The 115,343-nt window shown below is 55.8% G+C and carries 93 protein-coding genes, 2 tRNA genes and 3 pseudogenes (2 of these 98 only partly in view); 49 read left to right on the forward strand and 49 right to left on the reverse strand.

Annotation, left to right across the window (positions count from 1 at the left end; translation table 11 throughout):
* The 11 genes from KP702_RS07895 to mutM form a co-directional block, all read right to left on the reverse strand.
* Positions 1 to 1,420 carry the 5' portion of a hypothetical protein gene (locus KP702_RS07895; protein ID WP_202207401.1) on the reverse strand. Its footprint begins 161 nt before the window's first position, so only the first 1,420 of its 1,581 coding nucleotides appear in the window; it begins with the start codon at positions 1,418 to 1,420; the stop codon falls past the left edge of the window.
* Entirely contained in the window at positions 1,417 to 4,404 is a 2,988-nt protein-coding gene (locus tag KP702_RS07900) for an FAD-binding and (Fe-S)-binding domain-containing protein (protein ID WP_202207402.1), read from the reverse strand. The genes KP702_RS07895 and KP702_RS07900 overlap by 4 nt, the downstream gene beginning before the upstream one ends.
* 93 nt (positions 4,405 to 4,497) lie before the next feature.
* Complete coding sequence (gene glmS / locus KP702_RS07905) at positions 4,498 to 6,324, reverse strand: glutamine--fructose-6-phosphate transaminase (isomerizing) (protein WP_202207403.1); 1,827 nt, start codon at positions 6,322 to 6,324, stop codon at positions 4,498 to 4,500.
* A complete protein-coding gene (glmU, locus tag KP702_RS07910) occupies positions 6,324 to 7,658 on the reverse strand; it encodes a bifunctional UDP-N-acetylglucosamine diphosphorylase/glucosamine-1-phosphate N-acetyltransferase GlmU (RefSeq protein WP_202207404.1) in 1,335 nt (444 codons plus the stop codon). The genes glmS and glmU overlap by 1 nt, the downstream gene beginning before the upstream one ends.
* A gap of 77 nt (positions 7,659 to 7,735) precedes the next feature.
* Positions 7,736 to 8,554, reverse strand: a complete 819-nt coding sequence (locus KP702_RS07915) for a DUF3108 domain-containing protein (protein WP_215768744.1) — start codon at positions 8,552 to 8,554, stop codon at positions 7,736 to 7,738.
* Positions 8,544 to 10,988 (reverse strand): DNA topoisomerase (ATP-hydrolyzing) subunit B, encoded by a 2,445-nt coding sequence (gene gyrB / locus KP702_RS07920; RefSeq protein WP_202207406.1) that lies wholly within the window; start codon positions 10,986 to 10,988, stop codon positions 8,544 to 8,546. Before gyrB ends, KP702_RS07915 begins: the two co-directional genes overlap by 11 nt.
* 82 nt (positions 10,989 to 11,070) lie before the next feature.
* Entirely contained in the window at positions 11,071 to 12,174 is a 1,104-nt protein-coding gene (gene recF, locus KP702_RS07925) for a DNA replication/repair protein RecF (protein ID WP_202207407.1), read from the reverse strand.
* Positions 12,175 to 12,184: 10 nt separating this feature from the next.
* Positions 12,185 to 13,309: a DNA polymerase III subunit beta gene (dnaN, locus tag KP702_RS07930; protein WP_046901505.1), complete on the reverse strand. Its 1,125-nt coding sequence runs from the start codon at positions 13,307 to 13,309 to the stop codon at positions 12,185 to 12,187.
* A 96-nt stretch (positions 13,310 to 13,405) separates the two neighbouring features.
* Positions 13,406 to 14,821 (reverse strand): chromosomal replication initiator protein DnaA, encoded by a 1,416-nt coding sequence (dnaA, locus tag KP702_RS07935; RefSeq protein WP_046901506.1) that lies wholly within the window; start codon positions 14,819 to 14,821, stop codon positions 13,406 to 13,408.
* Between the two features lie 314 nt (positions 14,822 to 15,135).
* Entirely contained in the window at positions 15,136 to 15,405 is a 270-nt protein-coding gene (rpsT, locus tag KP702_RS07940; protein ID WP_046901507.1) for a 30S ribosomal protein S20, read from the reverse strand.
* 124 nt (positions 15,406 to 15,529) lie between these two features.
* Positions 15,530 to 16,363, reverse strand: a complete 834-nt coding sequence (gene mutM, locus KP702_RS07945; RefSeq protein WP_215768745.1) for a bifunctional DNA-formamidopyrimidine glycosylase/DNA-(apurinic or apyrimidinic site) lyase — start codon at positions 16,361 to 16,363, stop codon at positions 15,530 to 15,532.
* 30 nt (positions 16,364 to 16,393) lie between these two features.
* Here mutM and KP702_RS07950 point away from each other — a divergent pair, with 30 nt between their 5' ends.
* The 5 genes from KP702_RS07950 (at position 16,394) to KP702_RS07970 (ending at position 21,902) form a co-directional block, all read left to right on the forward strand.
* Positions 16,394 to 17,182 (forward strand): class I SAM-dependent methyltransferase, encoded by a 789-nt coding sequence (locus KP702_RS07950; RefSeq protein ID WP_064273224.1) that lies wholly within the window; start codon positions 16,394 to 16,396, stop codon positions 17,180 to 17,182.
* 3 nt (positions 17,183 to 17,185) lie between these two features.
* Positions 17,186 to 18,376: a bifunctional phosphopantothenoylcysteine decarboxylase/phosphopantothenate--cysteine ligase CoaBC gene (coaBC, locus tag KP702_RS07955; RefSeq protein ID WP_202207409.1), complete on the forward strand. Its 1,191-nt coding sequence runs from the start codon at positions 17,186 to 17,188 to the stop codon at positions 18,374 to 18,376.
* 23 nt (positions 18,377 to 18,399) lie between these two features.
* The gene (gene dut / locus KP702_RS07960) at positions 18,400 to 18,855 is read left to right on the forward strand and encodes a dUTP diphosphatase (RefSeq protein ID WP_046901511.1); all 456 of its coding nucleotides are present in this window, start codon (positions 18,400 to 18,402) and stop codon (positions 18,853 to 18,855) included.
* Positions 18,856 to 18,945: 90 nt separating this feature from the next.
* Complete coding sequence (locus KP702_RS07965) at positions 18,946 to 20,592, forward strand: ABC transporter permease subunit (protein ID WP_215768746.1); 1,647 nt, start codon at positions 18,946 to 18,948, stop codon at positions 20,590 to 20,592.
* Entirely contained in the window at positions 20,589 to 21,902 is a 1,314-nt protein-coding gene (locus tag KP702_RS07970) for an AAA-associated domain-containing protein (protein WP_099212431.1), read from the forward strand. The genes KP702_RS07965 and KP702_RS07970 overlap by 4 nt, the downstream gene beginning before the upstream one ends.
* Positions 21,903 to 21,939: 37 nt before the next feature.
* Here the strand turns inward: KP702_RS07970 and msrA are convergent, their stop codons facing one another.
* Both msrA and KP702_RS07980 read right to left on the reverse strand, forming a co-directional pair.
* On the reverse strand, positions 21,940 to 22,482 hold the full coding sequence (msrA, locus tag KP702_RS07975) for a peptide-methionine (S)-S-oxide reductase MsrA (RefSeq protein WP_215768747.1): 543 nt from the start codon (positions 22,480 to 22,482) through the stop codon (positions 21,940 to 21,942).
* A 50-nt stretch (positions 22,483 to 22,532) separates the two neighbouring features.
* The gene (locus KP702_RS07980; protein ID WP_202207412.1) at positions 22,533 to 24,464 is read right to left on the reverse strand and encodes a CocE/NonD family hydrolase; all 1,932 of its coding nucleotides are present in this window, start codon (positions 24,462 to 24,464) and stop codon (positions 22,533 to 22,535) included.
* 153 nt (positions 24,465 to 24,617) lie between these two features.
* Here KP702_RS07980 and ilvD point away from each other — a divergent pair, with 153 nt between their 5' ends.
* Positions 24,618 to 26,474, forward strand: a complete 1,857-nt coding sequence (gene ilvD / locus KP702_RS07985) for a dihydroxy-acid dehydratase (protein ID WP_202207413.1) — start codon at positions 24,618 to 24,620, stop codon at positions 26,472 to 26,474.
* Here ilvD and KP702_RS07990 read toward each other — a convergent pair.
* From KP702_RS07990 to KP702_RS08005, 4 genes are read right to left on the reverse strand one after another with little or no spacing between them, the layout of a single operon-like run.
* Positions 26,452 to 27,366 (reverse strand): hypothetical protein, encoded by a 915-nt coding sequence (locus KP702_RS07990; RefSeq protein ID WP_237389941.1) that lies wholly within the window; start codon positions 27,364 to 27,366, stop codon positions 26,452 to 26,454. The genes ilvD and KP702_RS07990 overlap by 23 nt on opposite strands.
* On the reverse strand, positions 27,323 to 29,989 hold the full coding sequence (locus KP702_RS07995; RefSeq protein WP_202207414.1) for a valine--tRNA ligase: 2,667 nt from the start codon (positions 29,987 to 29,989) through the stop codon (positions 27,323 to 27,325). Before KP702_RS07995 ends, KP702_RS07990 begins: the two co-directional genes overlap by 44 nt.
* A 45-nt stretch (positions 29,990 to 30,034) precedes the next feature.
* The gene (locus tag KP702_RS08000; protein ID WP_202207415.1) at positions 30,035 to 30,505 is read right to left on the reverse strand and encodes a DUF2497 domain-containing protein; all 471 of its coding nucleotides are present in this window, start codon (positions 30,503 to 30,505) and stop codon (positions 30,035 to 30,037) included.
* A 36-nt stretch (positions 30,506 to 30,541) separates the two neighbouring features.
* Positions 30,542 to 31,999: a TolC family outer membrane protein gene (locus tag KP702_RS08005; RefSeq protein WP_202207416.1), complete on the reverse strand. Its 1,458-nt coding sequence runs from the start codon at positions 31,997 to 31,999 to the stop codon at positions 30,542 to 30,544.
* Between the two features lie 153 nt (positions 32,000 to 32,152).
* Here KP702_RS08005 and KP702_RS08010 point away from each other — a divergent pair.
* Positions 32,153 to 32,226, forward strand: a tRNA-Cys gene (locus KP702_RS08010).
* Between the two features lie 153 nt (positions 32,227 to 32,379).
* On the opposite strand, the gene glk is transcribed toward KP702_RS08010, so the two are convergent.
* Entirely contained in the window at positions 32,380 to 33,348 is a 969-nt protein-coding gene (glk, locus tag KP702_RS08015) for a glucokinase (RefSeq protein WP_202207417.1), read from the reverse strand.
* A gap of 93 nt (positions 33,349 to 33,441) precedes the next feature.
* Positions 33,442 to 34,245, reverse strand: coding sequence for an SDR family oxidoreductase (locus KP702_RS08020; RefSeq protein WP_202207418.1), 804 nt, complete (start codon positions 34,243 to 34,245; stop codon positions 33,442 to 33,444).
* Positions 34,246 to 34,395: 150 nt separating this feature from the next.
* Between KP702_RS08020 and KP702_RS08025 the strand changes: the two genes are divergently transcribed.
* Entirely contained in the window at positions 34,396 to 35,565 is a 1,170-nt protein-coding gene (locus tag KP702_RS08025) for a hypothetical protein (protein ID WP_202207419.1), read from the forward strand.
* Positions 35,566 to 35,586: 21 nt separating this feature from the next.
* Here the strand turns inward: KP702_RS08025 and thiL are convergent, their stop codons facing one another.
* From thiL to nrdR, 3 genes are read right to left on the reverse strand one after another with little or no spacing between them, the layout of a single operon-like run.
* Positions 35,587 to 36,534 carry a thiamine-phosphate kinase gene (thiL, locus tag KP702_RS08030; protein ID WP_202207420.1) on the reverse strand — a complete coding sequence of 316 codons (948 nt, stop codon included), beginning with the start codon at positions 36,532 to 36,534 and terminating at the stop codon, positions 35,587 to 35,589.
* A gap of 3 nt (positions 36,535 to 36,537) precedes the next feature.
* Positions 36,538 to 37,020 carry a transcription antitermination factor NusB gene (gene nusB, locus KP702_RS08035; RefSeq protein WP_046901521.1) on the reverse strand — a complete coding sequence of 161 codons (483 nt, stop codon included), beginning with the start codon at positions 37,018 to 37,020 and terminating at the stop codon, positions 36,538 to 36,540.
* The gene (gene nrdR, locus KP702_RS08040; protein ID WP_046901522.1) at positions 37,017 to 37,520 is read right to left on the reverse strand and encodes a transcriptional regulator NrdR; all 504 of its coding nucleotides are present in this window, start codon (positions 37,518 to 37,520) and stop codon (positions 37,017 to 37,019) included. Before nrdR ends, nusB begins: the two co-directional genes overlap by 4 nt.
* A gap of 107 nt (positions 37,521 to 37,627) precedes the next feature.
* Here nrdR and KP702_RS08045 point away from each other — a divergent pair, with 107 nt between their 5' ends.
* Positions 37,628 to 38,095 carry a copper chaperone PCu(A)C gene (locus KP702_RS08045; RefSeq protein ID WP_215768748.1) on the forward strand — a complete coding sequence of 156 codons (468 nt, stop codon included), beginning with the start codon at positions 37,628 to 37,630 and terminating at the stop codon, positions 38,093 to 38,095.
* Positions 38,096 to 38,110: 15 nt separating this feature from the next.
* Here KP702_RS08045 and recQ read toward each other — a convergent pair whose 3' ends face one another.
* The 8 genes from recQ to KP702_RS08085 all read right to left on the reverse strand — a co-directional run bounded on the left by recQ (position 38,111) and on the right by KP702_RS08085 (position 47,346).
* Positions 38,111 to 39,961, reverse strand: a complete 1,851-nt coding sequence (gene recQ / locus KP702_RS08050; RefSeq protein ID WP_202207422.1) for a DNA helicase RecQ — start codon at positions 39,959 to 39,961, stop codon at positions 38,111 to 38,113.
* A 13-nt stretch (positions 39,962 to 39,974) separates the two neighbouring features.
* Complete coding sequence (locus KP702_RS08055; RefSeq protein ID WP_202207423.1) at positions 39,975 to 40,382, reverse strand: OmpA family protein; 408 nt, start codon at positions 40,380 to 40,382, stop codon at positions 39,975 to 39,977.
* Between the two features lie 59 nt (positions 40,383 to 40,441).
* Positions 40,442 to 42,115: a thiol reductant ABC exporter subunit CydC gene (cydC, locus tag KP702_RS08060; RefSeq protein WP_202207424.1), complete on the reverse strand. Its 1,674-nt coding sequence runs from the start codon at positions 42,113 to 42,115 to the stop codon at positions 40,442 to 40,444.
* Positions 42,112 to 43,803 carry a thiol reductant ABC exporter subunit CydD gene (gene cydD, locus KP702_RS08065; protein ID WP_202207425.1) on the reverse strand — a complete coding sequence of 564 codons (1,692 nt, stop codon included), beginning with the start codon at positions 43,801 to 43,803 and terminating at the stop codon, positions 42,112 to 42,114. The genes cydC and cydD overlap by 4 nt, the downstream gene beginning before the upstream one ends.
* 84 nt (positions 43,804 to 43,887) lie before the next feature.
* Positions 43,888 to 45,693: a sensor histidine kinase gene (locus KP702_RS08070; protein WP_237389942.1), complete on the reverse strand. Its 1,806-nt coding sequence runs from the start codon at positions 45,691 to 45,693 to the stop codon at positions 43,888 to 43,890.
* 91 nt (positions 45,694 to 45,784) lie between these two features.
* Positions 45,785 to 45,958, reverse strand: coding sequence for a NepR family anti-sigma factor (locus KP702_RS08075; protein ID WP_160298815.1), 174 nt, complete (start codon positions 45,956 to 45,958; stop codon positions 45,785 to 45,787).
* 207 nt (positions 45,959 to 46,165) lie between these two features.
* Complete coding sequence (locus tag KP702_RS08080) at positions 46,166 to 46,741, reverse strand: sigma-70 family RNA polymerase sigma factor (RefSeq protein WP_046901528.1); 576 nt, start codon at positions 46,739 to 46,741, stop codon at positions 46,166 to 46,168.
* 116 nt (positions 46,742 to 46,857) lie between these two features.
* Entirely contained in the window at positions 46,858 to 47,346 is a 489-nt protein-coding gene (locus tag KP702_RS08085; protein WP_202207427.1) for a sigma-70 family RNA polymerase sigma factor, read from the reverse strand.
* A 221-nt stretch (positions 47,347 to 47,567) separates the two neighbouring features.
* On the opposite strand from KP702_RS08085, the gene KP702_RS08090 reads away from it, so the two are divergent.
* Both KP702_RS08090 and KP702_RS08095 read left to right on the forward strand, forming a co-directional pair.
* Positions 47,568 to 48,299: a response regulator gene (locus tag KP702_RS08090; RefSeq protein WP_202207428.1), complete on the forward strand. Its 732-nt coding sequence runs from the start codon at positions 47,568 to 47,570 to the stop codon at positions 48,297 to 48,299.
* Positions 48,300 to 48,357: 58 nt separating this feature from the next.
* Positions 48,358 to 50,169 carry an ABC-F family ATP-binding cassette domain-containing protein gene (locus KP702_RS08095; RefSeq protein ID WP_202207429.1) on the forward strand — a complete coding sequence of 604 codons (1,812 nt, stop codon included), beginning with the start codon at positions 48,358 to 48,360 and terminating at the stop codon, positions 50,167 to 50,169.
* A gap of 12 nt (positions 50,170 to 50,181) precedes the next feature.
* Here KP702_RS08095 and KP702_RS08100 read toward each other — a convergent pair whose 3' ends face one another.
* The gene (locus KP702_RS08100; RefSeq protein WP_202207606.1) at positions 50,182 to 51,177 is read right to left on the reverse strand and encodes a Gfo/Idh/MocA family protein; all 996 of its coding nucleotides are present in this window, start codon (positions 51,175 to 51,177) and stop codon (positions 50,182 to 50,184) included.
* A 151-nt stretch (positions 51,178 to 51,328) separates the two neighbouring features.
* Between KP702_RS08100 and secD the strand changes: the two genes are divergently transcribed.
* Positions 51,329 to 52,870, forward strand: coding sequence for a protein translocase subunit SecD (gene secD / locus KP702_RS08105; protein WP_202207607.1), 1,542 nt, complete (start codon positions 51,329 to 51,331; stop codon positions 52,868 to 52,870).
* A 5-nt stretch (positions 52,871 to 52,875) separates the two neighbouring features.
* A complete protein-coding gene (gene secF, locus KP702_RS08110; RefSeq protein ID WP_202207430.1) occupies positions 52,876 to 53,820 on the forward strand; it encodes a protein translocase subunit SecF in 945 nt (314 codons plus the stop codon).
* 76 nt (positions 53,821 to 53,896) lie between these two features.
* Here the strand turns inward: secF and KP702_RS08115 are convergent, their stop codons facing one another.
* Complete coding sequence (locus tag KP702_RS08115) at positions 53,897 to 54,229, reverse strand: hypothetical protein (RefSeq protein WP_202207431.1); 333 nt, start codon at positions 54,227 to 54,229, stop codon at positions 53,897 to 53,899.
* Positions 54,229 to 54,687, reverse strand: coding sequence for a large-conductance mechanosensitive channel protein MscL (gene mscL, locus KP702_RS08120; RefSeq protein WP_099212467.1), 459 nt, complete (start codon positions 54,685 to 54,687; stop codon positions 54,229 to 54,231). The genes KP702_RS08115 and mscL overlap by 1 nt, the downstream gene beginning before the upstream one ends.
* 194 nt (positions 54,688 to 54,881) lie before the next feature.
* On the opposite strand from mscL, the gene rpmE reads away from it, so the two are divergent.
* The 6 genes from rpmE (at position 54,882) to KP702_RS08150 (ending at position 58,551) form a co-directional block, all read left to right on the forward strand.
* The gene (gene rpmE, locus KP702_RS08125; protein WP_046901535.1) at positions 54,882 to 55,106 is read left to right on the forward strand and encodes a 50S ribosomal protein L31; all 225 of its coding nucleotides are present in this window, start codon (positions 54,882 to 54,884) and stop codon (positions 55,104 to 55,106) included.
* A gap of 154 nt (positions 55,107 to 55,260) precedes the next feature.
* Complete coding sequence (locus tag KP702_RS08130) at positions 55,261 to 55,743, forward strand: Hsp20 family protein (RefSeq protein ID WP_167386140.1); 483 nt, start codon at positions 55,261 to 55,263, stop codon at positions 55,741 to 55,743.
* 210 nt (positions 55,744 to 55,953) lie between these two features.
* Complete coding sequence (locus KP702_RS08135) at positions 55,954 to 56,538, forward strand: DUF1013 domain-containing protein (protein WP_046901536.1); 585 nt, start codon at positions 55,954 to 55,956, stop codon at positions 56,536 to 56,538.
* Between the two features lie 161 nt (positions 56,539 to 56,699).
* A complete protein-coding gene (locus tag KP702_RS08140) occupies positions 56,700 to 56,900 on the forward strand; it encodes a YdcH family protein (protein ID WP_046901537.1) in 201 nt (66 codons plus the stop codon).
* Positions 56,900 to 57,424, forward strand: coding sequence for a 5-(carboxyamino)imidazole ribonucleotide mutase (gene purE, locus KP702_RS08145; RefSeq protein WP_202207432.1), 525 nt, complete (start codon positions 56,900 to 56,902; stop codon positions 57,422 to 57,424). Before KP702_RS08140 ends, purE begins: the two co-directional genes overlap by 1 nt.
* Positions 57,421 to 58,551: a 5-(carboxyamino)imidazole ribonucleotide synthase gene (locus KP702_RS08150; RefSeq protein ID WP_202207433.1), complete on the forward strand. Its 1,131-nt coding sequence runs from the start codon at positions 57,421 to 57,423 to the stop codon at positions 58,549 to 58,551. The genes purE and KP702_RS08150 overlap by 4 nt, the downstream gene beginning before the upstream one ends.
* A 12-nt stretch (positions 58,552 to 58,563) precedes the next feature.
* Here the strand turns inward: KP702_RS08150 and radC are convergent, their stop codons facing one another.
* Both radC and KP702_RS08160 read right to left on the reverse strand, forming a co-directional pair.
* Entirely contained in the window at positions 58,564 to 59,322 is a 759-nt protein-coding gene (radC, locus tag KP702_RS08155; protein WP_202207608.1) for a RadC family protein, read from the reverse strand.
* 128 nt (positions 59,323 to 59,450) lie between these two features.
* Positions 59,451 to 60,146: a RadC family protein gene (locus KP702_RS08160; RefSeq protein ID WP_202207434.1), complete on the reverse strand. Its 696-nt coding sequence runs from the start codon at positions 60,144 to 60,146 to the stop codon at positions 59,451 to 59,453.
* Between the two features lie 27 nt (positions 60,147 to 60,173).
* Between KP702_RS08160 and KP702_RS08165 the strand changes: the two genes are divergently transcribed.
* The 5 genes from KP702_RS08165 to KP702_RS08185 all read left to right on the forward strand — a co-directional run bounded on the left by KP702_RS08165 (position 60,174) and on the right by KP702_RS08185 (position 66,503).
* Positions 60,174 to 62,402: an ATP-dependent helicase gene (locus KP702_RS08165; protein ID WP_202207435.1), complete on the forward strand. Its 2,229-nt coding sequence runs from the start codon at positions 60,174 to 60,176 to the stop codon at positions 62,400 to 62,402.
* Entirely contained in the window at positions 62,402 to 63,307 is a 906-nt protein-coding gene (locus KP702_RS08170) for a 50S ribosomal protein L11 methyltransferase (RefSeq protein WP_202207609.1), read from the forward strand. The genes KP702_RS08165 and KP702_RS08170 overlap by 1 nt, the downstream gene beginning before the upstream one ends.
* A gap of 1 nt (position 63,308) precedes the next feature.
* Complete coding sequence (locus tag KP702_RS08175) at positions 63,309 to 63,839, forward strand: GNAT family N-acetyltransferase (protein ID WP_215768749.1); 531 nt, start codon at positions 63,309 to 63,311, stop codon at positions 63,837 to 63,839.
* Positions 63,836 to 65,635 carry an aminopeptidase P family protein gene (locus KP702_RS08180; protein WP_215768750.1) on the forward strand — a complete coding sequence of 600 codons (1,800 nt, stop codon included), beginning with the start codon at positions 63,836 to 63,838 and terminating at the stop codon, positions 65,633 to 65,635. The genes KP702_RS08175 and KP702_RS08180 overlap by 4 nt, the downstream gene beginning before the upstream one ends.
* A gap of 109 nt (positions 65,636 to 65,744) precedes the next feature.
* Complete coding sequence (locus tag KP702_RS08185; RefSeq protein WP_252348625.1) at positions 65,745 to 66,503, forward strand: transglycosylase SLT domain-containing protein; 759 nt, start codon at positions 65,745 to 65,747, stop codon at positions 66,501 to 66,503.
* Positions 66,504 to 67,156: 653 nt separating this feature from the next.
* Here KP702_RS08185 and KP702_RS08190 read toward each other — a convergent pair.
* Both KP702_RS08190 and KP702_RS08195 read right to left on the reverse strand, forming a co-directional pair.
* A complete protein-coding gene (locus tag KP702_RS08190; RefSeq protein ID WP_215768752.1) occupies positions 67,157 to 67,666 on the reverse strand; it encodes a hypothetical protein in 510 nt (169 codons plus the stop codon).
* A gap of 339 nt (positions 67,667 to 68,005) precedes the next feature.
* Positions 68,006 to 68,080, reverse strand: a tRNA-Val gene (locus KP702_RS08195).
* A gap of 77 nt (positions 68,081 to 68,157) precedes the next feature.
* On the opposite strand from KP702_RS08195, the gene KP702_RS08200 reads away from it, so the two are divergent.
* The 4 genes from KP702_RS08200 to KP702_RS08215 all read left to right on the forward strand — a co-directional run bounded on the left by KP702_RS08200 (position 68,158) and on the right by KP702_RS08215 (position 73,215).
* Entirely contained in the window at positions 68,158 to 69,030 is an 873-nt protein-coding gene (locus tag KP702_RS08200; protein ID WP_215768753.1) for an N-formylglutamate amidohydrolase, read from the forward strand.
* Positions 69,031 to 69,148: 118 nt separating this feature from the next.
* Positions 69,149 to 70,609 (forward strand): xylulokinase, encoded by a 1,461-nt coding sequence (xylB, locus tag KP702_RS08205; protein ID WP_202207503.1) that lies wholly within the window; start codon positions 69,149 to 69,151, stop codon positions 70,607 to 70,609.
* Between the two features lie 66 nt (positions 70,610 to 70,675).
* The gene (locus KP702_RS08210; RefSeq protein WP_202207504.1) at positions 70,676 to 71,275 is read left to right on the forward strand and encodes a nucleoside 2-deoxyribosyltransferase; all 600 of its coding nucleotides are present in this window, start codon (positions 70,676 to 70,678) and stop codon (positions 71,273 to 71,275) included.
* Between the two features lie 521 nt (positions 71,276 to 71,796).
* Positions 71,797 to 73,215, forward strand: coding sequence for a GGDEF domain-containing protein (locus KP702_RS08215; RefSeq protein ID WP_202207505.1), 1,419 nt, complete (start codon positions 71,797 to 71,799; stop codon positions 73,213 to 73,215).
* A gap of 1,003 nt (positions 73,216 to 74,218) precedes the next feature.
* Here KP702_RS08215 and KP702_RS08220 read toward each other — a convergent pair.
* Both KP702_RS08220 and KP702_RS08225 read right to left on the reverse strand, forming a co-directional pair.
* Positions 74,219 to 75,439, reverse strand: coding sequence for a PAS domain-containing sensor histidine kinase (locus KP702_RS08220; protein ID WP_202207506.1), 1,221 nt, complete (start codon positions 75,437 to 75,439; stop codon positions 74,219 to 74,221).
* On the reverse strand, positions 75,440 to 76,609 hold the full coding sequence (locus KP702_RS08225) for a sigma-54 dependent transcriptional regulator (RefSeq protein ID WP_202207507.1): 1,170 nt from the start codon (positions 76,607 to 76,609) through the stop codon (positions 75,440 to 75,442). It lies immediately after the preceding gene.
* Between the two features lie 199 nt (positions 76,610 to 76,808).
* Here KP702_RS08225 and KP702_RS08230 point away from each other — a divergent pair, with 199 nt between their 5' ends.
* Genes KP702_RS08230 through KP702_RS08255 form a run of 6 tightly spaced genes read left to right on the forward strand, consistent with a single transcriptional unit; the run spans position 76,809 to position 87,634 of the window.
* Positions 76,809 to 78,128: an efflux RND transporter periplasmic adaptor subunit gene (locus tag KP702_RS08230; protein ID WP_252348604.1), complete on the forward strand. Its 1,320-nt coding sequence runs from the start codon at positions 76,809 to 76,811 to the stop codon at positions 78,126 to 78,128.
* A 14-nt stretch (positions 78,129 to 78,142) separates the two neighbouring features.
* On the forward strand, positions 78,143 to 78,826 hold the full coding sequence (locus tag KP702_RS08235) for an ABC transporter ATP-binding protein (protein WP_211498061.1): 684 nt from the start codon (positions 78,143 to 78,145) through the stop codon (positions 78,824 to 78,826).
* A 15-nt stretch (positions 78,827 to 78,841) separates the two neighbouring features.
* Positions 78,842 to 81,298 carry an ABC transporter permease gene (locus KP702_RS08240; protein ID WP_215768754.1) on the forward strand — a complete coding sequence of 819 codons (2,457 nt, stop codon included), beginning with the start codon at positions 78,842 to 78,844 and terminating at the stop codon, positions 81,296 to 81,298.
* Between the two features lie 5 nt (positions 81,299 to 81,303).
* Positions 81,304 to 83,736, forward strand: coding sequence for an ABC transporter permease (locus KP702_RS08245; RefSeq protein ID WP_215768755.1), 2,433 nt, complete (start codon positions 81,304 to 81,306; stop codon positions 83,734 to 83,736).
* Between the two features lie 38 nt (positions 83,737 to 83,774).
* The gene (locus KP702_RS08250) at positions 83,775 to 85,187 is read left to right on the forward strand and encodes a TolC family outer membrane protein (RefSeq protein ID WP_215768756.1); all 1,413 of its coding nucleotides are present in this window, start codon (positions 83,775 to 83,777) and stop codon (positions 85,185 to 85,187) included.
* Positions 85,188 to 85,204: 17 nt separating this feature from the next.
* Positions 85,205 to 87,634, forward strand: coding sequence for an ABC transporter permease (locus KP702_RS08255; RefSeq protein WP_202207512.1), 2,430 nt, complete (start codon positions 85,205 to 85,207; stop codon positions 87,632 to 87,634).
* Positions 87,635 to 87,727: 93 nt separating this feature from the next.
* Here the strand turns inward: KP702_RS08255 and KP702_RS08260 are convergent, their stop codons facing one another.
* From KP702_RS08260 to KP702_RS08285, 6 genes are all read right to left on the reverse strand, one after another.
* On the reverse strand, positions 87,728 to 90,904 hold the full coding sequence (locus KP702_RS08260; RefSeq protein WP_215768757.1) for an error-prone DNA polymerase: 3,177 nt from the start codon (positions 90,902 to 90,904) through the stop codon (positions 87,728 to 87,730).
* Entirely contained in the window at positions 90,901 to 92,454 is a 1,554-nt protein-coding gene (locus KP702_RS08265; RefSeq protein WP_252348605.1) for a DNA polymerase Y family protein, read from the reverse strand. The genes KP702_RS08260 and KP702_RS08265 overlap by 4 nt, the downstream gene beginning before the upstream one ends.
* Positions 92,339 to 93,133, reverse strand: coding sequence for an ImuA family protein (locus KP702_RS08270; protein WP_215768758.1), 795 nt, complete (start codon positions 93,131 to 93,133; stop codon positions 92,339 to 92,341). Before KP702_RS08270 ends, KP702_RS08265 begins: the two co-directional genes overlap by 116 nt.
* Positions 93,134 to 93,715: 582 nt before the next feature.
* Positions 93,716 to 94,834, reverse strand: a complete 1,119-nt coding sequence (locus tag KP702_RS08275; protein ID WP_252348606.1) for a major royal jelly family protein — start codon at positions 94,832 to 94,834, stop codon at positions 93,716 to 93,718.
* 13 nt (positions 94,835 to 94,847) lie between these two features.
* Positions 94,848 to 95,282 (reverse strand): cupin domain-containing protein, encoded by a 435-nt coding sequence (locus KP702_RS08280; RefSeq protein WP_215768760.1) that lies wholly within the window; start codon positions 95,280 to 95,282, stop codon positions 94,848 to 94,850.
* 52 nt (positions 95,283 to 95,334) lie between these two features.
* The gene (locus KP702_RS08285; RefSeq protein ID WP_215768761.1) at positions 95,335 to 96,354 is read right to left on the reverse strand and encodes a zinc-binding alcohol dehydrogenase family protein; all 1,020 of its coding nucleotides are present in this window, start codon (positions 96,352 to 96,354) and stop codon (positions 95,335 to 95,337) included.
* Between the two features lie 100 nt (positions 96,355 to 96,454).
* Between KP702_RS08285 and KP702_RS08290 the strand changes: the two genes are divergently transcribed.
* Positions 96,455 to 96,856, forward strand: coding sequence for a helix-turn-helix domain-containing protein (locus KP702_RS08290; protein WP_215768762.1), 402 nt, complete (start codon positions 96,455 to 96,457; stop codon positions 96,854 to 96,856).
* 131 nt (positions 96,857 to 96,987) lie between these two features.
* Here the strand turns inward: KP702_RS08290 and KP702_RS08295 are convergent.
* Positions 96,988 to 97,745, reverse strand: a protein-coding gene (locus KP702_RS08295; protein ID WP_100225173.1) for an IS5 family transposase whose coding sequence is annotated in 2 segments (ribosomal slippage) — positions 96,988 to 97,424 and positions 97,424 to 97,745 — 759 coding nt in all. Because the reading frame shifts where the segments join, the coding sequence is not laid out codon by codon here.
* Between the two features lie 88 nt (positions 97,746 to 97,833).
* Here KP702_RS08295 and KP702_RS08300 point away from each other — a divergent pair.
* The 4 genes and pseudogenes from KP702_RS08300 to KP702_RS08315 all read left to right on the forward strand — a co-directional run.
* Positions 97,834 to 98,106, forward strand: a complete 273-nt coding sequence (locus tag KP702_RS08300; RefSeq protein ID WP_034880321.1) for a hypothetical protein — start codon at positions 97,834 to 97,836, stop codon at positions 98,104 to 98,106.
* A 159-nt stretch (positions 98,107 to 98,265) separates the two neighbouring features.
* Positions 98,266 to 98,487, forward strand: a pseudogene (locus tag KP702_RS08305) (IS481 family transposase); the annotation flags it as partial.
* 28 nt (positions 98,488 to 98,515) lie between these two features.
* Positions 98,516 to 99,459 (forward strand): annotated as a pseudogene (locus KP702_RS08310) (IS481 family transposase).
* Positions 99,444 to 99,709: pseudogene (locus KP702_RS08315) on the forward strand (integrase core domain-containing protein); the annotation flags it as partial. The pseudogenes KP702_RS08310 and KP702_RS08315, both read left to right, overlap by 16 nt.
* A gap of 205 nt (positions 99,710 to 99,914) precedes the next feature.
* Here the strand turns inward: KP702_RS08315 and KP702_RS08320 are convergent.
* The 3 genes from KP702_RS08320 to KP702_RS08330 form a co-directional block, all read right to left on the reverse strand.
* Complete coding sequence (locus tag KP702_RS08320; protein ID WP_252348608.1) at positions 99,915 to 101,567, reverse strand: PAS domain-containing protein; 1,653 nt, start codon at positions 101,565 to 101,567, stop codon at positions 99,915 to 99,917.
* Positions 101,568 to 101,765: 198 nt separating this feature from the next.
* On the reverse strand, positions 101,766 to 102,431 hold the full coding sequence (gene pdeM, locus KP702_RS08325) for a ligase-associated DNA damage response endonuclease PdeM (protein WP_215768763.1): 666 nt from the start codon (positions 102,429 to 102,431) through the stop codon (positions 101,766 to 101,768).
* Positions 102,428 to 104,899, reverse strand: a complete 2,472-nt coding sequence (locus tag KP702_RS08330; protein ID WP_373687836.1) for a ligase-associated DNA damage response DEXH box helicase — start codon at positions 104,897 to 104,899, stop codon at positions 102,428 to 102,430. The genes pdeM and KP702_RS08330 overlap by 4 nt, the downstream gene beginning before the upstream one ends.
* Before the next feature lie 12 nt (positions 104,900 to 104,911).
* Here KP702_RS08330 and KP702_RS08335 point away from each other — a divergent pair, with 12 nt between their 5' ends.
* The 10 genes from KP702_RS08335 to KP702_RS08380 all read left to right on the forward strand — a co-directional run.
* Positions 104,912 to 105,949 (forward strand): ligase-associated DNA damage response exonuclease, encoded by a 1,038-nt coding sequence (locus KP702_RS08335; protein WP_215768764.1) that lies wholly within the window; start codon positions 104,912 to 104,914, stop codon positions 105,947 to 105,949.
* Positions 105,946 to 107,541: a cisplatin damage response ATP-dependent DNA ligase gene (locus KP702_RS08340; RefSeq protein ID WP_215768765.1), complete on the forward strand. Its 1,596-nt coding sequence runs from the start codon at positions 105,946 to 105,948 to the stop codon at positions 107,539 to 107,541. The genes KP702_RS08335 and KP702_RS08340 overlap by 4 nt, the downstream gene beginning before the upstream one ends.
* A 140-nt stretch (positions 107,542 to 107,681) precedes the next feature.
* Positions 107,682 to 108,149: a hypothetical protein gene (locus tag KP702_RS08345; RefSeq protein ID WP_252348609.1), complete on the forward strand. Its 468-nt coding sequence runs from the start codon at positions 107,682 to 107,684 to the stop codon at positions 108,147 to 108,149.
* Entirely contained in the window at positions 108,146 to 108,637 is a 492-nt protein-coding gene (locus KP702_RS08350) for a hypothetical protein (protein ID WP_023942426.1), read from the forward strand. The genes KP702_RS08345 and KP702_RS08350 overlap by 4 nt, the downstream gene beginning before the upstream one ends.
* Positions 108,634 to 110,190, forward strand: a complete 1,557-nt coding sequence (locus tag KP702_RS08355) for a cryptochrome/photolyase family protein (protein ID WP_215768766.1) — start codon at positions 108,634 to 108,636, stop codon at positions 110,188 to 110,190. Before KP702_RS08350 ends, KP702_RS08355 begins: the two co-directional genes overlap by 4 nt.
* Positions 110,187 to 110,723: a 2'-5' RNA ligase family protein gene (locus KP702_RS08360; protein WP_215768767.1), complete on the forward strand. Its 537-nt coding sequence runs from the start codon at positions 110,187 to 110,189 to the stop codon at positions 110,721 to 110,723. The genes KP702_RS08355 and KP702_RS08360 overlap by 4 nt, the downstream gene beginning before the upstream one ends.
* A 102-nt stretch (positions 110,724 to 110,825) precedes the next feature.
* Positions 110,826 to 112,379, forward strand: coding sequence for an MFS transporter (locus tag KP702_RS08365; RefSeq protein WP_211569117.1), 1,554 nt, complete (start codon positions 110,826 to 110,828; stop codon positions 112,377 to 112,379).
* Between the two features lie 50 nt (positions 112,380 to 112,429).
* The gene (locus KP702_RS08370) at positions 112,430 to 113,608 is read left to right on the forward strand and encodes an HlyD family secretion protein (protein WP_215768768.1); all 1,179 of its coding nucleotides are present in this window, start codon (positions 112,430 to 112,432) and stop codon (positions 113,606 to 113,608) included.
* On the forward strand, positions 113,605 to 115,035 hold the full coding sequence (locus tag KP702_RS08375; protein WP_215768769.1) for an efflux transporter outer membrane subunit: 1,431 nt from the start codon (positions 113,605 to 113,607) through the stop codon (positions 115,033 to 115,035). Before KP702_RS08370 ends, KP702_RS08375 begins: the two co-directional genes overlap by 4 nt.
* A 157-nt stretch (positions 115,036 to 115,192) precedes the next feature.
* Positions 115,193 to 115,343 carry the start of a membrane-bound PQQ-dependent dehydrogenase, glucose/quinate/shikimate family gene (locus KP702_RS08380; RefSeq protein WP_215768770.1) on the forward strand. It continues 2,279 nt past the right edge of the window, so 151 of the gene's 2,430 nt are visible here — the first part of the coding sequence; the start codon lies at positions 115,193 to 115,195; the stop codon falls past the right edge of the window.

Here is a 115,343-nt window from a genome sequence, read left to right on the forward strand (position 1 = left end):
AGCTATGCCAATCCATTTTCTTGCGGATGTGCACAAACGGCGCAACCGTACCGTCTCCCTGCTTCATGCCGGGGTAAATGTGCATTTTTCCGAGAGAGGCCACTTCCAGGTTGCCGGAACTCCACCAGGAACCAACACCATCCGGTGGGACGTCGTGCTCAAGTCGGCTGAGAAGCTGGTTATCATCGGAACTTAGAAGACCAGTCGAATGCGCTGGAAGGGTCCGATAGTCCGTAATGAGCGTGACGACTAAAATCATGGCTGCCAGACTCAGGGCTAAGCCTTTTTTCGGCCAGACGAGCGCTGTGAGGCAGGCCAGATCAATCCAAAGTGGGAAAAGATAACGCGCGACAGCGATGGGACTGCCATCAAGAGCGATGCGGTTGCTAAGAGCGAGCGCCATGAAATTCAGGGCGGCGGACAGAAGCAGCATCATCGGGAATGCGGCAATCTGGTCCCTGCTCTGCCATCCTGACCGGGCAATCTTGAAAGCCGCAGCGAGAGCGAGGCCGACAAGAAGAAGCCGGAGGCATTCCGATATTGAGGATGCTACTGCCTGCCCAGAGGGTTCTGCTCCGTAGAGAAGAAGAATGGAACGAACGGATGTTCCGAAGTTGCTGCCCAGTTGTTCCCATGGTGCAAAGCGGGTTTCCAATGGCTCCGTAACAAAGCCGCCGGTTACGGCATTGATGTGCAGAATGGCTTTGGCCAACACGGTGCCTGCCATGGATGCGAAGACCAAAAGCCCACGTTGGCGAAGAGTAAAGTGCTGAGCCAGAAAAGCGTAGGCGATGATCGCCCCCGTGCCTGTCACTGCGAGTAACGGGTCTCCAATCACCCCGAGGCACAGTAGCACTGCGACGGCCGCCAGTGACCGGTAGGAGCCCGATGAGAGAAACCGGTCAGCCCAGTGAAGTGCCCAAAGACCGTAAATCAGCGCGCCCATATGGATCGCAGACAGCGTGATGAAATACGCCATCGGAGAGCGCATCAGGGGAAAGGCAAGCACTGGCAAAAGGAGGGTCGCTGCGCCGAGGCGTTCCTCAATGCCTCGCAAGCGCAGAAAAACCACCGAGAAAGCTGACGCGACAACGCCGACCCATAGGATTGCGGGTTGCACCATCAGAAGAAATGGGCTGCCTGCCGGTCTGCCTAACAGCTGCCATAGGCCACTCAGGACGGCGCTGAGAGGGATATCGGACGTCCAGAAATCCGGTGGGGTCAGAACCCAGTCATGTAGGCGCCAGTTTCCATGCAGTACATCCAGCCCGGCAAGGAAATAGGACGCCTGATCCGATGTCTTGGGCCACAGCGAACAGACGTAAACCGCTAGAACGAGATAAAGCGTTAGCCCTATGACCGAGGTGATAAAATAGCAGTTTCTAAAAGAAAAATTTCCTAGAAATATTTTTGGTTTCATTGAGTTGAGAAGGCTTTCTCATTTTTTATCTGAAGGTGAGATACGAGTATTTCGACTGGATGAGCAGGCCGCCGTCCGGCAAGACGCTTTGTCTGGCAACGACAGGAGAAGCCCGTTGCCAGAATATTGCCTTCTGCCTTGCTGGCCCAGTTCTGGGCAAAAATGCTGGCGGATAGATCGGCGTGTTCCTTCTCATGGCCGAACAGGCCAGCCATCCCGCAGCAACCAGCTTTGCCCGCATCTGCCTGAACGCCCAGATGTCGCAGAATGGCCGTCCAGTCCTCAGCACTTCCCGGACGCACAGCCTGCTCTGTGCAATGTGAGATGATGGTCAATGCTGCCGTGTCAGGTTTTACCGCATTTGAAGGTATGATGCCCTTGGTGATCTGGTGTTTCAGGAAGGCTTCCAGTGAAAGCACGGGTGGGATGGCTTCGGACCCTGCGACATCCCGATATTCCTGTTCGAACATCAATCCTGTGGCGGCATCCAAAGAAATGACGGGTACGCCGTGCTGAGCGATATTCTTGAGCTGCTTCAGGGTCTTGCGAGCAGTGGCTGAGAAGCCTTTACGAAATCCCCGTACATGCCTGGCCTTGCCATTATCCCACACGGACGTGACGCGCGGGTCCATCCCAAGAGATTTGAGAAGCGTGTATGCGCTTTCGATGACACCGCCATCAAAGCTTCCCGTAAATGAGTCCCGGATCAAAACAACCGACCGGTCATTGTTTCCTGCCTGTTCAAGCCATTCTGTGCTGACCCGCGCGGTTTTTGCCAGTTTCGCGGGGCTGATCTTTGGAAGATCGACAAGCCCCAACTGCTTGAGAAACACAGTCGAGATCGGGTTCTGCATCAGAATATTGGCGAGCGTCGGCATCTGGCGACCGACTTTCAGGAGAGGCTCGAGCCAATACACGAGATAGTCCCTCACTGGACGGTGATGCTTGAGGAAATAGATGTCCAGAAACTTCGACCGCATGGATGGAATGTCCACCCGGATCGGACATTGCGTGGCACAGGCCTTACAGGACAGGCATGTGTCCAGACTGGCTTTGAGCTCGGCGGTTAGCTCGGGAAGCGCACTTTTGTCCGCGGCGGTATCTGGGAGCGAATTCAGTCGCGCCCAGCTTCGCAGCAAGGTTGCTCGGCCTTTTGGTGACTGAAGCCTGTCCTTGGTGGCCTTGTAGGACGGGCACATGGCCATGTCAGGTTCGCGATTATAGCAGGCCCCATTTCCATTGCAGCTCACAGAGAGGCTGAAGTCATCTCGCAGATCTGAGGAAATCTGCTCGTCAAACTGACCTTTGAACGGGATGCCGTCTATCTGGTCTACTGGATATTTGACGCCGACGGGCGCAAGCTTTCCGCGATTAAAAATATCTTTGGGATCAAAGACTTCTTTAATGCGGCAGAGCTCTGCGAAGAGTGTCTCCCCAAAGAATAGAGGCGAAAATTCTCCGCGGTAACCTCTCCCATGTTCCCCCCACAACAACCCACCATGGCGTTTGGTCAGGTTGGCCGCGGCGTCGGAGATCGGGCGGATCAGGGCTCGATCATGTTCGGACAGCATATCCAGAAAAGGACGGACATGCAGACAGCCAACATCGGCATGCCCAAACATGCCGTAAGACAATCCGTAACCGTCGAGAATGGCCCGGAACTCAGACACATAGTCAGCTAGGGCTTCGGGTGGAACGGCTGTGTCTTCGACAAAAGCCACGCCCTGTTTGCGGCCATCCGGACGGCCGAGAAGCCCCACGGATTTTTCACGCAGGGTCCAAAGCTGATTAATGATTGCCTGATCAGATACAGGTTTATAATCAATGACTTCGTAAGGGGAGCTTTCAAGAAGGGTGACGGCTTCCTGCATCTGTTGATGGAGATGGTCTGCGTTATCTCCCACGAACTCAACAAAACTCATCCCCCGCACGGGTTGCTCTGAACGGGCACCAAGAACACTTTCCAGGGATTGCCAGACAATATCCTGCGACGCTTTCTCCAGCACACGGTCATCCAGCACTTCTACTGCCGAAGGATTGGCTGGAAGAATGGTCTGGACGTCTCGGAGGGTGCTGTCGAAACTGGCGTAGCGCACGACGAGAAGCTGCCGATATTTCGGAAGCTTCCGAACACGCAGCACAACACGCTTCGTTAGGGCCAGTGTTCCCTCTGAACCCGCCAGCAGGCGAGCCAGACTGAACTGGCCGTTCTCAAGAAGAACGTTTTCGAGGTTATACCCCGTCAACCCCCGGTTCATGTCTGGGAAGACCCGACGGATTTCGTCCGCCTGCTCTGTCACCACGCGGTACACTTCGCGATAGACCCGCGCAGAGAGATCGCTACCGGTCTTCTTGTGCTCAAGAGCGTCGCTGGTCAGTTTTTCAATATGGAGATCACTGCCATCCGATAGCACCACATCCATGGTCTCAATGTAGTCGGATGTGCGGCCGTAAATGCGAGAGCCCTTGCCTGAAGCATCGGTCGCAATCATTCCGCCGATCGTGGCACGGGTCGCAGTTGAAACTGTAGGCGGGAAAAAATAACCATGGGGCTTGAGAAAGGCATTCAGTCTGGCCAGAACAACGCCGGGTTCGACGGTTACGTGCCCAGTGTCAGGGTCGAAATCCAGAATGCGATCCAGATATCGGGCCACATCAACGACAATCCCTGCGGTCAGGGATTGACCGTTGGTTCCTGTGCCGCCTCCACGCATGGCGAGTGTGAGAGAGCCGTCTTCTGCCGCACGCACGGCACGGTTCAGGTCTTCGGTTGTTCGGGGATAGATGACGGCCAGTGGAAGGCGTTGGTAAATGCTGTTGTCTGTCGCCCCGACTAATCGGGCAGAGACCTGGGGCGTGACATCACCCTCAAAGCCTTCGGCAGCCAGTCTGGCGAGGAAAATATCGCGGATGTGCAATTCAGATGCGGCAAGATAGAGGCCTGAGCGTCCGGCCACACCTGTCAGATCTGCATCGCCACCCATGTTCGTTTCTCCCCGGTCGTATAGCGTGTTGGAAGACTATCCTCGACGAAATGAAGCGTCTTGGAAAGTCCTCCTCACGGAAAGAAAATGTCCTTATTCCACCGTGACAGATTTCGCCAGATTGCGAGGCTGGTCTACGTCCGTACCCTTCAGAAGTGCGACTTCATACGCCAGGATCTGAACTGGGATAGCATAGAGAATGGGGGCAACGAACGCATCGACGTCCGGCAGGATGACAACATGCTCCGCAACGCCTTCCAGACGCTTGGCGCCGACGGCATCTGTAAAGGCCAGAATACGACCACCTCGAGCCTTGGCTTCTTGAAGATTCGAAAGTGTTTTATCGAACAGGATGGTTGATGGAGCGATCGCGACGACCGGAACGGTTCTATCGATCAGGCTGATCGGACCATGCTTCAGTTCACCAGCCGCATAAGCTTCTGCATGGATATAACTGATTTCTTTAAGTTTTAGAGCGCCTTCGAACGCGATCGGTGTGCAGATACCACGACCCAGATACAGAACATCGCGAGCTTCCGCGACAATGCGCGCCATTTCCTGAATGGCCTCAACGCGTGTGAACACTTCGGCGGCCCGAGACGGCAAATCAAGCAGGCTTGCTGTCAGGGTCTCTTCCCGTGCCTTGTCGATCGTTCCGCGAGCTCGTGCAAAATCAATAGAAAGAGCTGCAAGAACAGAGAGTTGTGCCGTAAAGGCCTTGGTTGAGGCTACAGAAATTTCCGGACCAGCAACCATGCCCAAGACGAGATCGCTTTCGCGGCCCATCGTCGAATGCTCGACATTTAGAACCGACACAATGCTCTGTCCTGCCTTCTTAAGGCTGCGCAGGACACCAAGCGTATCTGCCGTCTCGCCAGACTGGGAAATCAGCAGTGCCACGCCCTTGTCTGGTTGCGGCGCATCGCGATAGCGCATTTCAGACGCTACATCGATCTCCACCGGAACGCGCGCTAGCGATTCAAGCCAGTAGCGCCCGACCATGCCCGCATAGAAAGCAGACCCACAGGCTGTAATTGTGACGCGGGGCACCTGTGCCGGATCGAAAGGCATTTCCGGCAGGGCAATTGTCTTGGACGCTGGATCCGTAATGCGCTGAAGCGTCTGGCCAATGGCGACCGGATGCTCGTGCAGTTCTTTCTCCATGTAATGGCGATAGCCATCCTTGCCGACCTGCCCTGCCATGAACGCAATGTTCTGGATTGGACGGCTGACTTCCTGACCTTCCCCGTTTAAGATGATGACATTGCCGGGCGTCAGTTCGCACCAGTCTCCATCGTCCAGATAGGTGATGCGGCTTGCCAGAGGTGCCAGGGCGAGGCTGTCGGAGCCAAGAAACATCTCGCCGTCGCCGTAACCTACAGCGAGAGGCGCACCGTGGCGTGCGCCGATGAGCAGACCATCATGACCCTGAAAGATGATGGCAATGGCATAAGCGCCTTCAAGACGCTTGATGGCCGCAAAAGCGGCCTCACGCGGTGTTTTGCCCTGATCAAGGTAGAAATCGACGAGATGGGCGACTGTTTCTGAATCTGTGTCGGACAGGAAAATCCGGCCTTCACTTTCAAGCTCGGCCTTCAATGTCGCAAAGTTTTCGATGATGCCGTTATGCACGATGGCAACCCGGCCTGCCGCATGGGGATGGGCATTGGCTTCTGTCGGTGCGCCATGTGTGGCCCAACGCGTATGGCCGATGCCTGTGGTGCCGGTTAGCGGATCAGCCTTCAGAACAGTTTCAAGATTATCAAGCTTGCCAGCGGCGCGGCGGCGGTCAATTGTGCCGTCGGCTGTAAGCGTGGCGATGCCTGCGGAATCATATCCGCGGTATTCAAGCCTGCGGAGAGCCTCGAAGACGATCGGGGTGGCTGGACGATGGCCTACAACGCCACAAATTCCACACATCAGCCCTGCTCCTTTTTGGCTTTAAGGGTCTGTTTGATTTCAAGCCCGCGGTCTGGCTTGATTGTCTGGCGAGCGCGTCCGAAAGCGAGTGCTCCGGCCGGGACGTTTTCTGTGATGGTGCTTCCCGCAGCAATCAACGCGTCATCGCCAATTGTGACGGGGGCCACCAGAATGGCATCAGAGCCGATAAAATTGCGGGCGCCGATTGTCGTGCGATGCTTGAAGTATCCATCGTAATTGCAGGTGACGGTCCCTGCTCCAACATTAGTTTGTGCACCGACGGAGGCGTCACCCAGGTAGGTCAGGTGATTGGCTTTTGCGCCAGGGCCGAGATCGACATTCTTCAGTTCAACGAAATTACCGACATGGGTATCAGCAGCGCAGATTGTTCCGGGTCTTAGTCGTGCAAAGGGGCCGATCGTGGCGCCCTCGCCCACGGTGCAGCCTTCAAGGTGAGAGAATGCACGGATCAGGGCACCGCTGCGAACCGTGACGCCTGGTCCAAAAAAGACATTTGGTTCAACGACGACATCCGGCTCCAGACAGGTGTCGGTGCTGAAGAATGTGGTTTCTGGAGAGACAAGTGTGACGCCGCCTTCCATCGCAGAAATGCGCAGGCGCTGCTGAAGCGTGGCTTCTGCCTGGGCAAGCTCCACACGTGAATTGACGCCGGCCAACTCAGTCTCGGGTGCTTCCACGCACTGGACCCGCCCTTCCGAAGCGGCCATTGCAACAACATCGGTCAGATAATACTCACCCTGCGCATTGTCGTTGCCAATAGCGGCCAGCCACCGCCGGAAATCTGCGGCACCTGCGCACATGACGCCTGCATTGCAGAGTGTGATTTCGCGTTCCTGCTCGTTTGCGTCTTTGTATTCTACAATTCGGCTTACGCGGCCCTGCTCTTCAACAATGCGTCCATAACGACCTGGATTGGTTGGGCGCATCCCAAGAAGTGCGAGGCTCGCCCCGCCCTGGCGGGCTTCCGTCAGACGACGCATTGTATTGGCTGTGATCAGCGGGTTGTCTGCGTAGAGAACTGCTATGTCGCCGTCTCCAAACAGGTCTTTTGCAGTGTTGGTCGCATGTGCGGTGCCCAGACGTTCGGTCTGAACGACTGTTCGGTATGGCTGAACGGCTTTTTCCAGTTCAGGCATATCGGGTCCGACGACTACAACGATGTCGTGAAAGATTTCTCGGGCCGTATCGATGAGATGTGTGATCATCGGGCGGTTTCCAAGGCGATGCAAAGCCTTGGGAAGACGTGATTTCATCCGCGTGCCGAGGCCCGCTGCAAGGATGATGGCTGTGGTGTGGCGTGCGGTATTGGTCATGTTCCGTTCCGGGTATCCAAACCACGCCAATCCGTCAAACGATGGTTGAGTTAGGCTCCATCACTTCCGATTGCCATTTATTGCGAAAGGATGGCTGTGGATTTTGAAGGTGGAAGTGGCTGTTGCATGACAACAGTGACGTGCCCGAGCTTGGGATGATTGAATTCGATCCGCACTGGGACAAGTCCAACACCATCGATCTCTTTGAACCAAGCTGACCCAGGCTGTGGCGCGGCCATTTTCGAGCGATTTGGAGAGTCTTTTACAAAGCCTGCAATCTGTTGGCCGACAAAGTCGCAGCGAAGCGCTGGACCTGAATAGGCCTGCTTGTGGGTTTGGGGAATATCGGATGTGGCTGGACCATGAACCGTCATTCTTGTCAGGCGAATTCCATCGAAGATCACAGCGGACCCTTCACAGCTTTTCGTCTGCGTCAGGGTTTCAAGAAGTCGGGCCATTCCGCTGAGCGTATCAATGGTGTGGGGCAGATCACTGTCCGAGACAGGGTCGCGATCTGTCTCAGCAGGCTCCAGAATGTCTACATGCGGCGTGTTGCCATTGTAGGTCAGCAGAACACGCCGATGTTGGCCCCGGGATAGTCCTCCGCTGTCATAACGGATGGGTTTGACGTTCCCGCCCGGAACGAAGTCGCCCTCGACGCGGGAATGAATGTCCATCGTCACGAACCAGCTGATCAGACCTGCCGGTCTGATATGCGTTGTTCCGCCGTAGCCCCAAGGCTCGATCTGATACGAGGCATCTGCGTCAAGCACATGAAGTCCGCGCATATAAATGGCGAACGTTGTGTTGACCTGTCCGGCCGCATGAGCTGTAGGCGCGAGGCCAGCCAACAGCATTCCTGCTGCGGCCAGCGCGCGAAGGCCCTTAAACGTCAAGGTTGGCAACCTTGAGGGCATTACCCACAATGAAGTCTCGGCGTGGCTCAACCACGTCGCCCATCAGTGTGGAGAACACCTGGCCAGCCTCTTCCACATCGCCAACCTTGACCTGCAGCAGGGTACGGGTCGAGGGATCAAGTGTGGTGTGCCAGAGCTGCTCATCATTCATTTCGCCAAGGCCCTTGAACCGGTTGATTGTCAGACCACGACGACCCTGGGCAAAAATCCGGTCCATGACATTGGACGGGCCAAACAGCGGATACTCCTGCGTGTCCAGACGCAGTATGGCTGGCGTCATGAAGTCACGTGCCAGACGCTCGCCTTCCGAAGCAAGCCAGCGTGCTTCAGCGGATTTCAGAATGCTCTGCTCCAGACGGTAGATCTCGCTGACGCCACGAACAGAGCGGGCACACTCAATGCCTGTGCTGGATAGTGAAACTTTCCAGCCACGTTCATTGGCAGGTGACGCTTCTTCCAGGTGGCGCTGGAATTCTGGAATACGATCGCTGATCGCTGCTGGATCAATATCAAGCACGCGGGATACAGCCGCCTGCTCCAAAATCCACACAGGGATTTTTGTTGCGATATTCTTCAGGTTCTGTGCCGCCGCAATCAGGAAGCGGACTTCTTCACGAAGCTCTTCTCCCGTGAGCTCAAGGCCATCACCGAAGCGTAGCGAAGCATTTGCCAGGGCCTTATCGAGCAGATACTGCTCCAGCGCAGCATCATCCTTCAGGTAGCGCTCTTCCTGGCCACGCTTTGCACGATAGAGTGGCGGCTGAGCGATATAGAGATACCCCTGCTCAATAAGCTCTGGCATCTGGCGGAAGAAGAACGTTAACAGCAGCGTCCGAATGTGGGAACCGTCCACGTCGGCGTCTGTCATGATGACGATCTTGTGGTAGCGCAGTTTGGCAGCCGAGAAGCCACCCTGATCGACTTCACCACGGCCAATGCCCGTACCGAGGGCCGTGATGAGTGTACCGATTTCCGCAGACCCAAGCATTCTGTCGAAACGGGCGCGCTCGACGTTCAGGATCTTGCCGCGCAGCGGTAGGATGGCCTGGAAGCGACGGTCACGCCCCTGCTTGGCCGTACCACCTGCAGAGTCACCCTCAACGATGAAGATTTCTGCTTTGGACGCATCACGCTCCTGACAGTCAGCCAGCTTGCCAGGCAGCGAAGAAACATCGAGCACCCCCTTACGGCGCGTCAGTTCACGCGCACGACGGGCAGCTTCGCGGGCGCTGGCTGCGTCAATGATCTTGGCGACAATCGCCTTGGCTTCCTTAGGGTGCGTCTCAAACCAATGTGAAATCGAGTCAGCTGCCGTGGCATGAACGACCGGCTGAACCTCGGACGACACCAGCTTGTCCTTCGTCTGGGACGAGAATTTCGGGTCCGGAACCTTGACGGACAGGATGGCGGTCATGCCTTCACGCATGTCCTCACCCGTCAGTGAGCCTGCTTCACGCTTGGCAACACTTTCTGCATATTTGCCAACAACACGCGTCAACGCCTGACGGAAGCCAGCGAGATGTGTGCCGCCGTCTCTCTGCGGAATGTTGTTGGTGAAGCACAGCATTGTCTCGTGATAGCTGTCGTTCCACGTCAGAGCGAACTCGACGCGGATACCGCTTTCAGTATGATCAATGAGGCCCGTGATCGGCGGGTTAACAATGGACGTCTTGGAAGCATCAAGCCATTCCGCGAAAGCACTCAGGCCACCTTCGTAGAAGAACCGAAGTTCCTTGCTTTCAGCGTGACGCTCATCGCGCAGGATAATTTCCAGCCCGGAATTCAGGAATGCCAGTTCGCGAACGCGACGTTCCAGAATGGAAAGCTCGAAATCGACCCTCGTAAAGGTCTGCTTGCTTGGCTTGAACGTCACTAATGTGCCGCGTGGCTCCTCTGACGGTCCAACAACCGTCAGGGCTTCATCGCGTTCACCGTGCTGGAAGCGGATCTTATGCTCCAGACCATTCCGCCAGATGCGAACTTCCATCCATTCGGACAGAGCATTCACCACAGCTGCGCCCACGCCATGCAGACCGCCGGAAACCTTATAGGAATTCTGGTTGAATTTGCCGCCTGCATGCAGCTTCGTCAGCACGACTTCAGCGGCGCTGATGCCCTCTTCCGCGTGCATGTCTGTTGGGATGCCGCGGCCATCATCACGTACGGAAACGGAGCCGTCTCCGTTGAGTGTCAGGATGCAGCGGGTGGCGTGTCCAGCCTGGGCTTCGTCAACGGCATTATCGATGATTTCGAACACCATGTGGTGCAGGCCGGAGCCATCATCCGTGTCACCGATATACATGCCGGGGCGTTTGCGGACAGCGTCCAGTCCCTTCAGTACCGAGATCGAGGAGGCGCCGTAATCGTCACCGTCTGCGCCTGGAATCTCCGGCTGGTTCTGGGTTTCTGACATGCGCGAGGCGGTCTCCGTGGAACTCTGAAAAACTGTTGTATGACTATAGCGTGTCACAGGCCGTGAGGCCAGAGCGCACACATCACGCGGGCTGGATATGGCCATCCTGAACGCTGAAAAAGCCCGCTTTTTCGATCAGGCTGGAAAACGGATCAGGATCTGTTCCGGTGAGGAGAACCGGCGTTTTCAGCTTGCTTAGACTGGACAGAAGCGCGTTCCGTCTGGGTTCATCCAGATGAAGAAGTGGCTCATCCAGCAAAATGGCAGGTGCATCGCCCCTGCTCTGTTTGATCAGTGCAGCATGGCACAGAACGACCCCCAAAAGCATGGCTTTTTGCTGCCCGCTGCTTGAGAGTTCGGCAGACCGTCCTGTGGTGTGATCAAAAAGAAGAAAATCCGCCTTATGGGCACCCAAAGATGTACTGCCTTTAAGGCGATCATCCCGCCGACTGTCCCTTAACTTTGCCCGCAACCAGTCTTCCACCTGCAAAGCCGGGCTGATCATCAGTTGTTGCGTAATGGCGCAGTCAAGATGCAGGCGGCTTTTCGGAAAATCGGAACTGTCGAAGGGGTGAGTGTTCATGCTTTCCACAAGCGCCAGCCGAGCGGCTGATGCGGCGACCGCATGGCGGGCAATGGAATCTTCCAGCGACGTGAGCCAGAGCCCCTCGTCCGGTCTTTCTGACAGCAAGCGGTTACGACTGGAAACTGATCGCTCATGAGCCGTCATTTGCCGGGCATGATCCGGAGAAAGCGCCATGACCAGACGGTCAAGGAAGCGCCGCCTGCCGCCCGCACCTTCAAGAAAAATCCGATCCATCTGTGGCGTTAGCCAGACGCAGGAGAAGATTTGAGCAATTTCTGCCTGAGACCGAACGGAAGAACCATCAAGCTGAAATGAACGCCGGCCGTTCTCGGAGAGGTTTGCTCCAGTCCCAAGAATAGTCTGGTCGATCCCATGAGAGAGCGTTGCGGCAACGCCCCAGTGATCGGCATTTGTGCGGCACAGCGCTTGAAGAGGTGCGCCTCGCAGGCCTCGTCCAGGAGCCAGAAGCGAAACGGCTTCCAGAAGATTGGTCTTTCCAGAGCCATTCTGGCCGGTCAGAACGGAGATATTTGTCTCAGGCTTCCAGACGGAATGCCGGTAATTCCGGAAATCCGTCAGGGCAAGGCGCGTTAGTCTCAATGCGGACCGATCAGACCCGCATCGGCATCAGAACATACAATGCAGAAGGTGATGCTGTATCACGGACCAGTGTCGGAGCTGAGCTGTCGGCAAACGCAAATTCGACTTCAACATCGATCTGATCCGTAATGTCCGTCAGGTATCGTGCCTGAAAGCCAATTTCGATCGGAGGCGCGTCATACGTGACCGTGCTGTCGTCCAACTCTTCCTGTGCCACGCCCTGATCGGGGCTGATGGCCGACAATGTCAGCATGTTGTGCGTGACAGAGAGCTTGACTGGGCGGGAGCGCTCCTGGCTGATGGCAGCAACGCGACCTACCGCAGCAGCGAAATCCTTCTTCGTGATGCGCAGGATGCGGTCATTGCCCTTGGGGATCACGCGCTCATATTCCGGGAACGTGCCGTCAATCAGCTTTGACGTCAGCAGGACAGGTCCAGCCTGAAACTGAATACGTGTATCTGAAAGGGAAACCTCCAGATCCGCAGCGCCCTCGTCCAGCAGCTTGCGAAGTTCAGCAACGGTCTTGCGCGGGATGATAACGCCCGGCATGCCACGTGCGCCTTCTGGAAGCTCGGTCTCGACGCGCGCAAGGCGATGTCCATCCGTTGCGACGGCGCGGAGCATCGGGATGGCGCCGCTTTCCGTAACGTGCAGATAGATGCCGTTCAGGTAGTAACGCGTTTCTTCGTTGGAAATCGCGAATTTCGTCCGGTCGATCAGGCCACGTAGCGTTCCCGCAGGAATGCGGAAGCGGTGCGGGAGGTCGCCAGCAACCATGGCCGGGAAGTCATCAACTGGAAGAACGTTGAGGCTCGTCGCGTAACGGCCCGCACGCAATGCGAGGGGCGCGTCGCTCTCCGGATGATCGAACTCGATTTCCACGCCGTCTGGCAGTTTGCGCACAATTTCGAAAAGCACGGCTGCGGGGACTGTGGTGGAACCTAGACGTTCACCTGCTGCCGGAACGTCTTCGACGACCGCAATTTCCATATCCGTGGCCGTGAGGCGAAGCACATCGCCTTCATAGGACAAGAGAACATTCGCCAGAATGGGAATGGTGTTCCGCTTTTCTGCAACGCCATGAATATGCGCCAGGGCCCGTTGCAGCAGGGTGCGGTCAACCTTGAATTTCATCGTTTTTTTCCCTGGGTCGGCAATCTTTAAGTTTTGCCGTTTCTTAGCAGACAGCCGCCTCCGGTGAAAGGCACCGAAGGCGACTTGTCGTCTTCCTTAACCTTCGAGCATCCGGCGCAGAAGTTCGACGTCTTCTGCAAAGGACGGATCCTGCTCCATCAGTTCACCAACGCGATTGACCGCATGCATGACGGTTGTGTGATCACGATTGCCAAACTTGCGTCCGATCTCGGGAAGAGAGCGGCTTGTCAGCTGCTTTGCGAGGAACATTGCCACCTGCCGTGGGCGAGCAACAGCACGTGCACGGCGCGCGGAGGACATGTCCGTCAGGCGGATATTCCAGTGCTCGGCAACCTTGCGCTGGATTTCCTCGATTGTGACGCGACGGTCATGCGCTTTCAGCATGTCCTTGAGGACATCCTGCGTCGTATCCAGTGTGACAGGGCGCCCAACCAGATCGGCGTGTGCGACAAGGCGATTCAGTGCGCCTTCAAGCTCACGAACATTCGATGTGATTTTGTGGGCGAGATACTCAAGCACCTTTGACGGAACATGCGTGCCTGAGGCTTTCGCCTTGGCTTCCAGAATGGAAATACGCAATTCAAAGGTGGTGGCATGAATATCTGCGACCATGCCGCAGCCGAGCCGCGTTCTCAGGCGGTCTTCAAGCCCTGACAGATCGGATGGGCTTTTATCGGCGCTGACAATGATCTGACGTCCGGCATCAACAAGGGCGTTGAACGTATGGAAGAACTCTTCCTGCGTATTATCCTTGCCGATCAGGAACTGAAGATCGTCGATCATCAGGACGTCCACGGAACGAAGCTGTTCCTTGAACTCCATGGTGGACTGCGAGCGGATCGCCGCGATGAAGCGATACATGAACTTCTCAGCTGACATATAGGCAACCGAGACATTGCCCGTTTTTGTCAGCTCAGACCCAATGGCATGCATAAGATGCGTTTTGCCGAGGCCTACGCCACCATACAGGAAGAGCGGATTAAATCCGGGGCTGGATGGCTTTTCGGCCACACGACGTGCACAGGCATAGGCAAACTCATTTGGCTTGCCGACGATGAACGTATCGAAAGAAAAGCGTGGGTCCAGCGGAACAGCAAGATCGCTGCGAACCTCATGACTGGTTGCGACCTGCGCTGTCACTTCCTCGATGACGCTGTCACCGTCCGTCTCAACTGATGGAAGGACTTCAGGTAGGCCGCGTTTGACCTGCAGTTCAATGCCCTGCACGTCCTGCCGTTCGGTGCGCCACAGGGTCTGGAGGCGCTCTTCGTATTGGCTGCGAACCCAGTCTCTCAGAAAGCGCGTCGGCAGATAAAGGATGAGTTCACCATCCTCCAGTGGGCCAAGAACGATCTGACGAAGCCAGGTGCGGTATTCGACTTCACCGACCTCGCCCTTCAGCTTCTCGCGAACCCTGTGCCAGGAAGTTTCCAGCGGGCTCGACGAGCCGGGGGCGGAGGCGCTGGCGTCCAGATACTGAGCGTTTTCCACCTATGGTACCCCCTTTCATTTCGGCCCCGGGAATTGCGGGGCGTCTGTCTTGATTCCCTGCGCGCAGGGTGAATACGTCCTCAACGGGAAGTGACCACACAAGCTGCATGGCGCTTCAGAAAAAGCTGACGCTTCCCGGAGAAAACAGAGCCTCTGGCACTGACTTGATCTGACAGGATAGGCTTCTGGTCAGACCGAAGCAAGCTGGAACACGAAAGGTTCAGAAGTGCTGCAGAGGGGTGTTGCCATATAGTCAAAAAAGAACGCGCTCCCGTGAGAGAGCGCGTTCTTCAGTTCAAACCCTGCAAAGGGTCTCAGGCCGTGGCGAGAGACTTGATGCGGGCAGAAAGACGGGACAGCTTGCGGCTGATCGTGTTCTTTGCAACGACACCCTTACCGGCAGCGCGCTGCATTTCAGGCTGTGCAACCTTGTATGCTTCGGCAGCAGCCGTCTTGTCGCCGGACTGGATGGCCTGTTCGACCTTCTTGATGAAGGTACGCATACGGGACATGCGGGCGACGTTGCGCTCGCGGCGACGTTCGTTTTGACGGATGCGCTTACGGGCAGAAGCTGTATTTGCCATGGATCTTTCGGTTCAGTTAGCGGTCTTGTCGCGGAAAATGATTGGCGCCCTCTACCCGTCATGAGCGGCGGCGTCAAGCGTTTTACACATTTTATACACACTGCCACCAATGGGGCGGAGGCCACTATTTCTGGCAGTTTGCGCAGAAAAATGTCGAACGCCCCGCTTGGGTGATGCGTGAAATGGTGGAGCCTGCCCCACACTGGCGGCATGTCTCGCCTTCCCGCCCATAAACAAGGTGGAGATCCTGAAATCCCCCTTTCGTCCCGTCAGCCTGAACGTAGTCTCTTAAAGAGGAGCCTCCTGACGCGATGGCCTCTTCCAGAACAGTTCGAATGGCATTCGCAAGACTGTTGGCTTCTGCCTCTGTCAGCGTTGTGGCCGCGCGTGCGGGATGGATATGGCTTCGGAACAGCGCCTCACACACATAGATATTGCCAAGGCCCACAATCAGCTTCTGGTCCAGAAGCGCTGTTTTGATCGGCGTGCGGCGACCCTGCATGACCGTATGAAGATACGCGCCAGTCATATTCGCGGATAAGGGCTCGATTCCCAGGCCGCTCAGAAGGCGATGTGCGTTTTCCTGATGTGTGGGAACCACATCCACCATGCCGAACCTGCGTGGGTCAACGAGGCCAGCGCGTGCTCCGTTTTCCGTTTGCAGGACAAGGTGCTCATGTTTGGGCGGAGTCGTATTCATGCCTGACTGCCCAAGGAGCAGCCTGCCGGACATTCCCAGATGCAGCATCATGCTCCATCCGTTCTCGACGCGCATCAGGATATACTTGGCGCGACGATGAAAGGAGAGCACTGTCTGCCCTTCAAGCCTTTCCCGGAGATCCAAGGGAAATGGCCACCTTAGGTCAGGGCGGTTGACAGTAACGTGACGGATCCTCTGCCCCTGAAAGGCATCCTGGAACCCACGCATGACGGTTTCGACTTCTGGAAGCTCTGGCATGACTGGTCACAAAGATATATCGATTGCCCCATGACCGATAGCGCTGAACATAACGTCCCGCCCTTCCCGTCTTCCGAGCAGACCGGAGACACCACGGATTTTGGTTACCGCAATGTCCCGCGGAACCAGAAGAAGACCATGGTCAGGGAGGTGTTCGAGAGCGTCGCTGGCAAATATGACATCATGAATGATGTCATGTCGCTGGGGATCCATCGCGTCTGGAAGCGGATTTTCGTGGGCATGCTCGGTGCCCGTCCGAACATGAAGCTGCTGGATCTGGCTGGCGGTACAGGTGACATCACATTCGGTTGGCTGCGTGCGGGCGGTGGCCCGGCCATTCTCTCTGACATTAACTCGGCGATGTTGTCCGTCGGGCGTGATCGCGCAATTAAGGCTGGTCTGATCGGCCAGATTGAAGTGTGTGTTGTCGACGCCGAAGCGATTCCCCTGCCCGACTGTTCTGTTGATCGCGTGACTATCGCTTTTGGTCTGCGGAACTGCACCGACAAGGATGCAGTGCTTCGTGAAGCGCGTCGTGTTCTGAAGCCTGGTGGACGCTTCTTCTGTCTTGAATTCTCTCGTGTCGAAATTGCGGCTCTTTCGCCTGTCTATGATACGTGGTCTTTCAAGGTTCTCCCAAAGATGGGACAGTTGATCGCCAAGGACGCTGAGAGCTACCAGTATCTTGCCGAGAGCATCCGTATGTTCCCTGACCAGGAAACACTTGCTCAGATGATGCGGAATGCAGGTTTGGAGCGTGTTCAGTATCGCAACCTGTCTGGCGGTATTGCTGCCATTCACTCCGGTTGGCGTCTGTAATTGATGCGCCGCGTTCTGCTGATTGTTGGCGGAGGCATTGCTGCTTATCGGGCGCTGGAGCTGGTGCGTCTGTTGAAGGCAGACAATGTCTCCGTGACACCGGTTATGACGGACGCGGCAAAAGCATTCCTTACACCTCTTAGTCTTGAAGCTCTGTCTGGGGAGCGGGTGCATGATGCGCTCTTTGCTCCCACGCAGGAGAGCGAAATTGGCCATATTGCTCTGGCACGCAGTGCGGATCTTGTCGTGGTCTGCCCGGCTACAGCCAATCTCATGGCCCGTATGGCGCATGGCATGGCCGATGATCTGGCCACAACGCTTCTTTTAGCCACCACGACGCCTATACTGCTGGCTCCTGCCATGAATGTGCGCATGTGGGAGCATCCCGCGACACAGGCCAACCTCGCCCTTCTGAAAGAGCGTGGCGTGCGGGTCGTAGGCCCCGATGAAGGTGGTATGGCATGTGGGGAGTTTGGTCCGGGGCGTCTGAGCCAACCTGACGTCATTCGGGACGCAATCCTAGAGGCGCTGGCGTCAGATCATTCTTTGGCCGGCAGACATGCTCTTGTTACTGCGGGGCCAACAGTTGAACCTCTGGATCCTGTCCGGTTTCTCTCCAATCACTCTTCTGGCAAGCAGGGCTATGCGATTGCCGCCGCTCTTGCTGCGCGAGGCGCAAAAGTAACACTTGTCAGTGGTCCGGTTACTCTGCCCGTCCCGGCAGGTGTCGTCTGCGTAAAGGTTCAGACGGCACGTGAGATGTTAGGGGCGTGTGAAGCCGCGCTTCCTGCCGAAATTGCCGTTTGCACCGCCGCAGTCAGTGACTGGCGCGCAAAGGCAGCGGCTCAGGCTAAAATCAAGAAGACCAGTGAAGGGCCACCTGTTCTCGAACTGATGGAAAACCCGGATATCCTTGCAACTCTCTGTCGACTGGCAAATAGGCCGAAACTGATCGTCGGCTTCGCCGCGGAAACTGATGACGTGCTCGAGAATGCTGTGGCCAAGCGTCAGCGCAAGGGATGTGACTGGTTGGTGGCCAACGATGTGCGTCGCGGCGTCTTTGGAGCAGACAGAAATTTGGTCAGCCTGATCACTGAGACAGGCATCGAAACCTGGCCTGAAATGGACAAGTCTCAGGTTGCCGGGAGGCTGGTACAGCGGATTTCTGACGTCTTCATCTCTTCAATCCCCTGAAAATCCAAGATAAGAAAGGCCTCATGATGACCGATCTTATTGATGTACGGATTACACGCCTTCCTCATTCCGAGGGGCTGCCTCTGCCAGCTTACGCCACCTCTGGCGCCGCTGGTTTTGACTTTGTTGCTGCGATTGCAGAACCCATTGTCATCGCACCGGGTGGCCGTGCACTTGTTCCCACAGGGTTATGCATTGCCCTGCCCTCTGCGTACGAACTTCAGATCCGCCCACGGTCTGGCCTGGCTCTGAAGCACGGCATTACACTCCCAAATTCTCCTGGCACGATTGATGAAGATTATCGCGGGGAAATTGGCATTATTGTCATGAATGCCGGGAGTGAGCCCTTCACGGTAGAGCGTGGCACCCGCATTGCTCAGGGGGTTTTGGCGCCGGTGTCCCGTTTGAAGTGGCAGGAAGTTTCTTCTCTGGATGAAACGGATCGCGGTGCACGCGGTTTTGGCAGCACAGGCCACTGAGACGCTTTAGGACATGCAGAAAACACTTGAGCCTCCGGAAGAACCTTCCTTACTCTCGGTCATCATGAAACCGGGAGGACGACAGTCATCATGACGGGCAGCCCGCTGGCCATGCCCATTCGCGTCATGCATCGCTGGCGACAGCGTATGAGTGGCGTAGAGTTATCAATTCTTTTTGCCATGACGGGTCTGTGTCTTTTCCTGCTGAAGAGCGCAGTCTGGGTTCCGGGTGCCCTGCCCTTGCCACTCAAGCCGGCATTCCCGATCTGGCAGGAAGTCGCCTGGACTGTCTTCCACGCGGTGCTGGCTCTGACGACAGTCGTTGTGGTGTCGCTCGTGCTGGCAGGTACGGCGCGGCAGTTTCCACGGTTTCGCAGTATTCTGGTGCCTGCACTCTCTGTTGCGCGCGCTGTTCCGGGGCTTGGCCTGACGGGGCTCTTACTTCTATTTTTTCCTCCCCTTGTCGTGATTGTAGCGGCAACGGCGTTCAATATGATCTGGCGTGTTCTGACGGCTCTTCTCGATGCCCAGGACACGCTTCCAGTCGAGCTTGAAGAAGTCGCCACGGGCCTGCGTATGACGGGCTGGCAGCACTTCTGGCGGTTGCAGGTTCCGGTTGCCATCCCTCTGGTGACGTTCCGTGCTGTGCAGGCCATTCCGGGGTTATGGTTTCGCCTGCTGTGTGTGGAGGGTCTTATGACCCTACTGATGCGGCGTGACGTCGGAGGGTGTGGGGCGCAGGCACTGGTGGCGCTTGAAACCCATCATCTGAGCTGGTTTCTGGAGGCTGGCGTCTGCGCGGTTCTTCTGATCGTGATCATGGACCAGTGTCTGATCAGGCCTATGACCGGATGGGCGCAGCGGTACAGGCTGGATGGTCCTCAGCCACAGAAAAAACGTACCCACTCATGGATGCTTCAGCTCTGGAGAGAAACAGGTCTTCTGAATGGTGTTAGTGTGAGTTTGCACACGCTCATTAGCGGGATCGGTAACTGCCGGATCGGCCGGACGATGCGCTACGTTCAACCCTCCTCCCCGGAATCCCTACCGGTGCCTGGCTGGCTTATTCCTGCGGCCTCCCTACTCTTTCTGGGTCTCGCCATTGCGCAGAGCCATCTGGCGACACGTCTGCCCTATGATGTGCTTGAGAGTGTTCTGACGCTTCTGCATGTTTGCGGGGCTCTTATTCTGTGCATCGTGCTCTGGTTACCGCTGGCTCTATTTTTCTTTGATGCTGGAGCCGGTATTTTTCGGGGCAGCAGAATGATTATTCTGGCAGGCTCGCTTTTCCCGGCCGTTCTTCTTTATCCTGCTTTCCGTGGGCTGGATGTCGTTCCCACCGCTGTTCTTCTGTTCCTTGGTGCGCATTGGCTCACGGGTGGGACGGTACTGGATGCCATTCAGGCTATTCCGGCGCCGTTCAGGCAGGTTGCGCGCGGACTGCGGCTTAAAGGCGTTCTGCTGTGGAAGCGCCTGATCTTACCAGCCATTGCACCTGATCTGTGTGGAGGCCTGCTTTTGGCCGCTGTTCCAATCTGGGATGCCGTGATGGTGGCTGAGGCGTTTGTGCCTTCTGATAGCGGACTGGGTGCGACGCTCCTGGCCGATATGCTTCAGGGGCAAATCGGCGCACAGATCGTTATTCTTATGCTTCTCACGCTTCTTTCCATGCTGCTTGATCGTCTTGTTCTTCAGCCCCTCGCGGTTTACGCCGCACAGAAATATGCAATCCGATGATCTATTCCCTGCTTAGCCTTCAGGACTGCCGCCAGATTTACCAGAAGGACAGCAATGCTGATCTTGTGGTGCTTGATCAGGTCAGTTTCGATGTGCGTCCTGGTGAAATCCTTGGGCTTCTTGGCCGGTCCGGTTCTGGCAAGTCTTCTCTCTTGCGGATCATGTCCGGACAAACGCCTCCTGTTGAGGGAAAGGTTTATTGGGAGGGCAAGCCTGTAGCTGGCCCACTGGAAAAGGTGGCGACAGTTTTTCAGTCGGGCGCGATGTTTCCGTGGCTGACCCTTCGACAGAATGTGTTGCTGGGGCTTGAAGCGCAGCGCTTATCCCGTTCTGAGCGGGAAACGCGTGCCAGTGCCGCGATTGAAGTCATGGGACTTGAGGGATACGAAAACGCCTATCCCAAGGAGTTATCTGAAGCCCTCAGCCAACGTGCCTCGTTTGCACGGGCACTGGCGCTTCAACCTTCTCTTCTCATGCTGGATGAGCCCTTTTCTGCCCTCGATGTTCTGAGTGCGGAAAATCTAAGAACGGATCTGATTGAACTCTGGGCAGAGAAACGCCTCTCGTCGCTCAATGCGATGATACTCGCGACACATGGCATTGAAGAAGCCGTGTTAATGTGTGACCGGATCCTGATTTTCTCGTCCAGCCCAGGACGGGTGACGCACGAAATTTCCGTTCCGTTTCCTCATCCGCGAAATCGGGAGGGCGCTGATTTTCGGAGCTTCGTGGACCAGATTTACACCCTCATGACACGGCGCGCTCCGATCGTCTCGGAAGTCGATACTACGGTTGGTGTATCCGCTGCTGCGTTGCCGCCTCTGTCCATTGTATTGCCAGACCTTCAGATTGAAGTGCTGGTTGGTCTTATGGAAGTTCTGAGTGGAGAGCCGCTCTCAGGCCGCGCGGATCTTCCGGAACTTGGTCAGCGTTTGCAGATGACGCTCGATGATCTTCTGCCGCTGGGAGAGTCCCTGCAACTGCTTGATCTTGCAGAACTGGAAGATGGAGACATTCTTCTCACGGATGATGGACGATCATTCGTCGAGGGAGACGCCGATGCCCGCAGGGATATTATGCGCACGGCGCTCCTGCATTATCTGCCGCTTCTTCGTGTCATTCGAAGCACGTTGGATGAGCGGCCGAACCATGTGGTGGATGCCAATCGCTTCCGCAAAGCTCTCGAAGAGAACATGTCTCCCGATTATGCCCAGCAGACACTGACAACAGCTATCGGCTGGGCACGGTATGCTGAACTGTTCGATTATGATGAAGAGTCAGACCGCTTCCATCTGGAAACGGAAGAATAGGATCTGCTTCTGCCTTTCAGCAGAAGCAGAAAACCCTTCAGGCCGGTGTTTTGAGACGGTCTCGGTATAGCTTGCGCGCCTTGGCAACCTTGGGGGCTACAACAGCCGCACAATAAGCCGTTTCCGGATTGCGGGCGAAATAGTCTAGGTGCTTTTCCTCGGCGCGCCAGAAATGCGCCGGTCCTTCAATGGACGTGACAATCGGTGCGGGCCAGATCTGCTCTTCGGTGATCTCGGCCTTTACTTCTTGGGCAACACGCTGTTGGTCGGCATCTCCGAAAATAACAGAGCGATACTGCGTCCCGACATCATTGCCCTGCCGATTGAGCTGCGTGGGGTCATGGGTCGTGAAAAAGACCCGCAGGACATCTGCTAGAGAAATTTCCGCTGGATCAAACACGACCTTCACGACCTCTGCATGTCCGGTGTTCCCGGTACAAACAGCTTCGTAGGAGGGATTATCGACATGGCCGCCTGCATAGCCCGGGTCTGCCGAGATAATGCCGCGCAGGCCGGTATAGACGGCTTCCACGCACCAGAAACAGCCTGCACCAAGAAGAATGGAAGAGTGTGCACTCATAAACTGAGTCTCCTGAGACGATAGCCTCCCCATATGGGGAGGCCTCTTCCTTATTTCACTACTGGTAACCAGATTGCGCTTGCAGCATTGCCGCCGCGATGAATGGTCTGGGTTGCAGAGTGATAGTCCGATGCTTTCGCGTCGAAGATATTCTGAACGAAGCTTTGCGGATTGCGGTCATAAAGCGGGAACCAGCTAGACTGGATCTGGATTTGAATCCGATGGCCCTTCTGGAAAACATGGTTCACCGCCGGTAGCGTGAACTTGTATTCCTGAATTTGTCCTGCGGGTATGGCCGATGGGTGCGCGAAGTCATTGCGATAGCGCCCACGGAAGATGTCCATCGAAACTGGAAGCTCATACCCGCCCATTTCCGGACGATCCGGCGTAACGCCAGGCTGTACGTCGATGATTTTTACAACCCAGTCGGCGTCCGTGCCGGTCGTGGAAGCGAAAATATCGGCGGTCGGGACGCCTGACACGCGGACGGGCGCGTCCAGAACGGGAGTTTCGTAAGTCAGAACGTCCGGGCGGCTCTCGGCAAAGCGCTGGTCCGTAACAAGCCATGCTTTCCAGCGTGAATCCCCTGCGTTGTAGGGGCGTGGCATGAAAGGAACAGGATGCGCGGGATCAGAGATATAAGCATCCGTGCCAGGCAGTGTCCGTTTGAATGACAGGCCGTGGTCAGGCTGAAGATACAGACGCTCCCCACGCATCATGCAGGTTGTGTCACACTCTGCGAGCCAGTTGCGGAAATGATCCCAGTGGTTTTCGCCCGTGTTGTAGATAATCGCTTCATCAAGATGCGGGTCAGCGCCATCCTTCAGATAATGATCGAAGAATGGACGCATGACGTTGGAGCGATACCAAAGGGCCGTGTCACCTTCAAAGTGAAGTGGACCCAGCGTCGATCCGTCGTAATTAACGCCACTATGGCGCCAGGGTCCCATGACGAGAATATTTGGGACCTGTGTGTGGTGAGCCTTGAGGTTCATCCAGGAATGGATCGCCCCCCACATGTCTTCCTGATCCCATAGGCCCTGTTCCCAGATTGTCGGGACCTTCAGAGGCTTGCGGACCAGGATCTGGTCAAGCGCCTGTTCCTGCCAAAACGCATCGTAGGATGGGTGTGCTTTCAGGCGGTTCCACCACGGATACTGGTTCAGCCCTGCTTTGGTTGCAAATGCCCCCGTTGAGCCAGCCTGCAGGAAATTGGTGTAATCGTCGGCATCTGCGCGAGGAATTGTCGGCCCCTCACCGGCTTCGCTCATCTGCATGGTGAAATAGTCGAGGCCAGGCTGACGGAACGCGCCGTAGTGGAACCAGTCGTCGCCCATCCAGCCATCCACCATCGGGCTTTCCGGAGCGGCCACTTTGAGGGCTGGATGTGGGTCCAGCAATGCCATCACAACGGTCCAGCCTTCATACGAAGAGCCAGTCATGCCAACGCGACCGTTGCTTTCCGGAAGGTTTTTCACGAGCCAGTCGATTGTGTCCCACGCATCGGTGGTATCGTCTGTCTTGGTGGGATTGAGGGGACCGATCGGCGGACGGGTCATGATGTAGTCGCCCTGAGACCCGTACTTTCCACGAATATCCTGGAAAACGCGGATATATCCTTCCTCGACGAAGACCCCATCGCCCTGAGGGCAAATTTCACGCATGGTTGGCGCGTTGGGAATTCGGTTCAGGCGCTCACTGGCATGATATGGTGTGCGCGTGAGCAGGATTGGTGCGTTTTTTGCTCCCTTGGGAATGACAATCACGGTATGGAGCTTCACTCCGTCCCGCATGGGAATCATGATGTCACGCTTGATGTAGTCCTGCTGATCAGTTGGCAGGGCAGCATGAGCTGGAATGTCGTTTCCGGTCTGGATCATGTCTGGCGTGACGGCGGGTCCAGCAGATGCCGGGGCAGCCAGTGCGGCAGGGATACAGGCAATGGAAAGAGCCGTTCCAAGGCTGAGAAGATAACGTTTCACAAAAGGCTCCTGATCTTTGGATGGATTTTGGCCTTGTGTGTTCCCATCTAGCAAGAGCGGGAGAGAGTGCTTTTCATATCTTTCCTGCACTGTTCTTTTTTTGTTTGATTCGCTATGGAGCATGGCTCCTGTCGTTATGAAAGTTCTGTTCTGATGCCTGCCTATCGTTCCCGTACCACGACCCATGGCCGCAACATGGCTGGCGCGCGTGCGCTCTGGCGCGCAACGGGGATGAAGGACGGTGACTTCGGAAAGCCTATTATCGCGATTGCCAACTCGTTCACCCAGTTTGTTCCTGGGCATGTGCATCTGAAAGACATGGGCTCTCTCGTGGCATCTGCCATTGAGGAAGCCGGTGGCGTCGCCAAAGAATTCAACACGATCGCTGTGGATGACGGCATCGCCATGGGACACGGCGGAATGCTGTATTCCCTGCCCTCACGAGAGCTGATTGCTGACTCCGTTGAGTATATGGTGAACGCGCACTGTGCTGATGCCATTGTCTGCATCAGCAACTGCGACAAGATCACGCCGGGTATGCTGATGGCCTCCCTGCGACTGAACATTCCAGTTGTGTTCGTGTCTGGTGGCCCCATGGAAGCGGGCAAGCTCAATGGCCCAGGTGTTGAGCGCAAGCTGGACCTCGTAGATTCGATGGTTGCTGCGGCGAACCCGAACGTGACGGACAGTGAATCTGAACAGATCGAGCGCTCAGCTTGCCCGACCTGTGGCTCATGCTCTGGTATGTTTACGGCCAATTCCATGAACTGCCTTGTGGAAGCGCTGGGTCTTGCGCTGCCTGGTAACGGGTCTCTGCTGGCAACTCACGCTGACCGTCGCGATCTGTTTCTGAGGGCTGGTCGTCTCTCAGTTGAGCTGGCACGTCGCTGGTATGAGCAGGACGATGCCTCCGTTCTGCCGCGCAGCATTGCAACCCGGAGTGCGTTTGAGAATGCCATGGCGCTGGATATTGCCATGGGTGGATCAACGAACACCGTACTGCATCTGCTGGCTGCTGCCCGCGAAGGTGAAGTGGATTTCCACATGGCAGACATTGACCGTCTGTCTCGCAAGGTGCCGCATCTTTGCAAAGTCGCGCCTGCCAAAGCAGACGTTCACATGGAAGACGTGCATCGCGCGGGCGGTGTTCCAGCCATTCTGGGCGAACTCGATCGTGCAGGCCTGCTGCAAACATCTCTTCCAACCGTCCATGCTTCCACATTGGCTGATGCCCTTCAGAAGTGGGACATCATGAATGGCGGCGAAGAAGCGGTTAAAATGTTCAAGGCCGCTCCTGGTGGAGTGCGCACCGTTCATGCCTTCTCACAGTCCAGCCAGTACCATGAGCTGGATACGGATCGTGAGAATGGCGTCCTGCGAAGCCGTGCTCATGCCTTCTCGCAGGATGGTGGGCTGGCCGTTCTGTACGGTAACCTCGCGGAAGACGGCGCGATTGTGAAAACTGCCAGCGTGGCCAAAGACATTCTGACCTTCACGGGTACGGCTCGCGTGTTTGAAAGTCAGGACGATGCTGTTGCCGCTGTTCTTGGGAACAAGATCGTTGCTGGCGATGTCGTTGTTATCCGCTACGAGGGGCCGCGCGGTGGTCCAGGGATGCAGGAAATGCTGTACCCGACCAGCTATCTGAAATCCAAAGGGTTGGCTGAAGTCTGCGCTCTGGTGACGGATGGCCGTTTCTCGGGTGGTAGCTCAGGCCTCTCCATTGGGCATGTCTCGCCGGAGGCTGCTGAAGGCGGTGTGATCGGCTTGGTAGAAGATGGTGATCGCATCGTGATCGACATTCCAAACCGGACGATGCGTCTTGATATTTCAGATGCGGAAATCTCGAGCCGCCGTGAAGCCATGAATGGCCGTGGCGAAAATGCCTGGAAGCCGAACCGCACGCGTGTCGTATCCCGCGCCCTGCAGGCTTACGCGGCGATGACAACAAGCGCTGCCAACGGCGCTGTTCGTGATCTGTCTCAGATCATCGTGAAGACACGCGGCTGATAACCCGCTCTACGGCCTCTCTCAATTCGGGAGAGGCCAACATTTTTGGCCCGTCATGCCCTGTGTTGGGTACGATATCGATGTCCCAGTTAAACGGGACATCAAGCCGGTAGGCTTCTTCTCTGGCTTGGGCGTAGGCCCATTGCCCTCTCTCCAGACGGTTGCGTCCCTGCCCCATGGCCTGTGCAATACGACCAGCCTCAAGCGTCGTTTCCACATCATCCGAGCCAAGCAAAATGGTGAGGTGCTCAGCCAGATAACGCTTGATGGATTGCTGTTGAGTATTCTCCGGCCAGCCATTGAACCCATAAGGGACCGGGCTCTCAGCTTCCGGCTCTACATATGTTGCCGGATTCATGAGGATGATCTCGACTTCATTTGCCGGAGCATATGCCGCCACACGGTCCAGAAACTGTGCGCCGGCTGAATGTCCAATCAGAATAATAGGAAGATTGGGCTGCTGGGTTTCGTCCCATGCCCATTGTTCCATGGGCTTGATCAGGGTCGCTGCGGGCAGTTCGCCTTGGCGTACAGGAAAACCACCGCGCTGATATTGCCAGGTAGGAAACTGCTTCAGAGGAAAAGACGGCGCAAAGACAACTCCGCAGACTGCGCGTGCAAGCGGAATACTTTGATCGCGATATGCCTCGTTATCACGGTCTTTGGCGGCCATTACGAACAGGATGACACGTAGACGGCAATCGGCTGGTCGGAACGTGTCTATGTCCAGAGATCGACCATACAGAATGGCTTTCTGGGAGCTCGATCCGACAGGAAGTTCTGTGGCTCTGGCGATGGGGATCTGTGAGACCACCATTGCCAGAGCAATCAGGAAAAGCTTTGGAGGCTTAGCCAAGCCGCGCAAGGGCTGCCTTGAGGCGTTCGAGATCATGCTCGAAGGTCTCAAGGCGCTGACGGTTTTCTTCAACCACTTCCGGCTTTGCACGTGCAACAAAATCAGCGTTGTCCAGTTTGCGACGGACCTTGATGATTTCACTTTCGTTCTTGCTGATCTCTTTTGCAAGGCGTCCCCGTTCTGCATCGAGATCAATCAGGCCCTCCAGCGGGATAAAGATTGTCGCTTCATCAAGCACGATCTGAGCGGCATTCTTCGGTATTTCGCCTTGGAAAATATCGACTTCAGAGACACGCGCCATGCGGCCGATGGCTTCAGCCCATGTCTTTGCACGAGTGAGATTTTCGGGCGAAACATCGCGGAAAATCAGCGGTGCTTTCTGTGCCGGGGGGATGTTCATCTCAGAGCGCAGCGTACGAACTTCGCTGATCAGGCGTACAACCCAATCCAGTTCTGCACGGGCTTCCTCTGCATTCTGGACCGGCATCTTTTCAGGCCAGCGGATTGAAGTGAAGTCCCCCGAGTAACCCAGTTCTTTCCAGAGAGTGGCTGTTACAAATGGTGTCACGGGCTGCATGAGGCGCAGAATCAGGCCTAAAACATGCGCGCTAACTGCGCGGAGTTCGATTGTCTCATCATTTTCTGCCGCGAAGACGGGCTTGGAGAACTCTACGAACCAGTCACAGAAGCAGCTCCAGACGAAGCGATAACAACAGTTAGCGTACTCATCGAACCGATAGTTCGAGAGAGCCTGTTGTGCGTCCGCAATCGCAGTGTTCGCTTCTGAAAGGATCCAGCGCCCCAAGCTGCTCTGCACAGTCGTTGGGTCAAAGTCCGCGACTGGTCGTGCACCATTCATCTCGAGGAAACGGGATGCATTCCAGAGTTTGGTGACGAATGCACGGTGTTCTTCTACGCGCTTGCGACCCAGTTTGATGTCACGTCCCGGGCCTGTGCCCGCACAGATTGCCAAACGGGTTGCATCAGCACCAAACTCTGCAATCAGATCCAGAGGGTCCAGTCCATTACCTTTGGACTTGGACATTTTCTGCCCTTTTTCGTCCCTGACAAGACCGTGGATCAAGACCGTTCGGAAGGGCACATCGTCCATGAAATGCAGGCCCATCATCATCATCCGGGCGACCCAGAAGAAGATGATGTCAAAGCCAGTAACGAGAACGCTTGTTGGGTAATAGTGAGCGAGTTCAGGCGTTTTGTCCGGCCAGCCGAGTGTTGTGAAGGGCCAGAGGCCGGAACTGAACCACGTGTCGAGAACATCTTCGTCCTGCGTCAGTGGAACGCCATCACCGGCCTGGGCCTGGGCCTCAGCTTCTGTATTAGCGACATAAACACTGCCATCCGGCCCATACCAGGCCGGAATACGATGCCCCCACCAGAGCTGGCGGCTGATGCACCATGGCTGAATGTCTCGCATCCACGCGAAAAACGTGTTCTGCCACTGCCTTGGCTCAAAAACGATTTTACCACTTTCCACCGCCTCTACGGCTGGCCCGGAAAGCTTTTTCGCATCGCAATACCACTGCAATGTCAGGCGCGGCTCAACAATAGCTCCACCGCGTTCGGCATAAGGGACCTGAAGCTTATGTGGTTCGATTTTTTCAAGCCACTCAAGACGCTCGAGTTCAGCAACAATGCGCTTGCGTCCCTCTTCCCGGCTTAGGCCTGCGAGCGATTCCACAAACGCTACGGACGACAAGCCGTCAACATCTGCCAGTTCGGTGCGGATTTCATCGAGCCAGATATGGGCTGTTTCATCCAGCATCGTGGGCGCAGACAGATTGTGTCTTTTGCCCACTTCAAAGTCATTGAAGTCGTGAGCCGGCGTAATTTTTACGGCGCCGGTTCCCTTTTCAGGGTCGGAATAGAGATCTGCCACAACAGGAATACGGCGACCCGTTAGCGGGAGCGTAACGAACTTGCCCACCATGTCGGCGTAGCGTTCATCTTCAGGGTGAACGGCAACCGCAACGTCTGCCAGCATCGTTTCAGGGCGCGTGGTTGCAACCGTTATCGTACGTCCGTCCTCGAGCGGATAACGGATGTACCACATGGATCCTTTGGTTTCACGGTTCTCAACCTCAAGGTCGGAAATCGCGGAACGGAAGTTTGGATCCCAGTTTACCAGGCGCCGATCACGATAAATGATCCCTTCCTGGTGCAACTGTACAAAAACCTTGCGGACGGCGCGTGAAAGCCCTTCGTCCATGGTGAAGCGCTCGCGGTCCCAGTCTGCAGAAGCACCCAGTTTGCGAAGCTGCTGGACGATCTCCCCGCCGGACTGCTCTTTCCACTCCCACACCCGCTCAAGAAAGCCTTCGCGGCCCAGAGCGGTTCTGCTGACGCCTTCTTTGTCGAGTGAGCGTTCGACAACCATCTGCGTGGCGATACCAGCATGGTCAGTTCCTGGCTGCCACAGGACATTGCAGCCCTCCTGACGCTTCCAGCGGATTAGAATGTCCTGCAGGGTAAATGTCAGGGCATGACCGAGATGCAGTGTGCCCGTGACATTTGGTGGCGGAAACATGATCGAAAATGGCGTTCCCGGTGCACTCGGGTCGGCACGGAAAGCCCCGTTGTTCTCCCAGCTTTCGTAGAGAGACGTTTCATGATCAGCGGGAACAAAACTTTTTTCGAGCATGATAATCCAGAAAGTTCAGCAGCAAATGTTGGTAAAAGAAGGCAATCAGTTATTCGGGCGCAGACGCGCAATCTCGGCGCGCACCAGAATTTCTACAAGCGAAGGCAGGTGAGCATCCAGCCATGTCCGTACCATGGAGCGCACTTCAGTGCGAACCATGTCTTCAATCGTCATGCCGCTGCTTCCGCTCACGACGGTATCGGACGGGATTGATTTTCCGTTACTGCTGAATGCGGTCTGCAGGTCATTCAGGGAGTGCTCTGCAGCAGCAATGGTTTGTGCGCCCATGAGATCATCCTGCGGCGCGGAGTTGCCGTGCTCTGTCTTTGCAGGCGACACCATCATGGATGGTTCAAGGGTCAGTTCGTCATTTTCGATAGCTGACGTCACGAGTGTGCTCTCCACTGTTGTGTTCAAAGTCTTGTCGTCATTCAGGATCCGACGGATCGAGCTAAGGACGGTGTCGATTGTATCGTCAGCGGAGCCACGCTGCGGCTCCGGAGATGGAGAGGTCATGACGTATGGGGCATCTTGAGCATTACAGGAAAAGCATTAGCGTCCAGGCTGATTGATCGCGTAGTCGCTGGTGCCCCACAGTCTGTTCTTGACCGCATTATAGTAGGCTTTTTCATCGTAGAGCGGGACACCCAGTTTGAGGTCAGATGCCGTCAGTCTTCCGATCGACGCTGCGACCGCATACGAGGAGATGACCAGGTTAGACAGGTGCTGCACCAGTGTCTGCTGGGCCTGCAGGAGTGTCTGCTGCTGCTGGAGAACAGCCAGTGTCGTGCTGGTTCCGACCAGAGCCTGACGTTCTACGCCGTCAAGCGCAATCACGTTGGAGGATATCGCCACCCGGTCACTATTGATGGACTGCTTGAACGCAACCATCTGTTGCCAACTGGACGCTGCTTTCTGGAGTGCAGTGCGACGCTGTACATCCACTTCGCGATGAGCCGCCTGAGCCTGCTGGCGTGCGCCACGAATAGCTGCATATTCAGAGCCCCCCTGATAAATGGGAACCTGAAAAGAGAGCATTCCGTACTTGTTATCCATCAACGTGCGGCTGTAGCCTTGGTTGACGGTATGCTGATAACTGAGGTCAGCAGAAACTTTTGGCATGATCGCCGAGATTTGCACAGAAATGTTGTCTTTTTGCTGAGCCTCAGTGAAGAGCGCGTTAACGACGTCGGGATTGTTCTGCACCGCCGCGGCAACTGCCTCGCGTTCGCTCGAAACTGGTAGTTTGAGTGGCTGTGGAGGCTCAATATTCGGGGCCGCAGAAATGCCTATAATTTGCAGATATGTGGCCTGCGCGCCTTGCAGCGTTCCTTCAGCTTGTTGGCGTTGGGCCGATGCGCTCGCCAGTGCGGCCTGTGCCTGAGCAACGTCGGTTCTCGTTATTTCACCAACCCGAAAGCGTTCTTGTGTCGCTTGAACCTGTTGCTGGAGAACTCTTTCGTTATTAATGGCAAGTTGAAGAAGTTGTTCGTCCTCGACAACGCCTACATAGGCATTGACGACACTGGTAAAAACGCTTTGTTCAGTTGAAATCAGTTTGGCGCGTTCGGCCATGACCTGATTGGTCGCAGCATGAATACCAGCGACTGTTTTTCCGCCTTCGTAAAGCGGTTGGGTAATATTCACTTGCCCGTTGTAGCCGGGAGTTTGATAGGTAGAGCCACTTCCGAGGGAGCCTCCGGAAGCCGCATAATTTGTACGACCGTCGTAGTAGGTCAGATTCATGGACGTCTGAATGGTCGGGTGCCATCCAGCCATTGCCGTCGGAACCTGTTCGTCGGTTGCGCGCAGGTGGGCACGTTCTTCACGAAGCGTGGGGTTGGTCAGATAGGCAGTGGCAAGTGCTTCCTGCAGGGTATGCGGAACGAAGGTTGGGGACCCGCTCCCATCATACTTCTGAGCCAGGGCTGTTCCGCTCAGGAGAAAGCTCAGAAGACCCAGCCCTAGGGGACCGGATAGAGCCTTTGTGCCGTTGCATCCTGAAGTCATGAGATATCCTGCCATCTGAACACTGTATCGCAGCGTTTCGTGAATCAGCCCTTAATAGCCTGATCCCTCCCAGAAGAAAAATCCTCATCGGGACTGAAATATCTCTCTTGACCAAAATGTCCTGAAAGACGATATAGCCCCTGTCTCCTCCGAGGTCCGGTGGCAGAATGGTGATGTAGCGGACTGCAAATCCGCGTATGTGGGTTCGATTCCCGCCCGGACCTCCAGAGAGGCTATTCCCCCGCAGAAAATAGCCGTTTTTTCCTGATGTTCTAAAAATCAGGAATTCGATTTTACAGTTTTCAAATAAAGCATTGGCTTTTTTTGATCGGCTGGCCGTGTGTATTGCGCCACGTTAGCCAGCCGTCTTGCTCAGTCTGTCAGGAGTGAGCCTCTGCATACGCTGCGGCTGCCCCAAAGAGACCAGGCTGGGGATGCGTGATAATTTTGACGGGCATTTCGCTCATCATGGTCTCAAATCGCCCTTTTGCGACGAAACGTTCGGCAAAGCCGGATTCACCGAGAATATTCGCCAGGCGCAGTCCAAGGCCACCGGCAATCACAACGGCATGGGCGCCGTGTGCCAGTGCAAGATCACCAGAAACGGCGCCAAGGCTGAGGCAGAAGCGTTCGAGAGCCGCTGCTGCGATCGTGTCGGAACCTTCCATGGCGTTCTGCCAGAGCGTTCTGTTATCGCGCAGTGTGATGGGCAGGCCCTGTTGTTCCGCGATGACTTCATAAAGGTTGGTCAAGCCAGGACCCGAGACGATGCGTTCTGCTGATACGCGCCGGAAACGCTGGCGGAGTGCCTTGAGGATGTTGTCTTCAACTTCGTCGAGCGGTGGGTAGTCCAGGTGGCCGCCCTCGGTCTCCATGACAAAGTATTTTTCTCCGCGGCGCAGCAAACATGCTGCCCCCAGGCCTGTTCCTGGACCGACAATCGTAATTGTTCCCTGAGATGGTAGGTCCACGTCCGGCCCACACAGATGTCTCATATGAGAGGAATCAACCTGTGCTACAGCATGGGCCACGGCACCGAAATCGTTGACCAGAACGAAGTTGTCGAGATGCAGACGGCTGGCCAGTTGCGTCGGATGGATGACCCAAGGGTTGTTGGTCATCTTCAGGATCTCACCCGTAACCGGACAGGCTACGGCAATCCCCGCTTCCTTTGGTAAAGGGCGGTCCAAAGTTCTGCCAAAAGCTTCCCAGGCCAGAGCCAGGCTTGCGTGCTCAGCGCATTTCAGGGTGACGGCTTCACCCAGTTCCGCGACGGTTCCGTTTTCGATGCTTGCGATTGCAAAACGGGCATGGGTGCCGCCGATATCGACCGCAACGATTTCCCTCATGACAACTATCCTCTGGCCTGTCTGGCATCTGTTGAATGTGGAAGCAGTCGCCTACCGGCAGCATGCCGTCAAGTTAGTGAGAGGTGGCTTTTCTTAATTTGCAGCACGTTGTCGCACTTCGGCGGAACGCAGCAGGCGATGAACGATTGGCCGCGGCACCAGCATCTCCAGAAGTCGGGCCAGAGCGAAAGGCCATGGAAACAGAAGATGCGCCCGTCCCCGCCCGATGGCGCGCGCGATGAGGCGCGCTGCTTTGGTAGAGGACACCAGGAGCGGTCGAGCCCCTTCCAGACGCTGGCTCATGGGCGTGTCGACATATCCCGGAGAGACAAGCGTCACATGAACATTGTGTGGTGTCATGGCAGCGTGAAGCGCTGTGCTGAAACGGGCAAGGCCAGCTTTTGAGCCGCTATAGGCCGTTGCGACGGGAAGATCATGGAAGGCAGCAACAGAACCGATGAGGGCGATATTTCCGCCCCCCCGTGGAGCCATGCGGCGCGCCATTTCTGTGGCCAAGGTCACGGGCGTCGTGAAGTTGACGAGGGAAATGGTTTTCACCTGCTCCGGGAGTTCCGTGAGTTCATTTTCCGGGCGGATGTCTCCCAGCCCTGCACCGAGAACGAGAATATCGATCGGGCTGACGTCGTCGGCTTCTCGTAAGGCAGCAAGGGCCGCGTCTGTGTCACACAGATCAAGAGCGAGAGTTTCTGTCGTGGCACCGTGGCGTTGGGCCTGAGCAGCGACGTTGTTCAGTCGCTGCTGATTGCGGCCCCATAGAATAAGATGTGTTCCTGCCCGCGCATAGTGAAGTGCGAGGGCCTCACCGATGCCGCTGGAGGCTCCGGTGATCAGAATTCGTGACTGAGGGCCGCGTCTGGAAAGCGGAAAGGTTGCCATGGGAGAGATATCCACGTTGAAAGTCATGGTCGGATTGGTAATGGGAGGGTATAGCCTTCCGGTGCGAAAAAATGCGACCCTGTGCTGTTAAGGCATATTACTCCATTAGCTCTGAAAAATTTTTCAACCAGAGGTGCAAGGCCCGACCCTATGACATCGCCCGCTCCGCAAGATGATCTAGTAGTCCGTCCGGTTACGACGCGGGCACATTTGAAGCTCTTTATTACCCTGCCCCGCCGTATTTACGCTGGAATGCCCGGGTTTGTTCCACCACTGGACATGGAACAGAACGACCTTCTGAACCCCAAGAAAGCTGCCATTTTCCGTCATGCCAGCATTCGCTATTTTCTGGCTTGGCGTGGTGACACCCCTGTCGGGCGTATTGCTGCGATTGTTGATCATCGTGCGATTGAATTCTGGGGTGAGAAAACAGGGTCTTTTGGTGCACTGGACGCTGTGCCGGAGGCGTCTGTTGTTGCAGCCCTCCTGAGTGCTGCCCGTCACTGGCTTCGCCTTCAGGGCATGGATCGCGTGCGTGGTCCGGTTACGCTGAGCGGGAATGGTGAATCCGGGCTCATGATCGAGGGGCAGGATCAGCCACTCATGATTGCGATGCCCTGGCACCCCAAACTGCTGGGGCAGCTGGTCGAAGGCGCTGGTTACAAACGAAGCGAAGATCTTCTGAGCTACCGTTTCGATCTGACTGAAGAAAACAGAGCCAATTTTCGCGTTCCGGGTGATCTGAAAATCGGGGAAGGTCGTCTCGGATCCATTTCCGTGACGCGTCTTTCCAAGAAGCAGATTGCAGCACAAGGTGAAGTCCTGCGGACGCTCTACAACGATGCCTGGAGTGGAAAGTATAATTTCGTGCCTTTGCAGGACTACGAAATGAAGGCGATGATCAATCAGCTCAAGCCGCTGCTGAGACCAGAGCACTATGTTCAGATTGATCAGGACGGTGAGCCGGTGGCCATGGCTCTGGTTGTTCCCAATCTTTACGATATTGCAGGCGATCTCGGTGGTGATCCTACGCCGCTCGGTTGGATCAAGCTTGCTACCCGTCTGGGACTGCATCGCTTTCACTCTGCGCGTGTCATTCTGTTGGGCGTCACGCGCAAGCTTCAGGGCACGATGCTGGGCTCCCTCCTGCCCTCTTTGGCAATTTCGGAGCTGCTGCGTCGCGGGCGCTCTCTACCCTATTCCTGGGTAGAGCTTGGGTGGATTCAGGAATCTGATACGAGAATGAAGAATTTGGCGGAAGCTGTAGTTCCGCATCCTTACAAGCGTTATCGCCTGTATGAACGCTCAGTCCAGGATTGAGATCTGAAAGGGGTGCCAGCTTTAGAAGTGCTGCCACCCTTTTTTTTGTATTTCCATAACCTGTCCCTCGGCATTTAGAACGTGAACTCCCGTTCCTGAGCGGATGGCCCCGATACGAGTGATGGGCACGTTTCTTTGAGAGCACGTCTGAACCAACACGCTCTCGTTTTCAGGGGCACAGGTTAAAAGAAGCTCGTAATCATCGCCGCCTGTGAGACGTTGTTCGAGCCATTGTGACCCGAGGGCGTTGGCGGCCGAGGACGCCGGAACTGTGTCTGCCAGAATATCTATGGCCACCCCGGATTCTGCTGCGATATGACCGCAGTCCTGTATCAGGCCATCGGAAATATCCATCGCTGCATGCACAAGCCCATTCAGGTTCAAACCCGTTCGTGGGCGGGGCAAGTGGTATCTCTCTGACAGGAAACCTGTTGGATCAGAAATTTTCCCTTGGAGGGCTAACAGGCCAAGCGCGGCATCACCGATTGTTCCGGTAACCCACAGGCTGTCACCAGCTTTGGCTCCGCTCCGGCGAAGAGCAGTGCCTTTTTTCAGCCGTCCAAAAACTGTTGCTGACAGAACAAGTGGACCCGCCGTCGAGGTCGTGTCTCCCCCGAGCAGCGTTACGCCATAGAGCTTCTGATCTTCCGCCAGGCCCGCAGCAAACGCACTGAACCACACGTCATCGTAGCGAGATGCGTGTGGGATGGTGACGTTCAGGGTGTAGGCATAGGGCTCTGCGCCCATGGCAGCGAGATCTGAGAGATTGCAGCGAAGAAGCTTGCGCCCCACTGTTTCAGGGGGATCTTCCGTCAGAAAATGGACGTTCTCGACCATCGTGTCGGTAGAAATGGCCATCTCCTGCCCCGAGGGGCAAGAGATCAGCGCGCAGTCGTCTCGAAGGTCGAGACTTTCCGGGCCCGCGAGCTGCCGGAAATGTCGGGCGATGAAACTGAATTCGCCCGACATGCTTCAGGTGTTGCTTTCGTTACGTCGGCTGACGGCATCAAGAATGCCGTTCACCATCTTTGGCTCATCCCCGAAGAAAAAGCCGTGCGCAACGTCCATATATTCATTGATGACGATGCGGTCGGGCGTATCGGTATCAGCGATTTCGAATGTTGCAGCCCGGAGCAGTCCACGAAGAACGGGGTCGAGGCGCGTCATTGGCCACTGCTCGGGAAGCAGATCGCTTAACGTGTGGTCGATCTTGTCCTGATCGAGCGTTACGCCACGAACAATTTCCTGCATCAGGGTCAGGTCGGCATCAGGAATGTGGCCGTCTTCGAAGGATGCTGTCGGGCTGACGCGGCGGTGACGGAGAAACTGGCCGAGAACGGTCTCCGCATTGTCGCCGGACTGTTCGCACTGGAACAGAGCCTGAACGGCTGCAACACGGGCAATGGTCCGGCTGCGGCGCGTTGGTCGGCTGTTGGGCGCGTCTGATGCGGTCATGGTGTCTCCTGGGAGTCGTTTTTTCCGGGAGACGCATCTGCGTCCCCGGTTATGGGGTTCATGTCGGCGAGGATCTTCGAGAAAGCCTCGACCTCGCGGAAGTCGCGATAAACGCTGGCGAAGCGGACATAAGCCACACCGTCCACCTCGCGCAATGCGTCCATCGCAAGTTCGCCGATACGATGTGAAGAAATATCCTGCTCTCCGGACGCCTCAAGCTGCCGGACAAGCCCATTGACCAGGCGTTCCTGCCGCTCTTCTTCAACTGGGCGTTTGCGCAAAGCGACGCGGATCGAACGGCTGAGCTTGTCCCGATCGAAGGGGACACGCCGGCCATCTGCCTTGATAACGTTCAACTCGCGAAGCTGAACGCGCTCTACGGTTGTGAAGCGCTGTGTGCAGACCGAGCAGACGCGCCGACGTCGGATCGCGGTCCCGTCTTCACTGGACCGGCTGTCCTTTACCTGAGTGTCGTCGTGTCCGCAGAAAGGGCAACGCATGAACAGTCCTGATCGTTCGGGCCTTGTCGGGGCCAGGAAAATAGGAGCAGTTTACCGGATCATCCGTTCTGGCCCAAATGGGCCTGTCCGTTACCGGGAGACTATCGTTGAAACGGGTATCTGCGGCTTTTGCTGTCTTGTTATCGCTCTCTGCTGTTCCTGCTTTTGCGCAGGAAACTGGCGCTCTGCCAGTTGCACAGCATAATCGCCAAAAAATTGTCGTTCTGGATGGAACACTCGCCCCTTCGAAGCATGACGACACACGGGCCAATGCGTATTTCACGATTCGCAATGACGATGACAGTGATCATCTGTTGAAGGGCATCACGTCACCGGCCTGCTCCACCATCACGGCGCATCACACGAACCAGGAGCAGACGCAGGCCACGAACGATCTGTTTTCGCATCTGGCCCTGCCCCATAACTCAGACATGATATTTCCGGTTTCCGGTTATCATCTGCTGTGCGGTGGTGTGCAGCAGGGTCTTCAGCTCGGACAGAAAGTACCGTTTACCTTCGAGTTCCTCGATGGTGACAGCATAACGATCGGTTTTACGGTCGAAGCGGCCAAATAAACTGATTTGGAGATCTCAGGCCATGATGGTGGCTGAGATCTCCTTGATAACGGCCAGAACCGATTCGCCGTACCGGTCGAGCTTGGATGCACCCACCCCTTTGATACTACCGAGTTCCTGATGGCTGACGGGGTGTTCTCTTGCGATGTCCCGAAGAACCGAATCGTGGAAAATAACGTAGGGGGGAATTTCCTGCTCCCGTGCTTCTGAAAGGCGCCATTGCCGCAGGGCATCGAAAACAGATTTTTCTTCTGCGGAAAGATTGTCGTTTTCCGGATTGGTGGTCGGAGACCGCGCAATAAGGCTCTGCTTGGCGTCCAGTCGCAAAGAGACCCTTTCTTCCCCACGAAGGATTGGCCGCGCAATCTCGCTCTGAAGCGCAAGGCTCCCATGTTCGCCGTGCGTCCGGATTGCACCGCGCGCAATGAGCTGTCTGACCACGGCACGCCACCAGTTCTCGGTCTGATCCTTCCCGATCCCGAACACTGAAAGGTGCTGATAGGCGTGACGTTCGATGGTTTCGTTGGTTTTGCCGCGTAAGACATTGGTGAGCTGGACGGCGCCGAGGCGTTGTCCAGTGCGATAAATGGCTGACAAAACTTTCTGTGCGGCTTCAGTGCCATCGAACGTGGACACGGGATTGATGCAGTTATCGCAATGGCCACAGGGAGAGGAAAGATTTTCTCCAAAGCAGGCCAGAAGGGCTTGAGTCCGGCAGCCTGTGGTTTCCGTGAGGGCAATCATGCTCTCCAGACGGGACTGCATGACGCGCTTTTCGTTTTCAGGCGCGCTTGACTGCTCCAGCCAGTGTCGCGCGCGAGCCATATCCTCACCGCCATAAAGCAGGAGTGTGTCTGACTTCTCACCATCACGCCCTGCCCGTCCAATCTGCTGGTAATAGGCTTCCGGAGAGGATGGCATGTCCAGATGCACTACGCAGCGGACGTCCGGGCGATCAATGCCCATTCCGAACGCTACGGTGGCAACAATGACCATGTCCTCGCCAGAGCGGAACCGCATGAGGGTCGCCCGTTTTTCAATAGGAGACAGGCCTGCATGAAACGGAAGCGCAGTCAGGCCTTTGCCCCGTAGCATCGTTGCTACACGTTCGGTCTTGTTACGGCTTCCACAGTAGACGATGGCAGCGCCGCTCCGATGGCTTTCCAGTGCCTCGGTCAGCTGCTTGCTTTCGCCTCCTTTTGGGCGGGCTTCCATGAAAAGGTTAGGTCTGTGAAAGCTTGCCATCAGGACGCGCGCATCGGGCATCCCGAGAACATTCAGGATATCGTCGCGTGTGCGCGGGTCAGCCGTTGCCGTCAGGGCAATACGGGGGACGTTCGGGAAGAGTTCAGGAAGCGATGCGAGGGCCCGATATTCCGGTCGGAATTCGTGTCCCCATGCAGAAACGCAGTGAGCCTCGTCAATCGCGATCAGGGAAATACGGCGCTTGGAGAGAAAGTTGCTGGTCGCGGGCTGTAAAAGCCGTTCCGGTGAAATGTACAGGATGTCGATCTGATTATTGCGAAGATCCTGATGCAGGATGTCACGCTCTTCAGCATCCAACTCGGAATGAAGAGCTGCGGCACGGATACCCAGCTGCCTCAGACCTGCTACCTGATCGTCCATCAGGGCAATCAGGGGAGAAATAACGAGACCCATGCCGTCCCGACATAATGCGGGAACCTGATAGCAGAGGCTCTTTCCCCCGCCGGTGGGCATGAGGACGAGAACGTCTTCGCCCCGCATGACAGTTTCAACGGCCTCTCCCTGGAGGCCGCGAAATCCTGGAAACCCGAACACGTCTGCAAGGACCTGTTCGGGAGATTGGCCCGGTTTGGCCGCAGGGTGGTTTTGTCCCTCCGTCACTCCGGGCTCCGGCTCAAAGACCCGGTGTGATCGTGATGGAGACGCGACGCAGCGCAACGTGGGATGCGTCAATGGTCGCCTCTGGTTCTGGCTTGATCTCGATTTTGGCGCCGTTCACGCCGTCATTGGCAAGCTGTGTTGCAACAGCCTGCGCGCGGCTGTCAGCAAGCTCCTTAAGAACTGCTGGATCACCGTTCATGCCAGCAGAACCGGAAACGCGGATGCTCTGAGCATGTTCATTGCGTGCTGCCGTAGCCGCTTTTGTCACAACAGCCTGAGCAACCGGGCTTAGTGAAACGGAATCACGGTCGAAAAAAACAACGTAGCTGTCGCGTGTCGGCTGGTCGGCACAACCGGCCAGAGCGGCGGTCAGGACGAAAGCCGGAGCCGCAATACGGATGGAAGAAAGGATACGAACCATGGCGTGACGTCCTGAGAGAAAGAATTGAGGCTCCTAGGTGCCTTGTCGGCAGAGTCTGGTCAACCTGCGCTTGAAACTACCTGTCCGTTCTCAAGGCGCCAGATGCGATCCAGCCTTTCAACGCCTGTCAGGCGATGAGCGATCAGCAGAACGCTGCGGCCTTCTGCAACGTTGTTCAGGGTCTCCAGGAACGCCTTCTCGGTATCTGCATCGAGGCCTGTTGCAGGTTCATCGAGGATCAGGATCGGGGCGTCTGACAGCAGGACACGGGCGAGTGCTATGCGCCGCCCCTGCCCGCCGGAGAGTTTCGATCCGCTTTCACCAATCCATGTATCGAGACCTTCAGGAAGGCTGTGCACCAGATCCGCGACTTTCGCCTGATCGAGAGCATTCCAGAGTGCGGCTTCTGGAACATCGGTGCGGCCGAGAAGAAGGTTATTGCGGATCGTATCATCAAAAAGGTGGCTGGACTGCGAGAGCCACGCGACCTGAGAGCGCAATGCGTCGTTGTTCAGATTGGCAATATTTTCGCCACCCAGACGAATTTCTCCGTCTTCAGGCGCAACAACTTTCAGAATCAGCGCTGCAAGACTGGATTTTCCAGCACCCGATGGGCCAATCAGCGCCGCACGTTCGCCCTGCCGAAGAGAGAGGGTGAGATCACGAAAAACTGGTTCCCGATTCGGAGCCCATCGAAAGGTTACCCTATCGACTTTGATGTCTCGTCCAGATGGAAGCGGCGTTGTTCCCTCGGCGACAGTCGGGGTCTTCTCGGCCACTTCCATGATGCGTTCAGCAGCGTACGAGACCTGGCCATATAACAGGCCTGCACGAGAGAGGCCCGTCACGCCTTCCAGAGCGGTAATGGCGACAAAAAGTGCTGCGATGCCAGCAACTGGGGCGGCCTGCTGGAAAATCAGACCTGCGACTGCGCAGAGAATGATGGCAATACCTGCTTTGGCGACCAGGCCAGCCACCAGATTTGTCAGCGCCATGCGGATGGCCTGTCTGCGCTGGGCAGAGAACAGGGCTTCCTGACGTTCAGTTACCGCGTTTGCAAGGACGTCTTCGGCGCCAAAAGCGCGAGCCTCACGAAGACCCGACGTCAGATCAAGAGCTGCTACGCGCAGATCCGCCTCAGCGTGAAGAATGTCCGGGCCGAAACGCCGTGACACTCGGGTTGCCACCCAAGGCATGGCGAAAGCAAGGACCGCGAATAGTACTGTTGTGAGCAAGCCGGGGAGTGTTCCAGCTTTAAGCCAGACAAACGCGGCAACAGGCAGCGTCAGAACAGCGGACGCCATCGGGACCAGAATGCGCAGGTAGAGATTGTCGAGCGTCTGGACGTCCGAGACCAGACGAGACAGGAGATCTCCAGAGCGTTGGAAGCCAAGGCCTGCTGCTGCGCCTTTTGCTAGACGGCGATAGAACCACACGCGCAGGTCTGACAGAGCGCGGAACATCGCATCATGCGTATAGAGGCGTTCCAGATATCGCAGGACGATCTGGGAGGCACCGGCTGCCTGTAACAGCATCGACCCAGCAGCAACCCCTACGGCAGCCGCCGCAACGCGACTACCGGCCTGCCCCATCAGAGCCAGACTGGAACATACAGCCAGTTCTGCAATGACGATGCCTGTAATCAGGCGGCCGTAATGTGGCTTCCAGACGCGGATAATACGCGAAAGAGCCGTGCTGTTCTCCGGGCGCTGCGATTGAAGAGAAGCGCTCATGCTGCTTGCTCCGTATAGGAGATAACGCGACCCTTGCTGAGAACAAGGTGGCGACCATGGAACTTCTGGGCCTGCGCAGAATGTGTACAGAGAACCACTGTTCGCCCCTCAGCCAGACGATGAAGGCTGGTCAGGATGTCTGCCTCTGTCGCCGGGTCCAGATGTGATGTGGGTTCGTCCAGAAGCAGAAGTGGCGCGTTCTTGAGGAAGGCTCTGGCAATTGCAATGCGCTGGGCCTGTCCGCCTGAAAGACCAAACCCGCCTTCTCCGATCCGCGTTTCCAAGCCTTCGGGAAGATGCGGGATATAGCTATCCATTGCTGCGTGAAAAATGGCTGACTGCAACTCCTGTTCGGAAGCCTCAGGTTTAGCGAAAAGAATGTTCTCGCGAATTGTTCCTGCAAAAAGGACCGGCTTCTGCCCGATCCAGCTAATGCGGGATGAAATCTGTCGTGGCGTCAGGGTAGCCATGTTTGTGCCGTCCAGAAGGATGCGGCCCTGTGTCGGGTCTACAAAACCCAGAAGAAGTTCGAGAAGTGTGGACTTGCCTGCGCCCGAGGGCCCTTCCAGGATCAATGTCTCGCCGGCCGGGAGCGTGAAGCTCACGTTTTCGATCACGGGACCACGTTCTTCGTTCCAGGAAAACGACAGGTTTTCAGCAGTCACGGTGAGGCCACGGCCATTCTGTACAGTAGCAAGTGCGGGCGTTGACGACAGTTCTTCAGGAAGGTCAGCCAACTCGTGCATAGCCTCCGCGGCTGCCGTCGCATGCGCGCGATCCTGATAAGCCGCAGACAAGGCACGGAAAGACGCGAATGCTTCTGGTACAAGAAGAATGGCGTAAAGGGCGCGTGTGAGAGCAATTTCAGGCGTCGCGCTACTAAGATTATGGCTCTGGGTGATGACGATCAACACCAGCGCTACGACCATGGCGATATCTGTCGTAGCGGATGCAATGAAGGCAATACGCAGGACTTTCATAGTCCGTAGTCGTAGATCGTCAGCACTTGTTGCCAGCGCCTGTGCTTCACGTTCCGTACTGCCGGACAGCACAATTGTGGCAATTCCCTTTACCCGGTCCAGAAAACGCGTCTGCAAACGCGTCATGGCTAGAAACTGACGGCGGGACGCAACCGCAGTGGCGATGCCGAAGACAGCCTGGAAGACCGGAAGGGATGCGCAGCATATTGCGAGGATGACGCCTGCACGATGGTTCTGCCAGAAGACAGCAGCAACGACGATCCATTGCGAGACGAGCCATAGCGCGGATGCTGGAAGCCAGCGTGCAAAATAACCATCCAGCGCTTCCACGCGATCCACAAGCGTGGAGGCGATGACTGAACTGTGTTGCCGACGCAGGAGCGCGGGGCCTTCGCCAATAATGCGAGCCATGATTTCGGATCGAAGCCGACGGCGAGCAGAAAGACTGGCGGACGATGCTCTGATGTCCTGCACAGCCGACAGGCCTACACGGAGGATGCTCACGATGATGAACATCCCGATAGCCGGAGGGGCATTGCCCGGATGTCCGGTTAGAATGGCAGCAAGTGTCCGGGCGAGAGCCCATGCCTGCAGAAGACCCAGAAGGGTCGAGAGCAGTCCGAGGATCACTATAACGGAGATCAGGGAACGGCTGGCACGCCCCTGAGCTTTTATCCACGCTTTTGCGATTGTCTTGTCGGCCTTCATGATCCCTGCATATAGGTCGCAAAGTCGCCACAAGACAGTCTTTGACGCATTTCTTGCTGCTTATTTAGATTTTAAGTGCGTATTTCAGGAGTCGGACGGTTTGCGCGTGCTCGTGGACGCTGGCGACTCTTCGCTGTGGATTGCTTTGTGAGCAATCGCGACAGCTGTCGGAGAGGGATCCGCAGGTACGAACTTCATGTTGTACCATGTGCCATCTTCATTCGAGATCAGAAGATCCGCGTTGATCTGGCGGGCAAATCCACGGATCAACTGAATGCCGATTCCTTCTCGCCTGTTGCGTGACTCCGTAGCGCGTGAGGCTTCAAGTCCGATTCCGTTATCCCCAAGCTCGAACGCCACTAATCCCGTTTTATCGGCGGGAGGATTTTGGACGCGATGAAGGGAAATACGAATGATACCGGATCGATTTTCCGGAAAGGCATAACGAAGGGCGTTGCTGACGACTTCGGTGACAATCAACGCAACTGGCACGGCCTGATCTGGCGAGATCAGGACGTGTTCGATGTCCAGCTCCAGCCTGATCCGCGTTTGCGTATTCATGCTGTGGGCCGAAAAGAGAATTGAACAGAGCTCTTCCAGAAAGCTCTGAACATCCAGAGCGGACAAACCATTTTCAGAATACAGATAGCGATGCAGTGTCGCGAGTGCGCGGACCCGGTCTCGTACCAGTCGAAATTCCTCTCGCGCTTCATGAGAGCGAATGCGGCTGGCCTGAAGATTCAGCAGTGATGCAATGACCTGAAGATTGTTCTTAACCCGGTGATGAATTTCCCGGATAAGCATGTCCTGATGGTGTGCGGATTTCTCCAAGGCCTGCTCATGGCGTGTCAATCGGCGCGTTGCTCTAAGAAAGGCGCGCTCCAGGTGTCGAATTTCCAGTGGGATAGAGCGGTTAATTCTTGGATCGAAGGGCGCCCCTCGCCTCCAGTCCGCTACTGCCAGAGCAAGCCTCTCCAGTGGCTCGACAAGAAAGGTTCGGGCAGCCCAGGCTACGATGAGCAACTCCAGAACCAGAAGAGTGGCAATCAGACTCACGCGAATCAAAAAGATATTAAGGGCACGGTTCTCTTCACGGGTGCGCTCAGTGGCAACCAGCAGACTGACTGGGCCATAGGCGTTCTGCAGCACATAAGTTGTGCCGTGGGACGTGAACGAGTCATGCAAGGCATGATTGGTAAGATCTCTTTTGAGGCGATCATGAACAGCAGGAGGCAGCGTGGGAATGTAAGGATGATCCGGGAAGAGCGAAAAAATCGACCCATCTCCCATCATGAGAAGATGTCTCGCGTTGTCATTTACCCCGAGGAGTAGTCTTCCATCCCCGACAGGCAGGTGACTACGCTGCCAACCAAGCGTTCGTACCGCGATAATGTATCCTGCTATCGTTCCCTGGCTCATCAGGGGAACGACGAATCTTACCAGAGGGCCACGTCCCCCTTTGATAACATCCACGCCGATATTAGGGCGTTCAGCATTTTGAGCCAGCGTTGTGAGAAGTTGGCCTGAAGGACAGATTGCGGGGTCTTGAGAAGACGGCGGTGGGAGCACAACAGAGGGGTGTCCCTGCGCGTCTGTCAGCATCAGGGAACAATAGTGATGCTGTGAAATCGTTTGGACCAGGCCAAATTCTCGGAGTGCGGTTTCTGCGGTTATATCGCGGTCGGCCAGCATATCCAGAACGCTGTGCGTCTGATCCAGATCGCTTGACAGTTCAGAGAGCGCAGCCTGGGCATCGCGTTCGGTTCTGGCCAAAGCGTTGCCAACGTTTTCCTGATAGCTATGCCAAGCCAACAGGCCTGCGATTGTCGCAAGCGGAAGCGTTGTCGCAACAATCAGGGCCATTACACGGGCCCCGACCGTATCGAGCATACGCACACTGCGAAAAACCATTTTGCGATAAGGAATGACGGAACCCTTTATGACCTGCCACCCAGGATCTCAGGCCGGGCTTCCTGCGCAATCACTTTTTCCGGTCTTCTTCGATTAGCTTTAAAAGCTCTTCAGGAATAGGTTCGCTCGCAACATCGTCAAAGAGCTGATGCAGTCCACGACTCAGCCAGATACCAAAAGGGGAATCCTGATCATCCCCTTTGGATTTTCCGGATGAGGATTGGGACTTGTCTCCTCCGGTCATTTTCTAGTCCTGAGCCTCTCTGTGACAACGCAGAATAATCGCCTCTGCTCCCTGCAGACTGTCGCTTTGGCCAACCGCTCTGTGAGAGTTGCGTAGCCAAACGACAGTAAAGAACTGTTTACAAAAACGGTACACTTACCGCAATCGCTTCAATTCCGAAATGGGCGAAATACCAACGTTCCCATGAGGCAAAGAGTTCATCACTGCTTATGAGAAAAGGAGATCGTCAGCAGACTGTCCAGCGCGATGACGGACATCGATCGCGTCACGTAGCGCCTTCACCTTAACGCGCAGCTTATCGTTGCTTGGCATATCGCCAGTCATCCAGGCTTCCAGCTGACGGCGGGCACGGAAAACGCGGCTCTTAGCTGTACCGACAGCGCAATCTGTTGCCTCGGCCAGAGCTTCGTAGCTCATGCCCTGAATAACAACCATGACAAGGGCTTCCCGCTGGTCGGCTGGCAGGCGGGAAAGAGCCAATGACAGGTCTTTCAGAGCGAGCCGGTCTTCATGGGTTGCCGGGCTGGCAAAGGTTGAAGCCGGCACATCATCGATGTCGGTCGTCTCGCGACGCTTGCGCAGGTCGGAAATAAAGCGGTTGCGCAGGATGCGATGCATCCATGCTGAGAAGTTTGTGCCGGGAATAAAGCTGTTCTGAGCGGCCAGAGCGTTGCACACGGCGTCCTGAACAAGGTCCTCCGCAGCAGCGCGGTTGCGCGTCAGGGACAGAGCCTGCACACGCAGCTTCGGTAGGATTGCAATAACCTGATCATGGAACGTCATGGGAAATACTCCTGGTTTCGTCCTGTTTCATGGGATCAATGAACAGGGTTCCAGGATCGTTGCATCCCGATGTAAGTTTTTTTCGAATTTCTGAAAAAATAATAATTTTCAATAGGTTAATGGGGGGCTTCTTGAGGAGTTTGCCCGTCCGCCAGAATGGAAAGCTGGCTTCGCGCTCTTGAAACCCGCGCTTTCATGGTTCCTGGAGGGACATTACAGATGCAGGCGGCCTCGTCATAAGAGAGTTCCTGTGCGCCTACGAGGATAATGGCTTCCCGCAGCAGATCCGGAAGTCTCCAGATCAGTTCTCCCAGATCCGTGACGGCATCCCTTGCGCTTTGCATTGAGGGTGTTTCGGTTGAGAGCGGCATATCCATCTCGACATCCTGCATGATTTCCTGCTCACGCGAGGAGCGTCGGCGTTGTTCGTAGAAAGCATTTCTCTGAATTGTGAAGAGCCAGGCTTTAAGTGTGGTTCCTGGCTGAAACTGCGTCTGTGCAGCAAGCGCGCGAACGACCGTATCCTGTACAAGGTCATCAGCCGTCACGGCGTCGCGCGTCAAAAACCGTGCGAAACCACGAAGGTCTGGCAGCGCTTTCAGCAACTCCTGATGAAAGGAAGCGCCTCTTTTTTCCTGTACAGCCGTCCCAGGCTCGGAAACAGGTGCCGTCAGAGGGGGTATCCTTTCGGGAAGGTGAAAGCTGCAAGTGCAGACAGACACTAGGCGTATCCGGTCGCTCGTGTCATGATTATTCAATCGCCACAAACGGATAGTCCTTCATAAGGTTTCCGCGCGGCTGTCTAATATCAAGAGGCTGAGGATCCATGGCTGACACGTCACGTCACGAACTCATTGCGGCGGTACCGTATGCTCGCCGTTTTGCCCGTGCCCTGGCTGGAGATCAGGCACAGGGAGACCAGTTGGTAGCCAGTGCGCTGAAGGATTTTCTTGCGGAAGAGAAATCTGATCTCCCTCCCCGGCTTGCACTGTATGGCAAGCTTGTGCAGGCGTTCTCAGAGCGGAACGCCGATCGTCCGGACATGACCCTTGTTCAGAGAGCTCTGATGCTTCTGACTTCTCTTGAAGAGCAGTCGCTTGCTTCTGCGGCACGGGCACTTTCAATTTCTGAAGAAGATGCTGCGGCAAATCTGGCTGTGGCACGGCAGGCTCTTCAGGGCATTGCGCAGACGACGGTGCTTATCATTGAAGATGAGCCGATCATTGCCATGGATATTCAGGATCTGGTCGAGCGCTGTGGCCATAAAATCGCAGGCGTTGCTTATACAGAGGCTGACGCCGTGAAGCTGGCTGCCGAGACGAAGCCAGGCCTTATCCTAGCTGATATCAATCTTGGTGGCGGCGGTGATGGAATGCACGCTGTCGGGCGTATTCTGAAAACACATGAAACGCCTGTAATTTTTGTCACGGCTTATCCGGAGCGTTTGTTGACCGGAGAAGCGCATGAGCCCTCCTTCGTGATTACGAAACCCTTCGAGCCGATGGCGCTGGCTGTAGCGACCTATCAGGCTGTCACAGGTGGGATAAAGTCCGTCTGAGACAAAATCAGGCTTTGGGTGCCTTGCGGGCAAGCGTTCCCTGCGACACATAGGGGATATGTCGGCACCCATTCTTCTTCTTCAGAATATCACTTACACTCTTGGCGGACGCCCGCTCCTTGATGGCGCCGAGCTCGGCGTTCTTCCGGGCGAACGCATCTGCCTTGTGGGGCGGAATGGCTCCGGTAAGTCTACACTCCTCAAAATAGCGGCTGGCGACATTGTTGCTGACGACGGGACCCGGTTTGTTCAGCCGGGCGTCAAGGTGCATTACCTTGCGCAGGAGCCTGATTTGACGGCCTACTCTTCCACCTTCGATTATGTCGCAGATGGGCTGGATGAGACGGAGCACTATCGGGCCCGATCCATGCTCGCTGAACTTGACATGACGGGTGACGAAGGGTGCGAACGGCTATCTGGCGGCGAGGTTCGCCGCTGCGCCCTCGCCCGCGCCTTGGCTGCGGAGCCAGATCTTCTGCTGCTGGACGAGCCGACAAACCATCTGGATCTTCCGACGATTACCTGGCTGGAAAAAGAGCTGGCCGCATCGCGCTGTGCCATGATTGTCATCAGCCATGATCGACGCCTCCTTGAGACGCTATCCCGGAGTGTGGTGTGGCTTGAGCAGGGCAAGACGCGGCGTCTGGACCAAGGCTTTTCGCGCTATGAGACTTGGCGGGACGAAGTGCTGGAGCAGGAAGAACGTGATGCTCACAAGCTGGATCGTCAGATCGCTCGGGAAGAGGACTGGATGCGTTATGGCGTGACAGCACGCCGGAAGCGTAACGTCCGCCGCGTCGCTGAACTGGCGTCCTTGAGGAATAACCGTCGAGAAATCTCCGCGAGAGGCACCAGCACGCTGCGCATGTCTGCGACAGAAGCAGATGGCGGCGGCAAGATTACGATCGGTACGGAAAGCCTGGGATGGGCGTATGGGGATCGCACGATTGTAAAAAATCTCGATCTCAAGATTCTGCGCGGAGACCGTTTGGGGTTGGTTGGCGCCAATGGTGCAGGAAAGACCACTCTTATTCGTCTTTTGACCGGTCGCATGCCCCCGCAGGAAGGATCTGTTTATATCGGACCGTCTGTTGCCATGGTGACGCTGGATCAGCAGCGCGAAAGTCTGGACCCGACCAAAAGCCTTTCTGACACCCTTACAGGCGGCAGTGGGGATATGGTTCAGGTCGGGAATGAGAAGCGTCACGTTATCGGATATATGAAGGACTTCATGTTCCGTCCGGAACAGGCACGTACGCCCGTTGGAAAATTATCTGGTGGTGAGCGGGGGCGTCTTGCTCTTGCGTGCGCGCTTGCCAAGCCATCCAGCTTGATGGTGCTCGATGAGCCCACCAATGATCTTGATCTGGAAACGTTGGATCTATTGCAGGAAATGCTGGCGGACTATGCGGGGACTGTTCTTCTGGTCAGCCATGATCGTGATTTTCTTGATCGTGTAGCGGGGTCTGTTCTCGTATCCGAGGGGGATGGCCAATGGATTGAGTACGCCGGTGGCTATTCGGACATGCTTGTTCAGCGACGCGGTGAAGCTCCTGCTGAGCGTCATTCAGAAGATCGGGGTGAGAATGACCTTGTATCAAAAAATACTGTAAAATCAGAAAAGAAGCAGACGAAGCTTAGTTATAATGACAAGCGGGTCCTTGACCTTCTTCCCGGAAAAATGACCAAGCTGGAAAAGGCTATTGTCACGTATCGCGAAGCATTGTCTGACCCCGTGCTTTACAGCAAGGACCCAGAAAAATTCACCAAGATCAGTGATGCCCTTCAGGCGGCAGAGCGCGAATTGACTGACGCCGAAGAGCAATGGCTTGAACTTGAAGCCAAAAAAGAAGAGCTGGAAAGTCAGTAAAACATAAGGTTCTCAGGCCTTATCTGCTACCGGAATAAGGCCTGAGAGCTCCATGGCCTTGCGAGACGCATGGATGCTTTCAGTGACGCGGATTGCCGCATCAAGTGCCCTGATCCCTGCTTGGGCATCAACCAGCACTGGTGCGCCGTTAAGGCATGATTCAGCAAAAGCTTCGTGCTCTACCGCAAGGTTGTCGTGGTCATGCCAGCTGATGGCTTCACGTTTGAAGCCTCCAGTTCCCGGTAGAGGGAGGCCACGTTCTCTGCCAATGAAGCTGAGTTTACGCTCCATGAAGTCTGCTGACAGGTAGCCTTCCTGTGAGAAAAGTCTCATACGGCGTTCTGTTTTAAGGGAAATTCTGCTCGCCGTGATTGTGGCGACGCATCCGTTCTCAAATCGGACCCGCGCATTCGCGATGTCTTCGTGTTCGCTTGAAACGGCTGCGCCAATAGCATCGATGTCCGTAATCGGGCTGTCTACAATTGCAAGAACCAGATCCAGGTCATGGATCATCAGGTCCAGAATGACAGACACATCTGTCCCTCTCGGCTTGAAAGGCGCGATGCGTGTGGCTTCGATATAGAGCGGCTTGTCGATGCGCTCTGTGATTGCTCTGTGCTCTGCGGAGTAGCGCAGCAGATGGCCCACCTGAAGAACTTTGCCCGTCTGGGATGCAAGATCCGCCAGATTGCGAGCTTCCTCCAAAGTGGCTGCGATCGGCTTTTCAACGAGAACATGACGGTCCGCGTTAAGGGCTTTGCTGGCAAGTCGGAAATGATGCTCGGCTGGAGCCGCAATGATCACAGCCTCAACCGAATTTAGCAGGGTCTCGTAAGTTTCTGCAACGGCACAACGTGCCTCACGAGCGACTGTGGCTGCACGTGCCGGATCAGGGTCGAAAAGCGCCACCAGATTTTCAGCCGAATTTGCGGCTGATTTGAGGGCGTGAAATCGCCCGAAGTGACCGGCACCGACGATGCCGACCCGAAGCTGTCGCCGAGTGTTCATGGGTGACAGGATTACCAGTCCATCACGGCTTCGCAAAGCCGTCAGGGGCGGAATGTTGGTGAAAGGTTGCATCGGCATTGCGGAAGCGGCATGGTCCCGCGCAAGAAACTCGAACCGTCCAAACCCGCCGAGGACATCTCGACCCGTTATGATGTATTATAGCCGGCTCAGACTGCTGGGCGTCGCAGGCGTTTGCCTGATCGGCCTCCTGCTGTGTCTGCCCAATTTCATGCGTGCCCCCACGCCGTCCCTGCCCTGGCGGCAGATTCACCTTGGCCTTGATCTCCGTGGTGGCTCATACCTGCTGCTTCAGCTTGATCTGAAGTCCCTAGAACATGACCGCCTGCAATCCTTGCAGGATCAGGCACGTCAGACCCTTCTGGACAAATCTCTCGGTTACCGTGACTTCCAGAAGGATGATCAGACGGCCAGCCTGAGCTTTGAGCCACGTTCCGATGCGGAGCGCGCTGTTGCCCTGAAGACGATGCAGGATCTTCCTGTCGTTGTGCCTGATGAATTCCATGTTGCTGAGGCCAATGGGCGCATCGTTCTAACGCTTCAGCATGATGCCATGTTGGCGCGTGCCCGGGACGCTGTTGCCCAGTCCATTGAGATCGTTCGCCGCCGTATTGATGCGACGGGTGCTATTGATCCAAGTATCGCCCGTGAAGGTGATGACCGGATTGTCGTGGAATTGCCAGGTGTCAGTGATCCTGAGCGGATCAAGACTCTTCTGGGAACAACTGCCCGTCTGACGTTCCGTCTGCTGGCGCCAAACCCCAGTGTGGCCAGCCCCGGTTCGGCGATGCTGGAAGACATCAGCACCCATTCTCAGGTTGCCGTACAGGACCATGTGGATGTTGACGGCACGGATCTGACGAACGCAGGTGCGGTGATCGATCAGCAGAGCGGTGGCTGGGCCGTGACGTTCCAACTCAATAGCGCTGGTGCAACGGCTTTTGCCAATACGACCCGCGCTAATGTGGGTAAGCGGTTTGCGATCGTGCTTGATAACAAGGTTATCGAAGCGCCGAACATTATTAATCCGATTACGGCAGGGAGTGGTCAGATCACAGGTGGCTTTGATGCCCACAGTGCGTCCGATCTTGCGCTTCTGCTGCGTGCTGGTGCTCTGCCCGCTCCGTTGGCTGTTATCGAGCAGCGCACGATTGGTCCGAGCCTTGGCGCTGCGTCCATCCATGCTGGCATTCTCAGCCTTGCGGCCGGATTTGTCCTGGTCGTGGTGTTCATGGTGCTCTTCTACGGTCGCTTCGGCCTGTATGCGGATATTGCGCTGTTCGCCAACCTGATCCTGATGGTCGCAATCCTGTCTCTTTTCCAAGCGACACTGACGCTGCCAGGTATGGCGGGTATGCTGCTGACGCTTGGTATGGCTGTGGATGCCAACATCCTCATCAATGAGCGTATCCGAGAAGAAGTGAAGCGCGGGCGTGCGCCGCTTCAGGCGCTGCAGGCTGGCTTCGAGCGCGCAACCAGCACAATCGTTGACAGTAATGCGACGGCGTTTCTCGCGCATGTCATGCTGTTCGTGTTCGGCACGGGTCCCGTGCGGAACTTCGCCCTGACGATTACCATCGGCATCGTGACGACCCTCTTCACGACCCTGCTGCTGTCACGCTTCCTTGTCGTGCGGTGGTATGCCCTTGCCCGTCCCAAAGAACTGCCGGTCTGAACGTCATGCTGTCACGTCCCCTTCTCCGTTTTGTCCGTGACGATCGGCGCATCAACTTCATGCGCGGCCGTCATATGGGGCTTATCGTTTCGGCGGTTCTCTCCATTGCTTCTGTCATTCTGTTTTTCGAGCCGGGCCTGAAACTCGGCCTCGATTTCCGGGGTGGTATCATCGTCGAAGCCCAGACGCCGGGAGCCGCAGATTTTGGCAAGCTGCGCTCTGCTTTGGAAAAGGCCGGCATTCATCCGGATGCTGTTCAGGCCTTCGGTTCTCCGCGGGATGTCCGCATCTCGATCAATGCGCCGGATGGTGCGGATCGTGAAGCGCAGACACAGAAGCTTGTCGATGGTGTAAAGACCGCCATTTCAGCGGCTGAACCCGGTACGCAGGTTCTGCGGGCTGATGCTGTGGGTGCGTCGGTATCTTCCGAGCTTTTCCGGGATGGCCTCTTGGCACTCGGTTTCAGTCTGGCCATGATTCTGGCTTACATCTGGATCCGCTTTGAGCGTGAGTTCGCCATTAGTGCTGTGGTGACGCTTATTCTGGATCTGACGAAAACCGTGGGCTTCCTCGCTATTACGCGTTTTGAGTTTGATCTGGTGATGGTTGCCGCGTTGCTGACGATCCTCGGATATTCCACCAACGACAAGGTGGTTGTTTATGATCGTATCCGTGAAAATCTTCGCAAATACCGTACAATGCCGCTGCGCGAACTTCTGGATCTCTCCATCAATGAGACCCTGAATCGTACGCTCGGCACCTCCATGACCGTCTTTCTGGCGGCCCTACCGCTGGCTTTGTTTGGTGGCAGCACGCTGACCGGGTTCGCTACGGTCATGCTGTTCGGTATCGTTGTTGGCACATCGTCTTCCATTTTCATCGCTGCTCCCCTGCTGCTCTTGATGGGTGAAAAGCGACTTCGGAAAACTCCTTCCTCCGATACGGAATGAGGCTCTGAAGTCTTTATCAGGCACAAAAAAACCGGCTCTAACTGAGCCGGTTTTTTTGTGCTTTGAGGCGGAATGCCTAGCTATCAAAGCTGGTCAGAAGTGCTGCGATTGCGGCGTCTGCCTGACGATTATCCGATGATGTCTGAAGCCTTGTAGCGTTTAGAACTGCTTTTTGAGCATCATGGTCGAGGCTTATGAGCTTTTGAACATTCTGAGGGGTAACTTTTCCCCTCATTAACGCCCCTCGTGCCATGCCGTGGGCAATCAGATACGCATAAAGTCTGGCATTCGGAGATGGGGGCACGCCTTCGAAAGGACGTGCCACGCATCCACAGAGCAGGCTCCCCACCAAAACAAAACCTGTCAGTTTGCGGGTGAAGGTTGCTCCGAAAGGAGCCTGCCGTGACATCAGGAAGCCTTGGTGGCCAGAATGTCGCGGATCTCTGTCAGGAGAACTTCTTCCTTGGTCGGTGCCGGTGGCGCTGCTGGTGCAGCCTCTTCCTTGCGGTGAAGCTTGCCGATGAGGCGCACAACCCAGAAGATGAAGAATGCCACGATCAGGAACTGAATGACAGCATTCAGGAAAACACCCAGATTGACGGTAACCGCACCGGCCTTCTGTGCTTCTGCAAGCGTATCCTTGACCGGACCTTTCAGGGTGATGAAGAGGTTAGAGAAATCCACACCACCTGTCAGGAGGCCGATGAAAGGCGTCAGGACATCTTTGACGGCGCTGTTCACAATCGTGGTGAAGGCCGCACCGATGATGACACCGACGGCGAGATCCAGCACGTTTCCGCGCATAATGAATTTCTGGAAGTCGCTCAGCCAGCCCGGAGTATGCAGGGCATGTTTCGTTTCGCTCATATTTCGAACCTCTCTTGGGGGAACCCGCATCACTGCGGTTGCAGGCCGGAAAAGCGCTACCTGCATCGCCCAAGGGATAAACGGACTCATGCGATCCCGTAAAGTGTGCTTTCATCCTTGAGCGGTTTCCGTTATACGCGCCTCATGATTCGCTCCGGTCGGTATCGGAGCTTTTTTCCTGGAGTAGAGAATTCATGAAATCCGGCATTCATCCCGACTACCACGAAATCAACGTCATCATGACCGATGGCACCGAGTACAAGACCCGCTCCTGCTATGGTCAGCCGGGTGCTACGCTGCGTCTCGACGTTGACCCGAAGTCCCATCCGGCCTGGACTGGCGTGCAGCGTATGCTCGACACCGGAGGCCAGGTTGCCAAGTTCAACAAGCGCTTCGCTGGTATCGGTACCCGCAAGTAAGCTTGTCTGCCTCCACGCTCCCCTCTTGAAGGGGCGCAGGACAGGTACCATCTGGAATATCGGTCATGATGCCTTCGGGGTCATGGCCGGTAAACCAAGCGCAGTCTGCCAATTGGGGATTGCATCAGATGAACCCTGCCTTGAGGAGGTTTTCATGACATACGATTTTACGCCGCTGTTCCGCAGCGCAATTGGCTTTGATCGCCTTGCCCGTATGGCTGGCAACGCTGCCAATGCTCAGGCTATGCCGAGCTACCCCCCCTACAATATCGAAAAAACTGCCGAAACAGACTACGCCCTGACCATGGCTCTTGCCGGTTTTGGCCCGGATGATGTTGAGGTTCTTCAGGAAGACAATACGCTCGTCATTCGTGGAAGCGTTCCAGAAAATACTCGGGATCGTGAGTGGCTTCATCGCGGTATCGCGACGAGAGCTTTTGAGCGGCGCTTCGTGCTTGCCGATCACACAGAAATTGATCAGGCCGAGCTTCAGAATGGTTTGTTGACCATCGTAGTGCGGCAGGTTGTTCCTGAAGCTGTCCGGCCGCGCCGTATTCCGATTGTTACAGGGAATGGCGTTCCTGGTCATCAGAACGTAGCGGCATCCACATACGCTGGCACGCAGCACGCTGCATGACGGAGGATCGGCAGGGCGGTTTTTGGATTTGCCCTGCCGTTTCGACCTTGACCAGATGTGTGATGGTGCCCCATACCGTTTCTCATTATCGCCGTGCATCCAGCAGGTGCCGCGATCATATCCCGAGCGGCCTTTCGTTCCTCTCCGGGTACGCCAATCGGTGCCTGCGCTCTCGCCGGCCCCTTAGCGCCCCAAAAGGAACGCACTGACATGACCCTGCCTTTGATGCCCAAGGCCACGGCCGTCTGGCTAATCGAGAAAACCGGCCTGACCTTTACTCAAATTGCTGAATTCTGTGGCATGCATCCGCTTGAAGTTCAGGCAATTGCTGATGGTGAAGTTGCAGCCGGAATCAACGGTTACGATCCGGTCAAAAATCATCAGCTGTCTGACGCCGAGATCAAGCGCTGCGAAGCGAACCCGGACTCCAAGCTGAAGATCCTGTCATCTGGCAGTCCGGTGAAGCGTCGTGCCAAGGGCGCGCGTTATACGCCTGTTGCAAAGCGCAATGACCGACCTGATGCCATTGCGTTTGTTCTTCGTCAGTTTCCGCATCTGACGGAAGCTCAGATCGTAAAGCTTCTGGGCACGACGAAGGACACCATCATCAAGGTGCGTGACCGCCAGCATTGGAATAGCGCGAACATCAAGCCGCGCGATCCGGTCATTCTCGGTCTTTGCACTCAGATGGATCTGAACGCAGCGGTCTCAGCTGCCAACGACCGTCTTGCTCGTGAAGGTCAGACCCTTCCTGTGGTGAGTGCCTACGACGCTCATGAAGACAGCGCTCACTGAGCTGAGATCAAGGATGTAGCTTTTCACGAAGCTGCATCCTTTTTTTATTGGTGCGGGCCTGACTGGTTTAGGCCGCCTCAGCCGTGATATGGATTCATGACGATGGACGGAATGAATTCTGTTCGTCATCATGCCGTGACAGAGTTCCGGGACCGATAGCAATGATGACCGATAACAATGCCATGCTCCGCCGCCTCCACGAACTCCGGAGCGAGCATCGCGATCTTGATACGGTTATTGAGCGCCTGGTGGACCATCCCCTCAATCAGCTCCAGATCCTGCGCCTTAAAAAGCGCAAGCTGCAGCTAAAAGACGAGATTTCCTGGATCGAGACCCGTCTGATTCCGGATAACATTGCCTGATGAGCCAGATCCTTTCTCCGAGCGAGACCATTCAAGCAGAAGACGCTGTGCGCGTTGGTGTCATCATGGGGAGCCAGTCTGACTGGGAAACCATGCGGCATGCCTGTGACATTCTGGACGAACTGGGGATTGCCCATGAACGTCGGATTGTCTCGGCTCACCGGACGCCAGATCGTCTTGCGGACTATGCGCGTACGGCTCGCAGCCGTGGATTGCATGTCGTTATCGCGGGCGCGGGTGGTGCTGCCCATCTGCCCGGCATGTGCGCGGCATGGACGTCCCTTCCCGTTCTCGGCGTTCCGGTGGAAAGTCATGCCCTGAAGGGACAGGATAGCCTGCTGTCTATCGTACAGATGCCAGGTGGCGTGCCTGTTGGAACGCTGGCGATTGGCAAGGCTGGGGCCAAGAATGCTGGCCTGTTGGCGGCTTCCATCCTCTCTTTGGCCGATGCGGAGCTGGCTGCACGTCTTGATGCGTGGCGCGGTACTCAGACGGCAGCTGTTGCGGACATTCCTGTCGAATGACGGTTCAGAATAATCAGGTTTTTGCACCTGGAAGTACAATCGGGATTATTGGTGGCGGCCAGTTGGGACGCATGTCAGCAATGGCGGCTGCCAAGCTTGGTTATCGTGTTCATATCCTGAATCCGGCGGCCACGAGCCCTGCTATCGAAGTTTCAGCTTCTGCGACAGTTGGGTCTTACAATGATCCAATAGCGTTGGAAGATTTTGCTGCTCGTTGTGACGTTGTTACTTTCGAATTCGAAAATATCAGTGTTGATGGTCTGTCACTGCTCGAAAAACGTCGTCCCGTCCGTCCTGGTGGCGAGATCCTCAGGATCAGTCAGGATCGGGTTCTGGAAAAGACCCGGCTGGCTCAGGCTGGCGTGGAACTGGCGCCGTGGAAAGCGGTATCCGGGCCGGCGGATCTCTCTGCACTGGAAGAACTGGGTTTTCCTCTCATCCTGAAAACGACCCGTTTTGGTTATGACGGGAAAGGGCAGTTTCGAGTTGAAAGTGCTGAAGCACTTTCTGCGTTGACGAACTTGCCGTACCCGCTTGTTGCGGAAAAAATGATCGACTTTCAGCGTGAGCTGAGTGTGATGGTTGTTCGCGGAATTGACGGAACGGTACGGTGTTTCGATGCAGTGGAAAACCGCCACCGCGATGGCATCCTGGACATCACCTTGGCTCCCGCACCTATTATGCCGGATCTCGCAGAGCACGCTCAGGCCATCGCAACACGCATTGCGACGGATCTTGAACTGGTCGGCATTATGGGAGTGGAAATGTTCCATGCTGCTGATGGTCAGTTACTGGTCAATGAAATTGCTCCCCGGCCCCACAATTCAGGGCATTGGACGATGGATGCCTGTCTGATCGATCAGTTTGAAATGCATATTCGGGCTGTGGCAGGGCTTCCCCTTCCACCTGCGCGACGTCATTCGGACGCTGTCATGCATAATCTTGTCGGGCCGGAAGATATGGCGCGGGTTCCTGCCATACTGGCCACGGACGGTGCATCACTGCATCTCTACGGCAAGCACGAGGCACGACCAGGCCGGAAGATGGGGCACGTCAACACGCTCTTTCCACGTGGCGCATTGCCGGGTGAACTGGCCCTTGAGGGGTTATTACCTCCAAGGGGCTGAGAGCGGTTTGGGCTAGATCAGGCCAAGCTTCTGGAAGCTGGTATGTTTTCCATTGCCGATGATGAGGTGATCCGTGAGCTGGACGCCCACAACATCCAGTGCGGCCTGAACCTGCTGGGTCATCTGGATGTCGGCCTGTGAAGGTGTCGGATCGCCGCTTGGGTGATTGTGAACCAGAATAAGTGATGTGGCTTCAATTTCGACCGCGCGGCGGGCAACTTCTCTTGGGTAGACAGGGGTGTGGTTGACCGTACCGCGCGCCTGAGCCTCATCCGTGATCAGGCTGTTTTTCTCGTTGAGAAAAAGAATACGGAATTGCTCGATATTTTCTCGCGCAAGTCTGGCTGTCAGATAGTCCAGAAGTTTCTGCTCGCTATCGAGAAGATCAATTTTTGGTAGCCGCTCACGATTATAACGAAGTGCAGCCTCATGCAGAACCCGGATCATCGGGACCATGTGTGATCCCATATCCTTTATGCTGGCCAATTCCCTGTTTGTGGCTGCCAGAATGCCCGCCAGCGATCCAAATCGTTCAAGCAATAAGGGGCTTAAAGTCTCTGCTTTTGCTTCGTCGCCGGTGAAAAGAGTGACGACCATTCTGAGAAGAATATCGTCGTCCAGATGACGACCTCGTCCGCTCAGCAATGCCCTTGAAGGCTCGGGTAACTCGGTTGATCGCTGAGTGGTCATGGCCGCGGATTTTATGGTCTGAAGCAGAGAGCTATTCAGAACTTCAGAAAATCCGTCTTCGGCTGCCAGCATATCGTCCATGTGTTTTTGTGGCATTTCCCAAGTGTTGTTATCAAGCCACAGAATATGGTGTTGGGGTATTCCGATATGAGTTCTGTGACCACTGCCTTCACACGGCAGAGGTCACAGAACCCAACGTTCCTATGGCCTTATAGCAAGCCTTCCTGTCGAAAGCTGCGAACCGGGGTGTCGGGCACCTCCAAGAGAATATCATGCAGAACAATCGAAAGTGGCCTAAGTGCGGTTTCCAGCGTTCGAGCAGCGGTTGAAAGCGCGACTGGCTTTAAAGCTGGCTGAACATGAAGTCCGATGATGGCGGTGGCGTGCAAGGCAAGTGCGCGGATGGCGATAGCGCGATTTAGCAAGGTAATATCTTCGAGTTCCGGAGCTGCTTCGTCGGATAGAAGACGATTGCGATTGTCCAGGTAAAAGAGACGGAATTGCCCGCGGATGGCTCCTGCCAAGGCGGTCTCAAGATATTTCATCAGCTGAGGCCAATCCCCCAAAACGGGTCGTTCGCGGTGTTCGGCAGATGCCAGTCGTTCAGCCGCGACGGCCGGCAGTCTCAGTGCACGAATGGTGTCGTCGTTGAGGCCTGCGCTTCTCAAGTCCTGTGTGGATGCGCGGAAAACGTCGATCAGGCTTCCGAAGTGGCTGATGAGCCCTTTTGCGAGCGGCTTGGTATCCTTGCGCGCGATGCCCAAGAACAGCAGCATTTCCAGAATTTCGTAATCTGCCAAGGTTTCTGCGCCGTTGGTCAGGACGCGGGTTCGCATTCTGGCTCGATGGCCTTGTGGTCCGATGCCGCGTGTCAGAGTGATCCGGGGAGATGATGTGTTGGCCATAGGGCCATCACACTCTATATCGGGAGTGTGCCGCAAGACCCTCTCATCCCCACCCCCGAGTATCTCTCCCGCCTGAACCCGGAGCAGAGACGTGCCATCGAGACAACCGAAGGCCCGTTGCTGATTCTTGCCGGTGCAGGAACGGGAAAGACGCGCGTGTTGACGACGCGCTTTGCCCATCTTCTTCTGACCGGACGGGCCTACCCCAGTCAGATTCTGGCCGTGACGTTCACCAACAAGGCTGCGCGTGAAATGCGCGAGCGTGTTGGTGCTCTTCTGGGGGAGCCTGCCGAAGGGCTCTGGCTTGGCACATTCCACGCCATCTGCGCGCGGATGCTGCGGCGTCATGCGGAGTATGTGGGCCTGACGAGCGGGTTCAATATCCTGGATACGGATGATCAGCTTCGTTTGTTGAAGCAGATTATGGAACCCTTCCGGCTGGATACGAAGCGCTGGCCGCCTAATCAGCTCATGGGCATTATCCAGCGTTGGAAAGATCGTGGCCTGACGCCGGATCGCGTGACGCCTGCCGAAGATACGGATTTTGCCAATGGGCAGGCCTTAGCCATCTATCGCGGCTACCAGCAGCGGCTGCGCGAACTGAATACCTGCGATTTCGGCGATCTGATGCTGCACATGGTGGAGATCCTGCGGTCCCAGCCGAATGTGCTGGCGCAGTATCATCGGATCTTCCGCTATATTCTGGTGGACGAGTATCAGGATACCAACACGATCCAGTATCTGTGGTTGCGTTTGCTGGCAAAGCGCGAGCAGGGTCCATCCAACATTGCCTGTGTGGGGGATGACGATCAGTCGATCTACTCCTGGCGCGGTGCCGAAGTTGAAAATATTCTCCGGTTTGAGAAGGATTTTCCCGGTGCCGCTGTTGTGCGGCTGGAACAGAATTATCGTTCGACGGCGCAAATCCTGGCGGCGGCGGCGGGATTGATTGCTCACAATGAAGGACGGTTAGGCAAAACGCTCCGTCCCGGCCGTGAGGATGCGCAGGGCGAGAAGGTCCAGATCATCGGGGTTCGGGATTCCGATGAGGAAGCCCGGATTGTTGGTGGCGCGATTGAACGCCTTCATGCCGATGGTCATCCGCTGTCTGAAATGGCCATCCTGATGCGTGCTGGCTTCCAGACGCGGCCATTTGAAGAGCGCCTGATGACGATAGGCATACCCTATCGGATTGTTGGCGGTCTGCGGTTTTATGAACGCTCGGAAATCCGGGACTGTCTGGCTTACATGCGCGTTCTGTCGCAGCCTTCGGACGATCTGGCGTTCGAACGGATCATTAATGTTCCGAAGCGTGGCGTAGGGGCTGTGGCTGTGCAGAAGCTACATGGTGTAGCGCGTACCCTGCCCGGCCCGTTAACTGCTGGTGTTCTGACGCAGATTGAACAAGGTGCGCTCAAGGGGAAGTCCAAAGAGGCCCTGACCAGTCTGATGGAAGCGTTTCAGCGTGCGAAAGCGACGCTTGAGACAGAAGGCCAGGTGGTGGCTGTTGAGCAGCTTCTGGAAGACAGCGGCTATCTGCAAATGTGGCGTGATGACCGCTCTGTGGAAGCTCCGGGCCGGCTTGATAACATCCGTGAGCTTTTGCGGGCGATTGGCGAGTTTGCGACGCTCGAAGGTTTTCTGGAGCATGTCGCGCTTGTCATGGATACGGAAAGCGAGACGAGTGACGACAAAGTTAGCCTCATGACGTTGCACGGCTCCAAAGGACTGGAGTTCGATACGGTGTTCCTGCCCGGTTGGGAGGAAGGGGTTTTCCCGTCTCAGCGGTCCCTGGACGAAGGCGGCAACCGGGCGCTGGAGGAAGAACGGCGTCTGGCTTATGTCGGGCTGACACGGGCAAGGCTTCGGGCGATCGTTGTTCATGCGGCCAGCCGCCGCATTTATGCGAACTGGCAAGCCTCGATGCCGAGCCGGTTTATTGAGGAAATTCCGTCCGAATACGTTCAGACGAGCGGGCAGTCTCTTGAGAGCCGGAGGCAGGCTGCGGCAGCGCCTTCCATGTTTGCATCCGGCCCGTTTACGAGTACGCGTCGTTCTTCAGGGGGGGCTCAGACCCCTCGTCCGCGCGTTACGGACGTGCAGCCGCAGGCGAATGTTCCGGTTGGCGCGACGGTTTTTCATCAGAAGTTTGGCGAAGGCACCGTGATTGCGGTGGATGGCAGCCGACTGGAAATCAACTTTGAAAATGGCGGCATCAAGCGCGTCATGGCAAATTTCGTGGAGATCAGATCGTGATGGCACCCCGCAGCATTGGCCGACGCCATGCCAGTGCGCTTGAAACCTTGTCCATTACGGTGGAGGAGGAATTTGTTCCTCTTTTCGAACAGGCTCTGATGTGTGTTTGTGAGACTGTCGGGATTTTTGAGGCTGATGATGCGCAGAAATACTGGCGCATCGAAGGTGTCAAAGACACTGGCTACAAGGAAGACGAGCTTGACAGTGCGTTGTCCGTTGCGCGTCTTCTGACGGGCTGTGAGGCAGAACTGCTTCGTGAGGCAACAGAAGCCGAAGGTTGGCTGGCCCGGACCTATGAATCCTTCCCGCAGCAGGACGTTGGCAAGCGGTTTGCCATTCGAGGGACTCATTTGCATGGCGAGCCTGACCGCTCGCGCCTGACCATTACTCTTGATGCCGGTATTGCCTTTGGGTCGGGTGAACACGGATCAACGCGGGGATGCCTGCGCGCACTGGAAATGGTGGCGTACCGCAAACCTCATCATATTCTGGATATGGGGTGTGGCTCGGGTATTCTGGCAATGGCTGCGGCGAAGCTACTGCATCGCCCAGTTCTGGCTGTCGATATTGAGCCATGGTCTGTGCGGACAGCTAAAGCCAATGCCCGTCTGAACGGACAGGGTAACCTGCTGGACTGTCGCTTCGGAAATGGCTGGAACACGGCTCAGGTGCGCGTCAAGGCGCCGTATGATCTCGTGTTTGCAAATATCCTGGCGCGTCCCCTCTGCCGGATGGCGCAGTCTCTCGCCATTAATCTTGCACCGAACGGCACGGCTATTCTTGCTGGGCTGTTATACACACAGGCCAATATGGTCTTAGCTGCGCATCGCCGTCAGGGCCTTGTTCTGGAGCGTCTGTTGCGTGAAGGCGACTGGGCGACCCTGATTCTGCGTAAAAGAGGCTAAGATGTCTGTCGTAATCCGCGAGGTTCAGGAGGCCGACCTTCCCGCAATTCTGCGGATTACGAACGATGCCATCGAGCATACCAATGCACTCTGGATCAGCACGCCGTTCACGATGGAGCAGCGTCGAAAATGGGTTGCTGATCGACAGGCTCAGAATTTTCCGGTTTTCGTGGCTGTTGATGGAGATGGCGTGGTCTGCGGGTACGCATCCTATGGGCCGTTCCGGGCTTTCGAAGGCTACGCTGGCACGGTCGAACACTCCGTATATGTTTCATCCGAGTGCCAGGGACGCGGACTAGGCAGGCTTTTGCTAAATCAGTTGATCCAGCACGCAAAATGGGCCGGATTTCACGTAATGGTGGCCGGGATCACGGCTGGCAACGAGGCCTCCATTGCGCTGCATCATCGGTTAGGCTTTCAAAATAACGGTATTTTGCCTCAGGTTGGACGAAAGGGTGGCCGTTGGCTGGATCTTTTGTTCATGACGCTTTGCCTTGAGGCTGTTTCCAAACCGGAAAAGGACTTTCCATGACCCTTTCCTCCATTCCGCTCAAAGAGCGCCCTACCCTTGTTCGCAAGGCGTGTGAGGCGCTGGGCGTTGCAGGTTTCATCATCCCGCGGGGGGATGAATATCTTGGGGAATATGTTGCCCCCTGCTCTGACCGTCTGGCCTGGCTGACCGGCTTTACGGGGAGCGCAGGCCTCGCGGTCATTCTTCAGGACGCTGCTGCCGTCTTCTCGGATGGACGATATACCGTTCAGATGGAGGAACAGGTTCCCCATGATCTCTGGGAGCGGCGACATGTAAGCATGGAGCCTGCGTCCGACTGGCTGGAAGAAAATGCGCAGGGTGTGCGCGTTGGATACGACCCCAAACTGGTCAGCCGTTCCATGCTGGCATCCTGGAGTGCTCCCGGGGTTGAACTGGTGCCGCTGGCATTTAACCCAATTGATCAGGCATGGCTCGACCGCCCTGCTGCGCCGGCTAATGCCGTTATTAATCACGGTGTAGAACTGGCGGGGGAAACAAGTTCAAGTAAGCGCCAGCGCCTCGCTGCCGGGTTACGGAAAGCTGGACAGGATGCTGTGGTGCTGGCGGACTGCACGTCCGTCGCCTGGCTCCTGAATATTCGCGGTAGTGATGTCCCGCTAACGCCTGTGGCCCATGGATATGGCCTGCTGCATGCTGATGGTCGGGCAGAGCTGTTTGTGGACCCTGCCCGCCTTGAAGACGATCTGGCTACAGCGCTCGATGAAGAGGTCGCTGTTCAGGCACCGAGTACACTGGAAAAACGCCTCGTAGCGCTGAGTGGCAAGGTCGTGCGGCTTGATCCTGTGACGACGCCAGTTTGGTTCGAAACGACCCTGAAAACCGCTGGCGCTTCGGTGGTGGATGGGAATGATCCCTGCACGCTACCCAAGGCTGTCAAAAACCTGACCGAACAGGATGGTGCACGTCAGGCGCATCAGCGCGATGGTATTGCGATGGCACGTTTCCTCCATTCCGTTTCGATATCTGCTGCGGGAGAACGGGAGACGGATCTTGTTGAGCGTCTTGGGATGTTCCGCCAACGCTCTGCCGACTATCGGGAACAGAGTTTTGATGCGATTTCGGCCTCGGGACCGAATGGGGCATATCCGCATTATCGTGCAGAAGTCGGCAAGGATCGCGTGCTTCCGGCCAATAGCGTTTATCTGATTGATAGTGGTGGACAGTATCCGTTCGGGACGACTGACATCACACGGACGCTCTGGGTTGGGCCGGAGTCAGCTCCTCAGGACGTCAAAGAGGCGTTCACGCGTGTTCTGAAGGGAAATATTGCGCTGTCGCGCGTGCGTTTCCCCCCGGGGACCACAGGGCATCGTCTGGATGTTCTGGCGCGTGCTGCTCTTTGGCAGGTTGGACTGGATTATGATCATGGGACCGGACATGGCATTGGCAGTTATCTGTCCGTGCATGAAGGCCCGCAGAACATTTCACCTGCGCCGCGTCCAACTGCCTTGGAAGCAGGTATGATTGTCTCCAATGAGCCAGGGTATTACGAGCCGGGGGCTTATGGCATCCGGATTGAAAATCTGATGCTTGTTAAGCCTTCCTCCTATCAAGGGGCGAAGGGCGTATTTCTCGAGTTTGAAATCCTGAGCTACACGCCGATTGATCGAGCGCTCATTGATGTGACGCTACTGGATGATGCTGAACTCGAATGGCTTAATGCGTATCACGCAGAGGTTTTGACGCGCGTAGGACCGGTTGCTGAGCCTGATGTGCAGGAGTGGCTTGAGAAGGTCTGTGCGCCGATGATGCGCGAAACGACCGGTATTCAGTAAGCGTTTATTCATTTTTCCCGGTCATAAGGTTGGTATGACCGGGAAGCTTCTGTTTTTTCTATTCTGCATAAGTGTTGCCACCTCATCGGCAGGCGCCAATGACTGGGATATGGCGCGGGCATGTAGCGAGGCCGTGTCTATTGCAGAGCCACAGGCTGGTATTCCGAATGGTCTTTTGGCGGCTATCAGCCGTGTAGAGAGTGGTCGTCGTGACCCTTTATCGGGCCGGACGGTCGCTTGGCCATGGACTGTGAATGCTGCCGGAAAAGGATATTTTTATCCTTCAAAAGTCGAGGCTGTTGCTGCGGTCGAGGCATTTCAGAGTGCCGGTATCACATCGATTGATGTTGGTTGCATGCAGGTCAATCTTCATCATCACCCGAAAGCATTTCTTTCGTTAGAAGAGGCTTTCGACCCCCTCACCAATGTCAGATATGGGGCTTTTTTTCTAAAAAATCTTTTCACGCAATTGCGTGGCTGGAGTGCGGCAACGGCTGCTTATCACTCTTTAACGCCTGCTTTGGGCGCGGAATATGAAGAGCACGTCATGGCGGTCTGGAATGGGAAAAATGACCTTTACAGGCCGCCAGACTTCCTGCCTCAGGTGGTCATGACAGGCTCAGGTCTGCAGGTTATCGTGCCGCAGTTTGATGAACAAATCCCAGCTAAGATCTCCAGAAATTTCCTGCAGGCGAAAACGACCCCCCCCAGAAACTTCCCGCCATCAATTGTAAGCCATACTACTTACGCCCCTCCTCCGCGCATTATCCACCATGTGACAAGTAACGGAGGAGGAACTGAAGGCCATGGTCGCGATCTAATGTCTTATCGTGCAAGTCCCGTCAGGATGGCTTGGCGACAAAACTGAGACGTTGGACTACCTGCCGGGTGCGGTCCAGTTATTGTGCTTGTATCCGGAATATGGCCCTGGTGTATCGCCTTGGCGCCAGTGAGTGCGATCAACACGATCAGAGTGATGGTCGTGAGCACAAGCTGTCAGCCCAAAGGCCAAAAGGATAGGCCCCAAAAGAAAACGGAACCTCATAATTTCTCTCCACGATATAGCCAGCCTAGCAGCAGGAGGCTGACGACAACGCGTTAGAGGGGATCAACGTTGCGGGGAGAAACCTGTCAAAAGATGATAGAGATACAGCATGAGCCAGTAGAGTTCTTTCAGGAGCACCCAGAAAGCACGGAAGACCTCGAATGGGTCAAAATTGGCACTGATCGACAGCGTGGAGGTTCCTTTAAATGGTCAGGTTTCCTCTCGATAAGCGAAAACCGTCATTTTGAGAAATCCGGGAACAATCGCAAAGTGCCCTGAAAAATGTCATGAGCGTCACAATGGCTTAAAATCTTATTAGCAACCTGGGATCGAAAATTGTTCTTGCTTTCGATCGTGGGTCCGTTCCCTCAGGTCTTTTATAGAGGGTTCTGGCTTCCAAATCGCGTCAAAAACCAAAAATGTAAGGAGTAAATAGCCAAGGCGCCTCTCCCTTAATTTTTGGTTTCCATATTGGTTTAGATACCCCGATAAATGCGAGCGCGGATCAAATCAGCATTGTCTGTTGATGCATCTGCATACGGAGTTGCCACCAAGCCAGCGAGCATTTCGACCAGAGGGGCCATGGACTGGACGGTCTGCATATAGTTTGCAGCTGAAGGGTAATAGGTTTGCACAATCGGGGTCGCGATTGTCAGCAGCGTATTGAGGTCGGCTCCAAGAGATTTTGCCCAGCTTTTCCCGGTATCAACCGTAATGGATCCGCCAGAACTGGCTTCAATCGAGGCGGTAACGCTCTCGATCTGGGCTACAAGGCTATCGAACCTGGCCTTGTCATCAGTGGACAGGTGATTGATTACACCCGGCATTGTTTCGATGATCTGAACCGCATAAGCGATGGCCGCAGCATCCTTGTTCAGGGCGGCTGTGTTGAAGCTGGTGCTGTTGCTCGTCGTCGAGCAGGCCACTGTCGAAGCGAGCAGCATACCCGACAGGCCAAACGCAGCGATGCGATTGAGAAAGTGCATATAATAAAGTCCCTAGATATGAAAAAACCGCCTCAAAGGGCGGTTGAAAATGAATGTTGCCGATAATTGATTGGGCCAGATAAAGCTAAAATGTGCTGGGAGGGCCGTTTCTGGATTATTCCGCGTAGCGAAGTTTAATTGCGCGCAGCAAGGACTTACGCTGAATCACTCTGTTATTTTGCGGTGAGATTTTGAGTGACTGGGCCTCAATTCTTGCGAAAATTCAGCCCGATGATTATTTTCTGGAGTGCTCTAATTCTGAGCGGACAATATCAAGCACGGAAAAGTAGTGAATGATTGAAGTTATTGATTTTATAAGGAATATCTGACCGGATCGGGTGGTGGGCGCAACAGGGATTGAACCTGTGACCCCTACCATGTCAAGGTAGTGCTCTACCGCTGAGCTATGCGCCCCCGATCCGGTGAGGCGGTGTTTAGCTGTCTCGAATGTGGGTGACAACCCCCTTGAACAAAAAAAATGCACTGAGGTTATGACTGACCCTTCCCCCTATCCTGCTGTAATCATTCAAAAGCCTCAGAAAACGGCCATTCCTCTTGTGGTTTCTTCTCCGCATTCCGGACAGAAATATTTTCAGGATTTTCTGGAGAGCAGTCGGCTTTCATTGTGGGAGCTTCAGCAGACAGAAGACAGGTTTGTCGATCAGTTGTTCGAATGTGTTCCATCCATCGGGGGAACATTGCTGACAACCGAATTTCCACGGATCTGGTGTGACGTTAATCGGGATTGTCGTGAACTGGATTCGGGAATGTTCAAACCTTCCCTTTCCGCCTCTGGTCTGCTGCAGACCTCGAAAGTCCGTGCAGGTTTCGGGGTTATTCCGCGTTGCGCCACGCAAGGACGACCAATCTATACGCACTGCCTGCCATTGGATGAAGTTCAAAGGCGCCTGGTTGCGTCGTGGGTCCCCTATCATCAGGCCCTTCAGAAACTTTTGCATGAAATGCAGAAACAGTTTGGGTCGGTAATTCTTCTAGAGGCTCATTCCATGCCCCGCCTGCATCAGGCGAAAAGCTGCGACATGGTTCTGGGTGATCTGCATGGCAAATCATGCTCCCCCGCTCTCACAGAGTGTGTGGAGCAGTATTTTTCAGGCAGAGGATACGCTGTTCGAAGAAATGTACCTTACGCGGGGGGCTACATCACCCGACATTATGGCCAGCCATCTGAGGGCATTCATGCCCTTCAGCTCGAAATATGCCGATCCCGTTATTTGAATCCGGCCACCCTTCAGCCTTCGCATGGGTTTGAACAGGTTAAAAACGATATAGACGGCCTTGTGCTTGAGTTGGCTGATCTTGCATGTCACGCCTTTCAGGTCAGCGAGGCTGCTGTGGCAGAATAATCCCGGTGGCTTTTTTATGGTTGCGAACTCAAGAAACCGGTCACTAGATTGTGCCCTGCCTATTCTTTGAGACTATGCGCTAAGCTCCGGATTTTAAACTCTGGTTTGGGACATAGGCATGTTTCTGGGAATTGACGTCGGAACTTCCGGAATCAAGGTTTTGTTGGTGGACGAGAACCAACAGGAAGTTGCGTCTCATACAGAGGGTCTGACAGTCAGTCGGCCATACGATGGATGGAGCGAACAGGCTCCGGAAGACTGGTGGACTGCGACCTGTCGTGGCATCGACCACTTGAAGTCCAGAGTTCCAGAAGCTGTTTCTGCCATACGGGGCATTGGTCTTTCCGGCCAGCAGCATGGTGCAGTTTTGCTGGATTCTGCGGGAGAGGTTCTGCGCCCGTGTATTCTTTGGAATGATACCCGCTCAGAGGCGGAATGTGCGCTTTTTGAAGAGCGTTTCCCCCGCAGTCGAGAGATTACGGGCAACGTTGCAATGCCTGGCTTTACCGCTCCAAAAATTCTGTGGGTTGCTCGGCATGAACCTGAAATTTTCGAACGTATTCAGCATGTTCTTCTTCCAAAGGCATGGCTGCGCTACAGAATGACGGGTCAGATGATTGAAGACATGTCCGATGCTTCAGGCACTCTCTGGCTGGATGTGGGAAAACGTGAATGGTCACCTGAAGCCTTGAAGGCAACGGGCCTGACATGTGCCAACATGCCTGAGCTCCGTGAGGGGACTGCGCCAGCAGGATATCTGAATGAAGAGCTCACCAAACGTTGGGGAATGGTGGCTTCCCCGGTCTTTGCCGGCAGTGCGGGCGATAATGCTGCGGGAGCTGTTGGGCTTGGTGCAATCCGCAATGGCGATGCGTTTATCTCGCTGGGAACGTCTGGTGTTGTTTGGGTGACGACCAACGAATTTCGTCCGGAGCATCAGTCTGCCGTCCATGCGTTTTGTCACGCTGTTCCCAAGACCTGGCATCAGATGGGGGTCACTCTGTCTGCCGCGGCTTCGCTTGCCTGGTGGGCAAGAACCTGTGGGATGAAAGAAGCTGATCTACTGGCTGAACTTCCTGAAAAACCGTCCCACCCTTCTCCCGTCTTGTTTGCCCCTTATTTGTCTGGAGAAAGAACGCCTTACAACGATGGGACCATTCGAGGGGCATTTATCGGGCTTTCACAGGACACAAGCCGTTCTGAGCTGACGCAGGCAGTATTAGAGGGGGTGGCATTCTCTTTCCGGGACGCCCTTGAGGGGCTGAAGGTGTCAGGATCTTCCATTCAGGAAGCCGACGTTATCGGCGGGGGCTCGCGCAGCCCATTCTGGATTTCCATTCTGGCGTCTGTGTTGGATTTACGGCTCCATTGCCTGGCACATGGAGAGCATGGTGGCGCATTTGGGGCTGCCAGGTTGGCGCGTCTTGCGGCAACAGGTGAAAGTGTAGAGAGCGTCTGCACGTCTCCAGAACGTGTCTCGGCAACTGATCCTGAAGCTGGCCTTCAAAATGAATATGCTGCGGCCTATCGCCGGTATCGTCGGATATATTCAGCGCTTCGTAACATTCAGGATGCGTGAATTAATTTTGGTAACGCAAACAGAAGAGGTTTTGTCTGCGGAAAACGCGTGGTAGGGCCCATGGTCATGCAGACAAAAATTCCTTCCGTCTATCTTGCTGGAGATCTCGTCTTTCGACCTGATGCTCTCTCCATATTCGAGCGCCTCAAAGCTATTTGTGCGGAGTATGGGCTTGAAGGGATTGCTCCGTTTGACGGGCAAGCAGAAGCTCGTCTGATGCCGCCAGGACGGGAGACCATTCTGGCATTTGTCCGCGCTGACCGAGCATTGATGGATCAGTGTGATGCAGGTCTGTTCTGTGTGGATCCGTTCCGTCGTGCGGCGGACATGGATCCAGGCACTGCCGTGGAAATCGGTTATATGCACGGTTTGGGCAAGCCGATGGAGGGCTATACAGTTGACGGACGACTGTATCCCGAAAAAGTTGAAGCATACTGGGAAAAGTCCTGGAAGCAGCCACTTCGATCGAGGGTCGAGGACGGGGCGCCCGCTTCAGGCAGTCAGGAAGATCCAGATGGAATGTTGGTTCATTCTGAAGGCCTTCTACAAAATGGCATGGTAGACGGCTTCATCGGCTTCTCGGGCGGAGAAATCTCTATTGACCCGGATTTTTATGAAGCTTTTCGAAAAGCAGCAAAACGTCTCTCAGGGCGTCTGAGCCATTAAAACGTGCCTTCCTCTTTGATGCAGCTATGGGAAATGCTCGCTGAGAAGGTTTGAGAGCGCCCGCGGGCAGGATTATCATCTTGAAAGGTTACTGCCTTGCGATTTCACAGGCTGACCATTGTCTGTTTGAGTATGATGGCGGGATGTGCAGCTTCTCCCCATCGAGATGTGCGGGACGACCTTTTGAAGCCTGTTCATTCTGCTGCTCCAGAGAGCAATGAGAAAGATGGCCTCAAGGACGGAAAAGTACACGGTTCTATGTCAATGAGTACCGGCTTTGGGGCCGGTCGAGCTTCGAATGAGCTAGGGAGATACGGGTCATTGGGAGGATGGTGAAATACTCTATCATGAAAAGTGACTTTGTTATTTTTTAGGTCAAAGAATATGACATGCTCTGTTTGTAAGTCTTTATCGGGGTATCTTCCGGCACGCATAGGCGCTTCTTAATGGTTTGGAAAACATGTTTGATGCAGACTTCAAAGGGTCCGCTTATTGTAAATTTGGGATAGTCTGATTTTTTCATGCTTTTACGTCTGACAAAAAAGTGCCCACCGTTTCTTTTTGTCGGCATCGTTGTATTCGTTGCAGCAATAGTAGGTATATCTTCGCGCTATATCGGGCAGCTTGCTCAGATCTGGCCAGCAAATGCACTGTTGCTGTGGCTGATGATTACTTACCCTCGCTTTAGCCAAAGAAGTTGCTGGATCAGTGCCTCTGTCGGTTACTTACTGGCTGGGTGGATAATGGCTGATCCGCTTTTTACAAATGCCTGGCTCACAACAGCAAACCTAGCTGGCGTTGGTATGGGGTACATCTTGTTTCGGCGCTTGGAACGACAAGAGACAGAGTTGGATGGCCCCCAGTCTGTTCTCGCCTTACTGCTGGTTTGTTCAGGCGCGGCAGGGGCCGCAGCGTTAGTGGGAACAGGAATTGCATTTTCTCTTCCTGGCAGTACCCCGTGGGGGCGCTTTATTTTGTGGTTCAGTAGTGAGCTGAACCGCTATCTCGTCTTGCTTCCTGTCTGTTTTGCAGGAAAAAAATGGTTTTCGGATCTTGTGAATGCAGGCTGGCGCAGTGTGTTGGTAACGCCAGGCTTCAATATCGCGCCGATTGTAAGTCTGGCAGCCTCAGTAGTTCTCGCTACCCTCACTGGCGGTCCTGGCGCAATTGCTTTTCCCGTCCCTGCCCTGCTGTGGTGTGCCCTGACCTACAGCGTTCTGCCTATGTGTCTTGTCGTCCTGATTTTTAACGTCACGGTGATGGGAATTGTAGAAGCCGGGCTTCTGAATTTCCATCAGGCGCATGAGGCTATTGGTGTAACCGTTTCCTTTCGGCTTGGTCTTTCTTTTCTGGTACTTGGCCCTCTTACAGTAGCAGCTATCATGAACACGCAACGGGCTTTGGTGGCGCGACTGAATCAATCCATTACTTGGGATAGTCTAACGCATGTTCTGAGCCGCCAGGCCTATCTGGAGAGAAGCGCGGCCTTGATTAAGGACGTCGTAGAAAACCCGAAGAACAACGGCGTTGCCATACTTATGATAGACCTTGATCGTTTCAAGGATATCAATGACACGTATGGCCATTTTACGGGAGACGCAGCTCTTGTCGCCGTGACTGCTGCTATTTCTGATGTGCTTTGTCCCAACCAGATTTTTGGCCGCGTCGGCGGAGAAGAATTTGCGATTACCGTTGCTGCTCTTGATGAAAAGACGGCTATCGATCTGGCTGAGAAAGTTCGCCAAACGGTAGAGCATGCTCCCTGCCTTATTGCTGAATCAGGATTACAGATGACTGTCAGTATAGGAGTTGTTTATCGAGACTGTATAAATGAAAAAGACTTTCAGTCTCTTCTTACGAAGGCGGATGCTGCATTATACGAGGCTAAAGCATCTGGTCGTAATTGTGTGGTGAAATATTCTCCTTCAAATAATTTTTGATTTTTTTTCTTCGATGTGAGGTTGTATTTTCTATAATTTCTTTGCGGCGTTCTCTTTTTAAGATGGCATAATATTCCCGTAACTCTGATGATGCATCCGAAAAGCGATAATATGAATTAGCGTCTGAAGAAAAATTAGAAAGAGCTAAAAATTTACTCATTTTTCTAAAAAACGGCTGAAGGCGGTTCTCCAATTATATCCCTCTGTCAGGCCCATTGGACTTTCTACGGCCAACGTGCTGTTTCTTTTGCACTCGTGGCCTCGATCCGGCGGATAACCTCCAGCAACTACGGGAGGTATGATGTCGTCAAGATTGATCAGACCAAGTGGCGGCCATAAGAAACATTGCAGACTGGTTGCCACATCTTTTCTGTCGTGCTCCGCCCACTGATCGCTCTGTACTGTAATCCAGTCCTCTCCGACGCTTTGTAACTGCCGGTCTGCTCTCTGTGCTTCGGCCCGATGCGCTTTCTGGTCAGGGCAGGATCACGAACGGCCCGTAGCTTACTTCTCGCGGCCGCCGAAGCGATACTTCATACGCCATAGTTGCGAGCCGTTAGGTTGTACGAGAATGAATAAGCTGCCCGTTTGTAAGCTTTTTCTGCTAGCGCAAGGCGATGCAGTTGAATATCCATCAGCATCGATACCCCACACATGAAATGATACTCTCATTATACTCCGACGCTGCTTGAGCTTGAGGGACTATCACGGAGCATTATAAAGTCCACAAACAGCAAAAATCGCCAGTTTGATGACACTAAAATCACTATGAATTATTGTGGGACGCATTGAATGGCGGAGGGATGTCAATGTATTTGAACGGTTAATTGTATGATTTTCAAAGAAAATTTTCGATGAGTATTTTATAATACCCCTAATTATGCCCCGGATATTAATCCAACATATTATAGTGGTAATTTGAGAGGGTTACGGAGCTTATAAATGAAGAAACCTGCCTATCTCACATGGCGTTTGCAAACCTGCTTTTTCCTTGTGGAAGATATTATAACTGTACATCAAACGTTGTTTTCCAATGTGATTTCTCGTCCGTGATCCCTAATGCCAGTCTACCACCGTGACCTCTGATAATTTGGCGCGCGAGAGGCAATCCGATTCCGTTTCCTCCAGATTTGAATGACACAAACGGCTCGAAGATTTGGTCCCGTAGATCCATATCTATACCCGGTCCATTATCGCGAACACGGATAGCAATCGTGTCATTCATAGCTTCGACAGCCAGTTGCACATGAGGATCAGGCTGTGTGAGAGCAGCCTCCGCGCCATTGTTCAGAAGGTTTAACAGCGCCTGCTCCATCTGCACGGCATCAAGCCGAACCATGATACGGCCGGACGGTACAACGACATCCAGCGCCACGCATTCCTTCCATCGCGCAGTAAAAATTCGCACAATCTCCTGAACCAATGCACCAAGATCCGTTAATTTCAGATCCGGCTCTGGCAGGCGGGCAAGATCACGGTAACCACGAACAAAACGATCTAACCCTTCAGTACGGCGACGGATTGTCCCAAGTGCCTCGATGATCAGATCGTCTGTCTCATAACGCCCTCTCTTCAAACTGCATTGTTCGGCAAACAGATCCTCTGCCGTCGCCGACAGAGAAACGATGGGTGTGAGGGAGTTCATGATTTCATGACTCAAGATCTGCAACAGATCACGAAGTGCCTGTGCTTCAGCAGCGTTCAGTCCGGCTTCAACGTCTGTCAGTGCCAGATACGCCACGATGCCTCCGGCGCCCCCACCCTTCCCCATTGATAGCGCGTAGACCCGGGATGAGCCTCCGCTGGACGCCAGTCGGATCAAACGTTTCTCTGGCCCCGTCGCGTCATTTTCTAATGCCATGACAAGTGGCGGTGGTGGATCGCGGAGGACACCTTCCGTCATGAACAGACGCCGTGCCGCGCGATTGGCAGCATGCAGGGTGCCATCAACATACTGGATCAGCAGCGGAACCGGAGCATGGTCCAGCAGCGCCCGGTTGCGCAGTTTTTCCCGATCCACAGATCGCACGACAGAAGGTTCCTGTCGTTTCAGGCGTCGCGCCATACGGATCTGTGCATCTACGACAGAGCCAGCACAAAACAATCCCAGGCACGATAGCAGAACAGCCGTTGCGTAAAACCCGTGCTGCCACGCCGGAGCCGTGATCAGACAGGCCGCTACGATGCCGGAAAGCAGCAGAAGCGTTTCAATCGCAACCCGCATCTAAAGCCCATACCTTGCCATCCGGCGGTAGAGCGCCGGTCGTGTCAGGCCTAGTTCCCGCGCCGCTTGTGTGACATTGAATCCGTGTTTGCGAAGAGTCGCCTCGATCAGGGACCGCTCTGTATCGCGCAGTGTAGGCGTGCTTTTTGACGCCCCGCCCTGCTCGTCAGCTGATGTCCAACTCCATGTTCCCGTGAGGACCGCCCGCTCAACGGTTGCACGAAGGCTTCGCACGTTTTGCGGCCATGCTTCTCCACAGAGCAACTGACGCCGCTCTTCATCTATCACTGGCTCCATCAGCCCGTGTCGAACTGAGAAATAGCGTAAAAAATGTCCGCTCAGGGCAAGGATATCCTCCGGTCGCTCGTGAAGAGGCGACAGCGGCAGTATTATCATCCCAAGATGCAGCATCAGTCGCGGGTCAAGAGCAGCCTCCAAACCAGTATGATCCACAGATGAAAGGGCAATGACCCGTGGGGGCGTGGGTTCATCCAGCCTGTCTGCCAGATGTCGTTGCATGGGTGCAGACAGCGCTTCAAAGTTACGAAAAATCCACGTTCCGCCTCCTTCAGGTAGACCCTCGCAATCTTCCGCGCGGATCGTCACTGCGGGATTGCTCTCCTGAGAAAGCGCATGAATGCGCCGTGCAAGAAGCATCTTTCCAACCCCTGACGGCCCTGTAATGACCAGTGGAGCACGAGTAACGGCCAAGCGGTCGGCTTCAGTGACAATACGGCGCAGGTTTTCCGACGCCACGATCATAACAGGATCGGTTTCAGCCGCCTGATCGGCCCGACGGCCCTTCAGAGTTGTGCCAACCAGCGCAAGAAGGCGCTCATTATTCCAGGGCTTCATAACGAAATCAGCAGCGCCTGCCCGCATTGCTGCAACCGCAATCGTTACGCCGCTATGGCCGGTTACGACGATCACGGGCAGATCCTGACGGAGAACCAGGATATTTCTGAGTAAGGCCAGCCCCTCTGCGCCGCTACTCTCGCCTTTTCTGTAATTGAGATCCAGCAGCACAAGGTCCACAGGAAAAGATGCAAGCTGTGTCAGAGCCTCTTCCGCTCCATACGCAGACAGCATCTCGATCCCACTTCGGCGAAACAATAGCCTCGCAGCAATCTGCACATCGCGATCATCATCGACGAAGAGAAGGCGGGGCACTAACGACTTTCCTTCTCTCGATTCGTTGCGGAAGTCATTCATTTCGATCTTGACTGGCCTTTCAGAGGTGTCCGGTTCCGGACACCACGTTCGAAACCGGACATATCCTAGATAGATACCTTAATTTCTTCCTTATTTATCAATAAGATAAATTCAATCATCTCCATGATACACTGTTTGCGAACAGGAGAAACAGTGCATGGATCAACCCGTTTCCAAAGCGTCGTCGAACACTACGATGCGCCCGGCCTCAGGCGCCGTTATGGATCGGGTGGTCCCTCCTTCACGGCGTAAGGTCGTGCTTCGGAAGGCCCTGCGTTATGGCGCTCCTGTGGTAGTCATCGGTATTCTCTGGGCTGGATGGCGTCTCGTACCCGCGTCGGGAACGCTTTCGGTATCTCAGGATCAGCTGACAGTCGCGACAGTACAGTCCGCACCCTTTCTCGATTACCTTCCAGTTCGCGCCACCGTTGCTCCGCTCAACGTCACTTTTATCGACGCCATACAGGGCGGAGAGGTTTCTGAAGTCGTGGCAAAGGATGGTGCCCTCGTGAAAAAGGGGGATGTTCTGGCACATCTGACCAATCCTCAGCTCCAGTTGGACGTCACATCCAGAGAAGCGCAGATCGCAAGCCAACTCGGTGCAGTCAGCGCCCAGCGCCTGACCCTGCAACAGACGCGCACAACCGAAGAAACGCAGCTTGCCGAGGCCAGATATAATCTTCTCAAGGCCCAGCGCGAACTTTCCATTCGCCAGCAACTTCACGGACAAGGCTTTGAATCTGACGCGAACGTTCAGTCCTATCGTGACGAGGCTGACTATTACGCCCAGCGCCTAAAACGTCTTGAAAATGCACTGACACTGGACCTGAAGGTTGCGGATCGTCAGGGAAACGAGATTGATGAGGAAGCTCAGCGGCTGCGCTCCAATCTGGACGTCGTGGAGACCAGCCTCAATGCACTCGTCCTTCGCGCGCCATTGGATGGCCGACTGACCAATTTTGACCTTCAGCCGGGGCAGTCATTGAAAGCTGGAGATAAGATCGGCCAGATCGACAGCGAGGGACAGTACCGTCTCGATGCAGATATTGACGAGTTCTATCTAGGTCGCGTCGCAATCGGCGAACGGGCTGAGGCTGATCTTGGCGATACAAAACTGCCCATGACCGTATCCCGCGTGCATCCACAGGTCACGAACGGCCAGTTTCGCGCGGAACTTACCTTCGACCGTCCTCCACCAGCAGGGTTAAGGCGCGGAGAAAGTGTCGATCTGCGCATCACGCTCGGTGAAACCCATCGCGCCCTCGTCCTGCCGAATGGTGCATGGCTGGAGGCGAGTGGCGGCTCTTCGGTCTTTGTCATGGCCTCAGGAGATCACGGCGCTGACCGGGTTTCAATTACCTCCGGGCGTCGCAATCCAGAGCAGGTCGAAATCACCGGCGGGTTGCATGATGGCGACCGGGTGATCGTCTCTTCCTACACTTCCTACAAGAATTTCAACCATCTCTCGATCCACTGACAGGGCCGAACATCATGCTGATCGAACTTTCTCAAATCCAGCGCCTCTACCGTTCTGACGAGGTGGAAACCACGGCCCTGCAGGACATCGACCTTCAGATCGAGACCGGCGAATTCGTCGCAATCATGGGGCCTTCAGGCTGCGGAAAATCCACCCTGCTCAACATCCTCGGCACGATCGACCGGCCGACCGGTGGCTCCTATCGCTTCGGCACACAGGAACTGACCGCAATGAACGAAGCGGAACTGGCTAAATTCCGCCGGGAACATCTGGGATATGTATTCCAGAGTTTTAACCTGATCGATGAGTTGACGATCGAAGAAAACATCGAACTGGCCCTCATCTACCGTGAGATGCCCAAAAGCGAGCGCAGGGACCGCGTTGCGCATGCCATGGACCATGTCGGCATCGCGCACCGTGCACGGCATTATCCTTCTCAACTCTCAGGCGGCCAGCAGCAGCGCGCGGCCATTGCGCGCGCCATTGTAGGCCAGCCCAGCCTGATCCTCGCCGACGAACCGACCGGTAACCTGGACACCGATAACGGCGCACAGGTGATGGATATCCTCCAGCGCCTCAATGACGAAGGCGCCACTATCATCATGGTCACACACTCCCCCAGCCACGCCGACCTCGCGCGCCGCCGCATCGACATGCTCGACGGTCAGGTCGTGGTCTCCGTCCGCAACGCTATCTGAGGTGGAGTAAGCGTCATGCTCATCACCATCTTGCGCAATATCGTCCGTCAGGCCCGGCGTCAGCCTCTTTATCTGGCTCTCAACGTGATCGGGCTGGGGCTCGGTATGGCGGTCTGCCTCGTGCTGACGTTGCAGGTTCGGTATGAATACAGCTTCAACACATCCATTCCTGATGCTGCGAATGTTCTGCGCCTTGACGCTCATCACATGAATCCCGGAAACGCTCCGCAGGAGAACGCCGATGTGCCGTTCATCGCGTTTCCGTTCCTGCATACGGACTTCCCTCAGATCCTTGCCACGACACGCTACGAAACAGCGGATTATCAGCTTCGCGCAGGCGATCGCAGGGTCACGGCCGACACCGCTATGGTCGATCCATCTTTTTTCGATGTCATCACTCTAAAGCTCGAACGCGGCAATGCACGCACGGCGTTGACCCGGCCAGACGCGATCGTCCTTTCAGCCAATACGGCACAGGCCCTGTTTGGTACGACCGACGTGCTCGGACGCATCATCACGACAGACCATGAAGGCCACCGAGTCAGCCAGACGGTAACGGCCATACTCGCTCGTCCAAGCGGGCCTGTGACGATTAGACCGGAGGCTGTAAAGCCCATCCCCTCTTACGAGATGGAAAAATCGCAATTCACACGCTGGGGCTCCAGTGCAGGCAATATTTTCATACGGGTACATCATGCCGTCGATCGCAGTGTAATCTCACAAAACCTGACCCGTTTTGTGATCGATCACGCATCCGGAGATGCGAATAACGACAACAGCGAAGGTATCCATCCCGAACGCCACTTCCGCCTTTCACTGGTCAGCCTGCGCGAAACACATTTTCACGATCTACAGGTCATTGGCGGAGATGAGGCAACCGACCGATCGGTCGTTAATATTCTTGAACTGATCGGTGTTCTGGCGCTCCTGCTCGCCGTTTTCAACGCCATCAATCTCGCAACGGCGCGGGCTGGTCTGCGCGCACGAGAGGTGGCTATCCGTAAGACACTGGGCGCCACGCGAATGGTACTGTTCGTCCAGTTCGTAGGGGAAGCCATAGTCAATACCGCCGTGGGGGGCGCACTCGCGCTCGCCCTGTGTGAAGTTGCCCTCCCTTTCACGGCTGCCCTCACCGGTACGACCCTGCATATGGACTATGGCTTTACGCTTCCCTTCCTTTTCGGCGTCGTATTGCTGACTGGCCTTGCCTGCGGCCTCTACCCGGCGATCATTCTTTCGTCCTACCAACCGGCACACGTCCTTGCCGCAACCCGGATGCCGTGCGGCGACCGGAGCGCGGCGCGTCTGCGGAATGGGCTCGTCATCATACAGTTCGCATTCGCCGTGGCCTTCGCGATCTGTACGCTCGTGGTGAACCGGCAGGCCAATTTCATGCAGGCGCTGGATCTGGGCTTCGCACGTGAAGGCGTGCTTATCAGTTCCGGCGACATGGCGAATGATGCCGGAAAGCAGCGCGCCCTCATCGAAGCCCTGCGTCACACCCCTGGTGTGGTGTCCACATGTCTCTCCGAACTCACCCCGAATATCGACAATCGTCACCGATTTGATGTCACACCCGTTGGCTCGCATAGCGGAGACATTCACGTTCTCGGAGATACGATCGTTGGCGACTATGCCATGACGTATCGTCCTCGCCTGCTTGCCGGGCGCTGGTTTGACAGCAGCCACGGTCAAGACGACAGCCCCGGGGACGATGCATTCTATAAGGCGCCAGGTAAAACCTGGAACGTGGTCCTCAACCGTACTGCCCTGTCCCGACTAGGGTTTGTGACGCCTGAAAGCGCTGTTGGTGCTTTGCTTAAGAGCGGAAGTGTCACGTTACGGGTCATCGGCGTGACCAAAGACATGCGTTTCATTTCCGCACGCGAAGACGTCTCACCCCAGATCACGTTCTATTCCACCGCGCCTCAGACCTATCCGCACGCATCGGTCCGCTTTTCTGGTGCCTCTGAAAACATCATGAGAACACGTCTCAAGTTGGCATGGGATCAGGTTTTCCCGGATGCCCCTTCCGGCTTCGAGACGGTTCAGGAACGTATGTCCACGTTCTATATCACGGAACAGCGACGCGGCTGGCTGTTCTCCATCGCCTCAGGGATTGCCGTCACTATTGCGTGCCTCGGACTATATGGGTTTGCGTCCTTTATTGCACTTCGCAGAACGCATGAAGTCGGCATTCGCAAGGCTTTGGGGGCGACGGGCCAGAAGGTCCTCACGCTCATGTTGCGTGATTTCCTGCGCCCCGTGCTCGTCGCCTGCGTCCTCGCCGCTGTCCCGGCATGGTTCGTGGTGCAGTACTGGCTTTCAGGCTTCCATCAGCAGATCTCAGTCTCATGGCTCGATTTCGCAATTGTCGTCAGCGGAACGATTGCCATCGCTGCCCTCACCGTCCTTGGACAAACATTACGTCTCGCCCGCGCCGAACCGGCCCGTGCGCTCAGAGCGGAGTAAGCGTCATGCTGTCCCATATCGCCCTGGTTTTCTGGCGTGGCATCGTCCAGCGCCGTCTGTTCACAACACTGAACGTGCTGGGCATGGCACTCGGTATGGCAACGTTTCTCACGTTGGTCCTGATCGTACGCTACGAATTCAGCTTCGACCGCTGGATTCCACACGCTGCGGACATTTACAGGCTGGATGCGTTCGATGACAGCGAGGCTTCCGTCTCTAGCATTCGCCTCATCGACGCATTACGCGTCGAACATCCGGACTGGAACGCGACCGCCGTCCTGCGAGGCTTTTCCGGAGCGACCATTCGCGTCAATGAAAACGCCTGGGACGTCTTCATTGCGCGCACCGACCCGCATCTCTTCGATGTCTTTGCCCTGCCGCTTCTGGAAGGAGACCCCGCAACTGCTCTGGTTCCAGACGGCGTGGTCATCTCACAGGCAGAAGCACTACGCTTCTTCGGGACCGATCATAGCATTCTTGGAAAAACACTCGACCTGACCCAGAAAGGGCAGACTCACAGACTGCATGTCACGGGCGTTCTGAAGGAACTTCCCGCGAATACCACACCACGATTTGACATCATTGTTCCCTCTTCGGAGGCAGCCCTGCACATCAATGATCTCTGGCCAATGGCCACATCTGAAATCTGGGTGCGGGTCTCGCCATCGGTCGCATCTCAATTCCCCACCCTCCTCCAAGGTCTCGTACAGCGACATGCCGCAGGGCTGTCGGAACAAGAGTCTAAAAAATATGTTGTCCGCGGGCGTGCTCTCACCAGTCTGCACTTCTTCGACGCCACCATTGGTATGCGAGGGACTGATAAACGCCTGCCAGTGATCCTTGGCATCGTCGGTCTGCTGGCACTCGGCGCAGGGTTGGTTAACTTCGTCACACTGTCCACGGCTCTTGCGGCAACCCGGGCCCGTGAAGTCGCGATGCGCAAGGTGCTGGGAGCGACGGTCTTGATGCTAGGGCTGTCGTTTACGGCAGAAGCCATTGGGCTGGCACTGATTGCGGCCTTTGTCGCCCTCGCCCTGACTGAACTGATCCTGCCCTGGATCACTACGCTGAGTGGCTGGCCCATCCGGCTCGATTTTGGCTTTGCAGTGCCCCTCCTTATCATTACGGCCGTCATCGGAGGGGCCTGCGCAGGAGCCTATCCGTCATGGGTCCTCTCACGCTTCCGGCCGGCTACGGTTCTCTCGTCTGCCCGCCTGCCTGGAAGCGGTCGCCTCGGGAGCCGCCTGCGCGAAGGGCTGACCATCGTTCAGTTCTCCTTCGCTGTGACACTGACAATCTGTACGCTGGTCATCTGGCGCCAGACCCGCCTGCTCCAGACCATGGACCGCGGGTTCCACCAATCCGGCCTTCTCGTAAGCCATCTGCCAAATGACCCGGCTGAGCGTCTGCGCCAGCAGCGATTGAGCGATCTTGTGCGTAACCTTCCAGGCATCACTGGCGTCACGGTTTCAGACGATGCCCCTGGCGGTGGCAGCGCAGGCATGACTTTCGACACAACACGGCCGGGAAATGCTATACCCGCCATATTAGCTGTGATCGGAACACAATCCTCGACGCTTCCGGTCTGGGGGGCACACCTTCTCGCCGGGCGCCTGTTCGACAGTTCTCATGATTACGACAGTCGCCCTATGCCCGCGTCCCCATTCGACAGTTTCCTCACCGGCCAGGCGTTGGCGTTCGGCACACATAATGTCGTCATCAATGAAGCCGCCGTGCGAGCGCTTGGGTTCGCTAATGACGCAAGTGCCATCGGAACACCGATCACATTGCATGGAAAGGACATCCAGACGATCATCGGCGTCATTGCCGATATGCGTTTCAAAGACAGTCGGGCCAGCGTCACGCCTGCGCTCTACTATGCGATATCAGGCCCGATTGGGTACGGCGTACTCTCTGTCCGCTACAGAAACGCTCCTGAAAACACAACGCGAGCAGCAATCGCTACGATCTGGAAGCAGGTCTATCCGGAAAGCGCACTGAATCTGCGCAGTGTCGGTGACATCATTGATGAGGATGTCCGGCCAGAACAGCAGCGCGGAATGCTGATGATTGCCGCCTCCTTCGTGACCCTCTCCATTTCCTGTGTCGGGCTCTACGGCATCGCCGTGTTCAACGTCCGCCGCAGATTATTCGAAATTGGGGTCCGCAAGGTGCTCGGCGCAACAGCCCAACAGGTGACGCGCCTTCTGATCCTCCAGTTCCTGCGGCCAGTCATGATTGCGAACATCGTCGCCTGGCCGGTTGCCTGGTGGGTGATGCGTAACTGGCTGTCCGGGTTTGACCGCCGCATCAGCCTTTCTCCGCTCTATTTCGCCCTGACTGCCCTGATCGTACTCGCGCTCGCGGTTCTCACCACTCTGTTCCAGATCCGCCGCGGTGCCCGCAGCGCACCGGCCATCGCTCTGGGCTCTTCATGAACCGCTGCTCTACTCACCACTCAGGACCCTGCCCGATCATGAGACACAGCACGCTTCTCGTTCTTGCCCTGCTGGTTGCGTCCACGGCGGCTTTCCCTGCCATTGCAGACGCTCAAACGCTGCAGGAGGCCTTGGCTCTCGCCTACCGAAGCAATCCGACGCTGCGCGGTGAGCAGGCCAATCAGCGCGCTATTACCGAAAACTCAGCGCAAGCCAGGTCAGGCTGGAGGCCCACCGTTCAGCTGAACATGGATGCTTCCTATCAACAGGGGCCATACACCAGCGCCTTTGCGCTTGGCTCCTATACGTCCAACTCTGCTGAAGGTTATGTATCGGCCAAGCAGACGCTGTATTCATTCGGCCATGTCGCCAATCAGGTCCGTGCAGCGGACGCCCGTTCTCAAGCGGAACAGCATCAGTTGAGGCTCATTGAGGCGCAGGTCTTTACCAATGTCGTCACAGCCTACATGAATGTATTGCGAGATCGAAACATCCTCGACGTGCGTCGGGCAGATCTGGAGATGCTGACAAGGCAGGTCCAGTTGACAACCTCGCGTTACAATCTCGGCGGACAGCCCTCCGAACAGGTCACGCGCACCGATGTCGAGCAGGCGGAGACGCGCCGACGGTCAGCAGAGGTTGCCGTTACACAGGCTCAGGCCACGCTTGCCGCATCCGTGGCCCAGTTTCGCGCAGTTATTGGCGCAGATCCCAGTGAACTCACAATGCCTGATAGCCTGCCGGGCCTACCTGCAACGCTCGATCAGGCGCTGAAAACTGCGCTTACACTTAATCCACAGCTCGCCCAGATGCAGGAAACAAAGAAAGCCACGTCTGCCGACATCGACACCGCCCGCTCACAGTGGGGGCCACAAATTCAGGTTCAGGGCACTTTCGGAACGATCGGTCCCGCCTCACCGTTCCGGGGTGGACAGTATGGCGAACAGGTGACTGGCGTCGTGCAACTCGTCCAGCCCCTCTATAACGGAGATCTGTACAACTCCCAGATCCGCCAGGCTCGCAACATAGACGAACAGGCCCGCGAGAACATTGAACTCGCGCGGCGGACCGCGCTTCAGGACGTGGCAACCAACTGGCATGCCGTTGAAAACGGATTACAGGCTATCAGTGCCGGAATTGCCGAAGTCAAATCCGGTGAAACGTCTCTCAAGGGATACCAGATCGAATATGGCTACGGTCTGCGGAGCACGACCGACGTCCTTTATGCCGATCAGAACCTGCGGTCAGCCCAGGTGGAACTCGCCAGCAGTCGTCATGATACCATCGTCGCAGAAGCAACACTTCTTGCCGCGATGGGGCGGCTTCAGAGTGATGATCTCCTACCCGGAATGCCTCATTATGACGCTGCGGCAAAACTTCAGCATGCGCGGACACGCGGCTGGGAACCTCTTCAGGCGCCGAGCTCCGCTATCGACAAGGCTGGTTGGTAAGAAAGGAGAACCTAATTATGTTCGCCGATACTCTCAGAGCCAGCTGGCGTACTCTTGCCGGTCAGAAACGCTATACATTTCTCAATCTGGCGGGCCTCGCACTCGGCATTGCCGTGTTTCTTACGATGGCACTGATCGTGCGTTACGAAAACAGCTACGACGCCAGCGTTCCTAACATATCCCACCTTTATGTTCTGAATGAAGTATTTCGACCTACGGGTCATGCGCCGTCCGAAAGCGATGACGTCAGTTTTGTTCCTTTCCCATTCCTTAAGCAGGATTTTCCCGAAATTGGAGCAGCCATACGGATGCTGCAAGAACCGCTGGTTGTTCGGGCGGGGCTGACTCTGTCCCAGGAAAAAGTAACGCTGACGGACCCCGCTTTCTTTTCCGTCTTCAAATTGCCCCTCCTCGCCGGAGATAGCTCTACCGCGCTGGACGGTCCGGGGAAGGTCGTGATTTCGACGGATATGGCTCGTAAGTATTTCGGGACCGAACAGGCTTTGGGAAAGCGCCTGCGGATCGATAATGGTCAGACGGAAGCGATCGTAAGCGGCATTCTGGCGCCGCAGCCTCCGAGCCAGACGATGGGGTTCGATCTGATCGAGGTCATTCCGACAAGTTGGCTCTCAAAATATGCTTTCACAAACTGGGGGTCTATGTGGGGAACACTCTGGGTTCGGGTCGACGATCCACGTGCTATTCCGCGCATCCAAGCTGGATTGGCGCATTATCCCTACCAGCATCCTGGCAACTGGACGAAGGATCTGCTTCAGGAAATATTCGGTGGCGGAGGACTGGAACTGGTGCCACTGCAAGACCTCCATTTCCACGCGGCTGCCATTGGAGAAGGTGGAAACAGCCGTGCTCTTGTGCGTATCCTTGGTCTGATCGGACTGGCTGCTCTGGCAACAGCCATCATTAATTATGTTAATCTGGCTACGGCACGCTCTGCCCTGCGGGCCCGCGAAGTCGCTGTCCGAAAAGTGCTGGGAGCAACGCGGCTGCGCCTGATTGCGCAGTTCATGACCGAAGCCTACGTGATGGTCATGATGGCCGCTGTTCTCGGATCAGTGTTTACGGAGCTGGCGCTGCACTGGGTCAATCTGTGGGGTGGTTGGGCCCTCTCGATGGACTGGGTATTTGTACTGTCCGTTAACGCGCTCGTCGTTCTGGGGGCCGGCACACTTGCAGGTTTTTATCCTGCGCTGATTATCTCCGGTTTTCGTCCGGCTGCCGTACTGGCAGCGAGCAAGACACCGGCTGGCGGTCGGATTGAAAGCAGACTGCGCGCTCTTCTGGTCGTACTCCAGTTCAGCTTTGCCATGACGCTTGCGATTTGCAGCCTCGTCATGGGACTCCAGGCACGTCACATCAGAATGCTGGATCGCGGCATGAAGCAGGATGGCCTCATCGTCATTCCATCGCTGAATGATGCCTCCCTCGTCAGTCGACAAAGCGACATCATAACGCGGCTGGCACAGGTTCCGGGTGTGCATATTGCGACACGCTCGGATATTTACCCTCACAACGCCCTCAATAACGACGATTGGCTGCTTGCAGGGCATCCCGAAAAGCACGCGATGAACTGGGGGCGTGCGACCGACGGGTACTTCGACGCGATCGGTGCACACCTGCTTGCAGGGCGTTTTTTCGATAGCCATCATGGGCAGGACTACCCGGTCGATCCACGTGTAGCGGGAAATGGCACCAGCGTCATTCTGACGCGCCTTGCGGCTGAGCGCTTTGGATTTTCCTCGCCCCAGGATGCTGTTGGAAAAGATGTTCAGGAAAGCGGTGCCCCTCAGACTTACCATGTCGTCGGAGTCATTGATGATATCCGGGTCCGCTCGGCGAATGCTCCCCTGAGGCCATTACTTTTTATGGGCGCATCCGGCTCGTTTTCCTATATTGGCGGCTTGGTCCGCTACAGTGGAACATCCACTCAGATTGAAATGGGCCGCCTTGCCAGGGCATGGGCTGAAGTTGCGCCCGATGTGGCTTTCTCAGCGCAAACCGCATCCGACATCTTTGCGGACGATTATCGGCGGGATGAAAGTCACGGTGCCCTGTTTGGTATCGGTTCTGCGGTAGCCATTGGCATCGCGTGTCTCGGGCTCTACGGACTTTCCGCCTTTAACGTCTCGCGCCGCAGACAGGAGATTGGGATCCGCAAGGTTCTTGGGGCCCGAACCCAGGATGTCCTTTGGCTTCTGCTCATCCAGTTTCTCCGGCCGGTTGTTTTTGCAAGTTTTGTTGCTTGGCCTACAGCCTGGGTGCTGATGCGGATCTGGCTATCGTCATTCAACGACCGGATCAGCCTCACGCCGATGCCGTTCCTCGCAGTCACGACAGTCGCGCTTTCTATCGCCGTTCTGACAATCATCACCCAGACCCGACGTATCGCGACACTGTCTCCTGCACGCTCCCTGCATCAGGCCGGATGAGAACCTTAAACAAATCGCCTCACTGTTGATCGCAACATGGAAGAACAAGCCCTATTTTCAGGGCATCCGGGAGTTGTCACATGTCTGTATCAGTCAATGGAAATTTCGTGATGTCACGATGATCTTTTCGGACTGTGTTTCCTGCCGTTCTCTGCCAACACTGCGCAGAGAACGGTTTCCGACATCGGCCAGAAGCGCGGAACAATCGATGAACTCGCGGGCGACGAGATGCACGACCTCGCCTTCTTTCTGAAGACTGCCCTTTACGCCCAGCATCTGGCTGGACAGCACCACGCGCCGGTATTTCTCGAACATGTCTGGCCAGACAATGACATTCAGCGCGGCGGTTTCATCTTCCAGAGTAAGGAACACCACACCGTCAGCGGAGCCCGGACGCTGCCGAACCAGCACAAGCCCTGCCGAAGTCAGTCTGCGTCCATCCTTTGCGTCCAGCGCCTGTCGGCAGGATACAATGCCCTGTTCGGACAAATCGCTGCGCAGGAAGGCGAGTGGATGGTCCCGCAGGGTCAGGCCGGTCCGGTTGTAATCGCGTGTCACTTCGGCCCCTTCCTGCATGGGCCGGAGCAACACATCGGGTTCCTCTGCCTCGCGTTCCACCATGGCCGCGGCAAACAGCGGCAAGGGTTCGTCACGCAGGGCTCTGATAGCCCAAAGAGCTTCACGTCGTGCAAGTCCGAGAGCTGGCCGGAAAGCATCCGCTTCCGCAAGATGAGTCAACGAGGCTGCCTTCACCCCTGCCCGACGCCACAGATCGTCTACCGATATGAACGGTTTTGTACCTCGCGCGATAACGATCCGTGCGGCCTCATCGTTGGCAAGTCCCTTCACCAGGCTCATGCCCAGCCGGACCGCAAATCTGCCCTCTCCTGTCTCTGGCCCCTCGAGCGTACTGTCCCATCGTGACGCGTTGATACAGATTGGTCTGATCTCAACGCCATGCTCGCGCGCGTCCCGCACAAGCTGGGCCGGTGCATAAAACCCCATCGGCTGGGAATTGAGCAGAGACGCCAGAAACACATCGGGATGTCTGCATTTCATCCAGGACGAGGAATAGGCGAGAATTGCGAAACTTGCCGCATGACTCTCCGGGAAGCCGTAAGACCCAAAGCCCTCAAGCTGCTGGTAAATCCGTTCGGCAAACTCTTCCGGGTAACCTTTCTCCTTCATGCCCTCAACCAACCGGGTCTGAAACTGGGAGACCGTGCCAGTATTCTTGAACGTCGCCATGGCGCGGCGAAGCTGATCCGCCTCGCTGGCTGAAAATCCCGCACAGACCATCGCGACCTGCATCGCCTGCTCTTGAAACAGCGGGATGCCAAGGGTCTTTTTCAGCACCTTCCCCAGTTCAGGTGTCGGATACTCCTCCGGTTCAAGCCCCTCGCGCCGTCTCAGGTAAGGATGGACCATATCCCCTTGAATGGGACCAGGCCGCACGATCGCAACTTCAATGACGAGATCATAGAAAACACGAGGTTTGAGGCGCGGAAGCATGGACATCTGCGCCCGGCTTTCGATCTGAAACACCCCGATTGTATCGGCTTTGCGGATCATCGCATATGTGCGCGCATCCTCGGCCGGAATGGTCGCAAGCGTGAAATGCTGACCTTTGTGTTCGGCCAGAAGGTCGAGCCCTTTCTTCATACAGGTCAGCATCCCCAGCGCCAGACAGTCGACCTTCATGAATTTCAGGACATCGATATCATCCTTGTCCCATTCGATGATCTGCCGGTTCTCCATGGACGCGGGCTCCACCGGGACCAGTTCATCCAGCCGGTCATGAGTCAGCACGAAGCCGCCGGGATGCTGGGAAAGATGGCGTGGCACGCCCATCAGGCAGCGGGCCAGATCCAGGGTCAGACGGACACGTCGATCGGAGAGATCGATGCCGGTTTCCGTCAGCGTGTCTGTTTCCAGCTTTCGCCCCCAGCCCCAGATCTGCCCGGAGAGCGTGCGGATCAGATCTTCAGGCAATCCCATGACCTTGCCGACATCCCGCAATGCACCCTTGGCGCGATAACGCGTCACGACGGCCGTCAGGGCTGCGCGGTCCCGGCCATAATGACTGTAGACCCACTGGAGCACCTCCTCCCGGCGTGCATGCTCGAAGTCTACGTCGATATCCGGCGGCTCGCGTCGCTCCTCGCTGATGAAACGCTCGAACAGTAGATTGTTCCGGGCCGGATCGATGGCCGTGACACCCAGCACGTAGCAAACGGCACTATTGGCGGCCGAACCCCGACCCTGACATAAAATACCCCGGGAACGGGCGTAACGGACGATGCTGTGCACCGTCAGAAAGTAGGGTGCGTAATCCATGCGTGCGATCAGGGCGAGTTCATACTGAAGGCTCCTGCGAACCTCGTCAGGGATTCCCGCGGGATAGAAACTGTCCGCCCCTTCCCAGGTCAGAGCTTCAAGGGCCTGCTGTGGCGTCTGGCCCGGAACAGAGACTTCATCCGGATACTGATAGGCCAGATCATCAAGGCTGAACCTGCAGCGTTCCATGATAGCGACGGACCGCGCAACAGCTTCCGGATATCGGCTGAACAGCCGGGCCATTTCTTCAGGCGGTTTCAGGTAGCGATCCGCATGGCGTTCACGGGCAAACCCGGCGTCGTCGATGGTGGTGTTGTGCCGGATACAGGTGACGACATCCTGCAGGATGCGCCGGTCATAGGTATGAAACAGCACGTCATTGGTTACGACCGTCGGCACTCTTGCCTGATGCGCCAGGTTCGCCAGTTCATAAATCCGCATCTGGTCATTGGGACGCCGGAGCAGCGTCAGCGCCATAAAGGCGCGGTCGGCAAAGACGCCTTTCAGCTTGCGCAGATGCAGGGCGCATGCGTCATCGGCCACATCCGGAATCAGGATGACAAGCAGCCCCTCACCCCAGTGAACCAGATCCTCCCAGACCAGATGGCACTTGCCCTTCCCGGCGCGGGCCTTGCCAATGGTCAGCAGGCGGCACAACCGTCCATAAGCAGCGCGGTCGGTCGGATAGGCCAACATCGACGGGAAATCAACAAAGTCGAGACGACAGCCGACGACCAGCCGGATTCCGGCCACTTTCGCCGCAACATGGGCCTGCACCATGCCAGCCAGAGAATTGCGGTCACAGATCCCGAGCGCCTCAATCCCAAGCGCTTTCGCCTCCTCGAACAACTCGATGGGCGATGAGGCCCCGCGCAGGAACGAGAAATACGTTGTGACCTGCAACTCGGCATAAGGAGGTACTGAGGACGTCACCCGAAAATGCCATGCAGAAACCAGGCCTGCGATCCGGTCTCGCCATGCTCACCATCCCCCGCGCGGTAGAGCCAGAACCGCTCTCCGCTCGTGTCCTCCACCCGGAAATAATCCCGGGCGATGGTCAGTTCGGTGTCATCCTTCCACCATTCCCCGAAAACCCGTTCCGGGCCATCCGCGCATTTCACCTTGCGCCGTACGCCACGCCAGATGAAGAACAGCGGCGGCTGGTCGGGCAGCTCCGCCATGGCCTGCACCGGTTCGGGACGCGGCAGCAGACGTGTCGGACGTGGCCAGTGATCGGGCCAATTCTTTGCCTCTTCCGGGGCAAGAGCTGGCACGCGGCAGAAAGACCTTTCGGGGAGATCGCTTTCCACTGCGGCAAACCGGTAAAGCGCATGGGTGCCGACCCGATTGGCCAGCGTGTCGATCAGGTCGGAAACATCGCTTTCTTCCTCTTCGATCAGGGAGGAGACGGTCTGACGCCGGTCCATCGGCTCGGCCAGCGAGGCAATCAGCACCATACGCTCAATGCCGAAACCGGGATCGATGGTCTCGATCTTCTCGCACAGCAGCCGGGTCAGGCGCTTGACGTCCCGCACCGGCGTCGCCGTGGCAACGCGGACAGCTTCGGTGCGGCGGTCGACACGGTGCAATAGCATATCAAGATGCCGCACACCCTGCCCGCGCTCGTCCAGCTTTTCACACAGCGGAGGGACCAGCTTGCCGATAGAGCGGGCGATGGTCTCCGCCGCCGCGATCGGCTCGGCAAAGTTTCGCATCACCTGCACTGGGTCAATGGGTCGAATAGGGATGATGGCTTCGTTCACGCGACCGAAGGCCTGATCCAGTCTGTGGGCTATGTCGGGGCCAAAGCGTAGCGTCAGCGGGGCCCGCGGCATCGCAGCGAGCGCGCCAATCCGCGACACCCCTAGCGCTATCAGCCCTTCGATACTCCTGGGGGGCAGACGCAGGGCTTCAATGGGTAAGTCAGAAAGGACGGAAGCCACGTCCCCCTGCGGCACGATAGTCAGCGACGCTTGGCCATAACGTGCGAGCGCGTGAGCGGCGCCCCACGTTTCGGCTATGGCTACTTTTGCTCTGAAGCCGGAACTGGACAGACGATGGATCATGTCCGTGAGCATGGTGCACTCACCACCATGAAGATGGTCGGCTCCCGTGGTATTCAGAACCAGACCATCCGGCGGATCGGTTGCGACGAGAGGGGAAATCCGGTGCTGGAACCACAACGCCAGCTTTTCCAGCCCCTGCCGGTCGCCTTCGGGATCGGCATCCATGAGGACCAGATCCGGATAGAGCGCCTGCGCCTTGGCGACCGGTGTGCCAGGACGCAGACCCAGCCTGCGGGCCGCCAGATCAACCGACAGCACAACGCGACGACGCCCCTCCCGCCCTACCAGCGCCAGAGGGAGATCAGGCGCTGGCGCGTCGTGCCCCAGCCGTTTCCTGATCCGGTCTGTTGGCCAGAGCGGCAGGTAAAGCGAGACCACCCGCGAGACAACGACTGTAGGCGAGCCTCCCTTTGGCATCGCAGGCCTCCACTTCAAAATCAGCACATTCGCCCGCACGGGCTCGGATCAGTTCCAGCAACCAGCGGGGTCGGCCCACTCCCGGCACCGGCAACCCAACCGAGGGTAATACGGACACCCGCCAGCGCGTGGCGCTCGCCGTCGGCTGACCAAAATCAGCAGCCTCGGTCTGACGGCGCCAGCGCCGGATCGCAAGGCCAAGCGCACCGGATGTTTCGGCCGCCAGTTGCAGGCGACGGGACGCCGTCATCGACAGACGCGCCACGTCTGCGACCACGGCCCCAAGACCGCCATGCCGCAGCCCTTCCTCGAAACATGACAGAACGTCAGCTTCCGAGGCTGCCTCGACATAGATGACCCTGCGGCCGGACAATCCGGCCTGTTTGAGCGCGGGACCAAACACATCCTGGCGAGTGACGATCCACAACACCTTGCCGCGTGTGCGGGCCGCAATCCCGGCGACGAACTGTCCGGCTGCCGCACCATGCAGCGCATCATTGCCGCCACCGGCCACTTCATGGAGTGCCCCCAACGCGAGCCCTCCCCCTGGCAGACGACTATCAATCTCCTTCACGCCAAAAGGCAGAACAGACCGACGCCGGTTTGTATGACCTTCCAGACGGCTGATGGCAGCACGCAACGTCTCCAGCGCTGGTTTCGTGTTGGAAGAAGCACTCATTGCACAGGCCCATCGCCCCTTGTCTGGCAGAATTTCAAGACTATATGTTTCTGTTTTGTTCCTATGCGATTACGCAAGTCAATGCCAATTTTCACCTGACAGACAGGCTGGTTGCCCACTCGTTGCTCAGGCAAATTCCTGGAGGTGACGTAAAGACCTGAAGGTAGAGGATTCTTCCTCTTCCTCTTCATCTCTCCCCGAAGGAAAACTCAGGGAAAAATTCACATGCGCACAGCTGACGCTGCTGTGATAACATTGGCATCCCGAGGCAAAGGATTCAGGGGCTGTAACTGGATGGATCTCTGAGCTTTCAACCCGCACCAGAAGCAACATTTAATGTCCTTTAAGGGGGTAAGCCGAAGGTCTGCTAACGGCTTCATGAATATTATAGCTGACGTCCATGGCGGCGGCATCTTACCGCCCAGACACGCCGATGGATTGCTCCCCCTGACTTTCCGACAAAAGATCCCGGCAAACTTCGATGGCATTACAGGTGACGATATCCGCCAAAGCACAGCGACTTCGCGAGTACCTTCGCACGAGAGAAAACTTCCCGCAGGCGATTATCATGGCGTTTGATGGTCATCGAAGATCGATAGATACCAGCAAAAATGGCTGGTGACTGCGGGAATGCCCCTGATGAAACATCGAAAGACGGTCCAGTTGCGCGACGGGCAGCCACAGTCGGCCATCCGGTGCAAGGCAAGGTGCATCAGCCCAGTGCAAACGTGAATCCTTGAGCAGTCTCGTGATCTTCCCGGAAACGTCCCTGCGATAGACGCCGTCATCCTTCAGGTTGGTAAAGTAAAGGTTACCGGCAATGTCCATGGTGCTGCCCCCGATTGGAGGTAAATCTGCCCACGGCTGAACAGCCGCAGACAGATCAGTTGACGACACATTGAGATCATCGAGCAGAGCTGTCGGAACTTGAGACCACGGCCCTTCAAGCGGCCCGAAATACAGCCATTTCCCGTCCGGACTCACTTCAAGCGGATCGACATTCACCAGGAGCGGCTGATGCGGGTGGCTCTCCACGACGTGTCCGTCCATGATAATCGGTCGATCGGTTCGTGCGCGTGTGGACGCGTCATTGTCCAGAACACGACGTGCCTGGCCTGTTTTGATGTCAAGAACAATCAGCGCTGCCTTGCCCGCATCAGTCAGATAGGCATGCATCCCGTTGAAACGGATATCGTCGATATAGCTCCCCGCCTGCGCGATCTCTGGGCCCAGAGGATAGATTCGCAGCACATGACCTGTTGCCGGATCAGTGCGGACCAGTTTGGCTCCTCCAGATACGGGGACACCTCCAAAAGACGGAGTTCCCGTATCAACAACCCAGAGCGTGCCGTCAGGAGCGACATGGAGGGCATTGACGCTGACAAACCGATGCGTCGCATCCCGTTCGGGTTTCCAGCCATTCCAGTCAGCATCCGGAAACGGCTCTATCTCTTTGCTCTTCGTCAGAAGACCCACAGCAGGCCCGGAAAACCCGGTCCAGCGAGGGCCTGCGACAAACACATGACCACCAGCAAGTGCCACGGCGTTCCAGTCCATTGACTTAGTGGTCGCTTCGATCCTGATGGTCTGGGCATGCGACGGGACGGAATACGTGCAGGCCGCAACGAAACCCGTGCAAACGGCAATGGCGATCCTGCGAAGGCCTCTTTTAGAGAAAGCCTGCTGCCGATTCTGTTTCATGACTCCCATGCCTTCAGATCCCGGCAATAAAGCCGGACGGCGTACCGTCGGCAGGATCGACAAACACCACGTCGTCTGGCGCCCGTCGCGGCGTGTCGATGGCCAGAAAAATAACTGGATGGCTTAGAATGCGGGGTACGGCATGCACCGCCCGACGGGGGAACACCAGAAGATGGCCGGGGGCAAACGGTGCCTCTTCCTTGGGATCATCTATCCAGAATGTGCCTGTCCCGGAGAGGACATGAAGCACTTCATCGCACTGGGTATGATAATGCGGCGGCACCTCCCGATAAATCCGGAAGACCCGGATACTGGCTTCCGGCTTGTCGGTCAGATAGGTGTCCAGCAGCATTGTGTCCGCTGTTTCGGGAAACGCCGTCGCAATTTTATTGAGATCGAAGCGACCTCCCGTTCGGTTCAGGGTCATCAGATGCTCTTCGTCATTCATGAGGTCTGCTCCTCTCAAGCGCTTTGACTGTTTTCGTCATGATCGTCTCCGTTCAGGCAGGAAAACTTTCGAGCACAATCTTGCCTTTGGCCTGACCACTCTCGATCAGAGCGTGAGCCTCCCGCAGATTGGCGGCAGTGATGAGCCCGAGATTTTTGCCGAGCGTCGTGCGAAGACGACCTTCATCCACGAGCCGCGATACGTCGTTCAGGAGTTTCCCCTGTGCGCTGATGTCTGCCGTTCCGAACAGTGAGCGGGTGAACATCAGCTCCCAGTGCAGGGACAGGCTTTTGCGCTTGAGGGGTACAGCATTGAGTTCAGCAGGATCATCAATCAGGCCGAAATGTCCCTGAGGGGCAAGAAGTTCGACGATCTCTGCCAGATGCCGATCTGTCTGCGTCGTCGAAAAGACAAAACCGGGAGCGCCCGTAGGAAGGGCAGCAACCTGTGTGGCCAGAGGCTTACTGTGATCGATTACGTAATCTGCCCCGAGAGATGTGACCCAGTCCTGCGTTTCGGGGCGCGAAGCTGTGGCAATGACCGTGATGTCAGTCAGAACCTTGGCCAGCTGGATCGCCATGGAACTGACCCCACCTGCGCCTCCGATGATTAGAATGGATGGCTTCGTTCCCGGGACAGACCGACGAATGTCCAGACGATCGAAAAGCATCTCCCAGGCGGTGATTGCTGTCAGCGGTAAGGCCGCGGCTTCTGCCCAGTTCAGAGAGCGAGGTTTGCTTCCGACGATCCGCTCATCGACCAGATGAAACTCGACGTTGGTTCCTGGACGGTTGATCGCACCGGCATAAAAGACCTCATCGCCGACAGAGAAATCCGTCACGTCCGGTCCGGTGCCGACGACAMCCCCCGCCGCATCCCAGCCCAGAACACGCCACTGACCCGCCTCCGGTGTTGCGCTACGGCGGACTTTTGTATCAACCGGATTGACCGACACAGCCCTGACCTCCACCAGAAGATCCCGACCTGAAGGAACAGGTTTCGGTAGATCAATATCCTGAAGAGACGCCGGATTTTCGATGGGAAGCGGCGTCTGATAACCGATGGCACGCATGATGTCTGATCCTCTGTTGAATGAGGAGAAGAGTGAGCACTATGCTGCTTTCAGACAAGAACGCACTTTTAACGCCCATAGTGTCGGAAATGATACCGTTATGACCCGTATTCGCCATCAGTCGCTCGATTGCAGCCCCGGTTGCGCTGTTGAAGCAACGCTTCAGCTCATCGACGGGAAATGGAAAGGCGTGATCCTCTATCACCTGCTTCAGGGGACATTACGCTTCAACGCCATCCGCAAGCGCCTGCCCAACATCACGCAGAGGATGCTGACCACCCAGCTTCGCGAACTGGAGCGCGACGAGTTTGTCTTACGGACGGTTTACCCGGAAGTTCCGCCAAAGGTGGAGTACAGCCTGACCCCACGTGGCCGAACCCTTGAACCCGTCATCATGGCTCTAAAGGCCTGGGGCGACGAGCACACAGAATTCAGGCACGGTTCTGAGATCTGCGCAGATCAGGATGGCGTACTCTCGCGTGCCGCAAATGGGATTGAATGATTGCTGAGTAGTCATTTGGCTAATGGCGGGGRTGGGGGAAACGGAATGTCGGTTATCGGGCAGGCCTGACCGGAAGCAGCCATTCGCAGCGTTCAAGTTCATGACGGCTTCTGACCAACTAGGCTCAGGACTCATAGCCAGAACATGACGGTTGCAGCGAGGCAGATGGCTGAGAAGAAGACGGTCGGGCATCTGTCATAGCGGGTTGCGACCCGCCGCCAGTCCTTGAGGCGACCGAACATGATTTCGATGCTGTTGCGACGTTTGTATCTTCTCTTGTCATATTTGACTGGTTTTCCGCGGGATCTCCGTCCCGGAATGCAGGGCCTGATCCCTTTTCCCTCCAGGGCATCCCTGAACCAGTCAGCATCATAACCCCGGTCCGCCAGCATCCATTGTGCCATGGGCAGGCTGTCCAGCAAGGCAGAGGCTCCGGTGTAATCACTGACCTGTCCTGCTGTCATGAAGAAGCTCAGCGGTCGTCCGTTCTGATCGGTGATCGCATGCAGCTTCGTGTTCATGCCACCTTTTGTCCGTCCGATCAGTCGCCCTGGATCCCCTTTTTTAGCCGCAGGCTCGAAGCCGTGCGGTGCGCCTTGAGATACGTCGCATCAATCATAATCGTCTGGGGCTCTGCCTTTCCGGCAGCCAGACCGTCCATCATCCGGGAAAAGATCCCCATGGCACCCCAGCGCTTCCAGCGGTTGTACAGTGTCTTATGTGGACCGTATTCCCGGGGCGCATCACGCCAGCGCAAGCCATTACGGTTCACAAAAATGATCCCGCTCAACACTCGACGGTCATCAACACGAGGTTTGCCGTGGCTCTTGGGAAAGAATGGTCGCAGGCGCTCCATCTGATCGTCCGTCAGCCAAAACAGGTCGCTCATCTTCAGTCTCCTTGCAGAGCCTGAATCAAAATTCCCTACAAAAATCAATGGGTCCTGAGCCTAACGTCGTTCGACGGTTAGCTTGGCAATGGCCGATTGCGCCGAAACCTCCCGTCCGCCAATCGTAGAAGCGTCGATTGACAACGCGTCCCAAACCTCGCCGTTCTGCTGTGTCCAAGCAGATCTTGAGACTGTCGCACGCGGACACTCCAATCTGACCGACCTCCGGGGTTACATGCGTCTTGACGCCAGCGCCTGCTCCTGCCAGCGCAGTCTCCGCGAGGGACATCGAGGTGATGGCGACGACGTCGTCCTCTGTGCCATGGATCAGGACGATGCGGGAATCTGGCCTCTGGCCTGAGAGCGCGGCGAGGCGTGGGCCGTCGAGCAACACGTGAATTCTTTCGGGGGCATAGTTAGTTACAGGCCTATTGGCGACGACCCTGCATAGCTGGCTTCCTAGGTGTTTAGTCCCGGGATTTGATGGGGTATTAATTTCACGCGAGTGGAAGGAAGCCTTATGGGACAGATACGTCATGGCAGCGCCACGACCCCGCACGCCGTGCGAGCAGCAATACAGCGATCGCAGGCTTCGCTCGCGACGCTGAGCGAGGAGTTCGGGATCAACCCGAAAACAGTTGCAAAATGGCGAAAGCGTGAGACTGTCGAAGATCAGAAAACTGGCCCTAAAGAGCCTTGCCCAACGGTCCTGTCCGAGACGGACGAAGCGATGATAGTGGCATTNTTTCACGCGAGTGGAAGGAAGCCTTATGGGACAGATACGTCATGGCAGCGCCACGACCCCGCACGCCGTGCGAGCAGCAATACAGCGATCGCAGGCTTCGCTCGCGACGCTGAGCGAGGAGTTCGGGATCAACCCGAAAACAGTTGCAAAATGGCGAAAGCGTGAGACTGTCGAAGATCAGAAAACTGGCCCTAAAGAGCCTTGCCCAACGGTCCTGTCCGAGACGGACGAAGCGATGATAGTGGCATTTCGTCGGCATACGTTGCTACCGCTGGATGACTGCCTTTATGCCCTGCAGGCCAGCATTCCCCATCTGACACGCTCGGCCCTGCACCGCTGCCTTCAGCGCCACGAGATCTCACGACTGCCGGATATCGCGGGAGACAAGCCCAAACGCCAGCGCTTCAAACGCTACCCGATCGGGTTCTTTCATCTCGATATCGCAGAGGTCCAGACCGCTGAAGGCAAGCTGTGCCTCTTCGTTGCCATCGATCGGACAAGCAAATTCGCTGTCACACAACTCGTCGGGAAAGCCGATCGGAAGACAGCCTGGGAATTCCTCGAACATCTCCTGAGTATGATCCCTTATCGGGTTCATACCATTCTGACCGATAACGGCATCCAGTTCGCCGAGCAGCCTCGTAATCGCAATACGGCGTGGTCGCGTCCAATGCGCTTTGACATGATCTGCGAAGCCCACGGGATCGAACATCGTCTGACGAAACCCAATCATCCCTGGACGAACGGTCAGGTTGAGCGGATGAACCGGACAATCAAGGAAGCAACCGTCAAACGCTTCCATTACGACAGCCATGAGCAGTTGAGGACACACCTCAACTACAACTACGGACGAAGCCCCAAGATCCTCAGTGGCCTCATCCCTTACGAATACGTCTGCAAAATCTGGACTTCAGAGCCAGAAAGATCATCATCAATCCAACCCATCAAANGGGATCGAACATCGTCTGACGAAACCCAATCATCCCTGGACGAACGGTCAGGTTGAGCGGATGAACCGGACAATCAAGGAAGCAACCGTCAAACGCTTCCATTACGACAGCCATGAGCAGTTGAGGACACACCTCAACTACAACTACGGACGAAGCCCCAAGATCCTCAGTGGCCTCATCCCTTACGAATACGTCTGCAAAATCTGGACTTCAGAGCCAGAAAGATCATCATCAATCCAACCCATCAAATCCCGGGACTAAACACCTAAAGAAAAGGAGCGTTGGCGCTGATTTCTATAACGTTTTCGAAACTAACTCAGTGGATATTTCAAGGTTAGAAAACCCATATCCCTTTCTAAAGTATACTGAGTATAGTATAGACACAATATACTTCGGAAAGACATTATCGTCCTATGGCATCAGAAGACAAGAAAGTGCTTCTGTAAATTAGCCATCTTACAATGAGAGATTTTCCTATTCTTCTACGTGGCCGAAGTCAGATGTCTTACGACCATTCCCACTACGTGATCCGTGACTCAGAGCGGCCTGGATGCGATCAATCAGTTCGGACCTCTGATACGGCTTCCCCAATACCTCAAAGTTGTTATTTTCCGGGGCATTCAATGACATCTCGTCATTGTAGCCAGTGGTGAGAATAACAGGTGTCTGAGCGCACAGTATGCTGATCTTCTCGGCCAGCACCAAGCCATTTGGTCCCCCTGGCATAATGACGTCCGAGAAAACCGCATTAAAAGGCTTCTGTTCCGCAAGAGCTTTCTCGAAAATATCAAGTGCTTCAGTGGAATCATGAGCAGTTGTAACCTGATACCCGATTTCCATGAGGGCATCCGCTGCATACTGGGCAATATCAGCATTGTCTTCGACAACCAGAATATGTGGCGCGTTCGGACTTTCGTCGACCGGATGCGCCTTATAGCCTGTATTTCTCTTAATCGTGTCGATCTGCTCTTTCCCGACATGGACCGGAAAAATCATATGAATGCTTGTGCCACGCTGGTGTTCGCTTTCAACCTCTAGCCGCCCACCAGACTGCTGAACAAAGCCCTGCACCATCGCCAACCCCAGGCCCGTTCCCTGACCGGATGGCTTGGTTGTGAAAAACGGCTCTGTCGCGCGCAGCACAACGTGAGGAAGCATCCCGTGCCCCTCGTCGGCAACTGTCACGACCACGTAGTCTCCTGGTTTTAGACGGCGCGCTTCAGCATCTCCATTAAGATGCAGGAGTTTTGTTTGAATCGTGATGGAGCTTCCAGATGAAGAGGCGTCGCGGGCGTTGGTAATGACGTTCAGAAGCGCCATTTCAAAGTAATTGGCGTCCAGTTTTACGTCTGGCAAACGCAATCGCAGATTCAGATAGAGATCGATCTGATTTCCAACAGACATCTCTATCAATTCCTTGAAAGAACTGATGAGCGAACTCAGATTAACTTCTGTTGGCTCAAGCCGGGTTCGGCGCGCAAAAGACAACAGCTGGCGCGTCAGCTTGGCGCCCCTGTCTGCGGCTTGCTGCGCGATCATATGCTGGCGGTCAAACGCCTGATGATCAAGGCGCTTGTCCTTCATTCGGTCCAGGCTATTGTTCAGGATCTGCAATAAATTATTGAAATCGTGTGCAAGGCCCGCCGTTAGTTGCCCGATCGCCTCCATTTTCTGGCCCTGTCGCAAAGCCATCTCGCTTTCACGGCGTTTGGAGACATCCAATTGGCTTGCAAAAAAATAGATCAGCTCTCCCTGCTCGTCGAACACCGGTCCCATGAAAATCGCGTTCCAGAACGGCGTTCCGTTCCGTCGATAGTTCAAGATCTCGAGAGCAATAGGTTTGCAATTCGTGATAGCGTCTCTCAGTTGCCGGACATCATTGGGATCGGTACCCGCACCCTGCAGAAAACGGCAGTTTCTTCCGACCACCTCACTGGCCTCATATCCCGTGAGGTCAAGAAATGCGTTGTTCGCGAAGGCAATCGGACAGTCAGGCAGACGCGGATCAGCCAGAATCATCGGCATTCTTGTCATTTCGACTGCTGCAAAGAAAACATTACTTCTATTTTCGAGCGTCGGATCGCTGATTGTTGTCTGCGCCCAGTGACGTGGCTCACGATCACTCAATGTTGCCAGCTCGCCAGTCGAGGGATATCTCGACGGACCCTGATTCGGTACAGGTTCTTGTGAGTTGTTTTGGTCGTTATTCATGAACTCTGCCGATGGCGTAGGGCGCGATTGCATAACGATCCATCTCATGCGGAAGAACGGAACGGCAACACAAATCTTTCTTTTAGATGGAAATCACTGACTTTGGATTATCTTTCAGGCCACCCGATGAACGTCATTCGTGCCCCAGACATATGTTGCAGATCCATGCGCAAACAGGTTGCTGATCGCCGGAGCGGAGATGTCCAGACCTCCGGTATAGGTCCCCATCGCCGGCAGGATCAGACGTTCTTCTCCTGTGATAAAGCATGGGCGGCTCATAACGTGGCCCTTGCTTCGTATCCTGATCTTCGGATGAAGATGCCCTGCCAGTTCCGCATGGCCGGAAGGAATGACTGCAGATGGAATATGTCGAAGGAGAAGATTGCCACACCGGCATTCTTCAAGCCATTCGCCTGCGGCCTCTGGAACCGGACCCCCATCATGATTTCCTGTAATCCATAACGGAGCGACTTTCTGGCTGATACGATTGAGAAGGGCTCGTTCGGCGCCAAGAAGACGCTTCCCAGCGGAATGGTCATGAAAGCTGTCCCCAAGGGCTATTAAAAGTCGAGGCGTATACGTTTCAGTTAGCAGTAATACCCTCTCCAGCGTGGAAACCGTGTCTCCGGGCGGTAGCAGCAACCCACGTGTCCGGGCAGATGTGCCTTTTCCGAGGTGAAGGTCAGCGACAACGAGTGTCTCAGTTTCAGGCAGAAGAACGGCACCACCGGGGAGAAGATGTATTCGCTCACCTGCGAGGGTAATCTCCCGGAATTTCATGCTTTTCCTGCTAGAGCGTACAGCTTGTCAGCCTCAGCCAGCAGATAGTCTTCCCCTTCTCCTCCTTTAATTTTTTCACGCCCTTGTTCGAGAAGAACAGGAACGGCCAGCGGCGAGACATGGGACAGGGTAACATGCTCGATATGTCCCTGAATTCGATCCAGCATGGCGGACAAACGCCCCAGGTCGGTCAAACCTTCTTCTGCCTGTAGACGTGTCGCCCGCAGGAGGATGTGATCAGGATCGTATTTTCTAAGGACGTCATAAAGCAGATCGCTACTAATCGTCATTTGGCGCCTGTTTTTCTCGCGTCCCGGATAATTGCGCTCTACCAGCCCGGCAATAATGGCAACGTCCCTGAAAGTCCGGCGAAGCATGGCACTTTCGGCCAGCCAGTCCGTCAGATTGCCGCCCAGCAGATCCCTGCTGAACATCTCCGTCATGGCGCCTGTAGGATGAACGCACCAGCATGCGACCATATAATCGTTCGCGACAAAGCCCAGAGGACCTTTTCCTGTTTCTTCCAGTCTTTTCGTCAGCAACAGCCCCAGCGTCTGATGTGCATTCCGTCCCTCAAAAGGATACGCCACGATGTAATACAGTCCCCGATGGGGAAAGGTCTCGACCAGAAAGTTTTCCGGCCCCGGCAACTCAGAGCGGCTCGCCTGTAAAGAGAGCCAGTCCTGTACGGGTTTCGGCAAGACCTCCCAAGCGGATGGTGTGTGCAGTATTTCACGTACATGCCTTGCCAGACCGGGTGAGATGGAAAGCTGGTTGCCTCCGTAAACCGGCACACGTGGGTCTTTTCCCCGACCACGCGCTGCCTGAACAGTGGTATCGTGCAGCCCAAGAAACTCCAGAAGCTCTCCGCCCAGCAGAAACGTATCTCCCGGCACGAGTGTCGAAGCGAAATACTCGTCAATTTCTCCATAGGGCTTTCCGCGCCGGGATTTGACGCGCAGCATCGGGGTATCAACGATGGTACCGATATTCATCCGACACTGCCGGATAATCTGCTCATTACGGACCCAGAGCTTCCCAAGTGAATCTCGGAAAAGGCGCTGATGGCGCTCGTAGGCCTGCAAGGCATAGCCGCCATCTTCCACAAACCGGATAATTTCATCGAAATCAGCGCGGGAAAGCTGGCTGTAAGGAGCGGTCTGACGGACTTCTGCGTATAGAGTGTCCGGAAAGAAGGGCCCGCTACAGGCCGTGACCAGCACATGTTGAGCCAGAACATCAAGGGCTCCTGCACGTGGAGGCTCACCATCAAGTTCGTGGTGCAAAACAGCTTCTTTGGCGGCTTCACATTCCAGAACTTCGAACCGGTTGGCCGGGGCAAGAAGTGCGCGCGAGGGTTCGTCCATCCGGTGGTTCGCGCGTCCGATCCTCTGGGTCAGACGAGAAATCTGCTTTGGTGCCCCGACCTGAATGATCTGGTCCACTGCACCCCAGTCCAGCCCCAGATCAAGCGAGGACGTCGCCACGACCGCCCGCAGGTCGCCCCGCGCCATGGCTTCCTCCACCCGCGACCGACGTGCTGCGTCCAGACTGCCATGATGAAGCCCGATTGGCAGATTATCGGCATTATCTTTCCAGAGTGCCTGAAACAGCAGTTCCGCCTGTGCCCGACTATTGACGAACACAATGGTCAACCTGGCACGCGCAATTTCTGCCAGAATGGCCGTAGCACTTCCCAGACCCGTGCGACCAGCCCAGGGAAGATACCCCCTTTGGTCAGGCAAAAGTACATGAACATCCGGTCGTACGCCGTCTTCCGCTTTGACAAGGCGAATGTCAGCACTTTGCCCCGTTGGAGACACCCAGGCAGCCATGGCAGAAGGATGTGCCACGGTTGCAGAAAGACCATTGATGCGTAGCGCGGGTGCAAAAACTCTCAGGCGGCTGGCGCACAAAACGAGCTGGTCTCCCCGCTTTGTACCTGCCATCGCATGTACCTCGTCGATAATCAAAACTTTGAGCGTGGAAAAATATGTAGCCGCATCAGGATACGAGAGCAGGAGCGCCAGACTTTCCGGCGTTGTCAGCAAAATATGTGGCGGATTTTTCTGCTGCCTTTTCCTGCGTGCTCCGGATGTGTCTCCGCTGCGAACTTCAACCCGGACAGGCAGCCTCATCTCCATGATTGGACGGGACAGACTTTCTGCGATATTGGCCGAAAGCGCCTTCAGGGGACTGACATACAGCGTGTGTAGACCTTCGCAGGAACCGTCAGCCAGTTCGATAAGACTGGGTAGAAACCCGGCAAGCGTTTTTCCTCCACCCGTCGGCGCAATGAGGAGCGCGGACACGCTGTCTTCTGCCGCCTGTAACATGGCGAACTGGTGAGGTCGGGGCGACCATCCCTGTTGCGAAAACCAGCTCTGAAAAGGTTCGGGAAGATGTTTGCTCATTGGCGTTAAGGAACGCACACGCGTTTCGCGGGTTCTGTTGGCCGGACAAGACATGGAGAGAACCGGGTGGACTGGCTTGAGTTGAAACCGGAAGGTCTTTTCTGCGTGCCTGGCGCCTTTTACATTGACCCTCTTCAGCCAGTAGCCCACGCCGTCATCACTCACGGCCATTCCGATCATGCCCGACCCGGCCACAGGCATGTCACCGCTACGCCTGAAACACTGGCGATCATGCGTCTTCGGATGGGCGAAGACCGGGCGGGCCAGACTCAGCAAAGACTGGCTTATGGGGAAGTCGTCTCCATTGGAGATATAAAGCTCTGGCTCGCGCCTGCCGGACATGTTCTGGGAAGTGCGCAGATCGTCATGGAGTACCGTGGGGAACGCGCCGTCGTCAGTGGCGATTACAAGCGCGCGCCCGACCCGACATGCGTTCCGTTTGAGGTGGTTCCCTGCGATCTGTTTGTGACGGAGGCGACCTTTGGTCTTCCTGTCTTCCGGTTACCCGATCCCGCTCACGAGATCGCCAAACTTCTGCATGACGTACGCCTGTTTCCGGAACGCACACATGTCGTAGGCTGTTATGCGCTCGGCAAGTGCCAGCGCCTGATCGCCCTGCTTCGGGGAGGGGGATATCACGCACCGCTATGGCTCCATGGGGCGCTTCTGCCGATGTGCAGTCTGTATGAGGATTTTGGGATTCCGCTGGGTGAGCTGCGTTCCGCAACTGCCGCCAAAAAAGGCGAAATGCTTGGAGGCATTGTTCTGGCGCCCCCTTCCGCAATTGCCGACCGATGGGCGCGTCGCCTGCAAGATCCTGTCGTCTGCCTGGCCTCCGGATGGATGCATGTCCGACAAAGGGCCAGAGCGCGCGGTGTCGAATTGCCTGTTGTCATCAGCGATCATGCCGACTGGGACGCTCTGCTGGAGACGTGTCAGGCCACTGGTGCGAAGGAAATCTGGGTCACGCACGGGCGTGAAGACGCTCTGATCCACGCATTGGGCAGGATGCAGATCCGCGGCCGGGCTCTACGGCTGATTGGATATGAAGATGATGAGGAAGCTACTGAACAGGAAGTTGCCGGACAGGATGCCAGCGTATGATCGAGTTCGCCACACTTCTGGAACGTCTGGCCTTTACACCTGCGCGAAACATGAAGCTCGCGCTCCTCAGGGAGTATTTTTCCATGGCCCCGGATCCGGACCGGGGATACGCACTGGCCGCAATGGCGGGAAGTCTGTCTTTTACCGCGGCCAAACCAGCCATGCTCAGGACGCTGGCCATGGAGCGTACCGATCCCGAACTGTTTGCCTGGTCTTACGATTATGTTGGAGACCTCGCGGAAACAGTTTCACTGATCTGGAAGCCGGAGCGCACGGAGCACGATATTCCGGCTCCACCCGGGCTGGCAGAGGTTGTTCACACACTGGAGCGCCTTCCCAGGACAGATGTTCCGGACGTTGTCAGACAGTGGCTGGATGCGTGCGATACGACCTCACGCTATGCCCTTCTCAAACTTATTACCGGCTCACTCCGGGTAGGCGCGTCGGCTCGTCTGGCAAAAACGGCTCTTGCCGAGATGGCTTCTGTCGCCGCTGATGACATTGAAGAAGTCTGGCATGGCCTTAAGGCACCCTATAAGGAGCTTTTCGCCTGGGTCGAAGGAAAAGGGCCAAAACCGGATGCAAAAGATGCTCCTGTCTTCCGGCCTCCCATGCTTGCCCAACCTCTGGAAAATGTTGATCTGACCGCTTTTGATCCTGCCGAATGGCGCGCGGAATGGAAATGGGATGGCATCCGGGTCCAACTCGTTTCCACTCCTCAGGGACAGCGGATTTACACCCGCACAGCGGAGGATATCGGCAAGGCATTTCCGGACATACTGGCTATCCTTCAGGATCTGGGAAGCCATGTCGTTCTGGATGGGGAGCTTCTGGTCGTCCAGGATGGTGTCGTTGCACCATTCGCGGATCTCCAGCAGCGCCTGAACAGGAAATCACCGACCACCTCCATGCTCCGGGACATGCCAGCCGGCATCCAGCTGTACGATATCCTGTTTGAAGATGGCGAAGACCTTCGGTCCCTGCCCTTCGATATGCGGAGGCAGCGACTGGAAAGCTGGTACGCGCGTCTGAAGCCGCCCCGTATGGTTCTGTCAGACCTCATTCCGTTCGGGAACTTCGAAGATCTGGCCATGCTTCGCGAAAATGCCCGAAGCGAAGGTATTGAAGGACTGATGCTGAAAAAGGCCGACAGCCCGTATGTGCCTGGTCGTCCACGGGGGCCTTGGTGGAAATGGAAACGCGAGCCTCTGACTGTCGATGCCGTCGTCATGTATGCCCAACGTGGTCACGGCAAAAGAAGCAGCTTTTATTCCGATTTTACTTTTGGCCTTTGGCGTACAGTCGAAGGAAAACGCGAGCTTGTTCCCATCGGCAAAGCCTATTCAGGCTTTACGGATGAGGAACTGAAATTTCTGGACAAATGGGTTCGCGATCATACCATGAAACGTTTCGGCCCTGTCAGGGAAGTCTCACAGGGACTGGTTCTGGAAATTGCCTTTGACGCGGCTCAGTATTCCAAGCGGCACAAAAGCGGCGTCGCGCTCCGGTTTCCTCGTGTAGCCCGTATTCGACGCGACAAACCCCCAGAAGAAGCAGACGATCTGGAAGCCTTTATCAGGGCTTTTCTATAAGGATGACACCAGATTTTCCAACGTGAATTCTTCCCGCCCGAAACAATCTGGAGACGGAGTCACGCGTTAGTGACCTGCCGAACAGACTTTGCATTCAAGTTGACTGACACATTGACTGGGCCGCGGGAAACAGGAAGATCATGATTGCACGTCTCTGGAAGATTACGCTCGGGGGAGCGCTTGCCTCCTCCACAGCTGCCTTAATCCTCAGTCGGATCAGGACAGGCTCTTATGGACCGGGCGTGAACTGTACGGCACACTGGCTGCACGGTGATGACGCCGCCAAAATCGGGAAGCTGGATGTCTCTCATTCCCTCGCCGGCATCGCAACCAATACATCTGCCGTATTTTTCTGGGCCTGGTTCTACAACAAGGCCCTAGGTCGCAATCCGACGGTGATGCGCACAGTGCTCTTAACGGCAGCTCTTGGCCCTGCATCCTGTGTGGTGGACTATAAAGCCACTCCAAAACGTTTCACTCCAGGCTGGGAACTCGTCTTCTCCCGTTCGGATATGGCGCTCATCTACCTCTTAATGGTCATCGGCATGTTTTGCGGGAGTCTCGGAAAATCATCGTCTTACAAGAAGACCGAAGGCAACGGAGCATGACACCTCGGATCTATCATGGCGAAGAAGCTCAGGCGGAACGTACACCTCTCGAAGGCGGTCTGCTGGGATGGCTTGCCATTCTGATGCTGGCCGTCCTCCTGCTCTGTGGTCGCCTCACCTCCGGGAAGATCCGGTCTTTCGTTTTCCATCTAGCTAGGATCTGGGTTGCAGGCCTGTTCTGTTTTTTTGCTGGCGTCCATCGTGGGGCAAGTTTTTACAATCCTGAAGGGCCGCGTCTGTCTGATCCGATGATTTTCCTGAGCATGCATTTCGGAGGGTTGGGGCTAGCGCTTCTGCCCTCGCGCACGGCATGGCGGATTGCGCCAGCCGGAATGTTTCTGACACTCGGTGGAGACGTTTTTCTGGCCCGTCAGGACCGGCTTCCCCGTTTCTTTCTACGCCTGCGGCCGTTCCAGCTTCTGGTCGCGACAGCACTGATTGCTCTTCTTGGCGCGGCAGCACGCAATAACGTCGAGGCCCGGGTGTGACATTGCTGATCCCTGTTCTGGGAGACCAGCTTTCGCCCTCTCTTGCCAGTCTGCAGAACGTGGACCGAAAGACGTCCGTGGTGCTCCTCATGGAGGTCTGGGACGAAGCGACCTATGTCCGGCACCACAAGAAGAAGATAGCATTCATATTTTCTGCCATGCGTCACTTTGCCGATGATCTGCGAGCAAAGGGCTGGACGGTCGATTATGTCACACTCGACGAGCCGGAAAATACGCACGGTTTCACAGGCGAGGTTGTGCGTGCAGCGAAAAGGCACCGTGCCACGCGTATCCGGGCAGTCACAGGCTCTGAATATCGTGTCTGTCAGCTCCAGCAGGAATGGGGTAAAAAAGCTGGCATTCCCTGCGACATTCTTGAGGATGACCGGTTCATCTGCTCGCGGGACGAATTCGAGCATTGGGCCAAAGGCCGCAGAACGCTACGCATGGAGTATTTCTATCACGAGATGCGCCTGAAAACGGGTCTGTTGATGAATGCTGACGGCACACCGGCGGGCGGTCAGTGGAATTTCGATCATGACAACCGCGAAAAACCTGCCGGCCGCCTGAATTATCCTTCTCCAGAGCGTTTCAATCCCGATGACACGACCACAGATGTCCTGAAACTCGTGCAGCATCGCTTCGGTGACCATTTCGGAGAACTGGAGCCTTTCGCGCTTCCTGTCACACGGCATCAGGCTCTAAAAGCACTTGAAGCATTTGTAAGCACCTCCCTTCCCGACTTCGGGCGCTACCAGGACGCCATGATGACGGGGCAGGACTATCTTTATCACAGCAGTCTCTCCCTCTGTCTCAACACGGGGTTGCTGACTCCGCACGAGGTCTGCGCAGCAGCAGCCGAGGCCTATGAGCAGGGCGACGCCCCCATCAATTCCGTCGAAGGTTTCATTCGCCAGATCATTGGCTGGCGCGAATATATGCGCGGAATGTACTGGCGCGACATGCCCCGGTTTGCATCCCGGAATGAGCTGGCCGCTCATAGAGCTCTGCCTGAATTTTTCTGGACGGGCCAGACAGACATGAACTGTCTGGCCCAGAGTATCGATCAGACAAAACGGGAAGCATACGCTCACCATATCCAGCGCCTGATGGTTCTGGGCAACTTTGCCCTTCTGTCTGGTCTAAATCCGCAAGAAGTCTCGGACTGGTTTCTGGTTGTGTATTTCGATGCCTTCGAATGGGTTGAACTTTCCAATGTCATTGGCATGAGCCAGTTTGCTGATGGCGGGAAGATCGCCTCCAAACCGTATGTAGGTTCAGGCGCCTATATCAACCGCATGTCGGATTACTGCGGGAAATGCCGATTTGACGTCGGGCAGAAGACAGGCTCCGAGGCCTGCCCCTTCAACGCTCTTTACTGGGACTTTCTGGCACGGCACGAAACACGGTTTTCTCACAACATGCGCATGAAAAACATGTACACAATGTGGCACCGTTTCAGCAGGGAAAGACAGCAGGAGTATCGCTCGAGTGCGTCGGCTTTTCTCGAAACCCTTACTCCGGCTACACCGGGCTGGTCGCGTAAAGCGTGAGTCAATTTCTGTCCGAAAAACAGGACGCGCCCCTGATCCTGACCCTTGAGCTGGAAAAGTCCGTGCAGGACTGGGCGCAGTCCATGCGGGAGCGTCATTTTCCCAAAGAGCGCAATATCGTCCCTGCCCATATCACGCTTTTCCACGCCCTGCCTGCAGACTATGAAGACACCCTCCTGACGCATCTGACCGGATATCAACAGGCGCCCTGCGTCACAATCGAGGCGCCATTTCTGCTGGGACAAGGTGTGGCTTATCGTATCCTGTCCCCTGAGATCAAAGGCGTCCGGGAAGAAATTGCCGACCTTGTTCCGCCAGAACGCCGTACGGCACAGGATCGCGCGCGATGGAGCCCCCATCTGACCATCCAGAACAAGGTTTCTCCCCAGAAAGCCCGCGAGCTTCTAGAACAGCTGTCACAAGGCTATGAACCTGTGAAAACCCATGGAGCGGCCCTTCGCCTATGGAGATATCTTGGCGGACCTTGGGAACTCCTCGTCCGAACACCTTTTACGCCACGTAGCCATTCTTAAATTTTTCCTTATGCCGGGAATTGCTGAATCCGGTCTAAAATGCTTTGACTGTGCTTGCATGACCCGAGGAATGATGCACTTTTTTCCTGCCCGATCATCTGCATGACGCCACAGCAAAGGTCATTGTTCGGGCTTGCCGGCATCATCGCCCTCTCTTTCGCTACAGAACTGAACGAACAGGTCTCGGCTCAGGCGCTTCCTGATATCGCGGGTGCTCTGGGGTTGAGTCTGGACTCCCAGCGCTGGTTCTCGAGTTTGTACATTACCGCCGAAATCATCGGGATGTCGGTCTCACCCTGGCTTGCCGTAACACTGACTTTGCGACGGTTTTCGTTTTTTGTAGCGCTTCTCGCTGTCCTGTCGTCCAGCCTTATTCCGTTCACCTCCACCCTGTCCCTACTCTACATCCTGCGTGTTTTTCAGGGGCTGGCAGGAGGATTTACTGTTCCTCTTCTCATGACCATAGCCTTGCGGGTTCTCGCGCCGCCCATACGGCTTTACGGTCTGGCCGCATATGCCCTGACCGCAACTTTCTTTCCCAATCTCAGCATGGCATTCGCCGGATTATGGACGGATCTCGTGGACTGGCGTTTCGTCTTCTGGCAGTCGATTCCGCTCTGCACCCTGTCTTTCCTGCTGTTGTGGTACGGCATGCCGGTCGATCCGCCAAAACATGAGCGGTTTTGGAAGTTCGACTGGAAAGGTTTCCTTCTGATTGTCTTTGGAATGGGCTCTTTCTCGATCATGCTCCAGATGGGCGACTGGATGGACTGGTTCAACAGTCCTTTTATCTGCGTGCTCGGGCTGACAAGCCTCGTCTGTATTCCGCTTTTCGTTCTAAACGAGTGGTTTCACCCACTTCCACTGTTCAGGTTCCAGCTGCTTGGTCGCCGCAACTTTGCCTACGGCGCGACCACCCTGCTGACCTTTGTTGTCATTTCTCTTTCCTCATCCACGTTGCCAGCATCCTTTTTGCAATCCGCCGCTGGTTATCGTCCGGAACAGATCTATCCTGTCACACTGGAAATCGCGACCATACAACTCGTCATGCTTCCTCTGATGGCGGTCGTTCTGAACAAAACCTGGGTAGATTCCCGCATTGTCAGCTTTATCGGCATGGCCTGCATTCTGACGGCGTGCATCGGCGATTTCTTCCTTACCTCGAACTGGAACCGTGACCAGTTCTATCTTTGGCAGGCGTTACAGGGCATTGGCAACGCGATGATTGTCATGCCTCTGCTGATGATGTCCACCAACACACTCGATCCTTCGGAGGGACCATTTGCCTCTGCCATGGTCAACACACCGCGGGCGGTTGCAGAAGCCGTAGGCATCTGGTTGCTTCAACTCATGCACCGCGAACGAGGCTCGCTTCACTCTGATCGGATTGCTGACCACCTCGGGCAGGTTCGTTACAGCCTCGTGCAGGGCACAAACCCTGTTCTGCAACGGCCTGCTCCTCTCACGCCCTCCGGCCAGGCTGCCTCTCCCGGCAGTATGGGCGCCTTGCATGCCCAGATGGCCCGACAGACCGCAACGTTGACGTTCAGCGATGACTGGGTCGTGCTCGGGGGTCTCGTGGTTTTTCTGATGATCTGGGTCTGCGTCCTTCCCGTTCGAACCTATCCCCCCCGTATCGTGTTTCAGTCGAAATAACTCCCGAAGCCATCCTGCATACGGCAGGACATGAAAGGAATTGCCGCAGGATGGCAGACCAGCACGACAAGTCTTCCCAGGATACTCGGGAAGAGGAACAGAAAAAAAAGCAGGACCGCAAACACCAAATCATTACCCGCTGGCTGTTCATTGGTGGGGGTCTTGTCATCCTCATTTTCATCGCTGTCGTTCTGGCCATTATTTTTGTACCCAACCGCCATGTCTGGACCGACGATGCCTATGTGACAGCCCATTATACCGTCGTTGCCCCCCGGATCGCCGGACAAGTGATCGCTGTTGATGTCACAGACAACCAGCCCGTGAAAGCCGGACAGGTTCTTGTCGAACTGGACCCCCACGATTACCAGACCACACTGGATCAGAGCCGTGCGACGCTTGCCCGGGACGAAGCACTCGTGCAGGACGCCGCAGCCAGCGTGTCACGCCAGCCCTCCATTATCGATGAAAATGTCGGGGAAGCCGCCCGCATCCGTGCCCAGCTCGTTTTTGCCCGTCAGAATGACCAGCGATATACCAACCTGGCCCGTACGGGTGCCGGTTCGACGCAGGAACATCAGCAGTCCGCAGCGAGCCTGCGCGAAATGGAGGCAACACTCCAGTCCCTTGAAGCACGCATTGCCGCCGCACGCGCCCAGATCCCTGTCCTTCAGGCCCGACACAAATCTGCACTGGCGACCGTGGATATGGACCGTGCCCACGTCCGTCAGGCCGAACTGAACCTGTCCTATACCAAAGTCCGCGCGCTGGAAGACGGTATGATCGGCGAACGCAGCGTCCAGACCGGAAATTATGTTGCTCCAGGTGCCGCTCTTATGGCGCTCGTCCCGCTCGACCAGATCTGGATCCGCGCCAACTACCGTGAGCTCGCGCTCCGTCACATGCGTCCAGGTCAAGCTGTCAAAATTCATGTGGATGCCTACGACGTGACTCTGGATGGGATCGTGGACAGCATTCCCCCTGCCTCGGGCGCTGTCTTCGCCCCCATTGCGCCGGAAAACGCGACCGGAAACTTCACCAAGATCGTCCAGCGGCTGCCGGTCAAGATTATCCTTGCGCCGAACCAGCCGCTGGCCCGTCTGCTGCGTCTTGGCTTTTCCGTAGAGACCACGGTGGATACCAACCTCGACAATGTCACCGTCGAACAGCTTCAAAGCCCGAAAAGCGTTACGACTTCCCTATCTTCCCCAACATTTGCTGCGGCGCCATGAAGCGCCATTCCATTTCCGCATTGCTGACCGGAAGCCTCGTACTTTCGGCCTGCACCATGGGGCCGGACTTTCATCGCCCGACCATGAATACTCCCGCCAGTTGGGGGCCTGAACCCCAGAGTGCCAGTCAGACCTATGCGGGTGCTGTCGACACGCACTGGTGGCAAAATTTCCATGATCCCGAACTGACCAGCCTCACCAGCCGGCTCGGAAAACAGAACCTCAGTCTGCAGATCGCCGCAGAGCGCATCAGCGAGGCCCGGTCACAGATGAGAGCTGCCGCATCCGCGGGTCTGCCACAGGCCAACTGGTCCGGCTCCTACGCCTACCGCCAGCTCAGTTCTGAAGGTATTTTTTCGCTCGCGGAACCACGACCCGGTTCGAGCATGAATTTCAATCTTTACGAAAACGTCCTGAGCACCAGTTGGGATCTGGATCTATTCGGTACCATTCGCCGCAGCGTTGAAGCGCAACGTGCCAACGAAACAGCCATGTTTGCGGCCCGCCGCGCCACAGCGCTCGCTGCAGTTAGCGACCTGGCGACTAGTTACATGCAACTGCGTGGCGTCCAGCAGCAACAAGCCATTCTCAAATCGAATATCGCACTGGCCCGACGCAGCCTGAATCTGGTGAAAGATCGTTTCGCCAATGGCGTTGCCACGACTCTGGACGTCTCACAGGCCTCTGCACAGCTTGCCAGCATGAACGCTGATTTACCCGGACTTGAAAACTCCGAAGCAGCTCTCATCAATGCTATTGGTCTGCTTTTGGCAGAGCCCCCCCGCGCCCTTGAGGCCGAATTGAGGCCATCCTCTGTCCAGCCGCCCCTCCCGGCCCACGTTCCCGTGGGTTTTCCATCAGATCTGACACGTCGTCGTCCGGACATCCTTGAGGCCGAAGCACGTCTCCATGCTGCGACCGCAGAAGTCGGTGTTGCCACGGCGGCCTTTTATCCGGACATCACGCTCGCCGGGAATATGGGAACGGAGTCCTTTTCCGCTTCTGATTTCTTTTCGCTGCCGGCAAAGCAGTTCAGCGTTGGTCCTACCCTCAATATTCCTGTTTTCGAAGGTGGACGGCTGATCTCTACGCTCCAGTTCCGCAAGGCCGCGCAACGTGAAGCCATCCTGAGCTGGCACAACACGGTTTTGAATGCCTGGCGCGAAGTCGACGATGCCATGACGGCCTATACCAAGGCACAGTCAACTTATAATCTGACGCAACAGGCACTTCTTCAGAACAAGGCCGCCTTCAACGCCGCGCATGAGCGTTACCGGCAAGGCGCGTCGGATTATCTGAACGTCGTGGCAACACAGGCAGCTCTGCTTTCCAGCCAGTCTGCCCTTTCCATTAGCCGAACGCGAACTGAGACCGCACTTGTTGCCCTTTACCGCGCACTGGGTGGAGGTTGGCAGTATGCCGAATAAACCTAGGTAGAGCTTGTTAGATCTTTGACCTCTTTTCAGAACAAGACGGAATAGGCCTCAGGAGGCCGGTCCTGAAAGAACGCCCTATTTTCTTTTTTAGGAAACTGTCCTCCCCCATGCGGGATTAATCCTTTCGGTTACCCCAAAGGAAAAATCCATGCCGCCCACGCCTCGACGCAGTTCGTTCCTGCCCCTTGTGACTGGCATCTTACTCGTTCTGCTCGGCCTGGGTCTGGCCTTGCCCGGTTTCTGGCTGATTGGGCTGGGAGGCTCTTTCTACTACGCCGTCGCAGGCGTCCTCATGGTGG

Origin of the sequence: Gluconobacter sp. P5B12, assembly GCF_018812035.1 — a bacterium.
GTDB lineage: Bacteria > Pseudomonadota > Alphaproteobacteria > Acetobacterales > Acetobacteraceae > Gluconobacter.

What these genes read in the sequence shown, in the direction of transcription:
- KP702_RS07900 (WP_202207402.1), bottom strand. Translation starts at nt 4,404, where the DNA reads ATGGGTGGCGATGCAGATCTGACAGGTGTGGCCGGACGCTCAGGCCTC.
- glmS (WP_202207403.1), bottom strand. Translation starts at nt 6,324, where the DNA reads ATGTGTGGAATTTGTGGCGTTGTAGGCCATCGTCCAGCCACCCCGATC.
- glmU (WP_202207404.1), bottom strand. Translation starts at nt 7,658, where the DNA reads ATGACCAATACCGCACGCCACACCACAGCCATCATCCTTGCAGCGGGC.
- gyrB (WP_202207406.1), bottom strand. Translation starts at nt 10,988, where the DNA reads ATGTCAGAAACCCAGAACCAGCCGGAGATTCCAGGCGCAGACGGTGAC.
- dnaN (WP_046901505.1), bottom strand. Translation starts at nt 13,309, where the DNA reads ATGAAATTCAAGGTTGACCGCACCCTGCTGCAACGGGCCCTGGCGCAT.
- rpsT (WP_046901507.1), bottom strand. Translation starts at nt 15,405, where the DNA reads ATGGCAAATACAGCTTCTGCCCGTAAGCGCATCCGTCAAAACGAACGT.
- mutM (WP_215768745.1), bottom strand. Translation starts at nt 16,363, where the DNA reads ATGCCAGAGCTTCCAGAAGTCGAAACCGTCATGCGTGGGTTCCAGGAT.
- KP702_RS07950 (WP_064273224.1), top strand. Translation starts at nt 16,394, where the DNA reads ATGACCGATAGCGCTGAACATAACGTCCCGCCCTTCCCGTCTTCCGAG.
- coaBC (WP_202207409.1), top strand. Translation starts at nt 17,186, where the DNA reads ATGCGCCGCGTTCTGCTGATTGTTGGCGGAGGCATTGCTGCTTATCGG.
- dut (WP_046901511.1), top strand. Translation starts at nt 18,400, where the DNA reads ATGATGACCGATCTTATTGATGTACGGATTACACGCCTTCCTCATTCC.
- KP702_RS07965 (WP_215768746.1), top strand. Translation starts at nt 18,946, where the DNA reads ATGACGGGCAGCCCGCTGGCCATGCCCATTCGCGTCATGCATCGCTGG.
- KP702_RS07970 (WP_099212431.1), top strand. Translation starts at nt 20,589, where the DNA reads ATGATCTATTCCCTGCTTAGCCTTCAGGACTGCCGCCAGATTTACCAG.
- msrA (WP_215768747.1), bottom strand. Translation starts at nt 22,482, where the DNA reads ATGAGTGCACACTCTTCCATTCTTCTTGGTGCAGGCTGTTTCTGGTGC.
- ilvD (WP_202207413.1), top strand. Translation starts at nt 24,618, where the DNA reads ATGCCTGCCTATCGTTCCCGTACCACGACCCATGGCCGCAACATGGCT.
- KP702_RS07990 (WP_237389941.1), bottom strand. Translation starts at nt 27,366, where the DNA reads ATGATCTCGAACGCCTCAAGGCAGCCCTTGCGCGGCTTGGCTAAGCCT.
- KP702_RS07995 (WP_202207414.1), bottom strand. Translation starts at nt 29,989, where the DNA reads ATGCTCGAAAAAAGTTTTGTTCCCGCTGATCATGAAACGTCTCTCTAC.
- KP702_RS08000 (WP_202207415.1), bottom strand. Translation starts at nt 30,505, where the DNA reads ATGACCTCTCCATCTCCGGAGCCGCAGCGTGGCTCCGCTGACGATACA.
- KP702_RS08005 (WP_202207416.1), bottom strand. Translation starts at nt 31,999, where the DNA reads ATGACTTCAGGATGCAACGGCACAAAGGCTCTATCCGGTCCCCTAGGG.
- glk (WP_202207417.1), bottom strand. Translation starts at nt 33,348, where the DNA reads ATGAGGGAAATCGTTGCGGTCGATATCGGCGGCACCCATGCCCGTTTT.
- KP702_RS08020 (WP_202207418.1), bottom strand. Translation starts at nt 34,245, where the DNA reads ATGGCAACCTTTCCGCTTTCCAGACGCGGCCCTCAGTCACGAATTCTG.
- KP702_RS08025 (WP_202207419.1), top strand. Translation starts at nt 34,396, where the DNA reads ATGACATCGCCCGCTCCGCAAGATGATCTAGTAGTCCGTCCGGTTACG.
- thiL (WP_202207420.1), bottom strand. Translation starts at nt 36,534, where the DNA reads ATGTCGGGCGAATTCAGTTTCATCGCCCGACATTTCCGGCAGCTCGCG.
- nusB (WP_046901521.1), bottom strand. Translation starts at nt 37,020, where the DNA reads ATGACCGCATCAGACGCGCCCAACAGCCGACCAACGCGCCGCAGCCGG.
- nrdR (WP_046901522.1), bottom strand. Translation starts at nt 37,520, where the DNA reads ATGCGTTGCCCTTTCTGCGGACACGACGACACTCAGGTAAAGGACAGC.
- KP702_RS08055 (WP_202207423.1), bottom strand. Translation starts at nt 40,382, where the DNA reads ATGGTTCGTATCCTTTCTTCCATCCGTATTGCGGCTCCGGCTTTCGTC.
- cydC (WP_202207424.1), bottom strand. Translation starts at nt 42,115, where the DNA reads ATGAGCGCTTCTCTTCAATCGCAGCGCCCGGAGAACAGCACGGCTCTT.
- cydD (WP_202207425.1), bottom strand. Translation starts at nt 43,803, where the DNA reads ATGAAGGCCGACAAGACAATCGCAAAAGCGTGGATAAAAGCTCAGGGG.
- KP702_RS08070 (WP_237389942.1), bottom strand. Translation starts at nt 45,693, where the DNA reads ATGCTCGATACGGTCGGGGCCCGTGTAATGGCCCTGATTGTTGCGACA.
- KP702_RS08075 (WP_160298815.1), bottom strand. Translation starts at nt 45,958, where the DNA reads ATGACCGGAGGAGACAAGTCCCAATCCTCATCCGGAAAATCCAAAGGG.
- KP702_RS08080 (WP_046901528.1), bottom strand. Translation starts at nt 46,741, where the DNA reads ATGACGTTCCATGATCAGGTTATTGCAATCCTACCGAAGCTGCGTGTG.
- KP702_RS08090 (WP_202207428.1), top strand. Translation starts at nt 47,568, where the DNA reads ATGGCTGACACGTCACGTCACGAACTCATTGCGGCGGTACCGTATGCT.
- KP702_RS08095 (WP_202207429.1), top strand. Translation starts at nt 48,358, where the DNA reads ATGTCGGCACCCATTCTTCTTCTTCAGAATATCACTTACACTCTTGGC.
- KP702_RS08100 (WP_202207606.1), bottom strand. Translation starts at nt 51,177, where the DNA reads ATGAACACTCGGCGACAGCTTCGGGTCGGCATCGTCGGTGCCGGTCAC.
- secD (WP_202207607.1), top strand. Translation starts at nt 51,329, where the DNA reads ATGTATTATAGCCGGCTCAGACTGCTGGGCGTCGCAGGCGTTTGCCTG.
- secF (WP_202207430.1), top strand. Translation starts at nt 52,876, where the DNA reads ATGCTGTCACGTCCCCTTCTCCGTTTTGTCCGTGACGATCGGCGCATC.
- KP702_RS08115 (WP_202207431.1), bottom strand. Translation starts at nt 54,229, where the DNA reads ATGTCACGGCAGGCTCCTTTCGGAGCAACCTTCACCCGCAAACTGACA.
- mscL (WP_099212467.1), bottom strand. Translation starts at nt 54,687, where the DNA reads ATGAGCGAAACGAAACATGCCCTGCATACTCCGGGCTGGCTGAGCGAC.
- rpmE (WP_046901535.1), top strand. Translation starts at nt 54,882, where the DNA reads ATGAAATCCGGCATTCATCCCGACTACCACGAAATCAACGTCATCATG.
- KP702_RS08130 (WP_167386140.1), top strand. Translation starts at nt 55,261, where the DNA reads ATGACATACGATTTTACGCCGCTGTTCCGCAGCGCAATTGGCTTTGAT.
- KP702_RS08135 (WP_046901536.1), top strand. Translation starts at nt 55,954, where the DNA reads ATGACCCTGCCTTTGATGCCCAAGGCCACGGCCGTCTGGCTAATCGAG.
- KP702_RS08140 (WP_046901537.1), top strand. Translation starts at nt 56,700, where the DNA reads ATGATGACCGATAACAATGCCATGCTCCGCCGCCTCCACGAACTCCGG.
- purE (WP_202207432.1), top strand. Translation starts at nt 56,900, where the DNA reads ATGAGCCAGATCCTTTCTCCGAGCGAGACCATTCAAGCAGAAGACGCT.
- KP702_RS08150 (WP_202207433.1), top strand. Translation starts at nt 57,421, where the DNA reads ATGACGGTTCAGAATAATCAGGTTTTTGCACCTGGAAGTACAATCGGG.
- radC (WP_202207608.1), bottom strand. Translation starts at nt 59,322, where the DNA reads ATGGACGATATGCTGGCAGCCGAAGACGGATTTTCTGAAGTTCTGAAT.
- KP702_RS08160 (WP_202207434.1), bottom strand. Translation starts at nt 60,146, where the DNA reads ATGGCCAACACATCATCTCCCCGGATCACTCTGACACGCGGCATCGGA.
- KP702_RS08170 (WP_202207609.1), top strand. Translation starts at nt 62,402, where the DNA reads ATGGCACCCCGCAGCATTGGCCGACGCCATGCCAGTGCGCTTGAAACC.
- KP702_RS08175 (WP_215768749.1), top strand. Translation starts at nt 63,309, where the DNA reads ATGTCTGTCGTAATCCGCGAGGTTCAGGAGGCCGACCTTCCCGCAATT.
- KP702_RS08180 (WP_215768750.1), top strand. Translation starts at nt 63,836, where the DNA reads ATGACCCTTTCCTCCATTCCGCTCAAAGAGCGCCCTACCCTTGTTCGC.
- KP702_RS08185 (WP_252348625.1), top strand. Translation starts at nt 65,745, where the DNA reads ATGGCGCGGGCATGTAGCGAGGCCGTGTCTATTGCAGAGCCACAGGCT.
- KP702_RS08190 (WP_215768752.1), bottom strand. Translation starts at nt 67,666, where the DNA reads ATGCACTTTCTCAATCGCATCGCTGCGTTTGGCCTGTCGGGTATGCTG.
- KP702_RS08200 (WP_215768753.1), top strand. Translation starts at nt 68,158, where the DNA reads ATGACTGACCCTTCCCCCTATCCTGCTGTAATCATTCAAAAGCCTCAG.
- xylB (WP_202207503.1), top strand. Translation starts at nt 69,149, where the DNA reads ATGTTTCTGGGAATTGACGTCGGAACTTCCGGAATCAAGGTTTTGTTG.
- KP702_RS08210 (WP_202207504.1), top strand. Translation starts at nt 70,676, where the DNA reads ATGCAGACAAAAATTCCTTCCGTCTATCTTGCTGGAGATCTCGTCTTT.
- KP702_RS08215 (WP_202207505.1), top strand. Translation starts at nt 71,797, where the DNA reads ATGCTTTTACGTCTGACAAAAAAGTGCCCACCGTTTCTTTTTGTCGGC.
- KP702_RS08220 (WP_202207506.1), bottom strand. Translation starts at nt 75,439, where the DNA reads ATGCGGGTTGCGATTGAAACGCTTCTGCTGCTTTCCGGCATCGTAGCG.
- KP702_RS08230 (WP_252348604.1), top strand. Translation starts at nt 76,809, where the DNA reads ATGGATCAACCCGTTTCCAAAGCGTCGTCGAACACTACGATGCGCCCG.
- KP702_RS08235 (WP_211498061.1), top strand. Translation starts at nt 78,143, where the DNA reads ATGCTGATCGAACTTTCTCAAATCCAGCGCCTCTACCGTTCTGACGAG.
- KP702_RS08240 (WP_215768754.1), top strand. Translation starts at nt 78,842, where the DNA reads ATGCTCATCACCATCTTGCGCAATATCGTCCGTCAGGCCCGGCGTCAG.
- KP702_RS08245 (WP_215768755.1), top strand. Translation starts at nt 81,304, where the DNA reads ATGCTGTCCCATATCGCCCTGGTTTTCTGGCGTGGCATCGTCCAGCGC.
- KP702_RS08250 (WP_215768756.1), top strand. Translation starts at nt 83,775, where the DNA reads ATGAGACACAGCACGCTTCTCGTTCTTGCCCTGCTGGTTGCGTCCACG.
- KP702_RS08255 (WP_202207512.1), top strand. Translation starts at nt 85,205, where the DNA reads ATGTTCGCCGATACTCTCAGAGCCAGCTGGCGTACTCTTGCCGGTCAG.
- KP702_RS08265 (WP_252348605.1), bottom strand. Translation starts at nt 92,454, where the DNA reads ATGCCAAAGGGAGGCTCGCCTACAGTCGTTGTCTCGCGGGTGGTCTCG.
- KP702_RS08270 (WP_215768758.1), bottom strand. Translation starts at nt 93,133, where the DNA reads ATGAGTGCTTCTTCCAACACGAAACCAGCGCTGGAGACGTTGCGTGCT.
- KP702_RS08275 (WP_252348606.1), bottom strand. Translation starts at nt 94,834, where the DNA reads ATGAAACAGAATCGGCAGCAGGCTTTCTCTAAAAGAGGCCTTCGCAGG.
- KP702_RS08280 (WP_215768760.1), bottom strand. Translation starts at nt 95,282, where the DNA reads ATGAATGACGAAGAGCATCTGATGACCCTGAACCGAACGGGAGGTCGC.
- KP702_RS08290 (WP_215768762.1), top strand. Translation starts at nt 96,455, where the DNA reads ATGACCCGTATTCGCCATCAGTCGCTCGATTGCAGCCCCGGTTGCGCT.
- KP702_RS08300 (WP_034880321.1), top strand. Translation starts at nt 97,834, where the DNA reads ATGGCCGATTGCGCCGAAACCTCCCGTCCGCCAATCGTAGAAGCGTCG.
- pdeM (WP_215768763.1), bottom strand. Translation starts at nt 102,431, where the DNA reads ATGAAATTCCGGGAGATTACCCTCGCAGGTGAGCGAATACATCTTCTC.
- KP702_RS08330 (WP_373687836.1), bottom strand. Translation starts at nt 104,899, where the DNA reads ATGTCTTGTCCGGCCAACAGAACCCGCGAAACGCGTGTGCGTTCCTTA.
- KP702_RS08340 (WP_215768765.1), top strand. Translation starts at nt 105,946, where the DNA reads ATGATCGAGTTCGCCACACTTCTGGAACGTCTGGCCTTTACACCTGCG.
- KP702_RS08345 (WP_252348609.1), top strand. Translation starts at nt 107,682, where the DNA reads ATGATTGCACGTCTCTGGAAGATTACGCTCGGGGGAGCGCTTGCCTCC.
- KP702_RS08350 (WP_023942426.1), top strand. Translation starts at nt 108,146, where the DNA reads ATGACACCTCGGATCTATCATGGCGAAGAAGCTCAGGCGGAACGTACA.
- KP702_RS08365 (WP_211569117.1), top strand. Translation starts at nt 110,826, where the DNA reads ATGACGCCACAGCAAAGGTCATTGTTCGGGCTTGCCGGCATCATCGCC.
- KP702_RS08370 (WP_215768768.1), top strand. Translation starts at nt 112,430, where the DNA reads ATGGCAGACCAGCACGACAAGTCTTCCCAGGATACTCGGGAAGAGGAA.
- KP702_RS08375 (WP_215768769.1), top strand. Translation starts at nt 113,605, where the DNA reads ATGAAGCGCCATTCCATTTCCGCATTGCTGACCGGAAGCCTCGTACTT.